This window comes from Bradyrhizobium lablabi, from assembly GCF_900141755.1.
GTDB lineage: Bacteria > Pseudomonadota > Alphaproteobacteria > Rhizobiales > Xanthobacteraceae > Bradyrhizobium > Bradyrhizobium lablabi_A.
Map to the genome: position 1 here is coordinate 5578217 of NZ_LT670844.1, position 112428 is coordinate 5690644.

Consider the following 112428-nt stretch of genomic DNA (forward strand, 5'->3'; position numbering starts at 1 on the left):
CAGGACCACACGATTTTGCCGTCCGCGAAAGCGCCGTTCGTCTGCGCACCCTCTGATCGCTCACAGGCCTCATCGGCCCGCCCTGAAATCAAACCATGCGCGGGCACTGCCGCGTCCACCGCATCCCATCCCAACGTTCGTGACGATGGCCAACGCCCCTCCTCGGGACGGGATAGCGAATCATATAGCTTGGTTTTCATTTCGGAAAAACAGAAATATTTTTGCAAAAGGGACTGGACAGCCGATTACCAGACAGCGGCACTGATTTGCCCGTCGGGCAATCAGCGTGCGATCCCGGGTAGGAATACCGGCGATCGCTCACCCGTCCGCGCTGAGGAATTCCAGCGCCTTCTCTCGCGATGGGAAGCGCCCAAGCTCGCGATAGTCCGGATCATGCTCAGCCGTCTCCGGCGACCAGAAGACGATGAACTCCTTACCTTCCTCTTCGATTTATCGTTGTCAGTTCTTCACTCTGGTAGGGCGTCATATCCCGCGCCCCACAATGCGGGCATTCGTCGTCGCACATGCAGGACCATTCGTCGGTCCATCGGCGCCGGCAGCGGGCGCATTTGTAGAAATTAAGAAACCAGGCCATGCGGGTCTCCTCAAGATCGCAAGCGATAACTACCACGAGACACGAAATCGATAAATCCGCGGTCACGCAAATATTGCAGCTGCTGACGAATCTTGGGTTTGACGTTCTGGTTGCCCGGGTAGAGATCGCCGAGATGCCGTTCGAAGGCGTAGACCTCGTCGAGGGTGAAGTCGCGCTTGCCGAGTGACTCCACACACTTCATGACGTCGAGCAGCCAGCCGCGCGTCTCCGGCGATTCGCTCCTGAGGAAAAGCGTCTTCTGCCAATCCGCGAGGACCAGTTCTTTCGCGCGAATGACGCCGCCTTGAACGATGTGAATTTTGCCCGACTCGGGAACGCGGTCGAGCAGGATTTTCGAGCCGGTCCATCCGGCGCGGCGTGCGGTTGCCGACAGTGGCTTGCGCGCCTCGATGATCTCGCGGACGAAAAAATGCTTTGGAACGATGAAGAGATTCACGACCGCGCGTGAGCCGAGATCGTAGTTCATGAGCATAAGGTTCGGATTGTTGCTAGCGGCCAGGCGCTCGCATTTGGTGTTGAACTCTCCGTCCAGAACCTTTGCGCCGAATTTGCCCCTCTGGCTCTTCAGCTCGAACTCCTCGCTGCACGACGGACAAAAGAAATCCGCAAGCGGACTGTTGTTGGGGAAGGAAGAAATCTTGGCGCTGCCGCAGTGCGGGCAATAGGCCCACGCGCTGACCCACGCTTCCGTCCACGTGCGGGCTTTTTGCGAGCCGCTGGAGTAGGACGACTGGGGTTCTTCGAAGCCGAGTTTCATCGAGTAAAAATCTGCGTTATATAGAGATACTTACGTCGTCCTGTCCTGCTGTTGTTGCGAAACGCTTCAAAAGTAATCTCGCCGTGCCCCTGCATGCGTGAATGCGCGTTTGCAGTTAGGCTTGCCGTGATTGCGGAAATGCCTTGAAACCCCCGAGCTGTATCAGCAAGTTCAAATGGAATAGGTCTGCCCTCCTGTTCACCCGAGATATCTGTCCTTGTTGTGCCATCGAAGTAGATCGACGTCGGGCCAATCTGCCTTCCTGTCGGGAAGCCGAAGGGTGCTGCCATGGAGGCGTAAATATTCCTCGCCGTTGTTAAAGACCTCTTTCACTTTCTTGCTTACGGCGAACTTGAAATCGTCCTTGATTGTCACGTACCCAGCATCGAAGACAGAATGAATATCCTTCCGTAACAAGATGCCATTTGATTTCAAATGAAGGCCGCCTTCGCCATAAGGCTTTATGTGGGCGGCGTCTAAGGCGGGAAGAACCTTGCCGTTTGTGATTGCACACTGCCTTCCGTAGGCTTCAGTTACCGCTATCCTAAAAGCTCCTTGTCCCAAGCGTGGTGTAATCAGAGTAGGGTTGCCGAAGCGAGCTTGCCCATGAGAAGTGAGTCCCGGGGCGTTCGTCGTGCCACATAGTCTTGCCGTCTCTAAGAGGTGCTCCCACAACTGAAGGCCTTCGGCATTGTCCGTTGAATATTGCTTTCCTCGTTGAATGCTGGGCGACCACGAATCCGGGAGGTCAAACCAAAGGTGCGAAGGGAAAAAGACCGGCTCTACGAGAACGGTTGAACCAATGTCTGTTGAAGGGAGGACCGCAACATTGGTCCGCAATTGCGCGATCGCGCTGCGGAGTCCTTCAAGAGATGAGACGCCGTTTCCTCGCCCAAACGTCTCCCAAGCCATCTGGATCGGGAGGCGGGCATGGTCACTAAAGATACCAAAGCCGCCAATCTTGTTTCGTGGACTCTTGAGTCGAAATGCCAGCATCTCGCCCGGCTGCAGGGCTCGAAAATTCGTTTCGCCGGGCCACCAGAAATTGACCTCGGTCAGGTTCTCCTCTGACGAAAGGAAGTCGAACCAGGCGTTGTCGGTGTTAGCGATGAATAAATTGATCATGAATCAGCCCCGGCGCTAAAGTAGTCACAAAGGACCATTTCTCGCCAGAGCGTTTAATATTGAAGGGTCAGCCCGAAGCTGGAGAGTGCAATGCAACCGAGGCCACCGTATATGGAAAATCCTGACAAGCTTGAGATCGCTACTGAGGTCCTCTCATCAGCGATAAGAGTCCTGAAATCCGCCGGATTCTACGAAAACGAGATAGCTCAGCTTTTTGAACAAGCTGCCAAGAAGCCCGTACGCCGTCCGCTTTGGCTACAGCCTATCGAAGGCTCGTAGTCAGCCGTTACCTCTTCTTCCACCCACCCCGATGCCCCGGCGCGCCGCCTGAGGAGCGGGGGGCGGGGCCGAATTCGGGGCCGGATTGGCGCGAGTCGGTGGGCTGGAAGATTTTGCTGCCGCTGCCCGCACCGATGTCGTCGGGTGAGGGTTTGCGCGCCGTCGCGCGGCCGGGGCGGTAGGGCAGGGATTCCGGGCCGTGCATTTCGTCGAGGTGGGGTTTGTGGACTTTTGAGGCGCCACGACTCGTGGAGGGATGCCCCTCACCCCGACCCTCTCCCCGTGAAGAACGGGGCGAGGGGGAAGAGGCACCGCCGCTTGCCATGCTGCCGCTGCGCATCGGGCTGCCGCCGCGCTTCTTCAGCGCGGTCGCGGGCAGGTTCGCGGCGTCGCCGTATTTCTTCATGCCGGCGTAGGCGCCGGCTTTGCCTTGCACGGTGCGCTGTTTTGCGGTGGGATCGTCGACGACGGCGAGCTCTGTCGCGCGCAGGCGTTTTACTTCGTCGCGCAGGCGCGCGGCTTCCTCGAAATTCAGGTCGGCGGCGGCTTCGCGCATGCGCGTTTCGAGGTCGTTCAGGACCGCCTCGAAATTGTGGCCGATCGAGATGACGTCGTCCGCCATGCCGCCGTCGCCGATTTCCACCAGCACATGGTCGCGCTCGTAGACGCTGTTCATGATGTCGCCGATCGACTTCTTGATGCTCTCCGGCGTGATGTTGTTGGCGGTGTTGTATTCGACCTGCTTTTCGCGGCGGCGGTCGGTCTCGGCGATGGCGCGCTGCATCGAACCCGTCATCTGGTCGGCATAGAGGATCACCTTGCCGTCGACATTGCGCGCGGCGCGGCCGATGGTCTGGATCAGCGAGGTCTCGCTGCGCAAAAAGCCTTCCTTGTCGGCGTCCAAAATCGCGACCAGCGCGCATTCGGGAATGTCGAGGCCCTCGCGCAACAAATTGATGCCGACCAGCGCGTCGAACGCGCCGAGCCGCAAATCGCGGATGATCTCGATGCGCTCGATGGTGTCGATATCGCTGTGCATGTAGCGCACGCGAATGCCCTGCTCGTGCAGATATTCGGTGAGGTCCTCCGCCATCCGCTTGGTCAGCACGGTAACCAGCGAGCGATAGCCGGCTTGCGCGGTCGCGCGGACTTCGCCGACGAGATCGTCGACCTGGGTGCGCGCCGGGCGAATGTTTACGGGCGGGTCAATCAATCCGGTCGGCCGGATCACCTGCTCGACGAATACGCCGCCGCTTTCGTTCAATTCCCACCCGCTCGGCGTCGCCGACACCGCGACCGATTGCGGGCGCATCATGTCCCATTCCTCGAACCGCAGCGGACGGTTGTCCATGCAGGAGGGCAATCTAAATCCGTATTCGGCAAGCGTCGCCTTGCGCCTGAAATCGCCGCGGAACATGCCACCGATCTGCGGCACGGTGACGTGGCTTTCGTCAGCGAATACCAGCGCATTGTCGGGCACATATTCGAACAGCGTCGGCGGTGGCTCGCCGGGGCGGCGCCCGGTCAGATAGCGCGAATAGTTTTCGATGCCGGCGCAGCTACCCGTGGCTTCCATCATTTCGAGGTCGAACGTTGTGCGCTGCTCCAGCCGCTGCGCTTCCAACAGGCGGCCCTGATTGTTGAGCTGATCCAGCCGCATCTTCAACTCGGATTTGATCGACTTGATCGCCTGCACCAGCGTCGGCCGCGGCGTCACATAGTGCGAGTTGGCGTAGATCTTGATGAATTCGAGATCGTCCTGCTTGTGGCCGGTGAGCGGATCGAACTCCTCGATGTTTTCCACGGTGTCGCCGAACAGATTCACGCGCCAGGCGCGGTCTTCATAGTGCGCCGGGAAAATGTCGATGACGTCTCCGCGGACTCTAAAGGTGCCGCGGGTAAAATCGGCTTGCGTCCGCTTGTATTGCAGCGCGACGAGATCGGCGATCAATTGCCGCTGGTCGATGCGCTCGCCCTTCTTCAGCGCGAAGGTCATCGCGGTATAGGTCTCGACCGAGCCGATACCGTAGATGCACGACACCGAGGCGACGATGATGACATCATCGCGCTCGAGCAGCGCCCGCGTCGCCGAGTGGCGCATGCGGTCGATCTGCTCGTTGATGGACGAGTCCTTCTCGATATAGGTGTCGGTCCGCGGCACATAGGCCTCGGGCTGGTAGTAGTCGTAGTACGAGACAAAATACTCCACCGCGTTGTCGGGGAAGAAACTCTTGAACTCGCCATAGAGCTGCGCGGCCAGCGTCTTGTTCGGCGCGAGAATAATGGCGGGGCGCTGCGTCGCCTCGATCACCTTCGCCATGGTGTAGGTCTTGCCGCTTCCGGTGACGCCGAGCAGCACCTGGGTGCGGTCGTTGCGCGCGATGCCGTCGACCAGTTCGGCGATCGCGGTCGGCTGGTCGCCCTTCGGCTCGTAGTCGGATTTGATCACGAACCGCTGGCCGCCTTCGGATTTTTCCGGGCGCGGCGGCCGATGCGGCGTCCAGATTTTGGTCTGGCCGTCTTCGCCCTTGAATTCGGGGCGGCCGTCGCGGATCAGGGCATCCAGCGCATCCGCTGTCGCGGCGACGCCGAGCGCCTCCATCTTGTTGCGCGGGGGCCGCGCAATTGCGGCGGCGTCTTCCTCCTCGGTGGTGAAGCCGAGTTGTTTTGCGAGTTCCGGATCGAGCGTGGGGATGGTGGCGGAGGTGCCGTAATTGGCTTGCGGGGCCTCGTCGAGGCCGGGACGCGCTTCGTTGAGGGCATGACTCGCGGAGACACCCCCACCCTGACCCTCCCCCGCAAGCGGGAGAGGGGACGCAGGTTGCACGTCCGCCGCGTCATTACTTTCCTCGGCGCCCGGCGCCAGCCGTCTGGAGCCCTCTCCCGCTTGCGGGGGAGGGTTGGGTGGGGGCGACGCACGGGAGGTGTCTGTGAGAGCCGCGTCCCGCTTCGCTACTTGCTCGCTCGTTCCGCGCGTCGAGGCCCGCGCGCGGTGCGCGGCGGCCTCGCCGCCGGCGCGGCGATCCCAGGAATTATCCGGCGGCGGCTGCAATCCGGTGCCCGAGCCGAGGCCGGCATCGCCACGGTTGATCGCGGGATTGAGCAGTTCCGCCAGCGCCGGCCCAATCGGTTGCACGTCGGGACGGTGTGCTTTCGATTTCGGGGTTTTGACTGGTTTTTTCGGATGGTCTGGTTTCTTCGCCATCCAGCGAATATGGGATGAGTCCGGCTGATAGAAAAGGGCAAAGGCCGGAGTGTGACGGCTCGGAAATCTCCCGCCACGTCCCGCCAGTTCCGATCGGGCTAGGTGGCGAGCTGCGGTCCCGTTGCCTGCCCGGCGCCGGCGTATTGCTGGAGCCGGAGGTGGTCGATCTGGGTTTTCGCATCCTCGATGGCGGCGTCGGGGTCGGACCACGCGAAGCCGACTTCGAGCGCGGAAAACACGACGCCGTCGATGACGACCGGCATCAGGTCCGCGCGCCTGATCCTGGCGTGCCACAGGCCTCTGCCAGCTTCGAACGATTCGATGTTAAAGCCGTCATAATCGCAGTTCATGTGTGTCCCCGGGTCATTGTCGGACGTCGAGGGAAACATGCGCCGGCAAAAACCAATGTGAACTCGTTCACATTTGTCAGTCGATTAGCCCGCGATTTTTCACCGCTGGGAAACCGCCGGGAGTAAGTAATCCTGACAGCGAAAGTCCGTCAGGCTACAGAGGACGCACTCTCCCTCGCCCCGCCCTTGCGGGGAGAGGGCGTAGGCGGCCTGCTGCCGCCGTTCTTGATAAAAGAACGCCGATGCGAAGCATCGGCTAGGGTGAGGGGCTGCATCCGCAAATTCGGAAGATGAAGAGTGCGCGGATAGTCCCCCTCACCCGGACTGCTTCGCAGTCCGACCTCTCCCCGCAAGCGGGGAGAGGTACGAGAAATTCGCGCGGGCCGATTCGACTCAAAATCTTCATTCTCTAGTATTCCGCCATCAGTTGATTCGCTTGCGACCAGGGGGCACATTGGGAACGGCATCGATCAAGGCGCCGCCCAGAGGGCAATCGATGAGGTTGTCTACTCGATTGACTGTTGCGATGGTTGCCTTGGTGCTGCTGGCGACGAGTGCGGTCGGGGTGCTGACCTATCGCAACATCGCCACGTTTGTCTTGCCCAGGGCATTGGATCGCATCAGTACCCACGCGCAACTGCTCGCCACCGAGCTCGCCGCCTCCGTGCGCGGCGCGCGCGCCGATGTGATCGGCTTCCGCTCCGACAACGCCGTCATCGACATCATGACGGCGCGGCTGCGCCGCGGCACCGACCCTGCGGCGGAAACCACCGAGATGGAGTGGCGAAGGCGGCTCGGGCAGCGCTTCGCGGCCGAACTCGCCTCCAAGCCGAATTATCACGAATTCCGCTATATCGGCGTCGACGACGGCGGGCGCGAATTGGTGCGGGTCGACCGCTCCGATCCCGGCGGTCCGCCGCGCATCGTTCCCGAGAGCGATTTGCAGCGCAAGGACGATCGCGCCGCGTTCAGCGAAACCATCCGCCTGGCGGATGGCGAGGTCTATGTCTCGCCGGTCGACTTCAACCAGGACCATGGCGTGTTCGAAACGCCGCATGTTCCAGTGTTGCGGGTTGCAACGCCGGTGCACACGCCGGACGGGCGGCCGTTCGGCATCGTGATCATCAATGTCGACATGCGGCCGGCCTTTGCCCGGATCCGCGCGGGCGCGGTCGCTCGCGGCCACAGCTATGTCGTCAACGATCAGGGCGACTATCTCGTGCATCCCGACCCTGCCCGCGAATTCGGCTTCGAATTCGGCAAGCCGGAGCATATCCAGGAGGAGATTCCGGATTTCACTCAAATACTGAAAGCGGGCGACAGCACCGCGCGGGTGTTTCAGGACGGGTCCGGCCGGCGCTTCGGGATGGGCGTGGAGATGGTGCGGCTCGCGGAAGGCCCACTGGTCGCGGTGATCCAGGCGGTGCCGTATTCGGTGCTCACGCTGGCTGTGGCGGCGATCCGCGATTCCACCCTGATGGCCGGATTCCTGGCGGCGTTCTGCGCCTTCGTGCTGGCCGTCATCGTCGCCCGCTCGCTGACGCGGCCGCTGGTTCAGATGACCAAAGTGGTGCAGGGCTTTTCGCGCGACCAGAACCTGCCGCTGCCGAGCGGCGGCGGCCACGAGATCGGCGAATTGGCGCGCGCGTTTGCGGACATGGCGGCGGATTCGCGGGCCAAGACCAAGGCGCTCAACCAGGAGGTCGAAGAGCGGCGCCGCGCCTTCGAGCACGAGCAGCTGTTCATCGCGGCGGTGGAATCCTCCAACGACGCGATCATCACCCAGACGCTCGATGGCGTCATCACCGGCTGGAATCCGGGCGCGGAACGGCTGTTTGGATTTACCGCGCAGGAAGCGATCGGAAACAGCATCGACATCATCGTGCCGGACCCGCTGCGCGGCGAGGCCGGGAGCATCCGCGACCGGATCCGCGCCGGCGAACGCATCGACTACCACGAAACCGTTCGCGTCGATAAGAACAGCCGGTGGATCGACGTGTCGCTCGGCATCTCCCCGATCCGCTCGCAATCCGGCGCGATCATCGGCGCCGCCAAGGTGGCCCGCGATATCACCGCGCAGAAGATGGCGCAGGAGGCGCTGCTCGAAAGCGAGCAGATGGCGCGCGACGTCGTCGACAATGCGCTCGAGGCGTTCATCCAGACCGACGAGGACGGCCATATCCTGGAATGGAATCCGCAGGCCGAGGCGATCTTCGGATGGTCGCGGCAGGAGGCGGTCGGCAGGCACCTGGTCGGCTTGCTGTTGCCGGAAAATATGCGGCCGTATTACGAGAGCATGAAACGGCGGATGATGCGCATGGAGGAGAGCGCGGGCGTCGGCCAGCGTTTTGAAACCGAGGCGATGCGCAAGGACGGCTTCACGGTCAAGGTCGAAGTGTCGCTGAAGGCGCTGCGCCGCCGCTCTGGCTATGTCTTCAACGCCTTCGTGCGCGACCTGACCCAGGAGATCGCTGCCGAGGAGCAATTGCGGCAGGCCCAGAAGATGGACGCGCTCGGCCAGCTCACCGGCGGCATCGCGCATGATTTCAACAATGTGCTCACCGTGATCACCGGGACCATCGAGATTCTGGCCGACGAAGTATCGGGCAAGCCGAACATGGCGGCGATCGCAACCCTGATCAGCGAAGCGGCCGACCGCGGCGCCGAACTCACCGGGCGGCTGTTGGCCTTCGCCCGCAAGCAGCCGTTGCAGCCGCTCGAAACCGACATCAACCGCCTGATCGTCGAATCGGCCAAGCTGATGCGCCCGGCGCTCGGCGAGCACATCGAAGTCGAGGCGATGCTGGCGGATGGATTGTGGACGGCGCTGGTCGACCCGGGCCAGCTCTCGTCCGCGCTGCTCAATCTTTCGATCAATGCCCGCGACGCCATGCCGGGCGGCGGCAAGCTGACATTGGAAACCAACAATGTGAGTTTTGACGAAGACTATGCCGCGGCCAACGGCGATGCCCAGGTCGGCGACTACATCATGATCGCGGTCGCCGACACCGGCACCGGAATTCCGGAGGCGATCCGCGACCGGGTGTTCGATCCGTTCTTTTCGACCAAGGGCGTGGGCAAGGGAACCGGGCTCGGCCTGAGCATGGTGTACGGCTTCGTCAAGCAATCCGGCGGCCACATCAAGCTCTACAGCGAAGAGGGGTTCGGCACGACCTTCAAGCTCTATCTGCCGAAGGCGGACGCCGCACCGGAAGCGATCGCCGAACAGCCGTTACCAGCGGAGATGGAAGGCGGCAGCGAGACCATCCTGGTCGTGGAGGACGATCCGCTGGTGCGCGCCTATGTCAACACCCAGCTGCAAAGCCTCGGCTACAAGACACTCTCCGCCGCCAACGGCACCGATGCGCTGGCGATCGCCGACAGCGGCGCCGCCTTCGACCTGTTGTTCACCGACGTCATCATGCCCGGAGGGATGAACGGCCGGCAGCTCGCGGTGGAGATGGCGAAACGGCGCGCGCGGCTCCGTGTATTGTTCACGTCGGGCTATACCGAAAATGCCATCGTCCATCACGGCCGGCTCGATTCCGGCGTGCTGCTGCTCGCAAAACCCTACCGCAAGCTCGATCTTGCCCGCATGCTGCGCATCGCCATGACCGCCGCCGGCATTTTTGAGGATGGCAAGAGGCGGGAATCCTAAGGGCTGAGCCTCATCGTTCACACGGTACGTGCTAACCGCTCCCTCGCCCCGCCCTTCGCGGGGAGAGGGTTGGGGTGAGGGGCTCTTCTCTCCGCGGGCACTGAATTCGCAACAGCCGCCGCGCCATGCCCCTCACCCGAAATTCGCTAACGCGAATTTCGACCTCTCCCCGCAAAAGGGCGGGGAGAGGTCAAGAAAGGCCCGCAAGCGCTGACTTGTCCGCACCTGCAAAACCTATCTACAATGCCCGCTGTGGAACCAACGAGGAAACCCAGTGGCCGCTGAGATCAATCCGCTTGCCGGAAAACCCGCCGAGCCGTCGACGCTCGCCAACATCCCGCGGCTGGTGACGGCGTATTTTGCCGAACAGCCCGATCCGCAAGTTCCGGCGCAGCGGGTGGCGTTCGGCACGTCGGGGCATCGCGGCTCGGCCTTCAACCTTGCGTTCAACGAGGCGCACATCCTCGCCATCAGCCAGGCGATCTGCGATCACAGGCGGAGCGTCAGCATCACCGGTCCGCTGTTCGTCGGCATCGACACCCACGCACTCGCCGAGCCGGCGCTGGCGAGCGCGCTGGAAGTGTTCGCGGCGAACGGCGTCGAGGTGATGATCGATGCCGAGGGCGGCTACACGCCGACGCCGGTGATCTCGCACGCGATCCTCACCACCAACAAGGGGCGCACAAACGGCTTTGCCGACGGCGTCGTGATCACGCCGTCGCATAACCCGCCGGAGGATGGCGGCTTCAAATATAATCCGCCCAATGGCGGCCCGGCCGATACCGACATCACGGCCGGGATCGAACGCGCCGCCAACGGCTTTCTCGCGGACGGCTTGAAAGGCATAAAGCGCATCCCGTATGACCGCGCGCGCAAAGCGGCCAACGTGCATCGCTACGATTTTATCACGCCCTTTGTCGCCGACCTCACTGACGTCGTCGACATGGAGGCGATCCGCGCCTCGGGCGTCAAGATCGGCATCGATCCGCTCGGCGGCGCGGCGGTGCGCTACTGGCAGCCGATCATCGAGCGCTACAAGATTGCCGCGACCATCGTCAGCGACGCCGTCGATCCGACGTTCCGCTTCATGACGGTGGATTGGGACGGCAAGATCCGGATGGACTGCTCGTCGCCTTACGCGATGGCGCGGCTGATCGGCCTGCGCGACAAATTCGACGTCGCCTTCGCCAACGACACCGACGCCGACCGCCACGGCATCGTCACCCGCTCGAACGGCCTGATGAACCCGAACCATTATTTGGCCGCGGCGATTGCCTATCTGTTCGCGCATCGTCCGCAATGGGGCAGGGATGCCGCGGTCGGCAAGACCATCGTCTCGAGCGCGATCATCGACCGCGTCGCCAAGAAGCTCGGCCGTGGCCTGGTCGAGACTCCCGTCGGCTTCAAATGGTTCGTCGATGGGCTCAGCTCCGGCTCGTTCGGTTTCGCCGGTGAGGAAAGCGCCGGCGCCTCGTTCCTCCGAAAGGACGGGTCGGTGTGGACCACCGACAAGGACGGCGTCATCCTGGGCCTGTTGGCCGCCGAGATCACCGCGCGGACCCAACGCGACCCCAGCCAGTTGTTCGATCAATTGACCAGCGAACTCGGCGTGCCCTTCTACGAGCGGATCGACGCGCCCGCGACGCCGGCCCAGAAGAATCTATTGAAGGCGCTTTCGCCGGAAAAGCTCGCCATCAAGGAACTCGCCGGCGAGCCGGTGCGGGCGACGCTCACCGCCGCGCCCGGCAACGGTCAACCGTTTGGCGGCATCAAGGTCACGTCGGACAGCGGATGGTTTGCGGCGCGGCCGTCGGGCACCGAAGACGTCTACAAGATCTATGCCGAGAGCTTTCGCAGCGAAACTCACCTGCGGCAGATCCAGCAGGAAGCACAGTCGGCGATCGCGCAAGCCTTCAAGGCTTGAACAAGCGGATCGGTGCTAGGCGGTTTGCGGCGATGGCGCGGCCTCGATGATATCCAGATGGATGCCGCCGCACCGCGTGCACCTCATCGTCCAATATTCGCACCCCGCCCGTCCCGGGATGACGCGCAGCACCGCGAGGTGCGCCTCGCATTGCGGGCAGCTCGACAGCACCGCGCCCGAATGCGACTTGGCCTGTTCGGTTTCAAACAGCGACATGGATGCGCTCCCTTGCGACCGGCGGCCCGAGGTGCGGCGTGCCGCGTTGGCCCGGCGCTTGCTTAACCGCTGCCTGAAACGATCGATCGGAAGCTTGGCATCGGGGCTACGAAGTAAATGTGAACCCGTTCACATTCCCGCATTATTTTTTAACCGGTTCTTTCGACCGGCATGGCGGTGAATCTTGCCGGGCTTGCCGCGCGCGGCCGGCTCGGCCGCGGCGCGGATGATCCAGCGCCGGAACGCGGCGAAATCGCGTTGCTCGGTGCGGAAGCTGCGATAGACCAGATACCAGCGCATGCCCTTGGGCACCGAAAGCGCAAACGGCGCGACCAGCCGTCCGGCGGCGAGATCGTCGTCGATATAAGGCCGGATCCCCATCGCGATGCCAAGCCCATCGACCGCGGCCTGCAGCGCGTGGCCGTAATATTGAAATTCCGTCCCGCGCGCGCTCACCCGTGCGACGCCGGCGGCTTTCAGCCACAGCGGCCAGTCCTCGGCGGCATGCGCCACTCGCAAGAGGCTCGGCCCCCTGAGATCGCCGGGGCGTTTGAGTTGCGCCGCCAACCGCGGCGCGCAGACCGGCAGAAGGTCCGCGGCGAAGAGTGGTTCGGCGACCAGGCCCGGCCAGTCGCCGTCGCCGAGCTTGATGCCGCAGCTCCAGTCATCGCCGAACGGCGCCGCCGCGCCTCCCGTGGTGATGCGCACGTCGATGTCGGGCTCGTGTTGCCGAAAATCCGCAAGCCGCGGGATCATCCATCGCATGGCAAAGGTGGGTCCGACGCCGATGGTCAGCACCCGGACGCTTGCGGGCGCTGTCACCTGCGCGGTCAGGCTCGCCAAGGCATCGAAGATCGGCGTCAGCCCGCTCTGGTAGGCGCGCCCCGCCGCCGTCATCACCAGCCGGTTCGCCTTGCGCTCGAACAGCGCAACGCCGAGCCGTTGCTCCAAGAGATGCACCATCCGGCTGACGGCGGCCGCCGACACGTTGAGCTCGCTGCCGGCGCCGGCAAAGCTGCCGCTTCGCGCCGCCGCCTCGAACGCCTTGATGCCGTTGAGAAACAGAAGCCGCCGCATTCGACCCTCAGGAAAACTGATGCCAGGACAAGATAACTCAGTTTGCGCTGATGGTACAAGCAAGGCAGGAATATCGGCGGAGGATGCAATGACCCCGCTCATGATGGCAGCGCTCGGCCTCTTGATGGTCGCGACCGCCTTTCTGTCCGGCCTGTTCGGGATGGCCGGCGGGCTGATCCTGATCGGCGTACTGCTCGCCTTGATGCCGCTGCCGACGGCGATGGTGCTGCACGCGATCACGCAGATGGCGTCGAACGGCTGGCGCGCGTTTCTGTGGCGGCGCCATATCCGGTGGCGGCCGGTCTTCGTCTATCTGATCGGCTGCGCGTTGGCGCTGGCGGTCTGGTCGATCACCCGTTACGTGCCGGACAAGCCCGTGGCGCTGCTGTTGCTGGGGGTGACGCCTTTCATGGCGCGGCTGATGCCGTCCGACCTAAAACCCAACCCGGACAGCATCTGGCAGGGCACGCTGTATGGCTCGATCTGCATGGGGCTGATGCTGATGACGGGCGTGTCCGGGCCCCTGCTGGACACCTTCTTTCTCGGCGGAAAATTCGATCGCCGTGCGATCGTCGCGACCAAGGCCACCTGTCAGGTGGCGAGCCATTTTACCAAGCTGATCTATTTCGGCGGCATCATCGATCAGGCCGCGACGCTTGATCCGATGCTGGCGGCGGTTGCGATCGCGGCTTCGATGACCGGCACGTCGCTGGCGCGGCGGATCCTGGAGGCGATGACGGATTTGCAATTCCGCACCTGGGCGTCGCGGCTGATCACCACCGTCGCCGGCTACTACATCCTTTACGGCAGCTGGCTGCTGCTCGCGCGCAGCAATGCGTTTGCTTTTTGAGCGAGGAGAAATCCGATGGCCGATACCGCGGATCCTTTGGTGCTTGATTTCGTCGAATGGATCGCCCGCGAGCCGCGGCTTTATTCCGAGGTGATCGCGACTTGGCGCACCTCCTGCCCGCGACTGACGATCTGGGAAGACGCGGTCGATCGCGGTTTTGTCGAGCGCGAAACCATTGCCGGTTTTGGGATGATCGTGACGGTCACGGAAGACGGCGCAAAACTCCTGCGCGCGCATGACCGAGCTTAGCTGATCCGCGAATTTAGCAAGCCAAATAACTATTCCTTTTTTCTTTCAGCCTTGGTCCGCGGTGAGAGTATGGGGCGGACGCTTGCCTCGGTAGTCAGCCCGAAGTGCCCTTAAGTGCCTTTAACGCGAAAGCAATCACGACGACCAGGCCCAGAGCCACGATCATTGCTAGTAGCAACACATTCCGCTCGTGTTGGGTAAGGAGAAACTGCATGAGGAGGAAAACGAATGTCCCGAGGCCTGTGCCTGCGCGGCCAAAACGCCGTGCTTGATTTTGATTCGACGCTGTTGGCTGCATTGGCGTCTCGCGTTGCAGATCGGCTCTCGCATGATAATCTTGGTGGACATTCGCTGTGGCGAAGGCCCCTCGATCGGCGCGTAGGTGCCAAATGTAGGCGCCGAGCATTGCTGGAATTGGAACGCCGTAAGTCGTCAAAGCATCAAGCCAGTGCGGCATATGAGCGGTGCTGTCTCCGCCGCCGCTGCCCCAAATCGTGTCGCAGACGCAAAATACAAACCATGCCGAGATTGATAAGGCGCCATTTAGGAGTTTCTCGTGTGGCGCGATCTTCGCGGCGATATAGCCCGCCGGAATCGGCGCTAGGAAGAAGATCAATGTCGTCGTGGCAAGGAACCCATCCGACGATTTCATCTGGTCGAATACCGTCGCCAAGCTTGCGGTCCCGTCCGACGAAATAGTTTCCCCAGCACAATAAAAAAGCATTGCGAGGACCCAGCCGGTCACAAAGAATATCCAATGCGCGATGTTGGAAACGACAAACGCCTTTAGAGATATCATCCGGAGCATCAGTGCCTCCACCGAAACGAAGGGGCTGTGCTGAATAGAACCATAAATCAATAAACGAACTTAAAGCGCAATTAGCCAAAAGCGCTCGCATAGGTTGTCGAGTTTTTAATCATTTCGCTCGATGATGGCGACGGAGCCTTATGATCAGGCATGGCAGGCTCCCGTAAGCTTCGGCATGAGGACACATGCATCGGCTCGGAATTCTGTTTTGCGCGATAGTTCCTTCGCTCGTGCTGTTGCAGTATGGCATCGCCAAAGCGCGGGCCAGGTGGGACGATCGGGTGATCTGGGAGGCATTCTTCAGTGGCGGCATGGCGACCATCTTCGTGTTTCTTCCTGAGATGCTGTTGAAGAAGGCGTTTCCAGTCGATGCCATGTCGCCGGTTCATGGCGCTGTGACGCAAGCATTCGTGATCGCGGCGATTCCGGAGGAAATCGCGAAGTTTGCTGCGATCTTTTACGCCATCAAGCGATATGGCGCTGGCGACGATCGGCATGACGTGATCACAACGTCGTTCGCAGTCGCGCTCGGCTTCGCTGCCATTGAAAATCTCGGCTACCTTCTCGCTCCCGGAGAGTGGCCGCTGTTGGCGGCAAGCCGGGCGGTGCTGGCCGTGCCGATGCATGGCCTCGATGGCCTTGCCATGGGTTCATTTTTGACCGTGGCGCAGTTTGATCCTCGTCACCGGCGGATCTGGTTGACGGCCGCCCTCGCCGTGCCGATGCTTCTGCATGCTGGCTACGACTTTCCGTTGATGCTGATCACCAGGAATCAGGCTTTCTTCGGCGTCCTTCCTGCCTGGTTCCTGATGGTGGTCCTATCGACCGTCTGCGTTCTGTGCCTGTGCAATAAGGTGAGAGCATTGGCAGAGCGAGCCTATGTCCCGCTCGATGGGGCCTCCAGCCCTCGACTTTCCGGCGCAGTGTTGCTGCTGCTTGTGCCAATCCTGGCGGGCATCACGCTCGTCAGCGCTGGTAATTTTGGAATCGTGGGCGCCGCCGCATTCAGCATATTGCCAGCGATCTTGGGCATAGATCTGCTGTGTACGAGTTCGAAGGTTTCTCGTGCGGCGACGGCAAAGCGATAATCTTCCTCCCTGCCAACCCGCTGTTGGCACTTTGCGGACCTCACGTGATGTCCGACTTGAGTCCGGAGTGCGCACCAAAGCGGACGTCGGCCGACCACTCTGAATTTATGGGTTCACGTCCTAGCTCGAGTGATTCTCATTCCCCGAGGCCGGCGAGCGTGGTCCACAGGGGGCGGTTCGGCATCTGAATTCGAACCCAGCGATAAGGCGCACGCGCCCATGGCTTGATCTGCGGCGTCAGGTTGTCGAGAACCAGATCGCCGCTTCGGGTACGCACGACGAGAACAAGGTGATGCTTTCCCCAATTCGTCACGACCTCGCTCAGCAGCAGCGCGCCTGAGGGCCAGCCGCGATTGAGCAGCTCGTGGCGCTTGGTCACTGCGTAATCGCTGCAATAGCCACGATGCGGATTGATCAACCAGGTCTCGTCGGCCAGGCTCAGTTCTTTGCTCTCCGGAATGATGCTGCGGTTAACGGTCTGATTAACCTGCTTGAGATTGGCCCAGCGTTCCTCAGTCAGACGAACCGGACCCCCGCGAAACAGCGGCTTTGTGCGACATTCGTCCTTATAGCGCAGGCAAAACATCGTGTAGGCCATCGGCGGCAGCGTCGGCGTCTCGAACTCGATGTGCTGGATCGCCGACTGCGGTCCCATCGGCATGTCCAACGGCCCCGCATTGACGGGCTCAAACCCGACGATCATCCCCGCAACCGCCAGCGCAGCTTTGGCTGAAAAGGGCGCATATTATGACTCCCCAAATGTCTGTTGGGGGAGACGCTAGGCGCAAAGGTTGGAGTACTCGTGTCGCCGACCTTTCACTCCAGCCTGTTCCCGTTGCGCTGGCTCCCACTGCAGCATTGTAGGTTGTGCGCCTAACACTTCTGACGGGAAATGGTTCCTGGGAAAGGCTCGGCGGCTTCTGGTAAAGCGGACTTGCGCAGTGGCATCGTGTGTTGGTGGGGTGCGCCGCCGCATCAATGCGTTACCACGATGAAATCCGTGTCTTTTCCCGTCTCATGGCTAAATCCGTTGTCGGAAATAATCAATGAAGAGGCCGGCGTCAGTAGTTCAGAGATCCTCTCAACCGTATCCTGGGGTATTTCGATGCGGTCGAGGGCAGCGTTGGCTTTATCGGGCGACGGTACCGATAGGGCGGTATGCTTCGCGAGCGCTTCGCGCTCCTTCGTGGCATCCTCGGACATGCGAGGAAACTCCTCCGGAATCGACACGACGGTCCAGCGAATAGCCGCTCCCTCGTTCTGGAATTCCATTGCGGTAAACACGTGCGTTCCCAGCGGCTCCTCCGGATTTTCGATCTTGACCGGGACATCAAACAACGGCGAGAAGCCCTGACGCACGAAGAGCTTGCTCAACTTACGACTCACGAAGACGGAGAGCGGGACGATCTTTTTAGGTGCGCCTCCAGCGGCGGCCGAGCCTGGAACCTGGAGACTAGTGGCTTCTGGAGTCTCGGCATTGGACACTAGTGATCCATGCGTTGCCGCGGCTGTACCAATGCTCTTACCCGCGACTGTGGCAGTCTGAAATTCCGGCGAACCGGACACGGCTTTCGGCTTAAAAAGGTGCGGATTGGTTATCTCGACCGGCTGGACATCGTCGTGTGCAATGATCACGCGCGTGCCGCGCTTCGTGAGATGCCAGAGTCGAATGGCAAACTCATTTTTCAAACGGATGCAGCCGTGTGACGCCGGATGCCCAGGCACGACACCGGCATGCAACGCTATCCCTGACCAGGTGATGCGCTGCATGTAGGGCATGGGGGCAGCGCTATAAATATTTGAACGGTGCCATCGTTGTTTGCTGATCACGCTGAACACGCCGAGGGGCGTAGGATGCCCCTGAGTTCCCGTGGACACCGAAGAGCGTGCGATCAGGGCCCCGTTGTCAAAAAGCGAGACCCGTTGGTCTGCTATCGAGATGATGATCTGGAGCGGGCCCTTCGGAGCGTCCTCGGGCCGAGCGTTCTTCGCCGATTCAGAGTTTGTCTGCCGGTGGTGGTGCTTGTGTTTGAACGGAGCGTAATGGCCTGGCCAGAACGTGTACTGGGGCCAAAACAGAAACTGAGCGTGTGCGATCCCTGCAGAGAGCATGAAAATGGCGAATACTGCCATTGTTATCGCGCGGATGGATCCGATGTTGATGCGTCCGGAGCGAGATGCAGACATGGTGCGCTCACGGCTCTGTTTAGGCGTTTCCGCGCGCCGCACTGCTGGTAATTCCTGTGCGGACATCGCCCTGTTCCATAGGCGCAATTCCGTCGTTTCGAGACGATGCCGACGCCTAATACGTCATTCCGATGGCACGCCACCGCGTTTCGAAAGTATCCGATTGATTCGGTGCCCACGCTTGTGAATCTAATGGATTGCCGGGCTTCTCTGGCAGAACGCTTGTAAGGTCTCCATCGGAATTTGGTTGTGCTGAAGCCTGCGCAGGCCACTCCAACAATGATTTCGAAAGCTTGGGCTTGCCTTCGTACCAGCATTTTCTTCCGTCAATCAGACGCCAGGACCAATACCCGTCCGGATTTGATGGTATCGCGGCACTGCATTTTTGCTTCGCCTGCGCAGTTGGTATCCCGATTGATGAGAGCGTAGCAATGCAAGCGGCGAAAACGATTAATGGAGTCTGCTTCCTCATTCAGTACCTCATGCAGTGAAGTTGCATGCGAGGTCCAACCAAAAACGCAGCGTTACCGACCGTAGCCTCTCCTTCAAATCTGGTCGAAGTGGGTCGAAAATTGGACCGTATTCACAATTGCGAGGCCAATTTCCTGGAAGAAGTCAATCAGGTAATAGCCGTCGCGCGGATCGGCGGGAGCGATCAATGTGCGGTGTGAGTTGCCGTTGCGACGGGCGTTTTGATCTGGGGCAATGGGTTCGGTTCGCTCAGAAGATGCTATAAATCGCCAACGACAGACCGCTCAAGGGGCCGGCATCCGGCCACTCAAGCGCGTCTGTTGGTCCGATCGCCCCGAACCGGCCGCATGCGTCGCATGGGTCCGAAACTCCCCCTACACGCTTACGTCGGAGAATGCACAACAATTGCCTGCCGGCGGTGCGTTGCATACAGGCAACACTCTTTGGAAAAATTGATGACCTGCAGTTTGCGCCATTGCGCGGTCATATCTTGATCCGAAAAATCAGCCCGTCGCGTGCTTGGCTGTGCAGCATGGCTCAAGTGGAGCCTTTGGAGGCGACGGGATCATGAACCCGCGGCGATTTGCGACAGTGGCGCCAGCGTTGTGCGGGACGGTCGTTCTCGCGGGGTGGATCGTCGCCTGGCTTGCTGGCTTCGGTTCGGCCGGCATCAAGAACATCGGCGCAGTGCCAATCGAGGACCGCGCAGCATCTCTCACCGCCAACGCCGAACTCGCGGATCCACCGCAGGCAACCGCAATGGGCAACGCCGCTATTGCCAACGCGGATGTGGCGACGGCCGCCGAATCGGTGACGGGGATGGCTACCGGCAAGATGGCGGCCTCCGATGAGCCGGAATCGATGGTCGAGGCCGCGTTGCCCGATCCGTCGCAGATGCTGCCGCCCGAATCACCGCCCGTGCAAGTGGCGACAGCGAGCCAGTCCGATCCGGTATCAAACGAGGTCAAGGATGCTGTGAGCTCCATCGAAATTCTCGACGAATGCCTGGTAGCGGAGATCTGCATCGACCGATATCTGTGGGCGATCTACCAACGGACGCCCAAGGAGGACACCATCAAGGTGCATGAGCGGAGGAAAGTGACGGTCAAGAAGAGGGGCAAAACGGTGACTGTCACCAAAAGCTTTACCAAGCTCGTCGATGAGGACTTCACGTGGAAGGATCCGAAGGCGGCGGAAAAAGCCGGCATGCCGATGATGGACTACGTGATCGGAGGCATGGATCGGAGCTTCAAGCTGAAGCTCTTTTATACGCTTCACGCGGCGGAGCAGGCGGGGCTGTCGCCTGGCATAACCAGCGCGTTCCGCGATGACTACCGTCAATCGATCGCAAGCGGCCTGAAGGCGGCGACTGACAGGTCATACCACGGCGGGAGCTTCCGCGGCGGTTATGGCCACGGGCTCGCGGCCGATGTCGTGAGCGTCAAAGGCGCGACAGAGGCGCAGCGATGGATTTCCACTGAAAGCTTATGGAAATGGATCGATGCACACGGGAAGGAGTTTGGAATCGGGCGACCGTATCTCGACAAAGATCCGGCGCATCTGGCACCGATCGACGGCAAAGAGTATGCCGCTCACCACAGCGGGACAAAAGCTCAGCACGCGGAGTCGAATATGAAGAAGCGCAACCGGCTAGCGGTGCGGGACGATTACAGCGTGGCAAAACGCACAAGAAACGCAAGATCGTCGAAGATGAGAACGATCTAAGCCGGTTCAAGCACGCATTCCAGCACGACGCGGGCAAGGCTACAAAGTTGAAATGGCTACCGATCTCACAAACCACTGCTCCTGGTCGTGCCGGGAGCGCTGCCCGCTATACAAATCAAGGAGCGATTTCTGACCGCCCGACTATGGCTGCGCTCAAACGGAGTCAGATCGAGTCCAAACAACTGGCAGGATCTCTGTTCCCAGCACCTTTGGGACATACCAACGGGCTCTTAGAAGGTCTGTTTATCGGGTTAACACCGGAAGTGATTGGTGCGCGGCCAAAAGGCTTGCAGCCGCGCGTGTCGCAGGTCGTTCGCGCTAGCATGTAGGCCGCTCTCAAGTTATTTCCGTAAGTAGAATGCGCATCAATCCCATCATCGTGCAGAAATACGGCGGCGCCTGTCTTGAAACACCGGCAAAAATCCGCGCGGTCGCGAGCAGTCTAGCGGATTTGCATAGCCGTGGTCATCGCGTCGTGGCGATAGTTTCAGCGATGGGTAAGACCACCGACGAACTTGTTAAGATAGCCTATCAAGTGAGCCCGCATCCCAATCGTCGTGAACTCGATATGTTGTTAACCACCGGTGAGCGCATCAGCATGTCCTTAATGAGCATGGCGTTGTCTGATCTCGGCGTGCCGGCGATTAGTTTTACCGGCAGTCAAGCCGGAGTGATGACCGACGACTCCCATTCCTCCGCGCGCATTTTAGATGTGCGGCCCATTCGCGTACGTGAAGAACTCGATCGCGGACGCATTGTGGTTCTAGCTGGCTTTCAGGGCGTCAATCCGGTGACCAAAGAAATCACCACGCTGGGCCGGGGCGGCAGCGACACCACTGCGGTCGCCATGGCCGCGGTGCTAAAAGCCGAGTGCTGTGAAATTATCAAAGAGGTCGACGGAGTTTGTTCGGCGGATCCGCGCATCGTGGCGAATTCAAAACCCTTGCGTCAGCTGGATTTTGTATCGCTATCCGAAATGTGTTTTTGGGGCGCCAAGGTCTTGCATTATCGCAGCGTGGAGCTGGCACAAAGCCAAAATGTGCCTTTGGTCATAAAAAAATGGGGCAGCGCTGAACACAGCACGCAAGTGATGAAGGAGGTTGTGGGAATGGAAAGCGGAAGAGTTTTGGCCGTCAACTCGATGGCTCGCATTGAGCATGTGGAGATCGATTCGGCGGATCTCAATCAAGGTTTTGAGAAATTCGCGCAGCATCTCAAACAAAATGGCTTATCTTGGCCGCAACTCCTCGCCTCGGCTTTCACCGCCGGAAAAACGCGCATTATGATGACTTGCGATTCGGAATCGCTCGACACTTTGCTGCGCACGCTGGAAAGCAGCAAAGACTTGCGCAAACAGCGTGAGACTTTAAGTTCGGTGAGCCTCACTTGCTTCGGCGGCGTTTCTTCAGACTTGCCATTTAAGGCGATTCAGATTCTGCAACGTCACGGGATTATCGCCGACAAATATGTTTTGTCCCCGCATTCGGTAAATTTATTTGTTCCTGTCGACAGCCGCGAGGCCGCGGTCAAGGCTTTGCATTCGCTGATCTAGCGGCGTCATCGTGGCCGACCACTTTTCCGACCTTGCGCGATGTCCGACTTGAGTCCGGAGTGCGCTCCAAAACAGACGTTCGCCAACACCTCTGAATTTGTGGGTTCACGCCCTAGCTGGCGTCGTCCCCCAAACCCGACATGCGGCGGATATGATATGATCTTCCGAGTCCGAGATACGGATCGGACGCAATTCGGTATGGCGGCCGATTGGATCAGACGCAGCAAAACGTACCCAGGCATCCATCATGCCGCGGCGTCGGCCCCGATTTCCGCAGCCGGAAATGATTGTTGCGAAACGCCCAAACAAATGTTGGAGTGCCGGTCGAGGTCGACCGAGGACCTCGCCGGAATGCCGAAGGGCGCAGGAAGGGGCTGATCGGGCGAGTGCTCGACGTTTCGTCGAATGGGCGATACGGAGGCGCCAAAATGGACTATCTGGGCGCGCTGCGTATGTTCGTGCGAGCGGTAGAGGCCGGCAGCTTTTCGAAAGCCGCAATTGCCACGAATACCAAGACATCGACCGTGTCGCGCGCGATCGCCAGCCTTGAAGAGGATCTTGGTGTCAGCCTGTTTCATCGCACCACGCGCCGCGCGCATCTCACCGAGCCGGGCGCGACATTCTACGAGCACGCACGCGACGTTCTGCGGGGCCTGGAAGAAGCGCGGGATGCGGCCTCGGCAATGGAGGGGCGGCCACAAGGATTGATCCGCCTGCATGTCCCGAGCGCCTTCGCCCGCCTGCACATCATGCCGTTCGTGCCGGACTTCCTGGCCGCCTATCCCGATATTCGTCTCGATGTCTCATTGACCGATGTGCGAGTTGATCTCTTGTCCGTCGGCGCCGACCTGGCGATCCGTATCGGTCCGCTCATCGATTCCAGCTTGCTCGCCCGCAAGCTGGCGCCGCACCGGCGCATTGCCTGCGCGAGCCCAGCCTATCTGGACCGAACCTCGCCAATCTCCGAGCCGATCGACCTGCTGCAGCACAATTGTCTGGTCTATACGCTGCAGCCGACCGATCGTTGGTTCTTTCGTCACCAGGCCAAGGCAGGGGATGCTTTCGAGGAAGTACCCGTCACCGGCACGTTGCGCGCCGACGACTCCGAGCCGCTGCGCGATGCGGCGGTTGCCGGTGTGGGGGTCGCGCTCCTGCCGACATGGCTGGTCGGCGAGGATATCAAGGCGGGTCGCCTGCGGTACCTGCTTCCCGAGTGGTCCTCTATGATCGCCACGAAGCCGGGTGGCATCTTCGGGGTTTTTCCTCCGCATCGCATGGTGCCACCAAAGGTGCGGGCCTTTCTGGATTTTGCCCAGAAACGGTTTGGCAAGCCGCCCTACTGGGATCCTGATTGGACAGAGGACCGGCATAAGACCTCGCACGACGTCACCGAACAAGACGGCTCAGAGAGCGTCTGACGATCGCGGCGCGTTGCGCGCCCCGCAACAATCTCTCCCAGCATGGGGCATAGAGCGCGGCCGATTGCTAACCTACATCAGCCTTACGCCTGACGGCGATGTATCTGCTTTAGGTCTTATGGAGAAACGAAATGTCGAAACTTGGTATTGTAGGGGCGACGGCCCTGTCACTGGCGTTAGCAGTTGCAACCCCGGCCTTCGCCCTGGGGGTCCGCGGTGGCGGTGCGATGCACGTCGGCAGCGGCGGGTTCCGCGGTGCTCAAGCAACCGTCGGCTCCGTGGTATCGAGCGACGCTGATGCTTCCTATTGCGCCCACCGTTGGATGTACCACGACGCGGCGTCCGGGACGTATATGGGCGACGACGGTGAGTGGCGTCCTTGCCCATAAAAGCAAAAAAGAGCGGCTCAAGCCGCTCTTTTTTATGTTCGACACTTTCCATGCTCGACAATCGGCCGGACTAGATTGAGAGCTACAAGATTCACATCCTTCGGGCGGCTTTTCTTTTGGCTGCCGTAAACGCTGGGCCGGGAACTGATCGACGGGTGGAATGAACCGAACGACATTGTTATGGTGCGACCGATCGAGCCGCCAAACTTCTGTCCACATCGATCGTCGCGAGTAGACCGTGGAGACGATTGCTGTTGCCTTGTTTCTCCTGCTGGCCGTCGTGGTCAGCGGCGCGCTCGCGCGCATGTCTCCGGTGGCTTTGCCGCTGCCGCTCGTTCAGATAGCGCTCGGCGCATGCATTGCTTCGGTCGCCAATCTCGGCGTCGAACTGAAGCCGGATATTTTCTTCCTTCTGTTCCTACCGCCGTTGCTCTTCCTGGATGGCTGGCGCATTCCGAAGGAGGGGTTGTTCCGCGACAAAGGGACAATCCTGGAGCTGGCGCTCGGCCTCGTCGTGTTCACGGTCGTTGGCGTCGGGTATTTCATCAACTGGATGATCCCGGCGATGCCGCTGGCCGTCGCCTTCGCGCTTGCCGCGATCGTCTCGCCCACCGATCCTACCGCAGTCTCCGCGATCGCTACCCGTGTGCCGATCCCCAGGCGATTGATGCACGTTCTTGAGGGCGAGTCGCTGCTCAATGATGCCTCGGGCCTCGTGTGCATGCGCTTCGCCGTTGCTGCAGCCCTAACGGGGACGTTCTCGCTGCTCGACGCCGTCGGAACTTTCCTCTGGCTTGCGATCGGCGGCATCGCCATTGGTGTAGGCGTCACCTGGATTGCGTCCGTCGCGAAGAACTGGGTATCGCAGCATTTCGGCGAGGAGACCGGCTCGCAGATCCTGATCAGCCTGCTGATCCCGTTCGGTGCCTACCTTTTGGCCGAACATCTGCGTTGCTCCGGCATTCTCGCCGCCGTCGCGGCTGGCATCACCATGAGCTACGTCGAACAGAGCGGCCAGGCGCTTCCCGTGACCCGGGTTCGGCGCAGCGCGGTTTGGGACCTTGTTCAGTTCACCGCCAGCGGCATCATCTTCGTATTGCTTGGAGAACAGCTTCCGCAGCTCGTCACCGGTGCAGCGCGGGTGGTGGGTGAGGCCGGACACCACGATCCGATCTGGCTCGTTGTGTATGTGGTTGCCATCAATCTCGCCCTTGCGGTGTTGAGATTCATATGGGTCTGGACGTCATTGCGCTTCACGTTGTTTCGGGCTGCGCGGAAGGGTCAAAACCCATATGTACCAAGTTGGAGTCTCATCGCGGCGGCATCGCTCGCCGGCGTTCGAGGGACCATTACGCTCGCCGGCGTGCTGACGCTGCCCCTGACCATGAACGATGGGTCCGCGTTTCCGGCGCGCGACCTTGCGATCTTTCTCGCTGCTGGCGTGATCATTGTGTCGCTGGTCGCGGCAAGTTTCAGCCTGCCGTTTCTCCTCAAGGGGCTCGAATTGCCACCCGAGCCGTCGCAACAGGAAGAGGAGGACCGGGCACGCATCGCCGCGGCGGAAGCGGCGATTCAGGCGATCGGGCAGGCGCAGCATCACATGGGGGAAGGCCGCAGCGACGCCGATCTTTATACCGATGCCGGGGTACGTATCATGGAGCTCTATCGCCAGCGGATCGATGGTCGCTCTACGACCGGCAAAGAGGCGTCACTGGCGCGCAAGATCGATGAGATCGAGCGGAGGCTGCGTGTGACCGGGCTTCGGGCCGAACGGACCGAAATCTACCGTATCGCCCGCGCCCGCCGGCTCTCCGACGAGACCGCCCGCAAGTTGGTCAGAGAGCTTGATCTGCTGGAGTCGCGGTTTGCAACGCGGTGACGCGCGCAATTTGTAGGTTCACGTCCTGGTCTCAGCACAGTTCCTAAGCACAGGGCACGGGAACGCAGGTCAATTCGCCGGGATACGAAACGCCCGCCATTGACTTCACCCGCCCAATGCGGTGAACTTCATGCAATCGCATCCAATTTGCGCATCCAATTTGGATGGCAGGTCAAGTACCCAAAAATCTCTACTACCCAAAAAGAGACAGGAACGCCGCCATGATCGACCTTTACTACTGGACCACGCCGAACGGCCACAAGATCACGATGTTTCTCGAAGAGGCCGGGCTCAAATACAAGATTTTCCCGATCAACATCGGCAAGGGCGATCAGTTCAAGCCGGAGTTCTTGGCGATCGCGCCCAACAATCGGATCCCCGCGATGGTCGACCACGAGCCGAAGGGCGGTGCTAAGCCCATCTCGATCTTCGAATCCGGCGCGATGCTTTTGTACCTTGCAGAAAAGACCGGAAAATTCCTGCCCGCCGACCTCTATGGCCGCTACGACGCCATTCAATGGACGTTCTGGCAGATGGGCGGGCTCGGGCCGATGGCCGGGCAAAATCATCACTTCCGCAATTATGCGGTCGAAAAGCTGCCCTACGCCATCGACCGCTATGTGAACGAGACCAACCGGCTCTATGGCGTGCTCAACAAGCGGCTCTCCGATCGCGAATTCGTCGCCGGCGACTATTCGATCGCGGATATGGCCGCCTATCCCTGGGTCGTGCCCTACAAGAACCAGGGCCAGGACATCGACCAATTCCCGCACGTCAAGCGCTGGCTCGAGACCATCGGCGCGAGACCTGCCACGATGCGCGCCTACGCCAAGGCCAAGGAGGTCAATCCGAATTTCGGCCAGCCCGCGATCCGCACCGAGGAAGAGCGCAAGCTGCTGTTCGGGCAGACGGCGGCAGTGGTGAAGTGAGCTAAAGAAACCATTCTTCGTCATGGCCGGGCTTGTCCCGGCCATCCACGCCTGATGTCGCGGTTGCCAAAGAAAGACGTGGATGCCCGGGACAAGCCCGGGCATGACGGCGAAATCCGGGACACGCTCCCTCCCCGTCATTGCGAGCGAAGCGAAGCAATCCACCGGGCCGCAAGGAAGAATGGATTGCTTCGCTTCGCTCGCAATGACGGCTGAATAGAGGGGTTCCACAATGACACTCAAACTGTTCGAACTGGTCGGCACCGACGAGCAGCGTCCGTTCAGCCCGTTTTGCTGGCGGACGCGGATGGCGCTGGCGCATAAGGGTCTGTCGGCGCAATCGATCCCCTGGTGCTTTACGGAAAAGCAGGCGATCGCGCCGCATCAATCCGAAAAGGTGCCGGTGCTGCTCGACGGTGAAACCTCGGTCGCCGATTCCTGGGCGATCGCGAACTATCTCGAGGACACCTATCCGGACCGGCCGTCGCTGTTCGGCGGCGAGGGCGGCCGCGCCATCTGCCGAATGATGAATTGGTGGGGCGATATCGCCGTGGTCGGCGGCATGTTCCCGCTGATCGTCGCCGATATCCCCTCGCATCTGAAGCCGGTGGATGCGGCCTATTTCCGCAAGACCCGCGAAGCGCGCTTGGGCAAGCCGCTGGAACAAGCCGCGGCCGAACGCGATAAATCGGTCGAAAGTTTTCGCAAAGGCCTCGAGCCGATGCGGCTGACGCTGAAAACCCAAGACTATCTCGGCGGTGATGCGCCGAACTACGCCGACTACATCGTGTTCGGCGGTTTTCAGTGGGCGCGCGTGGTCAGCCCGTTCAAATTGCTGGCTGAAGCCGATCCGGTCTATGCGTGGCGCGAGCGGTTGCTCGACACCTTCGACGGCATGGCGCGCAAATCGCCGGGTTTTCCGGTGTAGCGCCGGCTCGGCTCAAAAAGATAAATAAAAAATATACTCGCGCGTGCGAGCGCTGCCGGAATTTTGCGGAGCTTCTCCAAGCACCGTATAACCTTCAACGGATGGAGGAGTGTGTCGGATTGTTTCAGCCCATGCCTCCGTGATTGCCGGCGTTGCTGGCCGCAGAGACAGGAGAAGGTTTTGTTGCAGGGAAGATTGATTTGCCGAATCGGCATCACGGTGGGGCTGTTGTTGACGGGCGCCTCTTTCGCGCTGGCCCAGTCCACGCCCCAGCCGGCACAGGACGCCATGCTCGCCAATGGCCCGCCGAGCTGGGACGCCAATCACGATGGCGTCTACACCTGCGACGAATGGAAGAAGTTCATGGACCGGTTATTCACGTCGGCGGATCGCAACCATGACGGAAGCCTCAGCCCGTCCGAATTCGCAACGGTGCAGAAATCCGACCCGACACTGGCCGAGGCGGACTTCGGCTATTTCGACGAAAACCAGGATGGCAAGATCACGCGCAAGGAGTTTGTCGACAAGCCGAGCGCGTTCATCCTCCGCTTCGACAGGAACGGCGACTGCCGCGTCACCGGGGATGAGATCAGGGCCGGCACCACCAAGAAGCAGGAAGGCCCGGTCGAGCGGCCGCGGGACAGGTTTCATTGAAGTCGCCGGTGCGCTCTGCGATGGCAGCCTAAGCTGTTCGCGGGACCGGTGGAGTAGCGTAAAAAACCTCCACGTCATTGCGAGGCGCAACGCGACGAAGCAATCCATGGAGCCGCAAAGCAAGCGTGGATTGCTTCGTCGCGGAGCCTGTCATCGGGCGCGCGTTCGCGCGACCCGTTGGCTGCTCGCAATGACGAAAGGTGTTAGCGTACAGGTTCGCCTGAGGCGGCCGCCGCCAGCTTCCGCAGGCAATCCCGGCACAGGCAATCGCCGCCATCCACCAGCATCGGCAATCGTGCGGTTTCCTCCGCGCACCAGCATGGTCCCGCCAGACTGCAGGTGAATTCCGCGCCGCATCCGGAACACGCAAGCCGCCGCGAGGCCGGTATTTCTAACCGATTTGTCATGTTCTTAACCGACTCGGGCGCGCGGTTTTAATGTGGGGTTCATCACTGACGGCGGTATATTGCGCGACGCAAATATACGCCCCTGACAATCCAGGGAAAGTACAAAGGGACATCCGATGGCCCGCGATTCGCAAGCCGCTGTGGTCGCGCTCAATCGCTTCGGATTTGGCGGGCGCGGCGGCGCCTCGGGCGATCTCGTCAATGCGGCGTCCGATCCGCGCGGTTTTGTCAAAGCCGAATTGAACCGCCCCAACGGCGCGCTATTGGAAGTGCGCGGCTTGCAATCGACCCCGGCATTGGCCGACGCGGTGTTCGCTTATCAGTTGGAGGTGCAACAGGCGCGCGCAGCGGCAGCGCAATCCGGCGCGCCGGCATCGGAGGCCACGCCGGCCCAAGGCGCAGCGCAAGCCAAGCCGCAGACGCGCAATCTTTCGCTCAACGCCATCGCGATGGACATTGCCGGAAAAGACGCCGCGACGAAGGCGCCGGAAAACGCCAACGCGGCGATGCAATCCAACGACGCGATGCAGCCGGGCGCCATGCAGCCCAACGCGGTGCAGCCCAACGCTGCAAAGCCGCCGCCGCAGCCGCCGCTCAACATCATCCAGAAAACCTATCGCGCCGAGGCCCTGGCGCGGCTGCAGCGCGCGGTGCTCGCCGATTGCGGCTTCCTCGAGCGATTGGTGGCGTTCTGGTCCAACCATTTTTGCATCTCGGCCAACAAGGGCGAATTGGCGCGGATGTGGGCCGGCTCGTTCGAGCGCGAGGCGATCCGCCCCTTTGTGCTAGGACGCTTCGCAGACATGCTCAAGGCGGTCGAGCAGCATCCAGCGATGCTGTTCTTTCTCGACAATCAGCAATCGCTCGGCCCTGACTCCCGCGCCGGGCAAAACCGCAAGCGCGGCCTGAACGAAAACCTCGCGCGCGAAATCATGGAGCTGCATACGCTCGGCGTCGGCGGCGGCTACAGCCAGGAAGACGTGACCTCGCTGGCGCGCATCATCACGGGGTGGACCTTTGCCGGACGGCAGGGTCAGCTCGGGACGCCCGGCACTTTCGTGTTCAACGCCAACGCGCACGAGCCGGGCCCGCAGCGTCTGCTCGGCAAGGTCTATGAGGCCAACGGCGTCGCGCAGGGCGAAGCGGCATTGGCGGACATTGCCCGTCATCCTTCCGCCGCGAAATTCATCGCCACCAAATTCGCGCGGCACTTTGTGGCCGACGATCCGCCGCCCGCTCTGGTGGCGCGGCTGCAGGATGTGTTCCAGAAATCCGACGGCGACCTCAAGGCGCTGACCATGACGCTGGTGGATTCCAACGAGGCCTGGCAGGCGCCGCTGACAAAACTGCGCAGCCCCTACGAATTCCTGGTGGCGAGCGGCCGGCTCTTGGCGCGCGTTCCCGAAGACCCCGGCCCCTATCTCGGCAGCCTCAATCTGTTGGGGCAGCCGCTGTGGTCGCCGGCCGGACCGAACGGCTTTCCCGACACCAACGCCGCCTGGGCCGCGCCCGAGGGCATGAAGCTGCGGCTCGATATCTCGGCACAGATCGCCGCGCGCGTCGCGGCCAATATCGATCCCCGCGATCTCCTGGAATTCGCCGCCGCCGATGCCGCGTCGGCGGAAACAAGGCGCACCATCGAACGCGCCGAATCGCGGCAGCAGGCGCTGGCGCTGTTGTTGATGTCGCCGGAATTCCAGAGGAGATGACGATGGATTGCTGCGAAGGATTGAGATATCCGGCAACATCGCGGCGCGCGCTGTTGCTCGGCGGCGCCTCGTTCGCCGCCTGGGCTTACTTGCCGAAATTCGCGCGCGCTGCCGACGGCCGCGATCCCAGGCTGATCGTCGTGATCCTGCGCGGCGCGCTCGATGGGCTTGCGACCGTGGCGCCGATCGGCGACCCCGATTATGCCGCACTCCACGGTTCGATCGCGCTGATGTCGGACGGTCCGCATGCGGCCGTGATGCTGGATTCCTTCTTCGCGCTGCATCCGGCGATGCCGGAATTTTCGCGGATGTATAAAGAGAAGCATGCGGCCGTGATTCATGCGGTGTCGACGCCCTATCGCGACCGCTCGCATTTCGACGGACAGGACGTGCTGGAAAGCGGTTTTGCCGGTCCCGGCCGGGTGCAATCCGGCTGGCTCAACCGCGCGCTGGAAGCGATGCCTAGGGGCGAGCGGGTGATGAGCGGGCTTGCCGTCGGCCCGACCACGCCGCTGGTGCTGCGCGGGGCGGCGCCGACCGTCGGCTGGGCGCCGGTCGCCTTGCCGCAGGCTGACGACGACACCGCGATGCGCCTGGTCGAACTCTATCAGCATCGCGATCCCGCGCTGGCGTCTGCCTTGTCGCAAGGCCTGCAACTGGAAAAGGCCGCGCTCGGCGATGACATGAAGCCGAAGCCGGGCGCCAATCCCGGGGTCCAGATGCGGCTGGTGGCGCGTGGCGCCGCCAAATTGATGGCGGCCGACGACGGTCCGCGGATCGCCGCGCTCGCCTTCGACGGCTGGGATACCCATGCCAATGAAGGCGGCCCGGTGGGAAGGCTGGCGCAATTGCTGTCGGGCCTCGACGGCGCGCTCGCCGAATTCGAAAACGGACTGGGCCCGCGCTGGCGCGACACCGTCGTCGTGGTCGCGACCGAGTTCGGACGTACCGCGCGCATCAACGGCACCGAGGGCACCGATCACGGCACCGGCACCATCGCGCTGCTCGCCGGCGGCGCGGTGCAGGGCGGCCGGGTGATCACCGACTGGCCTGGGCTAAAACCCGCCAATCTCTACGAGGCCCGCGATCTCGCGCCGACCACCGATCTCCGCGCCGTCATCAAAGGCGTGCTGCGCGACCATCTCGGCCTTGGCGAGAGCGTGCTGGCACAGAGCGTGTTCCCGGACAGCGCGGCGGTGAGGGGGATGAAGGGGCTGGTGGGGTGAGTGTTTTAAACCTCTCCCCGCTCTTTGCGGGGAGAGGTCGGATTGCGAAGCAATCCGGGTGAGGGGCAAGGCAGTGCGTGGGCCAGATCGGAAGACCATTCGAATCGCGAGAAAGTTGCGCGTCAATCAGACGGACGCGGAAACAGTTTCTTTGGAATCGTATTCGTAACCGCCAGATCAGTGAGAGTAAGTTTGTCCGGCAACAGCCGATCGGCGGTTACATCTGTGATTTCGTCTGCCGCGAGAGGCTTCTCATCATCGAGGTTGACGGCGGACAGCACAGCGACTCCGCTGCCGATGTAATTCGCGATCGCCGCCTGGCTGAGGACGGCTACAGAGTGCTTCGATTCTGGAACAACGATGTTCTTGGTAATCTCGAAGGCGTTCTTGCCACAATCCAAAACGAACTCCTGGGATAGAGCCCCTCACCCCAACCCTCTCCCCGCGAAGAGCGGGGCGAGGGAGCAGTCGGCATGGCGAACTCTCTCTTAACCTCTCCCCGCTCTTTTGCGGGGAGAGGTCGAAATTCGCGCGCAGCGGGAATTTCGGGTGAGGGGCATGGCGCGGTGCCTTCGCGAATCCAGCGTTCGCGGATGGAAGCCCCTCACCCCAACCCTCTCCCCGCGAAGAGCGGGGCGAGGGAGCAGTCGGCATGGCGAACTCTCTCTTAACCTCGCCCCGCTCTTTTGCGGGGAGAGGTCGAAATTCGCGCGCAGCGGGAATTTCGGGTGAGGGGCATGGCGCGGTGCCTTCGCGAATCCAGCGTTCGCGGATGGAAGCCCCTCACCCCAACCCTCTCCCCGCGAAGAGCGGGGCGAGGGAGCAGTCGGCATGGCGAACTCTCTCTTAACCTCGCCCCGCTCTTTTGCGGGGAGAGGTCGAAATTCGCGCGCAGCGGGAATTTCGGGTGAGGGGCATGGCGCGGTGCCTTCGCGAATTCAGTATTCGCGGATGGAAGCCCCTCACCCCAACCCTCTCCCCGCGAAGAGCGGGGAGAGGGAGCAGTCGGCGTGGCGAACTCTCTCTCTTAACCTCGCCCCGCTCTTTTGCGGGGAGAGGTCGAAATTCGCGCGCAGCGGGAATTTCGGGTGAGGGGCATGGCGCGGTGCCTTCGCGAATTCAGTATTCGCGGATGGAAGCCCCTCACCCCAACCCTCTCCCCGCGAAGAGCGGGGAGAGGGAGCAGTCGGCGTGGCGAACTCTCTCTTAACCTCGCCCCGCTCTTTTGCGGGGAGAGGTCGAAATTCGCGCGCAGCGGGAATTTCGGGTGAGGGGCATGGCGCGGTGCCTTCGCGAATTCAGTATTCGCGGATGGAAGTCCCTCACCCCAACCCTCTCCCCGCGAAGAGCGGGGAGAGGGAGCAGTCGGCGTGGCGAACTCTCTCTTAACCTCGCCCCGCTCTTTTGCGGGGAGAGTGATCTTCCCCCGAAAAAATGGACAGGGTTAAGCTGCTTTTAGCTCCATCTCGATCGGGCTGATGTAGCCGATGGCCGAGTGACGCCGAGTTCGATTGTAGAAGCCTTCAATGTAGGCAAAGATATCGCGTTTGGCTTCTGCTCGTGTTGCATATTGCCGGTGATGAACGAGCTCGGTTTTGAGCGTGTGGAAGAAGCTCTCCATCGGGGCATTGTCGTAGCAGTCGCCCTTGCGGCTCATCGAGGCCCGGAAGCCGGCGGACTGCATCACCTTGCGGTAGTCCGCCGAGGCATATTGAACGCCCCGATCGGAATGGTGGATCAGGCCGGCGCCAGGCCGCTGCGCCGAGATGGCCATCTTCAATGCTACCAACGGCAGGTCGGCGCGCAAATGATTCTCCATCGCCCAGCCCACGATCCTGCGGCTGTAGAGGTCCAAGATGGTGGCCAGATAGAGCCAGCCCTGATCGGTCTCGACATAGGTGATGTCGGCGAGCCAGATCCGGTTCGGCGCGGCGGCGGTGAAGTTGCGGTCGAGCAGGTTCGGGGCGATCGGGAGGTCGTGGCGGCTGTCGGTGGTCCGCACCCGGCTTCGCCGCGCCATGATGGCCCTGATACCGTGATGGCGCATCAATCGCTCAATGCGACCGCGGCTCGCCCCGCGGCCCTGCGCCTTCAGCTCGACATGGATGCGCGGGCTGCCATAGCGTCCGCAGGTATCGCGATGGACCCGCCTGATGTCGTCAATGAGGTGACGATTGGCGGCGGATCGCCGGCTCTCCGGGCGGGAGCGCCAGGCATAATAGCCGGCCGGCGAGACCCCGAGCACGTCGCACAGGATCGTCACCGGGTAATCGGCGCGGCGATCTTCGATGAAGCGGAATCTCATGTCCGCGTTCCAGCAAAGATCGCGATCGACTTTTTTAAAATGTCGCGCTCCATGCGCAGCCGCTCGTTCTCTCGCTGCAAACGAGCGATCTCTGCCGCGTGGTCCGCCGACGGCAGCGTCGCCTGCGTTGTGGGGCGCCGCGCCGCCGCCGTCGGCTCCCGCCCAGCCCCACGTAGTTCCACCCAGCGCCGCAGCACCGAATCGCGCAGCCCAAGTTCCCTGGCCACCGATCCGATCGATCGGCCGCTCGAAGCCACCAGATCGACCGCTTGCCGCTTGTAGTCGTCCGTAAACGACCGACGTTGACGTCCTTCCATCCGACACCTCCTGGCTCCTTGAGCCTACTACAGGTGTCCATCAATTCGGAGGAGGTTCAGAGGTCGAAATTCGCGCGCAGCGGGAATTTCGGGTGAGGGGCATGGCGCGGTGCCTTCGCGAATTCAGTATTCGCGGATGGAAGCCCCTCACCCCAACCCTCTCCCCGCGAAGAGCGGGGCGAGGGAGAAGATCACCCCTTCGTGATCTTGTCGATCTCCGCGAGTTCCTCCGTGGTAAGCTTCCAGTCGATCGCTTTCACATTCTGCTCGACCTGCTCCACCCGCGTCGCGCCGGCGATCACGCTTGAGACTTGCGGGCGCGAGGCGAGCCACGAGAAGGCCAGCTCCAGCATGCTGTGGCCGCGGGCTTGGGCGAACGCCTGCAGCTTCTCGACGATCTCTTCGTTGCGCGGTGTGACATAGCGTTCGCGCAGCGCAGGGGCCTTGGCGAAGCGGGTGTCCTCCGGCGCCGCGGCGCCGCGCTTGTATTTGCCGGTCAGAAGACCACTGGCGAGCGGGAAGAACGGCAAAAGTCCAAGCCTGTATTCCTGCGCCGCGGGCAGCAGATCCTTTTCGATGTCGCGCACCACCAGGCTATATTCGTCCTGGCACGAGACAAAACGATTGACGTTCAACTGGCGCGCGGTGAGCTCGGCCTCGGCGATGCGCCAGGCCGGAAAATTCGAATTGCCGATATAGCGCACCTTGCCCTGCCGGACGAGATCGTCCAGCGCGCGCAACGTTTCCTCAATCGGCGTCAAGGGATCGCAATCGTGCTGCTGGTAGAGATCGATATAATCGGTCTTCAGCCGCCGCAGGCTCGCTTCGATCGCGGACATGATATAGCGGCGCGAGGCACCCTGCTTGGTGCCGTCGGTCGCCATCGGCTTGGAGTATTTTGTCGCCAGCACGATGTCCTTGCGGCGGTCGCCGAGCACCTCGCCCAGCACCGTCTCGGAGCCGCCCATGCCTGCATAGATGTCGGCGGTATCGAACAGCGTGATGCCGAGATCGATTGCGCGGTGAATCACCTTGCGCGAGGTTTCGAGATCGGTGCGCTGGCCGAAATTGTTGCAGCCGAGGCCGACGGCGGAAACGCGCAGGCCGGAGCCGCCGAGATTGCGAATTTGCATGAATTGATCCTGTGGGTGAAACGCGGGACGAGGTCGCATTGTGACGCGCGGATAACGAAGCCGCAAGGCGCCATCGACCCGCATGCATCAACACGGCTTGAGGCCGAAAGCTTTTGAAACTCATTTAAGCCGCGGGGAACGGCCGCTTGACCCTCGGATCGACCGGCACCCGCAGGCCAACCGCTACATACGCATTGGTCCGGTAATGCCCGGCCAACAGCAGCAACTGGAGGATGGCTTCTTCGGAAAAAGCCTCTCGTACCTCCGGCCACAGCGCGTCGCTGATCGATGCGGTGTCATGAAGTTCGTCCGCGAGATGAATCAGCACGCGGTCCCCGGCTTCCCAACAGATGTCATCGGCGTTGCCGTGGACGGAGGCGCGCATTTGCGCTTCGGTGATGCCGGCGTCATCGGCGAAGTAGTGCGCGCGCAGGCACCATTCGAACGCGTTGCGGCAACGCCCGGTCACGCGCAACAGGAAGACTTCGCGCTGACGGATGGTGAGGTGAGTGGGCTCCAGATAGGCGACAGAACCGAGCCGGTAGGCGCGAAGCAACCGCGGGTCGCGTGCAAGCACTTTGAAATGCTCGAACGGCGGCTGCCACGAGGCCGGCAATTGATCGAACTGCGCCTGCACGTCGGCGGAATACGGCGGCGCGATGGGAGCAATTCGCATGGCGATTTCCTTAGAGCATGATCCGGAAAAGTGGGTACCGGTTTTCCGAAAAGATCATGCTCAAACAAAAAGATAGAGCGGGATGACGATTCGAAGAAAAGTCATCACGCTCTAGGTCACAGGAAACGCTAATGCCGCCCGAAGAATTACTCCAGTGCATGCGCTGGATAGATTATATTCACCCCGTCGATGCCGAATGCGTCGGCGCTGACGCGTCGCGCAGCGGTTATCTGCAACGCGCAGCTATCTTCAGCCCGATGCGCCCAGCACAAAAAAATGCGGCCCCGGTCAGACGCGGCGACTGACGGGGACCGCTTGGGCGCGTGATCTGTGACGGGGGGCCTGATCAGACGCGAGCAAAACCTAGCCGGGCTTTGTTACGTGCCAATGACAGGTGGACTTATCCACAGGCTGCGCCGCGCGGTGGAAACCGGTATTCGCGGCAGGCAAAGGCACCCGTCACAACTGCTTGCGATAGATGATAAATCCGGAGTGCTCCGCTACCGCATCGTAAAGCCGCCTCGCGGTTTGGTTTGTCTGGTGCGTTTGCCAGTATACCCGCGACGCGCCCGCAAGCTTTGCCTTTTCATACACCGCGGTGATCAGGGCTCGGCCGACGCCTTGGCCGCGCGCGGCCTCGCTGGTGAACAAATCCTGCAAATAACAGACCGGCTCGATCGCCGTGGTGCTGCGGTGGAAAAGATAGTGCGTCAGGCCCAGCAATTGTCCATCGCAATCAGCGACAAGACCATGGACCGGTTCATAGGCATCGAAGAAGCGCGCCCAGGTCATGCCTGTGATTTCCGGCGCCAGCGCGGTCGCACCCGACCGCCCGTAAAACGCATTGTAGCCGTCCCACAGCGGAAGCCATTGCTCGTAATCCTGCCGCGTCAACGGGCGGACGGTGAGCTCGCCGGACACTTTCGATTCCGTACTCATGAAGGAAGCACCCATGGGCGGCTCGGTCAGTGCCGCCGCCGTGCTGTCATTAAACAAAGCGAAGGCAGGGATCAATCGCGTTTGCGGATTTGCGGCGATGCCGCATCTCACTCCGCGGCGCGCAAGTGCCGGGAAAGATCGCGATCGCCGCCGCCGCGCAGCGCGCGGTAGAACTCGGCGCTGGCGGGGTCGTCGCTGTGGCGGACCAGATCGGTGACCGGGATGTAGCTCAGCATCCGGCCGCCGTCGGGCAACGCGGTGCAACTGAAGCGCAGCACCTGTCCGTCCCGCAGATTGATGTTGATCGGCGTCTGGTCGCCTTCCCGCATCATCTGCGTGCGCCGCGCGATGAAGGAGTTCAATTCCTCCTCCGGCAGTTCATAGGCGCCGGTATCGCGGCTGTGATACATCAGCGCGATGAAGGGCGGCTTGCTGTCGGCCTTCTCGTCCGGCAGCGCGAAGTAGTCGCGAAAGGCGCGGTTGATGAATTCGGCGCGGGTGTCGGAATCGAGCAGCACGATGCCGATGTCGACCCGGTCGAGCGCCGCCGACAGCCGCATCGCGGTGGCGTGGTGCCGGCGCTCCCAGGCGAACGCATCCACCCATCTTTGCCGCAACAGCCCGGTGATGACGGCAGTGCCGGCCGCGGTCATCGCCAGCATCGACAGCCGCACCAGATCCGCGGTGTTGAAACCAGGCACAGCGCGGTGGTCGAAAAAGAACACCGCGGAGGAGCCGACCGCAATCGCGGCGCTGATCATGCCCGAGGTGAGCCCCGAGAGCGCGGCCGCGAAAGCGACGATGCAAATGAACAGCGGCGCCGGATTGGGAACGAAAATAAAATGACGGTCGACCAGGATGGCGATCAGCGCCGTCGCTGCCGTCAGGGCCGGACCTGAGATTGCGCGCCAGTCGAGCTGCATGCCGGTTCTCGTTTTCTCCCCCGGAACTTGTTCTGGTTTGCCGCGAGCATAATCCCGCCAGCATGACGGTTGGTTGTGCGCGCAGCAGGCATTCTGGTTTCAACCTTAAAAAGCGGTTTAGTGAAGCCGCGCGGCTTTCCGAATTGTTATATCAAACGATATCGAAGGTGGATGGACCCGGGTTCCACGCTTGAGTGTTAGCGCTGAGATTTTTGAAAGGAAATAAATGCCGACCATATCGCCGTCGCTGTTGCCGGTCCTGATGCTGTTTGCCTCCAACGTCTTCATGACATTCGCCTGGTACGGCCATCTCAAGTTCAAGGAGGTCTCGCTGCCGCTCGTCATCATGGTGAGCTGGGGCATCGCGTTGTTCGAATATTGGCTGGCAGTCCCGGCCAATCGGTGGGGCAGCGCGGTGTATTCAGCGGCGCAGCTCAAGACCATGCAGGAAGTGATCACGCTGATCGTGTTCGCCGGCTTTTCGGTTTTGTATCTGAAGGAGCCGCTGGGGTGGAATCACGCGCTGGGGTTTGGACTGATCGCGCTCGGCGCGTTTTTCATTTTCCACAAATGGGTATAGGTGTGCCGCGCACCTGGTCGTCATACCCGCGAAGGCGGGTATCCAGTACGCCGCGGCTTCGCGGTTCTAAAACCTGCGCCCTGGAATACTGGATCACCCGCCTTCGCGGGTGATGACGTTATTGCGGGTTGCGAGAAATCCTTGCGCTCACTTCGCCGCCGGCGACGTAAATGGCGTGGTGTCCGCCGGCGCGCCGGCGAGCGGGGCGAACTCGTCCTGGCCGCGCGTTCCGGTGGCGATCAGGAGCGATGCCGCCAGCAGGATCGCGACGGTCAGCCCGACAGTGACAAGTGCGACAGGTGACTTCATCGCTACCCGATCGCGATGCCAAGCATCGCGTGTTGTCCCGCGAAAAACGCGAATGGCCGGGAAAAAAGCTCCGCTTAAAAAGCCGGCATTGCCACGGAGACCTTGATCGAAAGCACCGTCAGGGCAACGATCAGGCACAGCGACAGCGAGCCGATCGCCAGCGATGCGGCGACGGCGTCGATCAGTCGGGACGAGGCGACAGGCGCGTGGCGGTTAACAAAGCCGGTGGCGCCGGGCGACCGTTTCATGGCCTAAATCCTTCTAGGCGCGGGCGAATCACCTCTCGCACACCACCAGATGTCGCAGCGATCGCCGGCAATATTGCGGCGGTGCGCCGCCCCGAACATGGCAAAATGTCGGCAACGGCGCGGGTTATGCCCGCTATTTGAGCAATTATGCCCGCTATTCCCGTTATTCAGGCCCGGTCGGTTCTGATTCAGATCAGAACCGACCGGGCCTAACTCTTTTGTTTTGACGCGTTTCTCTACCGCGAACCGGTATCCACTTCGCTGGAAAACGCTCTAGGCCTCGGCGGCGACGCCCGCCGGGTTGTGGGCAGCCGCACCGGGCTGCCAATCCATCGAGACAAAACCGGGGGTCTGCTCGACCCGCCGCAGCCAGGCGCGGATCGCGGGGAAGGTCGCGAGGTCGTAGTCGCAGCGGTCGGCGACATGGGTGTAGCCGTAGAGCGCAATGTCGGCGACCGTGAGCTGGCCGGTTGCAAAATATGGGTGGATCTTGAGGTGATCTTCCATCACCTGCAACGCGGCATAGCCGCGCTCCATCCAGTCTTCCAGCGCGTGCGTCTGCAGGTCGCGGCCGCCCTTGACCAGCGACAGCCAGAAATAGGCGGCGCCGATATTCGGCTCCAGCGCGTGCTGTTCGAAGAACATCCACTGCAGCGCTTCGCAGCGCTCGATCCGGCTGTCCGGCGCCAGCGGCGTGCCGCCCGCAACGTACCAGAGGATGGCGTTGGACTCGGCGAGGTAGCGTCCTTCCTCGACTTCCAACAGCGGCACCTGGCCGCTCGGATTCTTCGCCAGGAAATCCGGCGTGCGGCTCTCGCCGCGCAGAATGTCGATCTCAATCGCGCGATAGGGTGCGTTCAGCAGCGCCAGCGCAAGGCGGACCTTGTAGCTGTTGCCGGAGCGCTGCATCGAATAGAGCTTGTACATTCGGTTGGGTTCGATCGGTGACAATTGGGCCCCGCGCGGTTGGCGAACGAGATCGTGTTCGCTCCGCAACGCGGCTAAACAATGATGCTGATACCGTTGCGTCGCAAGACCCCGAACGTGGAAAAGGTCGAAATCCTCTGCCGCACTGCAACCGCAGAAGATCGTGCCAACACGCCGCAACAAATCAGATCACGCTTGCGCGATGCGCGACAGCGCCGCCGGCGCAATCAACCGCCGCGCGGCGTGCGCGGCGGCCGCCTGTCGCCGGATCGCGGCCTTGCCGGATATGAGTTATTTCGCCACGGAATTTTAGGAATGTTGCGCAAATCCGCTGCCGCCCCGTTGGCGTTTGCGAAAGTTTGCATGCTCGGAGCGAAGCTTCTTGCGATGCAGCGTGGCGCGCTTTAGGGTGGTTTGATCCCATTAAATAGAGTCGTGGATTGAGCCGAGCCACGACGCCTGCAAGGAGATGATGATGCCGTTCCTGTCCGCCGCGCTTGACCGTGTGAAGCCGTCCGCGACGATTGCGGTCACGGACAAAGCACGCGAGCTCAAAGCGGCCGGCCGCAACGTCATCGGCCTCGGCGCCGGCGAGCCCGATTTCGATACCCCCGCCAACATCAAGCTGGCGGCGATCAAGGCCATCGAAGCCGGCAAGACGAAGTACACCGCGGTCGACGGCATTCCCGAGCTGAAGCAGGCGATCATCGCCAAGTTTGCGCGCGAGAACGGTCTGACCTACAAGCCGAACCAGGTCATCGTCGGCACCGGCGGCAAGCAGGTGCTCTACAACGCGCTGATGGCCACCATCAATCCCGGCGACGAGGTCATCATTCCCGCGCCCTATTGGGTGAGCTACCCGGAAATGGTGGCGCTCGCCGGCGGCGAGCCGGTGCCGGTGGTGTGCACGGCGCAGCACGGTTTCAAGCTTCAGCCGGAGGAGCTCGAGAAGGCGATCACGCCGAAGACAAAATGGATCATCCTGTGCTCGCCGTCGAACCCGACCGGTGCGGCCTATACGCGCGCCGAGTTGAAGGCGATCACCGACGTGCTGGTCAAGCATCCCAATGTCTGGGTGATGACCGACGACATGTACGAGCATCTCGTCTATGACGATTTCGTCTTCAGCACGCCCGCGCAGGTCGAGCCGAAGCTGTACGACCGCACGCTGACGGTGAACGGCGTCTCGAAGGCCTATTGCATGACCGGTTGGCGCATCGGTTATGCCGGCGGTCCGGCCGAGCTGATCAAGGCGATGGCGACGATCCAGTCGCAGTCGACCTCGAACCCCTCGTCGATCTCGCAATGGGCTTCCGTCGAGGCGCTCAACGGTCCGCAGGATTTCATCCCGGTGAACAACAAGATGTTCAAGGAGCGCCGCGATCTCGTGGTGTCGATGCTCAACCAGGCCAAGGGCATCGATTGTCCGCGTCCGCAGGGCGCGTTCTATGTCTATCCGTCCTGCGCCGGCACCATCGGCAAGACATCGCCGTCGGGCAAGGTGATCTCAAACGACGAGGATTTTGTCACCGAGCTGTTGGAGAACGAAGGCGTCGCAGTGGTGCAGGGTTCGGCGTTCGGGCTTGGTCCGGCGTTCCGGATTTCCTACGCGGCGAAAACCTCCGATCTCGAGGACGCCTGCAAGCGCATCCAGCGCTTTTGTGGCAATTTGAGATAGTCAAATCACTTCTCAAATCACCTTCTCGCCGACTTTGATGTTTTGACGGCGACTTCTTGCAAAGCGCCTTGTTTTAGACACGGCGCTTCCTTTCTGTCCGCCCCGCCAATCCAGTCCGGCAATTCCAATTCCTCAGTGGGGTATACAAACTATGCGTCTCTCGACACTCAGTATCGCCATCGCTTCGCTTGTTGCGTCCGTCGCAAGCGCCAACGCGCTGCCGCCGCCGCAATATCGCGCAGGCATCCTGCAATGCGAGGGCGGCCAGAATGTCGGCTTTGTGGTCGGCTCGGTGACCAGCCTGGAATGCATGTTCCAGAGCGAAGGCCGCCGTCCCGAACCCTACGTCGCAACCGTCCGCCGGTTCGGCGTCGACCTCGGCTTCACCGATCAGACCAAATTTTCCTGGGCGGTTAATGCGCCGACCAACAGGGTCGGACGCGGCGATCTCGCCGGCAATTATGGCGGCGTCGGCGCCAACGCCTCGGTCGGCGTCGGTGGCGGCGGCAATTTCCTGGTCGGCGGTCCGCAGAATTCCTACGCGCTGCAGCCGATCAGCGTGCAGGGCCAGACCGGATTGAATGTCGCCGCAGGCGTCGCCGACATCGAATTGCAGCCGGTCCGGTTCGGCCGCGGCGGTCTGCACCGCCATTCTCGCCATCACCATCATGGTTGAGAAATTACGATTTTAAAAGGAAGAGGCCCGCGGAAGCGGGCCTCTTGTTATTTGCGGGTTTTATTGTGGGGTTTGGCAAAATCTTCCCCGGCCGCCGATGTTGTGTCATAGACAAGCGGACGCCTTGGGCATGGCGCTCCCGCGATTCCCTGCTCGTACTACATCCTTTTCATCCGGAGATTTCTTCATGCGCCGTTCAATCATCCGTTCCGGTTTCGCCGTCACCATGCTGGTTGCGTCTCTCGCCGGCGCCCACGCGCAGCAGCCGATGGGGCGCGTGCAGGTCGGCGTTCTCGAATGCCGCGGCGGCACCAGCATCGGCTTCATCGTCGGCTCGGTGACCAATCTCGGTTGCGTGCTGCGCGTCGACGGCATGCCGGAGGACCGTTACGTCGCGACCATCCGCAAGGTCGGCGTCGATCTCGGCATCACCGCGGAGACCGCGCTCGCCTGGGGCGTGTATGCGCCGGTGGCGCGGCTCGGGCCGGGCGATCTGTCGGGCAATTACGCCGGCGCGCAGGGCAGCGCATCGGTCGGCGTCGGGGTCGGCGGCAACGCGCTGGTCGGCGGTTCGGACAATTCGATCGCATTGCAGCCGCTCAGCGTGCAGGGCCAGGTCGGCCTCAATGTCGCGGCCGGCCTGGAAAGCCTGGAACTCCGGCCTGGCCGGTAAGGTTGCGTTCCCCGGATGCTGCGCAGCGATCCCGGGTCGCCAATCGAGCTGCGCCGCGCCCGGAACAAGCATTAACTTTCGACGACGTTTTTCTGTCTTGCCAAATCGCCGACGGAGAGGGAGCATCTGACCCGCCGACCCAATCAAGGGCCGAGCTCCAACTGAGGAGGCGGCAATGGGACAGGACGTCAGAAGTCCCCGCGGTCCACGGTGCATCGCACTGGTGGGCCCTTTCCAAAGCGGTAAAACCACACTTCTTGAAGCAATATTGGCGCGCACGGGCGCCATCCGGAACGCCGGCAGCGTCGATGCGGGAACTTCCGTCGGCGACGCCAGCCCTGAGGCCCGCCAGCACAAGATGGGCGTCGGCCTTACCGCCGCCACCACGAGTTTCATGGGCGACAGTTATACCTTTATCGATTGCCCCGGTTCGGTCGAATTCGCGCACGACATGCGCGCCGCGATCCCGGCGGTCGATGCGGCGGTCGTGGTCTGCGAGGCCGACGAGCGCAAACTGCCGCAGCTTCAGATCATCCTGCGCGAGTTAGAGGATCTCGGCATCCCGCGCTTTTTGTTCCTCAACAAGATCGACCGCGCCAACAAGCGCATCCGCGAGACGCTTTCGACCTTGCAGCCGGCATCGCGGGTTCCGCTGGTGCTGCGGCAGATTCCGATCTGGAACGGCGATCTGATCGAAGGCTTTGTCGATCTGGCGCTGGAACGCGCCTTTGTCTATCGCGAGCACAAGGCTTCCGAAGTCGTGGCCCTTGAAGGCGGCGACCTCGATCGCGAGAAGGAAGCCCGCTTCTCGATGCTGGAAAAGCTCGCCGATCACGACGACGCGCTGATGGAGCAATTGCTCGAGGACATTCCGCCGCCGCGCGATGCCGTGTTCGACGATCTCGCCCGCGAATTGCGCGAGGGGCTGATCTGTCCGGTGCTGCTCGGTTCCGCGACACGCGAAAACGGCGTGCTGCGCCTGATGAAGGCGCTGCGCCATGAGGCGCCCGGCGTGAGCGAGACCGCCAAACGTCTCGGCGCGTCTTCCTCCAAGGATGCGCTGGCCTATGTGTTCAAGACCGTGCATTTGCAGCACGGCGGCAAGCTGTCGCTGACGCGCGTGCTTGCCGGCCATCTCGACGACGGCGCGACATTGCAGTCGTCCTCGGGCGAGGCCGGCCGGGTATCCGGCATATCGGCGGTGAGTTGCGCCCACGACACCAAGCGCGCCTCGGCTGAAGCCGGCGACACCATCGCGCTCGGCAAGCTCGATACCGTCAAGACCGGCGACACGCTGTCGGCCGGCAAGACCGCGCCAGCGGCGCTGGTGAAAGTCGAGCCGGCGCCGCCGGTATTGGCGATGGCGATCGCCGCGACCGATCGCAAGGACGACGTCAAGCTCGGCCAGGCCTTGCTGCGGCTGAACGAGGAAGACCCGTCGCTGACCATGATCCAGAACCAGCGAACCCACGACATCGTGCTGTGGGGGCAGGGCGAGATGCATTTGCGGGTCGCCCTGGAGCGGCTGCGCGACCGTTTCGGCGTCAATGTCAAATCGCATCCGCCGGCCATCGGCTATCAGGAGACCATCCGCAAAACGATCACCCAGCGCGGCCGGCACAAGAAGCAATCCGGCGGGCACGGCCAGTTCGGCGACGTGGTGCTGGAAATAAAACCGCTGCCGCGGGGTAGCGGCTTCGAGTTCTCTGAACGGGTCGTCGGCGGCGCGGTGCCGCGAAATTATATCGGCGCGGTCGAAGAGGGCGTGGTCGATGGCTTACTGCGCGGGCCGCTCGGTTTTCCCGTGATCGACGTGCAGGTGACGCTGACGGATGGTTCCTATCACAGCGTGGATTCTTCCGATCTCGCGTTCCGGACCGCGGCGCGGATCGGCGTCAGCGAGGGATTGCCGCAATGCCAGCCGGTGCTGCTCGAGCCCATCCATATCGTCGAGATCGTCTGTCCGACCGACGCCACCGCGAAGATCAACGCCATCCTGTCGGGAAGGCGCGGCCAGATTCTCGGTTTTGACACCCGCGAGGGCTGGCCGGGATGGGACCGCGTCCGCGCCATGATGCCGGAAGCCGAGATCGGCGAATTGATCGTGGAGCTGCGGTCGGCGACCGCCGGCGCCGGCAGTTTCACCCGGCAGTTCGACCGCATGGCCGAGGTCACCGGCCGCGCCGCCGATCAGATCATCGCCGCCCATCGCGTCGCGGCGTGACGTTGGGCGCCGTCATTCCGGGTCGCGCCAAGCTGCCGTGATCGGCGGCTTCATCGTTTCGCTGCTCGGCGGCAGCCGGTTTCAGATCGGCGGACCCGCCGGCGCGTTCATCGTGCTGGTTTCGCTGACCGCCGAACGCCACGGTGTCGACGGCGTGATCCTCGCCACCTCATGGCCGGCGTGTTTCTGATTGCCGCGGGTCTGCTTCGCCTCGGCACCTGCATCAAATTTATTCCCTATCCGGTGCGGGTCCCGTCGCACGAACATTCGACGATTCGATCTCGCCGCTTCTATCTTGATAACACCGCCCCAACAGCCGCACGGCCGCCAACCACGATTGCTGACCGGCCTATGGTCCTTGGGTGGCATCGAAGCAGATGAGGGCTTCGTCGTAACGATTTGAGCCGCAGCGGCCACGACGCCGTATTTGATATATCATGCCTGTAAATTGATGCTTGAAGCTGGTATTCATATGGTGTAGCACTATTTTGCAAGATTGAGAGAAACGACGTCCATGATTACCGCCAATCAACTCAGGGCTGCTCGCGCTCTCCTGAATATCGATCAGCGGCAGACTGCCGATCTGGCCGACCTTTCGGTTCCGACCATTCAGCGCATGGAAGCCAGCGACGGCGTCATCCGAGCCAACGTCGATTCTCTCATGAAACTGGTTTCCGCTCTTGAGAACGCAGGGATCGAACTGATCAATCCGGGGGTTCCGAGTCCGTCCGGGGGCCGGGGCGTCCGACTCCGGGAGCATGTCGCAAAGCCAAAGATGAAGACTATCCGGCAACCAAAGCTGTCTTCCTCGCGAGCCCCGGAGCGGCCTCGATGAAATCTCTTCAAGGCGTAACGGCGGCTGTGTCCGCCCGTTCGAGCAACGCAAGAAGACCTTTCAGCATCGCCGTTGGAGTAGGGGGACAGCCGGGGATGTGGAGGTCGACAGGGACGACTTCCGAGACACCTCCAACGACCGCGTAGCTGCCAGCAAAACAGCCGCCATCCCGCGCGCAATCTCCGATCGCGACCACCCATTTGGGATTGGGGGTCGCATGATAGGTGCGCTCCAGCGCGTCGCGCATGTTTTTGGTCACGGGACCGGTCACCATCAACACATCGGCGTGACGCGGCGAGGCGACGAAGCGAAGCCCAAAACGCTCGACGTCGTAATAGGCATTGTTGAGCGCGTGGATTTCGAGTTCGCATCCATTGCAGGATCCTGCATCGACCTCGCGGATCGACAAACTGCGACCGAGCCGCCGCCGCGCCGCGTGGCCGACGGCTATTGCGAGCTCGCTCACCGCGGCATCGTCCGGCGCCGGCGTCGGCTCGGTGAACGGCCGGCGGAACAGGCTTTGAAAAAGCAGCTTGCGCATGTACTGTCCTTAGAGATCGTGGCCCGAATAGGAACAGTTGAACGACTTGTTGCAGAGCGGAAAATCCGCAACGATATTGTCCTCAATGACAGCCTCAAGCAGCGGCCATTGAAACCAGGAGGGGTCGCGCAGGTGGCAACGTTCGATTTGGCCGTCCCGCAGGCGGAGCCAGACCAGAACGTCGCCGCGAAATCCCTCGACGATCGCCATGCCTTCCCGCGGCTCTGGCCTCTGCCCCGCTTGTGTTCTCGACAGGCCTTCGGGCAGCCGCTCCAAAATCTGGTCGATCAGCGAAAGCGACTGCTCGACCTCGCGCACGCGGATCCAGACGCGTGCGTTGACATCGCAATCATTCAGGACCGGAACCTCGAAGCGCAGGTTGTCATAAGGCGGATAGGCAAAAGCCCGGCGCGCGTCGAAGCCGCGGCCGGACGCGCGGCCGACGTAGCCACCCGCGGCATATTGTCTGGCTAATGCGGGTTTGAGCACGCCGGTATCGACGGTGCGATCCTGCAGCGATGCCGTGTTGTCGTAGAGTTCGATCAGAGCAGGAAAGCGCAGGCGGATGTTATCCACCGCCGCCTGGATGATTTCTTGCCCTTCATCGTCAAGGTCGCGGGTCATGCCACCGGGCACGATGATATCTCGCATCAATCGATGTCCGAATGCGCGATCGGCCGCCCGCAGCACGCTCTCGCGCAGCACGCTGCAATGCGCGTGCATTAGCGTGAAAGACGCGTCGTTGCAGATGGCGCCGATGTCGCCGAGATGGTTGGCGAGCCGCTCGAGTTCGGCCAGCAGCGCTCGCAGGAAAACCGCGCGATCCGGCACGACAAGTTCCAGGGCCGCCTCAGCCGCGCGCGAAAACGCATAGGCATAGGCGACGGTGCTGTCGCCTGACACCCGTCCGGCGAGCTGGACAGCCCGCTCAAGATTGGCGCCTAGCATGAGCCCCTCGATGCCCTTGTGGGTATATCCGAGCCGCTGTTCCAGCCGGACCACGGTCTCGCCGCTTGCGGTAAACCGGAAATGTCCGGGCTCAATGATGCCGGCGTGCACGGGACCGACCGCAATCTGATGCAGGCCGTCGCCTTCCACCGGCAGGAAGCGATAGGGCGCTGCCTTCGGCAACGCGTCGATGCGATTTCCCAAGGGGAAGCGCGCTCCCCAACAATTGTGATCGAGCCAGGGGCGGGTATCGGGCGCGCCCTCCGCAACCAGGCCGAACAGGTCATGGGCGGCGCGCTCCAATCGAAGTGCCGGCGGATGGCGCAAGCCGACCGAAGGATAAATGCGATCGGCGCAATCCAGGCTGACGGTTGCGACTTCTGCCGTAGCTTCATCGATGATCGCCATGTGCACCGTTGAGGGTTCGCCCCAAAGGCCGAGCAAGCTCAAACGTCCCTGTGCCAGCTCGTTTACTACAAATTTCCAAAGATGAGCACTGACCACGGCGCGCGGCCATGGCCGGCGTTGCCGGATCTCGCGGCCCTCCAGTATGCGATCGATCAGCGATGGCATATCTTGTTGATCTCCACACTATCCAAGAAGCTGAGCCACGTGCTGGAACCAGACGACAAACGGCGCGGGAAGATAGATGCCCGCGATCAGAACCAGTGAGAGATGCGCGAACATCGGCACATAGGAAGCTTCAGTGGGCGCCGCGCTGCCGCGCGGCCCGCCGAAAGCGACGCTGGTCAGGCGCAATGTCAATGCGCCAAAGGCCAGCAGGAGCCCGAACACCAGCACGATCGCGAGCAACGGCTGGCGCGCGAAGGTCGAACTCACGACCAGAAATTCGCTCATGAAGATGCCAAGCGGCGGCAGTCCGGCGATCGCGACAACACCGGTCACCAGACCCCACCCGAGCGCCGGATGCGTCACCGTCAAACCCCGGATCCTGGAAATCCGCTGCGTGCCCTTGACCTGCGAAATATGGCCCACCGCGTAGAAGATCGCCGACTTGGTCAGGCTGTGCATCACCATGTGCAGAAGTCCGGCGAAATTGGCGAGCGGGCCACCCATTCCGAACGCAAAAACGATGATGCCCATGTGCTCGATCGAGGAATAGGCGAACAGGCGTTTGATGTCGCGCCGGCGGTAGAGCATGAACGCTGCGAACACCACCGAGATCAGGCCGATAGTCACCATCAGCGGGCCGGGAGCGAGCGCCCCCGGATTGGCGGCAAGCAGTATCTTGAAGCGCAACAACGCATAGAGCGCGACATTGAGTAGTAGGCCCGACAAGACAGCCGATATCGGCGTCGGGCCCTCGGCGTGCGCGTCGGGCAGCCAGGCATGCAGCGGCGCGAGGCCGACCTTGGTCCCGTAGCCAAGAAACAGGAATATGAAAGCGACGTTGAGAAGCGCGGGATCGAAATTCGCGGCATGTTGGATCAGAACCGTCCAGACCATGCCGTCCTGGCCTTCGCCCACCACCGGACGCGCCGCCATGTAGACCAGGATGGTGCCGAACAGCGCGAACGCTATTCCGACGCTGCCGAGAATAAAATATTTCCACGCCGCTTCCAGCGCGGCATGGGTGCGGTAGAGGCCGACCATCAGCACCGTGGTCAGCGTCGCGATTTCCACCGCGACCCACATCAAGCCGATATTGTTCGACACGAAAGCGAGGTTCATGCCGAACATCATGGTCTGGTACATGGCGTGGTAGAAACGCACGTAGATCGGCGTCAAACGGCCGGTTTCGAGTTCATGCGCGATGTAGCTTGCGCTGAAGATGCTGGTCGTGAAACCAACAAAGGTGTTGAGGACGATGAAGACGATGTTGAGATCGTCGACCAGCACATACGGCCCGGGCGGCGGACGTTCGATCACGAACAAGGAGAGCGCTGCGAGAAATGTCGCCAGGCTCGCCACGACATTCAGCCGCGCCGTCAGTCGGTAGCCGGGCAGTGCGGCCAGCAACGCCGCCGAGCCGATCGGAATCAGCAGGACGGCCGCGACAGCGTCGAAGGAAGCAACGTTCATCGCCGCTCTCCACTGAAATCGTCGAGCGCGGATACGTCGACGGAATCGAAGCGTTCGCGGATCCGGAACAGGAAGATGCCGATGACGATGAAGGCGATCAGGATCGAGAAGGCTACGCTGATCTCGACGACGAGCGGCATGCCTTTGGCGCCGGTCGCCGCCAACACCAACCCGTTCTCGAGCGACATGAATCCCACCACCTGACTGACGGCGTTGCGGCGGGTCACCATGACCAGAAGTCCGAGCAACACGACCGACAAGGCGAAGGCGAGATCCTCACGCGCCAGAGGGTCGGCCTCGGCGGTCACCCGCAACATCAGGACCAGAGAGAGGGCGACCAGCCCCATCCCGGCCAGCATGGTCGGGCCGATACCCACGACCGACTCAATGTCACGATGAATCCCAAGCTGCTTGACGATGCGGTGAAGCGCGACGGGAATGACGATTGCCTTGAAGACAAGGGCAATCGCCGCGGTCACGTAGAGATGCGGGGCGTCCTGGATGAAGGCTTGCCAGGCGACCGAGAGGGCGAGCACCAGCGCGTGAAGCGCAAAGACGTTGAGCAGCGAATAAAGCCGGTCCTGGTACAGCATCATGAAGCTGATCAGGACAAGCCCTCCGGCGAGCGTATGCGAGACGTCGAAGGAGAGGCTGTGCATCTGCATCAGAAACTCCTCGACACGAACAGCAACAGCGTGCCGAGCAGGCCCAGCATCAGCGCAGCACCGAGAAATTGCGGAATCCGGAAGACGCGCATTTTCGCCGTAGCGGTCTCGAACAACGCGAGGAAGAAGCCGGCGACCGCCAGTTTTATGACATAGGCGGCGGCGCCGATGGCATAGGCCAACGGGCCGGTTCCGAACACGGCGATCTTCCAGGGCAGGAACACGCAGGCGATCAGCGAGATATAAAGCAACAGTTTTAGGAACGCACCGAATTCGATCATCGCGAGATGACGGCCCGAATATTCCAGTACCATCGCTTCATGCACCATGGTGAGTTCCAGATGCGTGGCGGGATTGTCGACCGGAATCCGCGCGTTCTCGGCGAGCGCCACCATGATCAGCGCGATCACAGCCATTCCCAGCGAGACCCGCAATCCGACATAGGACGAGGCCATGTGATTGGCGACGGTCGAAAGCTGGGTCGAGCCGGCAACCAGTGCCATGCAAAACACAATTAGCAGCATTGCCGGCTCCGCAAGCGCTGCGATCATGACTTCGCGGCTGGAGCCGATGCCCCCAAAGCTAGTGCCGACGTCCATCCCGGCGAGCGCGAGAAAAAAGCGTGCACTTCCGAGCAGGGCCACGATGGCAATCAGATCCGCCGTCCAATTGAACTGGAGGCCGGTGGCGAATGTCGGCACCAGCGCAGCGGCAACCCAAATCGCGGCAAAGGTCACATAGGGCGTTACGCGGAACAGCCATGAGGCGTTGTCGGCCAGCACGACCTCCTTGCGGAGCAGCCGCAACAGATCGCGATAGGGTTGAAAAACCGAAGCGCCCCTGCGACGCACCAGCCGGGCCTTGATCTTGCGCACGAAGCCGGTCAGCAGCGGGGCGAGCAGGAGCACCAGTAACATCTGCACGCCCTGCACCAGAATGTCCGAGATCACGACCATATCGCGAGCACCAGCAGCAGCGTAACGAGGGTGGCAAAAACCAGGCTGAGATAACGGCGGATGGTCAGGAACTGCAGGCGGTTGAGCCGATCGGAAGAGACGCTGACCGCATTTGCGATCGGCGCGTACATTCCCTCCCAGATCAGGTCATGCAATTCGATCCTAAGCCGCGCCGGCCTGATATCTCCGGGGGGCGGCATCTCGACATGATCGCGCGCACCGAACGCCAGCGTGCCGAAAACGCGACGAATGGGTTGAGCGAAGCTCCCGCCTGAATACTGAGCCGCCGGCGTCGGATCAGAAAAGCCGCAGCCCCAGGCCGGTCCGCGCCGCAAGGCACGGGAGGCGAAGCGATGAATGACGGAAACCGCCAGCGCCGCGGAAAACGTGATGAACAACATCACCAGCAATCCGTTGTATGAACTGCGGCTCTCCGCGATCGGCACGATCGAAAGCCAGGGCTCATTGGCCTGGATCGGCATCCGGCCGCCGAGGATCTGAAGCGTGATCGGCGAAAGCGCGTCGATCACCGGTCCCGGCAGGATTCCGACCAGCAAGCAAAGTGCGGCAAGGATGAACATGGCGGAAAGCGAGTAGCGGTCGATTTCACGCGCGGCCTCCGCTGCTGGGCTGCGCGGGCGCCCGAGAAACGTGATGCCGTAGGCCTTGACGAAACACGCGGCCGCGAGCGCCGCAGCCAGAGCCAGCATGGCGCCCACCGCAGGCACCATGATCTTCAACGCCCATTGCGGTAATTCCGGGCTCTGCAGCACCGCCTGGAAGATCAGCCATTCCGAGACGAAGCCGTTGAATGGCGGAAGCGCCGAAATTGCGACGCAGCCGACGAGGACGGCGAAGCTGGTAAGCGGCATGCGGTGAATGAGGCCGCCCAATTTGTCCATATCCCGCTCTCCCGTCGACATGAGGACGGCGCCGGCGCCAAAGAACAACAAACTCTTGAAGAACGAGTGGTTGAGCACATGAAACAGCGCCGCCGTAAAGGCGAGCGCTGCCAGTAGCTTCAGGCCGTTGGCCTGAAACGCCAGGGCAAGACCAAGGCTGACGAAGATGATGCCGACGTTTTCGATCGTACTATAGGCCAACAGGCGCTTGAGGTCCTTTTCCATCATGGCATACAGGATCCCCATCACCGCGGTGATGCCGCCGAAGAAAAGGATCACCGCACTTGCCGGCCAGTCCGGCGGTCCCAGCAGATCGAATATCACGCGAATGAAGCCGTAGATCGCGACCTTCGTCATGACGCCGCTCATCAACGCCGAAACGTGGCTGGGAGCCGCGGGATGAGCGAGCGGCAGCCAGACATGCAACGGCACAAGGCCAGCCTTTGAACCGGCTCCGAGCAACATCAGGATCAACACCAAGGTAGCGGCATACGGCGTATGTTGCGCCGCGCGAATGGCGGCAAATCCGTAATCTCCAGCCGGTCCCGCCAACAGACCGAAGGCCAGCAGCAACGCCAGCGTCCCAAAACTCGCCATCACGAGATAGACGTAACCAGCCTTGGCGTTGTCGGCTTCACGGTGGTGCGCCATCACCAGCGCCCAGGAGGCGAGCGACATGAATTCCCAGCAAAGCAGATAGGAAAACGCGTCATCCGCCAGCACCACGAGATTCATCCCGGCCAGGAAGGCGGGGAAAAACGGCAGCACGCGCTGCGGCGCCTGCTCGTGATGGCCGTAGCCGAGACCATAAAGGCTTGCCAATGTCCCTCCCAGATTGACGATGATGAGGAAAAACGAAGCCAGCGCGTCGAGGCGGAAATGGGCGCCAAGCCACGGTAATCCAATCGGCAAGGTCAGGCCGGAGGCACCTTGCGTACCATCGAGCAGCCAGCGAATGGAGCCGAGCAATCCAGCCACGCAAATCGCCAGTGTGGCGCTGTAGATCACCGCCGTGGAACTCTTCGAGCGGCTCAGGGTGATCGCGAGAACGGCGATACCCAACAATCCTGCGACGCACGACATTTGCCAGACGACCGCAGAGATAACGACCGCAGAATTCATGCGCGGGCCCTGGTTCCGCTCGATGCTTTGTTTTCCGATCGAGCGCCCGGGAGCGTCTTAGCCGAAGCTTGTTCGATTTTCAGCCGTACCCCGCGCCCCCGCGAATTGCTGACGGCTCCTTCGTCGATCATCTCGATCCCGGCCGCGTCGAACGCGGCGATCAACTTGACCAGCGAATCGACATTTCCCCGGACCATCGTTTCGCTCGCCTCCATGCGCTGAATGGTCGGCACGGAAAGCCCCGACAGTTCCGCCAGCCGGCGCTGATCGATGCCGAGAAGCACCCTGGCAGCCCGCAATTGAGCTGCCGTGATCATTGACCTGCCTCGCTGTCGGGACTCCAGCCGATTTCAGAGATCATCTTTGCATGATAATTAATGATGTTAAAGTGTCAATAAATGATATTTCAGATATCTAATCTAAGGGGTGCTTCCTGACCCTAACCTGCGGGGTTTGAGGGATCGCGCATGTCAATTGCATCGAGGCCGAAGCGCCCCTGGTGACCGGCGACAGGGCCGACGACGGCAATGGTGATCGCGTGCCCTACGATTCCCGCATTGCCGCCGACCCGGACGTGTTGGTGTACCGCATCTCCGGCGCGTTCTTCTTTGGCGCGGCGTCGGCGGTGGGGACGGTGCTCGACAGCACCGCCGACACCCGCAAGGCATTCGTGATCGATTTCACCGCGGTGCCGTTTCTCGATTCCACAGCGGCTAATGCGATCGGCCGGGTTGCGACCAAGGCGAAACGCCAGGGCATCCGCCTTTACATCACCGGCGCGTCGCCGACGGTGCGCCGCGCACTGCTGACCCACGGGGTCAGACCCCCGCGCGCCAGATATCGCGAAACCATCGCGCGGGCGATCGCGGATATCAAGGGCCATCGCGATGAGCTTTCCGCCGCAGGGAACGATCTGGCTGCGGGATAGCTGGCGTGCGATCACGTTTTTTTAGAGCGGTCAAGCTTTTCAATTCGACCGCTTTCGTGAACACTGCGGCTGCGGCGCAGGCTGGCGCCGGCGGAACTGTGCGGCATCGCGGGCAGGGAGCGGAATGGATACGATCAGTCTGTCGTTGAAATTAAGGCGGCTTGCCGCCTGGCTGGATGGCAGATGCCAGCCGGATAGCCTTGTTCGGAAGCAATTCCATGGCTCGCCGTTCGGCGGTTGTTACGTCACCATCGATCCCGACCGCCAGGGCCCCTTTGCATCCGCCAATCTCAACCGTGTCTATTTGTGTGGCGCCGAAGCTGGAATGGACTTCGACAGCGTCGGGCGTTTGATCGACCTGTTCAAGTCCGAAGGCGTCAAGCGGTTCTTCGTCTGGCTCAGCCCCGGTCCCAACATGGATGTCGTGCGCCGCTGGATCGAGGGAAGCGGGCTTAGCCGCATTCGGCGCACCGGCTATCCGACGCTGTGTCGCAGCCAGCCTTCGCCGCTTCAATTCAACACCGATCTCGAAATACGCGAGGTCAGCGTCGATGAAATCGACGCAGCCCGCGATCGACTGGGCGATACGCTGTGGCCGGAATATGCGAGGTCGGCGGGCAGCGACGGCTTCTTCCACTATATGGCGTTCGACGGCGGCCAACCGGTCGCGATCGCCGCGCTCTGCATCTTCGAAGACCTCGGATATCTGATGGCGGCGGCGACCGCCGAAAGTCATCGCAAGCGCGGCGCCCAACAGGCCCTGATCGCGAAGCGGGTCGAGCGGGCCGAACAGCTCGGCTGTTCGATCATGGTGTCCGAGACGCTCTATATGCTCGAGCATTCCTATCGCAACCTGCAGCGGGCCGGCTTTGCGGAGGCGTACGAAAAAGAAGTCTACGAATGGAACGCCTGAACGGTCCGCGTCGCTTCGGCCGGTCGGCATCGCGACCGCCTTTATGTCGGAGGCCGGCTAGGTGCGATGCTTGATTCACGCCGCAACATTGCCCTCGCTTGCGCACTGAGCGCACTTGCCGGGTATGTCGATGGCATCGGCTTCATTCACCTCGGCGGCCTGTTCGTCTCGTTCATGAGCGGCAACTCGACGCGGATGGGCGTCAGTCTTGCCGACGGTCATTGGCGGAGCGCGGCGGAGGCGTTCGGCCTGATCGTGCTGTTCGTGATCGGCGCCGCCGCCGGCAGCCTGATCGTGCTTGGCCGCCACGTCCACCGTCAGTCCTTGGTGCTGCTGGCGGAGGCGCTGCTGCTTGCCGCCGCAGCGCTTTGCTACGCCCTCGGTTTCTCCAATGCCGCGGTCGCCGCCATCGTCATGGCGATGGGGATGGAGAACGTGGTGTTCCAGATTGAAGGCGGCGCCGGTCTCGGCCTGACTTACGTCACCGGGGCGCTGGTCAAGGTCGGCCAATTCGCCGCCGTGGCGCTCAGCGGCGGCCCGCGCTGGGGCTGGACGTCGAATGCGCTGTTATGGGTGGCGCTGGTGGTGGGTTCGGTGTGCGGTGCGCTGGCCTATCACTGGATCAACCTCGCCGCGATCTGGTTCGCCGCCGCCGCCGCGCTGGCGCTGAGCGCCATGGTTGCCGCGACGAGGCAACTTGACAGCCTTAATCGGAAGATAAATTGATCGTCATGGCCGGGCATGACGAAGGAGACAGTTGAGTCGTGACAAAACCCCGTGCGGCATGCCTGATCGGATGGCCGGCGGCGCATTCGCGCTCGCCGCTGATCCATCACTACTGGCTGCGCACGCTCGGCATCGAGGGCGGCTACAACATCGAGGCGGTGCCCCCCGAGGGCTTTGCCGAGTTCGTGCTGCATCTTTCGGCCCACGGCTTTGTCGGCGCCAACGTCACCATCCCACACAAGGAACGCGCGCTGGCGCTGACGATGCCGGACGCCCGTGCGCGGGCGGTCGGCGCGGCCAACACGCTGTGGTACGAGGGCGGCGAACTGCGATCGACCAACACCGACATCGAAGGTTTTGTCGATAATCTCGACGCCTGCGCGCCCGGGTGGGAGGCGGCGAGCGATGCGCTGGTGCTCGGCGCCGGCGGCTCGTCGCGCGCGGTGGTGTTCGGCCTGATCGAGCGCGGCATCAAGCATGTGCATCTGGCAAACCGGACCGTCGAACGGGCCCGCGCGCTCGCGGATCAATTCGGCGCCAGCGTTCATCCCGTCGCATGGGATGCGATCAGCGATCTCCTGCCTCGTGCGCAATTGTTGGTGAACACGACGTCGCTCGGCATGCATGGCCAGGGCGCGCTCGAACTCGATGCGGGCCTGTTGCCGTCGCATGCCGTCGTCGCCGATCTCGTCTATGTGCCGCTCTCGACGCCGCTATTGGCGGCGGCGCGGGCGCGCGGACTTAAGACCGCCGACGGGCTCGGCATGTTGTTGTACCAGGCGGTGCGCGGATTTGAATTGTGGTTCGGACAGCGCCCTCAAGTCACGCCGGAACTTCGCGCCCTGGTCGAGGCCGATCTCACCAAGGGTTGAGCGGGAATAGGGTGGCCGTATCGGGGTCCATTGCTAAGTAATATGTGCCGGAGACCAGTTGATGCCCGTTCATCGTTCGACGCTCATTCGTCCGCTTGTCATAATTGCGGTGGTTGCGGCTTCGTCGCTCTCAGCGATCGCTCAGCAGCCGCCGACGCCGTCCCGGGTCCGCGGCAGCATCGAGGCCGTTGACGGCGATATGCTCGCGGTCAAGTCGCGCAGCGGCGAGGATTACAAGTTGCGTGTGAGCGGCGACACCAAGGTGGTCGGAATCACAAAAATCTCGCTGGCCGACATCAAGGTCGGTTCCTTCATCGGCACCACCACGGTGCCCGGGCCGGATGGCGGCGCGAATGCGATCGAAGTGCACGTGTTTCCCGAAGACATGCGCGGTACCGGGGAGGGGTCGCGGCCGTTCGATCTGCGCCCCAACTCGACCATGACCAACGCCACGGTGGCCGAGAGCGTCGTGGGCAATGACGGTCACACCCTGCTGGTCAAGTACAAGGACGGCGAGAAGAAGGTCGTGGTTTCGCCGGATACGCCGGTTGTGACCTATGTTCCTGCCGACAAATCCGAATTGAAAGCCGGCGCCAAGATCATCGCCTTTTTCAAGAAGCTGCCCGATGGCTCGTTCGAAGCCAACCGGATCAGCGTCGGCCTCAACGGGCTGACGCCGCCGATGTGACGGCGGGCGTAAGGGAAGCGCGGAATAGCGGTTGCGCTGCGGTGTTTTCTTCCTGGACGGGAACTGTTTTGGGAGAACGGCCATGCCGAAACTTGCTTCTTTGATGCCGCGCCTGCTGGCAGCGGCGCTGACGCTGATATCTGTGCTGGGATCGTGGGCGTGGGCCCAACAGCCGCCGACGGTCCGGATCCGCGGCACCATCGAAGCCGTCGATGGACCGCTGCTCATGGTGAAATCACGCGAGGGCACCGACATGAAGGTGCGCGTGACCGACAATGTGGCGGTGTTCGGCGTCGCCAAGACCGCGATGTCGGAAATCAAGCCGGGTTCCTACATCGGCGTCTCCGCGATGCCGGAACCCGACGGCACCCAGAAGGCGGTCGCGGTTCATATTTTCCCGGAAAACCAGCGCGGCGTCGCCGAAGGCTTTAGGCCATGGGATCTGCGCCCAGGCTCGACCATGACCAACGCTACCGTCGCGGAAAGGGTGGCGGGAACTGACGGCGAGAAAATCCGGGTCAAGTACAAGGACGGCGAGAAGAACGTCGTGGTGCCGCCGGATACCCCGATCGTGACCTTCCTCGTCGGCGACAAATCTGAGTTGAAGCCGGGCGCCAAGATCATCATTTTCGGTGCGGTCCAGAAAGAGGACGGCACGCTGGAAGCCAACCGCGTCAATGTCGGCCGCGACGGCATCATGCCGCCGATGTGAGGGGCGAGCGCAAGCCTCTCAACGAGTCGTCCCCGCGAAAAGCGGGGACCCATAACCACAGGCCTTCGTTATATCGGCTGTCGCTGCAGCGATGCCTAATCGATCCGCCGGTGGTTATGGGTCCCTGCTTTCCGCAGGGACGACGGAGGAATCAAACCGCCAGCACGTGGTCGTCGATTTCGGCGATGGTGTTGACGCCGCACAGGCCCATGGTGGTTGAGAGTTCGGCCCGGATCAAATCGATCGCTTTCGTAACGCCGGGGCCGCCGAACGCGCCGAGGCCGTGAATATAGGCGCGGCCGATCATGGCCGATTTGGCGCCGAGCGCGAGCGCGCGCATCAGGTCCTGGCCGGAGCGGATGCCGCCATCGAACATGACCTCCATCTGCGAGCCGACGGCGTCGGCAATTTCCGGCAACACCTCGATCGACGACGGCGCGCCGTCAAGCTGGCGGCCGCCATGGTTGGACACCACCAGCGCCTGCGCGCCGGTCTTCACCGCTTCCTCGGCGTCCTCGACGTCCAGGATGCCTTTCAGGATCAATTTCCCCGGCCAGATGCTGCGGATCCACTCGACGTCCTTCCAGCTCAGCGTGGTATCGAATTGCGTCCCGATCCACGTCCCCAGCGCGGTGATGTCGTCGGTGCCCTTCAGATGCCCGACCAGATTGCCGAAGGTGCGCCGCTTGCCGCGCAGCACGCCCGCGACCCAGGCCGGCTTGGTGGCAAAATCGAGAAATTTCGACAGCGTCCATTCCGGCGGCACCGTCATGCCGTTCTTGATGTCGGCGTGGCGCTGCCCGATCACCTGCAGATCGACGGTCAAGACCAGCGCGCTGCATTTGGCCGCGATCGCGCGCTCGATCAGAGCCTTGATGAAGCCGCGGTCCTTCATGACATAAAGCTGAAACCAGAACGGTTTTGTCACATTGGCCGCGACGTCTTCGATGGAGCAGATCGACATCGTGCTCAAGGTGTAGGGAATTCCCGCTTCCTGCGCCGCGCGGCAGGCGTGAATCTCGCCGTCACCGAATTGCATGCCGGTCAGCCCGACCGGGGCCAGGATCAGCGGCAGCGCGGCAGGCTCGCCGAGAATCCTGGTCGAGAGATCGCGCTTCGACACATCGACCAGCACGCGCTGGCGAAATTTTATGGCCTGCAAATCGTCGCGATTGGCGCGCAGCGTTGCCTCGGTATAGGAGCCGCGATCGGCGTAATCGAAAAATGCCTTCGGCACCTTTCGCATGTGAACCTGACGCAGATCTTCGATGCAGGTGATGTGCTTCATGGACGTTCCAAACCTTCTTGTATCAAGCCTTCTTGTCGTTTGCCTTCTTGTATTTTTCGCGTTCGCAGTCATCTAGCATGGTTGGGCCGTCCGCCAAATCGCTCCGCGGCAACGGGCGTCACGCAGGAATGCATCCATGACCGGACCACGCTCCGACCCCAAAGCGGCAAAAGACCCCAAACACCTCAAAGACAGTGAAAAGCGCCAGCTCGATCAGGCGCTGGAGGAGGGGTTGGAGGAGACGTTTCCGGGCTCGGACCCGGTCAATGTCATCCAGCCGCCGCCCTCAAAAGGCGACCATCACGTCAAGCGCAAGGACTGACCGGCAGCGGCCTGGTCTCGCGGACGGAACAATATATAAGCATTTACAATATGTTACGCGGCATGCGCGGGGCCGGGCGCTCGTAATGATTCATCATATTTTTTGAAGCCATTTTAGCGCCGAAGGCACTATAACCCCCTGCACACGCTATAATGGGTAGGCGTACGAAGGTTCGCGCCGGGTGGTCTTGAGAGGCCCCGGCGGTCTTGGGGGGTCAGATGAGCCGCAAATATTTCGGGACCGATGGGATTCGGGGCCGCGCCAACGGACTGATCACGCCGGAGCTGGCGCTCAAGGTGGGGCAGGCGGCCGGTCTCGTGTTTCAGCGCGGCGAGCATCGTCATCGCGTCGTCATCGGCAAGGACACGCGGCTGTCCGGCTACATGATCGAATACGCGATGGTGGCCGGCTTCACCTCGGTCGGCATGGACGTGCTGCTGCTCGGCCCGATGCCGACGCCGGCGGTGGCGATGTTGACCAAGTCGATGCGCGCCGATCTCGGCGTGATGATTTCAGCGTCCCATAATCTGTTCGAGGACAACGGCATCAAACTGTTCGGCCCGCAGGGTTTCAAGCTCTCCGACGACGTCGAGAAGCAGATCGAGCAGTTGCTCGATGAATCACTCGACAAGCGGCTGGCGCAGAGCGCGAGCCTCGGTCGCGCCCGCCGCATCGACGGCGTTCACGACCGCTACATCGAGTTCGCCAAGCGCACGCTGCCGCGCGATCTCAGCCTCGACGGGCTTCGCGTGGTGGTCGATTGCGCCAACGGCGCCGCCTACAAGGTGGTGCCGGAAGCGCTGTGGGAACTCGGCGCCGACGTCATCTCGATCGGCGTCGAGCCCGATGGTTTCAACATCAACAAGGAATGCGGTTCGACCTCGCCGGAAGCGCTCGCCCGCAAGGTGCGCGAAATGCGCGCCGACATCGGCATCGCGCTCGATGGCGACGCCGACCGGGTGATCCTGGTCGACGAGCGCGGCCATCTGGTCGATGGCGACCAGCTGCTCGCGGTGATCGCGCAAAGCTGGAAGGAAGACGGCCGGCTCGCCAAGCCGGGCATCGTCGCGACCGTGATGTCGAACCTCGGACTGGAACGCTTTCTCGACGGCATCGGGCTCGAACTCATCCGCACGCCGGTCGGCGATCGCTACGTGCTCGAGCAGATGTTGAGCGGCGGCTACAATCTCGGCGGCGAGCCGTCCGGCCACATCATCCTGTCGGACTATGCCACCACCGGCGACGGCTTTGTCGCGGCGCTGCAGGTGCTCGCGGTGGTGCAAAAACTTCGCCGCCCGGTGTCGGAAGTCTGCCGCCGCTTCGATCCGCTGCCGCAGATCCTCAAGAACGTACGCTACCGCAGCGGCAAGCCGCTCGACGACGCCGAGGTCAAATCGGCGATCGATGCCGGCGAAAAACGCCTCAACGGCCACGGTCGGCTCCTGGTCCGTTCCTCCGGCACCGAGCCCGTGATCCGCGTGATGGGCGAGGGCGACGATCGCATCCTGGTCGAGGAAGTGGTCGATCACATCGTCACCGCGCTCGGCCAGGCGGCGGCGTAATCGCAAAGCAGCCATAATCTATTGGAGGTGGTCGGCGTGGCGCGGCCATCGTAGGAAATGCCTCGTGTCGTCGCTGGTCCCTCCTGGAATCCTCCCCTGAACAAGTCCGTCGTCGTTTCCGAACAAGCGCTGGTCGCGCCGGTGACCGTGCCGGAGCTGACATCGCCTTCGCCTGCGAAGGCGGCGGGGCCGGCCTATGTCGTGCTCGCCGGCATCAGCCTGTCGCATTTCCTCAACGACACCATGCAGTCGCTGATTGCGTCGGTCTACCCGATCCTGAAGGACAATTACGCGCTCGACTTCGCCCAGATCGGATTGATCACGCTGGCGTTCCAGTTCACCGCCTCGCTGTTGCAGCCGGTGGTCGGGCATTTCACCGACAAGAGGGCGCAGCCGTTCTCGCTCGCGGTCGGCATGGGATTTACCTTCTTCGGTCTGCTGCTGCTCAGCGTCGCGCAGCAATACCTCGTCATCCTCGTCGCCGCCGCATTGGTAGGGCTTGGCTCGGCCGTGTTTCATCCGGAATCGGCGCGGATCGCGCGGCTGGCCTCGGGCGGACGCTATGGTTTTGCGCAATCGGTGTTTCAGCTTGGCGGCAGTTTTGGGACGTCGATGGGCCCGCTGCTCGCCGCCTTGATCGTGGTGCCGTTCGGCCAACCCAGCATCGCCTGGTTTTCCTCGATCGCGTTTCTGGCGATCGTCATCCTGTGGCGGATCGGACTTTGGTACAGGCCGCAGATCGCGGCCAAGAAGTTCGCAGCCCTCGAACAGCATCCGGACGCGCCGAGCTCGCGCCGGGTCAAGATCGCGCTCATCGTGCTGGTCGCGTTGTTGTTCTCCAAGCAGCTCTATGTGTCGAGCCTGTCGAGCTATTACATCTTCTATCTGATCGACAAGTTCGGCGTCTCGACGCAAGCCGCCCAGCTCTATCTGTTCGTCTTCCTCGCCGCCAACGCGGTCGGGGCGTTCCTCGGCGGCCCACTGGGCGACCGCTTCGGCCGAAAGATCGTGATCTGGTTCTCGATTTTGGGCGCGCTGCCGTTCACGCTGGCGCTGCCCTATGCCGGCCTCTACGCGAGTGCCGTGCTGACGGTGTTCATCGGTCTGATCATCTCTTCGACGACATCCTCGATTATCGTGTTCGCGCAGGAACTGGTGCCGCACCGCTTCGGGATGATTTCCGGCGTCTTCTTCGGTGTCGCGTTCGGCATCGGCGGGCTCGGCGCGGCCGTGCTCGGCAAGCTCGCCGATCACACCAGCATCGCCTTCGTCTATCAGGTCTGCGCGTTCCTCCCCGCAATCGGGCTGCTCGCGGTGTTCCTGCCGAAGCTGCCGAAAACGGCGCGCTAGGAGAGGCCACGGGCCGCATGGTTCGAGACGCGCGGCGTTGCCGCGCTCCTCACCATGAGGGTCTATGACCCCATCCTGAGGAGCTTGCCAACGGGTCGCGCGAACGCGCGCCCGATGACAGCCTCCGCAAGCGTCTCGAAGGATGAAGCCGCCGGACTGCAATGCCCATCAACACATTGTTAGTGATTGTGCGATCCCGCCGCCTTTGCAACCCCGGGTTTCGTCGAGGCAAGAATTCTTCGGAGATTATCAACCTTAAAAATTAGGGTTAAGTGGCGCTTAAGCATTTGATGCGATCGTCCGACCGTGAGTTTCTCGATGTGAGGCCTCCGTTGTCTGCCTCACCGGACAAAAGGACGAAGCCAAATGCGTAGCGTTAAGTTCCTCGTCGCCGCCGGAGCGGCATCCCTGTTGTCGTCGATGGCGTTCGCCGCGGACTTGGCCATCGCGCCGCCGCCGATGTACTCGCCGCCCCCGCCGGCCGATTTCGGCGGCTGGTATCTGCGTGGCGATATCGGAATGACCAACCAGAAAATGAAATCGCTCAACAACCCGGACCCCAACGCCGTGCTGTTCACCCCGGTTGGGATGGGCTTCGACAGTTCGACGCTGTTCGATCTCGGCGTCGGTTATCAGTTCAACAACTGGTTCCGGGCGGACGTGATCGGTCAATGGCGCGGCCGCGCCAACTTCCATGGCTCGCAGTTCTCGGATGCCTTTGTCGGCACGGCGCTGGTCGACAATTACTCCGGCTCCAAGTCGGAGGCGGTCGTCATGGCTAACGCCTATGTCGACCTCGGCACCTGGTGGTGCCTGACGCCGTACATCGGCGCCGGTATCGGCGGCTCCTACAACCGGATTTCCAGCTTCCGCGACGACGGTTTCGGCGACAGCTTCGGCGTCGCGCGGCCCTCGAGCTTCGTTTACGCGACAGACAACGGCAAATGGAATTTCGCCTGGGCGCTGCACGCCGGTCTCGGCTACAAGGTCACGCCGAACGTGACGCTCGAACTCGGCTACAGCTACATGAACCTCGGCGATGCCACCACCGGCGTCAATTCGAACTTCGCCGGCACCGCCACGCCGCAGTTCCCGTGGACCATGAAAGACATCACCTCGCACGACCTGAAGCTCGGCGTGCGCTGGAATCTCGAGAGCCCGGCGGTCTACGCGCCGCCGCTGGTGCGCAAGGGCTGATCACGCCTCTCCTCTCGTTAATCTTTGCTAACGGCGCGGGATGTTCCCGCGCCGTTTTGTTTTGCGCGGGGCATGATCCCGAAAAGTGGACTTCCGGTTTTCGGAACCAGATCATGCCAATCAAGTCCCGCGACAACGATTGGTTAAGGTTAACAGGCGATGATCGGCGCCAAGTCAGGTGTTCGATGGAGCGTTTGCGATGCGTAGACTTCTGCTGGCGGCGGTGATGTTCGGAGCAGTGTCCGGTGCGCAAGCAGCCGACATGCCCGACCTTCCGATCCTGCGCGGCGCGTACACCGACGGGTTGTCCAGCCCGCGTGTCAGCTGGCAGGGTTTTTACGCCGGCGTACAAGGTGGCTTCGGCACCTCCGACATGAATTTTACCGGCGCAACCTCAAGCGTGGCATCGCACCTGTTGGCCAACACAGCCATTGAGGCCTCGGGCGGCGTTTCACAGTGGCCGGTAGGGGGTAAGGTTTCGGTTCATGGCAACGGCTTCGGCGGCTTCGCCGGCTACAACAGCCTATGGGACGAGATCGTCCTTGGCGTTGAGTTCAGCTACCTGCATGGCAAGTTCGGCGGTACCCAGACCGACAGCATGGGCCGCATCTTCAAGGACGCCAACGGCACCACCGACAGCGTGACCTATGAAAGCATTGCGGCGATGCGGATTTCCGACATGGCAACGCTTCGCGGCCGCGCCGGCTATGCGGTCGGCTCGTTCCTGCCCTATGCCTTCGGCGGCGTCGCGCTCGGACAGGCCGACATTATCCGGACCGCCCATATTTTCGGGACCCAGTTCAATGCCAATAATCCGATTGGCTTCCAGAACATCCCGTTCGACCTGATCGCGACGGACTCGAAAAACAGCCACTTCATTTATGGCTATACCGCCGGGCTCGGCGTCGACGTGCAGCTGATATCCTGCCTGTTCCTGCGCGCGGAGTGGGAATACGTCCGCTTCACCTCCTCGATCGACACCAACGTCAACACGGTCCGGGTGGGTCTCGGCTATAAATTCTGATCGAAGGCGGCTTCGCGAAACCTCGTGCGCCCCCGATCCTGTTGACAGAATTCCGTTCCGCTGCTGCTCTGTCCTCCTCGTGTGAGGGCCGACCATGAAAATCTACGGCGACAGCAATTCGGGCAATTGCCTGAAGGTGAAATGGGTCTGCGATCACCTCGCGTTGCCCTACACCTGGATCGAGCTCGATACGCTCAAGGGCGAGACCCGCACGCCTGAGTTTCTCAGATTGAACGGAGCTGGCCAGGTGCCGACCGTCGTGCTCGATGATGGCCGCACGCTGGCGCAGTCCAATAGCATCATTCGATACCTAGCCCGCGGCAGTGACCTCATCCCCGCTGATGCTTACGACGTAGCCAAGATGGACGAATGGCTGTTCTGGGAGCAGAACAGCCACGAGCCGTTCGTGGCCGGGTGCCGCTTCCAGATGGTCTATCTCGGCAAGCCGGTGTCCGATCTCGATCCGGACAAGATCAAGCGTGGCTATTCCGCGCTGGCGCGGATGGAGCATCATTTGGCAACCGCACGGTTCTTCGTTGGCGACCGTCTTTCCCTCGCCGACGTCGCGCTCTTGGCCTACACGCGGCTGGCGCATGAGGGCGGCTTTCACATCGACGGCTACGCGGCGGTGCGGCGCTGGATCGGCGAGGCCGAACACTCGCTTGGCCTGCCGCCGGCGCGCTAGGGACTATTGGAATCATCCATGACCGCGATTTCCCCTGTCACCATCCGGCGCGCCCGCCGCGGCGATGTCGGTATCATCGTCGGGATGCTGGCGGACGATCCGCTCGGCAGCGCCCGCGAGCGGCTCGAGGATCCGCTGCCGCCGTCTTATTTCGCCGCCTTCGACGCGCTCGAAAGCGATCCGAACATCAACCTCGTGGTCGCGGAGGATGCTGACGGTACCGTGGTGGGCTGCCTGCAGCTCTGTATCCTGCCGGGACTGAGCTCGCAGGGCGCCTCGCGCGGCTTGATCGAGGACGTCCGCGTCGCCGCGCATTGCCGCAGCCGCGGCATCGGCGAGCAATTAGTGCGATGGGCCGTCGCGCAAGCCCGCGCCAAAGGCTGCAAATTGGTCGAGCTGCTTACGCATCACAGCCGCGTCGATGCGCAGCGTTTCTACGAGGGGCTGGGATTTCAGCCGAGCCATGTCGGGATGACACTGCGGTTTTGACCGATCGCAAAGTGCGACAAAGAAGGTTTGGAAATATCTCATTCGGAGATTGATTTTTATATCTCTATATGAGATAAATTGGCGATGAAATCGGTTCTGTACACACGAACCGCGGCGACGGCCCTGCGCAAGCACGCCAACCGGGCGAAGTTGATTCGGAGCAAAATCAGGCAATATGCCGGGCGATGCATCATCGCAGGCCAACAATGTGAAACCGTTGGTCGGGGTCGATGCGAAGCGCTTACGGGTTGGCGACTTCCGCGTGATCTTCACCGAAACGGCCGACACCATTACCGTCCTCGATATTGGCCCGCGCGGCGGGATCTACGAATAGGAGCAGCCCATGCCCGTGATGACCAAGAGCCCGAAGGGCGATGATATCGTGATCCTCTCCCGCAAAGAGTACGATCGGCTACTCGTCGCCGCCAATGAAGATGTTACTGACGCAGCAGTTGCCAAAAAGGCGATAGCACGCAACGAGGAAACACTAAGCGAAGCCGAGGTGGATGAACTGCTTGCCGCCAGGACGCCGCTCGCGTTCTGGCGCAAGAAGCGCGGCTTGACGCAGGCGGATTTGGCGAAGGCTGCCGAGATCGCTCAGGGTTTTCTCTCTGAAATCGAAAACGGCCTCAAGACAGGAGATGTCGCGGTACTTCAGCGGATTGCGATCGCTCTTGAAATTTCGCTTCTCGAACTGGTGTCGGACCTTCCTCGCGGCAAGCGCAAACCGGGTATCAAGCTCAAAATCGACAAGCGCCGGAAATGAAACTACGCATCTGGCTGGGATTTCAGCCGAGCCACGTCGGGATGACGTTACGATTTTGAAACAGGTCCGTTCATCCGGCTTGTCCGGTGCGCCTTGCGCCGATTGCGAAACGCGTTTTGCCATTCATTCCGGTTAACGCGCGATAAACTAACGAGCCATCCGTAATTTTTTGTGCGGAACTATCCGTGAGAGAATGACGTATCCCGTCGGGCTCGGGTGGCTTCGGGGATTTCCAGATGAAAAATTATACGATCGTCAGGATCGGCAACGAGTACGTCGTGCAGGCGAACGAAAAGAGCGTCCTGAAGATCGCAAGCAGGCGCCGGGCCGCAAGGCTCGTCACCGATGCGGCGGAGCTTCTGGATTCGCAATTGGCCCCGCCGACCGCGCCCGAGGCGGAGGTCGAACCATCAATCGCGCGTGATCCTTCCGAAGTTCCTTGACGATTCCGGCCGATTCCCTTAATGACCGCGGCGGGACACCTCCCCCCAACGGGAGGCTTACTATCTGGAAGGATAGATCATGAGTGCTGCGAAGCCCGCATTGCGGCCGAGTGTGCCGCATTTTTCATCCGGCCCCTGTGCCAAGCGCCCCGGCTGGAACGCCCAAAATCTCAAAGACGCTGCGCTAGGCCGTTCGCATCGCGCGAAAGTCGGCAAGGCCAAGCTCAAGCTCGCGATCGAACTGACGCGCGAAGTGCTTGAAGTCCCTGCGGGTTACCGGATCGGCATTGTGCCGGCCTCCGATACCGGCGCGGTCGAAATGGCGCTGTGGTCGCTGCTCGGCGCGCGCCCCGTCACCACCATCGCCTGGGAATCCTTCGGCGAAGGCTGGGTCAGCGATATCGTCAAGGAATTGAAGCTCAAGGACGTCACCAAGCTGCACGCGCCCTATGGTGAAATCCCCGATCTCTCCAAGGCCGATCCCGCCTCCGACATCGTCTTCACCTGGAACGGCACCACCTCCGGCGTCCGCGTCCCCAATGCCGACTGGATCAGCGCTGATCGCGAGGGCCTCACCATCTGCGACGCGACCTCGGCGGCGTTCGCGCAACCGCTCGATTGGCAAAAACTCGATGTGGTGACCTTCTCCTGGCAGAAGGCGCTGGGCGGCGAGGCCGCGCACGGCATGCTGGTGCTCTCGCCACGCGCGGTGGAGCGGCTGGAAACCTACAAGCCGGCCTGGCCACTGCCAAAGATCTTCCGCATGACCAAGGGCGGCAAGCTCAACGAGGGCATTTTCGAGGGCGAAACCATCAACACGCCGTCGATGCTGTGCGTCGAGGATTATCTCGACGCGCTGAACTGGGGCAAATCGGTCGGCGGCCTTAGAGCGCTGATTGCGCGCGCCGACGCCAACACCAAGGTGCTCGCCGACTGGAAGGCGAAGACGCCATGGATCGATTTCCTGGCGAAGGATCCGGCGATCCGTTCCAATACCTCGGTGTGCATGAAAGTGGTCGATCCCGCCATCACCTCGCTGACGCCGGACGCGCAGGCCGATTTTTCCAAGAAGCTGGTGGCCTTGGTCGAGAAGGAAGGCGCCGGCTACGATTTCGCCCATTACCGCGATGCGCCGGCGGGTCTTCGCATCTGGTGCGGCGCCACGGTGGAAGCCAGGGACGTTGCGCTTTTGACGCAATGGATCGACTGGGCGTTTGCCGAGACAAAAGCCGCGCTTCCGAAGGCCGCGTGAGTTTTCTTATCTAACCTCTCCCCGTCCTTCACGGGGAGAGGGCCTGCCCTCGGGCTTGACCCGAGGGTCGGCGCACCCGGATCGGCGCTTTGCGCCGTCCGAGCACAAGCTCCGCGCCGGGGTGAGGGGCTCTTGGGCTCCGCACCCTGCTGATAGATGCCCCTCACCCCGACCCTCTCCCCGTAAGAACGGGGAGAGGGAGAAGAGATTGCTCCCGAGGCTTTTGTTGCACCCAGGGCTCACAGGCCATCCATGTTCGAACCCGAGAACGATATTGAGCGCATGCTGATGCTTGCATCGGCGGAGCCGGCCGAGCGGCCCGGCTTTGCGCGCGCGCTGATGGATGCGGAAGTTTTCCTGGTGCTGGTTCCCAAAGGGGGGCCGATCGTTCCCGGGCCCGATGGCAATGTCACGATTCCCGAGGGGACAAAACTGACGCTCCCGAGTGCTGTACGCGGCGAAGAAAAGCTGATCCCTTTTTTCACTGCACCGTCGCGGGCGCGCGCATGGTTCAGGGGCGATCACATCGTGGCGCCGGACCGGACGCGCGATCTGTTCGGCCGCTATCCGGACGCGCCCTTCGTGCTCAACCCGGACTCCGACTACGGCAAGCATTTTACGCCGCAAGAGGTGAAGTTCATGCTGGCCGGTCATTTCGAGGACGGCCCGCAGACCATCACGACGAAAGCACCGGAGCAGGTGCTGCTCGGCCATCCCAAGGAAATTCCCGATGCCTTGATCGCAGCACTCGGCCGCGAACTCGACGCGGTCAGCTCCGTGCGCGGCGCGTGGCTGATGCTTGCGTCGCGCGCCGGCGAGAGCGAACAGAGCTGGATGCTCGGCGTCGACCATGACGGCGCATGGGAGGACGTCCGCGCCGCAATCGGCCGCGCCCTTGTTGGCGATGTGCTGAAGGGGCGAATGCTCGATGCTATGCCGCTCGACAGCAGTTCGCTGTCGTCCACCTTGCGTACAGGAATTCCCATCACCGCCTCGGAACGAGGCTTCCTCAAAAAGCTCTTCAGGTAGACCACCAAATGACAAAACCCAAAGTCCTCATTTCCGACGCCCTGTCGCCCGCCGCCGTGCAGATCTTCAAAGATCGCGGCATCGACGTCGATTTCCAGCCCAATCTCGGCAAGGACAAGGAAAAACTCGCCGAGATCATCGGCAATTACGATGGCCTCGCCATCCGCTCCGCCACCAAGGCGACCGCGAAGATCATTGAGAAGGCAAGCAAGCTGAAAGTGATCGGCCGCGCCGGCATCGGTGTCGACAATGTGGAAATCCCTGCCGCTACCGCGAAGGGCATCATCGTGATGAACACGCCGTTCGGCAATTCGATCACGACCGCCGAACATGCCATCACGTTGATGTTGGCGTTGGCGCGCGAAATTCCGCAGGCCGATGCCTCCACCCAAGCCGGCAAATGGGAAAAGAATCGCTTCATGGGAGTGGAGATCACCGCCAAGACATTGGGCATCATCGGCTGCGGCAACATCGGTTCGATCGTTGCCGACCGCGCGCTCGGATTGCGCATGAAGGTGATCGCCTTCGATCCGTTCCTGTCGCCGGAACGCGCCAAGGACATCGGCGTCGAGAAGGTCGATCTCGACGATCTCTTCAAGCGCGCCGATTTTATCACGCTGCATACGCCGCTGACCGAGAAAACCAAGAACATCATCGACGCCGCGGCGCTGGCGAAAATGAAGAAGGGCGTCCGCATCATCAATTGCGCGCGCGGCGGTCTGGTCGACGAGCAGGCGCTGGTCGATGCGCTCAATTCCAAGCATGTCGCGGGCGCCGCCTTCGACGTGTTCATCGAAGAGCCGGCGACGTCGAACGTCTTGTTCGGCCATCCCAATGTAATCTGCACGCCGCATCTCGGTGCCGCCACCACGGAAGCCCAGGAGAATGTCGCGCTGCAGGTGGCCGAGCAGATGTCCGACTATCTCTTGAGCGGCGCGATCTCGAATGCGGTCAACTTCCCCTCGATCACGGCGGAAGAGGCGCCGAAGCTAAGACCGTTCATTGCGCTCGCCGAGAAGCTCGGCTCGTTCGCAGGCCAGCTAACCGAAACCGGCATCCTGAAGGTGCAGATCACCTATGAGGGGCATGTCGCGGAAATGAAGATCAAGGCGCTGACCTCGGCGGTGCTGTCGGGCCTGCTGCGTCCGATGCTCGGCGACGTCAACGTCGTCTCGGCGCCGGTTGTGGCCAAGGAGCGTGGCATGGTGGTCGATGAGGTGACGCGCGCGGCGCAGAGCGACTACGAAAGCCTGATCACCGTGGCGGTGACAACGGAGCGGCAGGAGCGCTCGGTCTCCGGCACCGTCTATCACGACGGCAAGCCACGGCTCGTCGACATCAAGGGCATCCGGGTCGATGCCGAGTTCGGCAAATCGATGATCTACGTCACCAACGAGGACAAGCCGGGATTCATCGGCCACTTCGCTAGCCTCCTCGGCGACGCCAGGATCAACATCGCCACCTTCCATCTCGGCCGCAACAAGCCGGGCGGCGACGCCATCGCGCTAGTCGAGATCGATGGCGCGGTGCCAGCGGACGTGCTCGCCAAGGTGCAGGCCCTGCCGCAGGTCAAGCAGGCCAAGGCTTTAACGTTTTAAAAGGCTTTAACGTTTTAAGCCGCTGGTGTTTTGGGGCGCCGGCGCAGCGGTGGCCTTCATCCTTCGAGACGCGGCCAAGGGGCCGCTCCTCAGGATGAGGTGATAGACCCTCATGGTGAGGAGCGCGGCAACGCCGCGCGTCTCGAACCACGAGGCCGTGGACGCCCGTCCCCCACCGTCATGCTCGGCGTGACGTGCCTCACATAGCGGATTGCGCCTTTGCGCTAGTTTCCCGGCATCAAACGCCGGAGACAAACATGCGCAAATTCATCCTGATATCCGTTCTGGTTCTGGCATCGGCAACGGCTCAGGCCGGTCAGTCGAGGAGCCTGATCGTCGCTGCCAACGATACGCCGAACTCCGGCGAGCGAATTGAATCGGCCCAGCCCGAACCGGCAAAGGCCGACGTCGCGCCCGACGCTTCCAAGCCGGTCACGGACGCCGCCAAGCCGGTCACCGAGGTTTCCAAGCCTGCAACAGAGGTTGCGAAACCCTTGAAGGCGGCTGCTTCCAAGCCCACGCACAAATCCTACGATCGGAATTACGCGAGTGAGGAAGCCCGGGCGCGCAGCATTGCCGCGCGATACGGCGTCTCCTGGTAATCCCTGACATTTTCCCGAAGCCGGGCCGGCCGCGGCCGGGCCTCGGCGACGCCTTACGGAAACCTCAATCGAACCGGTTCCTTGGTCACAACGTCTCACACACGGGGGCGTTACGCTTTCGTGCGTCTCGACGAGACGTGGGATGCTTGCCGGAGGAAATCATGCGCAGTGCCAGGAATTGCCTTGTAACGACGAGCCTTGCCGTTCTTATCGCGCTTGCCGCGATGCCGGCCAAGGCGGTCAATATCGAGGCGACATTGGCCGTCGATGCCGTCACCGTCTATCCGGACGGCGCCAGCGTCACCCGCGTCATCAATGTCGAAATTCCCTCCGGTGACAATAGCGTGGTGCTGAAGGATTTCCCGCTGACGCTCGAGCCTTCTTCGCTGCGGGTGGAGGGCGAGGCCTCCGAAAAGCTTACCATCGGTACGGTCGATACGCGGCCGCCGCGCGCCGCGCCGCCCGTCAATCTGCCTGAACTCGATAAGCGCATCGAGGCGCTGAAGGACGAGCGCGCCAACCTGGAGGGCGCGATTGCCGCCGCCACCGCGCGGCGCAAATTCGCCGAGCGTTTTGCCGAAACCTCGCCTGTGGGAATTGGCGAGAAGGGCGAGGCGCGGCCCGTCGCCGAATGGCGTGCCGCCTTTGCTGCGGTGGCGGAGGAGGTTGCGACGGCGGACGCAGCCATTCGCGACGCCGAGCGCAAGCAACGCGATATCGACCGGGAAATTTCAAGGCTGGAATCGGATCGCGCGATCAAGCCGCCCAGCCGGCTGGAGGTCAGGATCGATCTCGCGGCGGCGGCTGCGACCAAGGCGACGCTGCGGGTAAGCTATGCCGTGCGTGCCGCGCGCTGGACGCCGCTCTATGACCTTCGTCTCGACACTGGTGCCAAGGATCGCAAGCCCGCGCTCGAACTGGTGCGACGGGCCGAAATCACCCAGACCACGGGAGAGGACTGGTCGGACGTCGGCTTAAGCGTTTCCACCGTGCGCAGCGCGCGCGGCGGCAGCGCGCCCGACCTGAATTCGCTGATCGTGCAATATCCGCAAGCCCCGCGCCCGCCGGCTTCGGCTGCGGGTGCCGTCTCGGAAATGACGAAGTCCCGCTCGATGGAGGCGGCGGCCCCGCCTGAGCCGCCGGCAAAGCGCGCCGAGGAGCAGCAGGCCACCGCTGAAGTCAGCGGCTTCCAGGTGGTGTTCAAGATTCCCGGCCGCGTCAGCGTCGGCGCCAGCGAGGGCGCCAAGAGCCTGCGCATCGCGACCGCGACCATCGCGCCCGATCTCACCGTGCGCTCGGTGCCGGTGATCGACCCGACCGCGTTCCTCGAAGCAAGTTTTAAGCAAGCCGAGGACGCGCCGTTGTTGCCGGGCCGGACCGCGATCTATCGTGACGGCGTTTTTGTCGGCCGCGGCCAAATGGCGGCCACCAGCAAGGACGAAACGGTACGGCTCGGTTTCGGTGGCGATGACAAGGTCAAGGTCGAGCGCTCCGTCGTCAAGCGCAACGAGGGATCGGCGGGCCTGATCGTGACGACGTCGAAGACCGACGAGCGCGCGTTCAAGACCGTCATTCGCAATGGCCATGATTTCCCGATCAAGATCGCGATCCAGGATCAATTGCCGGTCAGCGAGAATGAAGACATCCAGGTCGAAATGCTGCCGTCGACGACGCCGCCGACCGCGACCAATCTGCGCGACAGACGCGGCGTGCTGGAATGGGCATTCGAGGCCAAGCCGGGTGAGACCAAGGATATTTCGTTCGCATGGCGGGTGCGCTGGCCCAAGGACAAGGGCATCATCATGACGCCGGCCGGATGACGGATGCGCGCTGACTGAACGATGACTTCCTCTCCGATCTCAGGCATTAAAGGCCGAGGGCCGCTTTAACAGGCCAGAGATCGGGAGGAAGCAAGCAATGTCTTATCAGCATATTCTCGTCGACGATCCACGGCCGCGCGTGCGGCAGATCACGCTCAACCGTCCCGAAAAACGCAATGCGCTGAACAACCGGCTGCGGGCCGAAATTTTTGAGGCGCTGGAAGCGGCCGACCGCGACGGCGATGTCTCGATCACGATCCTGCGCGGCGCCGGCCCGTGCTTTTCCGCCGGCTATGATCTGTCATCGGACAATTCGGTCGATCAGCCCTATCACTCGGCGGCCGGGCCGGGCCAATGGTCGCGCCATGTCGTCGAGGGCTGGTTCGCGATCTGGGATCTGGCAAAGCCCGTGATCGCGCAGGTGCACGGTTATTGCCTGGCCGGCGGCACCGAGCTCGCAACCGCCTGCGATATAGTCTACGTCGCCGACGACGCCCAGATTGGTTATCCGCCGGTGCGGCTGATGAGCCCGCCGGACATGCAGTATCATCCCTGGCTTGTCGGCATGCGCCGCGCCATGGAGCTGATGCTGACCGGTGACGCCATGTCCGGGCGTGAGGCCGCCGAATGGGGCTTTGCGACGCGCTCGTTTCCGCTTGACGAGCTCGAGCAGCGCACGCTCGATTTCGCCGAACGCGCGGCAAAAGTGCCGGTCGAGTTGCAGCAGCTCAACAAGCGTTCGGTGCATCGCGCGATGGAGATCATGGGCGCCCGCGCCGCGATGCGCGCCGGCACCGAAATCCAGGCGCTGGCGTTCACCACGGAAGCAAGCCGCGCCTACATGTCGACGTTCCGGCGCGACGGCGGCAGCGTCAAGGCGCAGCTCGACCAGCGCGACCAAACATTCGGGGATTATCGGACGAAGAAGCCGTGAAGCTCTTCCAGCCGCGATCAGACGCCTTCGTAAACCAGCCTGGTGAAGAAGCCGGGATCGATGACGAACTGGCCCCATTTCGCATCGAAAGCCGCGGTCGGCTTGGCCGCGACGGTCTCGTCGCGCGACTTTCCCTGCTTTTTTAGCGCTGCGACGTTGTCGCGGATGGCGACAAGCATGTCGCGGAACTCCTTGAGTTCGGCCTTGTTGCTGACCGGCTTGCCGTGTCCGGGAATGATGATGCTGTCGTTGTTCGTTGCAGCCAGATTGGCGTCGGAGGCCGCGATCATGCCGTCGATGCTGCCGCCGGTCGAATAGTCGATGAACGGATAGATGCCGTTCCAGAAGGTGTCGCCGACATGGATGATGTTGGCTTCCGCAAAGGTGACGGAGATGTCGCTATCGGTATGCGCAGGGCCGTAATATTTCAACGCGATCGACGCGCCGTTGAGTTTTAGGTTGTGCTCGGTTGCGAAAACGTCGCTCGGAATTCCGCCAGCCGATAGCGGAAGGAAATTGTAATCCCAGTCTTCGACACGCTGAACATCGGAGAGATGCTTGCGTGTATTCTGTTGAGCGATGATCTTGGCGCCGACCGAGTGCAGCCATTCGTTGCCATCGGCATGGTCGAAGTGCCAGTGGGTGTTGACGAGATGGGTGACGGGATCGGGGCCGAGATCGGCGAGGGCTTTAGTGATTTGAGGGCGCGACACCGCGATGCCGGCGTCGATCAGCACCTTGCCGTCGGGTCCCGTGAGGACAGCCACGTTGCCGCCGGAGCCCTCGAGGACGCTGATATTGTTGCGCAGCTTGTAGGTGACGATCGGCGATACCGCGGCACTGTCCTTGATCAGGCTGACGAGGCCGCGCGCCTCGGCGAACGCCTCGGGCGGCGTAAGCCAGCCCCCGGTGGCGGCGAAAGCCGCGCCACCCAGGCAGCACAGGCAAAAATGTCGCCGCGACAGCGGATTTTGCTTTGAAGAATCCACGACGTCCTTCCTTTCCAAGGCAGCGAGGGACTGTCTAAGCGGATGGAAGCCCCCTTCCTAGGCGGTTTAGCAGTTTTGGATGAGCGGCAGTCCGTCGTTTCAAGTCGCCGTCACAAAGGACGCCCCCTCAGCTGTTCGGGCCGCGCTCCATGCTGACAGGTTGCCAGCGCCGCAGCGCGGTAGATTGCAGCACCGACGGGTTGACGCAGCTCACCGGCCAGAGGCCGGACAGCACGAGCGACAATTCGTAGCCGACGCGACGTTTGCGCGCCTCGTCGAAGCGGGCCGACGCTGAGGCGACATGGGCCGTCAGCGTGACATTCTCCATGCCCAGCATCGGGTTGTTGTGGGAGGGCGGCTCCTTCTCCAGGACGTCGAGGGCGGCGTGCGCGATCCAGCCTTCCTGTAAGGCCTTGATCAGCGCCTCTTCGTTCACGGTCGCGCCGCGCCCGGTATTGATGAAGATCGCGCTCGGCTTCATCTGCCTGAAATGGGTTTCGCCGAGCATGTGATGCACTTCGGGGCGCGCCGGCGCGTGCATCGAGACGAAATCGGATTGCGAGAGCACCTCCGACAGCGTGGCCGGCAGCACGCCATGGTCGGAAATCAGCGTCTCGGCGATGAAGGGATCGTAGGCCATCATCCGCAAGCCGAACGGCGCCGCGCGTTTTGCCACCGCGCGCGCCACGCGTCCGAACGAGATGAAGCCGAGCGTCTGCCCCATCAATCTCGGAATCTTCAGCAGCGCCGGGCGGCCTTCGGCCCAGCGGCCTTGCCGGACCATCTTGTCCTGCTCGACCAGGCGGCGAAATCCCGAAAGCAGCAGCATCATGGCGTGGTCGGCGACTTCCTCGATAAAAGTGTCGGGGATGTTGGTGACGGGAATGCCGCGCGCGGTGGCGGCCTTGACGTCGACGCTGTCGACGCCGACGCTGCCAAGCGTGATGACCTTGCAGTTTTCCAGCGCATCGATGATGGTTTTCGAAATCGGCATGCCCTTGGCGTAGATCGCGTCCGCTGTCCTGGCGGCGGCGATGAATTCCGCCTCATTGGCGGGCGCCTCGATGATCTCGGCGCCGATCGGATCGAGCGCCTCTTTTTCATAGCCATACCCGCTGCCGGCGACCGTGAAACTCGCGCCTTTCGGCGTCACCACCCTGAACTTCGACATTTACTGCTCCCGAGTTGAAATTTCGGTGTTGTGCAACTGCGACGACCGCCGCGCTCTCCCCATTCAGCGTCCTGATCAGCTCTCGGCAGAATCCCGGGCCACCCTAAAACGGCTGCTTCAGGTACTTCTACGGAGCGGCCCGGAACTTCGTAACCAAACCCTAAGGGGTTAACTATACCGTGTCGCCAATCATTCCGCCAATCGCGCTCGCGCTTAGACCCCCGGAGATGACACCGTGAAGCTGAACAATCTGACGATTGCTCCAAAACTCGGCATATTGGTCGGGGTAACGCTGATCGGCCTCTGCATTGCCGGCGTTCTCGCGGGCTATCTGATGCAGCAGGAAATGCTGAACGCCCGCATCGACCAGGTTCACTCTATCGTTGATATGGCGCGCAACATGGCCGCAGGGTTGCAGAAAGAGGTCGAGGCCGGAAAGCTCACCAAGGAAGCCGCGATGGCCGAATTCGGCCGCCGGGCCAACGCCATGACCTACGACAACGGCAGTGGCTATCTGTTCGGTACCAACTATGACGGCATCACGGTGATGTCGCCCGATCCGAAACAGATCGGCACCAACCGCATGGACGTGGTAACCAATGGCCGGATGCTGTCCCGCGAATTGATGGAAGGCGTCAAGTCCAAGGGCGAGATACTGCTGTTCTACGAATATGTGAAACCCGGCGAGGTAAAGCCGATCCGCAAGGTCGGCTACGCCGTCGCCGTCCCCGGCTTTAACATGTATCTCGGGACCGGCGCCTATCTCGACGATATCGACACCAAGCTGAAGCCGATCATTTGGACGCTCGGGATTGCGATCCTCATCATCGGCGTGATCTCGAGCGGCATCGCCTGGCTGATCGGGAGCAGCATCAGCCGTCCGCTCGGCCAACTCGGCAACCGGATGCGGGCGCTCGCCGATGGCCAGCTCGAGGGCGACATTCCAGGCGTCGGGCGTGGCGATGAGGTCGGCGCGATGGCCTCGACCGTCCAGATCTTCAAGGACAATGCCGTGCGCATCAAGGGACTGGAAAAGGCCGAGGCCGAGACGCAAGGGCGTGCCGCGGCCGAGCGCCGCGCGGCGATGGAAAGCCTCGCCAATGATTTCGAACGCAGCGTCAACGGCATCGTCCGTTCGGTGTCGACGGCAGCCGCCGGCATGCAGACCACGGCGCAATCCATGACCGCGACCGCGAGCGATGCCAGTGCGCGCGCCGCGACCGTCGGCGCCGCCTCCCAGAGCGCGTCGAACAATGTCGGAACGGTTGCCGCAGCGGCCGAAGAACTGTCAAGCTCGGTTGCCGAGATTTCCCGTCAGGTGACGCGGTCGAGCGAGATCGCGAGCAAGGCGGTCGGCGATGCCGAGCGCACCAACGCCACCGTCCAGGTGTTGTCCACGGGCGCCGAGAAGATCGGCGAGGTGGTAAAATTGATCCACTCGATCGCAGCCCAGACCAATCTGCTGGCGCTGAACGCGACCATCGAAGCGGCGCGTGCCGGTGAGTCCGGCCGCGGCTTTGCCGTGGTCGCCTCTGAGGTGAAGGCGCTGGCCAACCAGACCGCCAAGGCGACCGAGGAAATCTCCGCCCAGGTGGCGGCGATGCAGACCTCCACCAGCGACGCGGTGCAGGCCATCAGCGGCATCACCGAAACCATCGCGCAGATGAGCGAGATCACGGTCAGCATTTCGACCGCGATCGAGCAGCAGGGCGATGCGACCCGCGAGATCGCGCGCAACATCCAGCAGGTGGCGGCGGGGTCGAGCGAGATCAGCGCTCACATCGGCGGCGTCACCCAGGCTGCTTCGGCGACCGGCACGGCGGCGACCGACGTGCTCACCAACGCCCGCGAGCTCGACAACCAGTCCGGCATGCTGCGCAGCGCGGTCGACGGATTTTTGGCCAAAGTCCGCGCCGCGTAATTCCGTATCCCGCAACGGCGCCGGCGCTGCGCAGCGCCGGTTAGCATCCCCTCATGCGCCCGGCAGTTTCCGGCGCGGCGGCGCACCATAGTAACCAAGCGCTAAATGGTATCGGTGTAGCGTGTCGTCATTGACGAATCGCCCGCACAACGCCCCGGAGACATCCCGTGAAGCTGACCAATCTGACGATCACCCCCAAGCTCGGCATTTTGGTGGGAGCAACCCTGATCGGCCTCTGCATCGCCGGTGTCCTCGCGGGCTATCTGATGCAGCAGGAAATGCTCAACGCCCGCATCGACCAGGTTCATGCCATCGTCGACATGGCGCGCAACATGGCCGCAGGGTTGCAGAAGGAGGTCGAGGCCGGCAAGCTCACCAAGGAAGCCGCGATTGCCGAATTCGGCCGCCGCGCCAATGCCATGACCTACGATCATGGCGAAGGCTATTTGTTCGGTACGACCTACGACGGCATCACGATCCTGTCGCCCGATCCCAAGCAGATCGGCCAGAATCGCGGTGACGTGCTGGTCAATGGCAAGGCGGTCGCCCGCGAATGGCGCGAGAACGTCATGGCCAAGGGCGAGCACACCATGTTCTATGATTATGTGAAGCCTGGAACTGAGCATCCGCTCCGAAAGGTCGGTTATTCGGTCGCGATCCCCGGCTGGAACATGTATATCGGCAACGGGGCCTATATCGACGATATCGACGCCAAGATGAAACCGATCATCTGGACGCTCGGGATTGCGATCCTCATCATTGGCGTGATCTCGAGCGGCATCGCCTGGCTGATCGGGCGCAGCATCAGCGGTCCGCTCGGTCAGCTCGGCAACCGGATGCGGGGACTGGCCGATGGCGAACTGGCAGGCGACATTCCAGGCGTCGGGCGTGGCGACGAGGTCGGAGCGATGGCTGCCACCGTCCAGATCTTCAAGGACAATGCGGTGCGCATCAAGGGGCTGGAAAAGGCCGAGGCCGAGACCCAGGGGCGCGCCGCGGCGGAACGCCGCGCGGCGATGGAAAGCCTTGCCAATGATTTCGAGCGCAGCGTCAACGGCATCGTCCGTTCGGTGTCGACGGCGGCGGCTGGCATGCAGACCACGGCGCAATCCATGACCGCGACCGCGGGCGATGCCAGTGCGCGCGCCGCGACCGTCGGCGCCGCCTCCCAGAGCGCGTCGGACAATGTCGGAACGGTTGCCGCGGCTGCAGAAGAACTGTCGAGCTCGGTGGTCGAGATTTCCCGCCAGGTGACGCGCTCCAGCGAAATCGCGAGCAAGGCGGTGAGCGATGCCGAGCGCACCAACGCCACCGTGCAAATCCTGTCGACCGGCGCCGAGAAGATCGGCGAAGTGGTAAAACTGATCCACTCGATCGCGGCCCAAACCAATCTGCTGGCGCTGAACGCGACCATCGAAGCGGCGCGTGCCGGTGAATCCGGCCGCGGCTTTGCCGTGGTCGCTTCTGAGGTGAAGGCGCTTGCCAACCAGACCGCCAAGGCGACCGAGGAAATCTCCGCCCAGGTGGCGGCGATGCAGACTTCCACCAGCGACGCGGTGAAGGCCATCAGCGGCATCACCGAAACCATCGCGCAGATGAGCGAGATCACGGTCAGCATTTCGACCGCGATCGAGCAGCAGGGCGATGCGACCCGCGAGATCGCGCGCAACATCCAGCAGGTGGCGGCGGGGTCGAGCGAGATCAGCGCTCACATCGGCGGCGTCACCCAGGCTGCTTCGGCGACCGGCACGGCGGCGACCGACGTGCTCACCAACGCCCGCGAACTCGACAACCAGTCCGGCATGCTGCGCAGCGCGGTCGACGGATTTTTGGCCAAGGTCCGCGCCGCGTAGGGCATCAGGGCGCGGCCGACGCCTGCCGCGAGGCGATCACCACGCCGGCGAGCACCAGCACATAGCCGACCAGGTGAAACAACCGCGGCTGTTCGCCGAGCAGCAGGATCGCCATCGCCGAGCCGAACACCGGCACCAAATGAAAGAACGGCGCGGCGCGGTTCGGCCCGATCAGCGCGATGCCGCGGTTGAAGAACAGATAGGCCAGCGTCGAGGGAAAGATCACGACATAGATCAGCGTCGCGATCGTCAACGCATCGAACTTCAGCGTTAAACCGGTCGCGTATTCCCAGACCGAGAACGGCAACAGCAGCAGCGCGCCGCAGCCGGTGGTAAACGAAATCAGGGATAATTGATGTGTCTTCGGCCGCCGCGTCATCAGCGCCGCATAGAGGCCGAACGCTACGAGCGCGCCTCCGAACATCACGTCGCCCTTGTTGAACTCGATGCTGGCAAGGGCTCCGAGATCGCCGCGCAGGATGATGGTGAGCACGCCGATCAGCGAAATCGCGATGCCGGCGAGTTGCGCCCAGGTCAGGCGCATGCCGAACAGCGCCAGCGACCATAACGCCACGAACAGCGGGCCGGCCGACTGGATCAACAACGCGTTCAGCGCCTGGGTATATTGCAGCGCCCAGTAGGACAGCGCGTTGTTGATGGCAAAGCCGGTCGCCGACAGCGTCACCATCAGTGGAAGATGGGCGCGCAACGCCGGCCAGTCGCGCTTGAGGTGCGGCCAGGCGAACGGCAGCAGCATGAAGAACGCCCCGATCCAGCGCACGCAGGACAGCGTCATCGGCGGCACATGGCCCGCGACATAGCGCGCCAGCACGATATTGCCGGCCCAGAACAGCGAGGTCAGGCTCAGGAGCAGATAGGGCTGGTTGTCGAGCCAGTGAAGCGGAGAATGGTGCGGGGTCTTGTAAAGCAATGCGCTACAATCGGGTCGTTGGAGGCTGCCGCACGTTGTGCCTGAATTATCCGTCGCGACAAGGCATCCCAAAAGATTGGTGCCATGCGGCGGCGCTTGCGCGGCGTTCGCGCGCTATTTCTGCGGTCCCGACAGCGAGATATCGCGCTCGGCGCGGAAAACATTGCTGTAGAGATTGGCGATCCACTGCCGCCCGCTCGAGGTGACATTGAGATAGCGGATCGCGGTCTGCACATGCGGCGCCACGCTGTTCCAGTAGAATTGCGGGTAGAGATTGACAAGGTCGGCGGGCGATGAATAGCCGAGCTGCCGGTTCAGCCCGGCCTCCTCGAATTCGTAATAAAGCGCATTGGCCTTGCGAATATAATGCGGGTCGCCGAGCTGGCCGATCAGGTCGGCCGCCCGCAACAACGCCGCCTCCTCGTCGCATTCCTCGCCTTCGCTGGGAAAGCTCGATGGGAATCGCGTCCCCTCGACGGCGCGCGCGATCCGCTGCTTGTCCAACAGCGCCACGCCCTCGAGGCGCTCCATGACGAACATCTTGGAACGGTCGACATGGTAGGGCAACAGTGCCGCGTCCGACGAGCCGCGCGGCAGGGTGATCTTGCGGCCATCGGCGTCGACCAGATAGCCGTCCTTGTCGTCATCCCGGAACACGCCGCGGACATAGCCGATGTCGTGGGTCAGGCAGGCGATGATCACATGGGCATAGTCTTCGGCCGGCATGTGGGTGTGCAGCGCGCGTCCGCGCAGGATGTCGTGCCCCGCCAGCGTCACCAGCATGGTATGTTCGACATTGTGATAGAGCGCGTCGCTGTTTCCGATGCATTCGATCGCGATCCGCGCGATCGAAGGCACCATTTCGACCAGAGGCGCCTGCGACGACCCGAACCGGCGGCGCATGTAACTGGCGAGGAATTCACCCAGCGCGTCGGCTGCAAGCTCCGGAACGGTAATCATTGCCGCTGCCCCCGAACGTTGCGCGCGCACCCGCAAGCCGGCCGGGCCGCACAGCTTTTCAGGATAGCGCTGACGTGTGACACCATCGTTGCGGCCATCATGCGCAAAGGGGTACCCTCAGTACCCAACAAGGAGCGGCCATGGGCGTGGATTTATTGAATATCGAAGGGCTGAAGGCGCTGGAGCACCAGGGGCCGGTCGTGATGGTGAACCTGATGCGGTTTCGCGACCGCTCGCTCGACGGCGACGGCAGCGGCTGGGACGCCTATTTGCGCTACAGCGCCCTGACCGTGCCGATGATCAAGGCGCGCGGCGGCACGCTGTTGTGGACCGGCGACGCCAAGACGGTCGCGCTCGGGGCACAGGACGGCCAGCAATGGGATTATCTGGCGCTGGTGTATTATCCCTCGGTCGCAGCCTTCATCGACATGATGACATCGGCCGACTACGAAAATCTCAGCGATCCGCACCGCCGCAATGGATGCGCCGAGCATGTGATCATTGCGACTGCTGAGGCCTACAGCAAGTTCAAGATCGGGTAGGACCTCATCCTGAGGAGCTTGCGAAGCAAGCGTCTCGAAGGATGGACGCAGCGCATGGACTCGCGGCCATCCTTCGAGACGCGGCCGACGGGCCGCTCCTCAGGATGAGGGTTAGTATTTGCGGCTCGACAAATGCTCGAGCTAGCTCAATTCCTTCCGCACCATCGCCGCAGCATCGCACATCGCCTTGAGCTTTCCGAAGGCGATGTGGCGCGGCATGTATTTCATGCCGCAATCGGGGGCGGGAATGAGCCGGTCGGCTGCGACATATTTCAGGCCGTGCCGGATACGGTCGGCGATAATGTCGGCTGTTTCGATCTCGGGGTTGCCGAGATCGAGCACCCCTAACATGATCGTCTTCGACGACAATTCCTTCAACACGCCGAGATCGAGTTTTGGTTGCGCCGCCTCGATCGAAATCTGTTCGGCGCGCGTGTCGGCAAGTTCGGCGAGAAACGAATAGCCGGAAGGTTTGGTCGAGCCCGGCACCACGGCGGCATAGCCAAAACACAAATGCACCACGGTCGGCACCGTGATGCCGTCGAGCGCGCGGTTGATCGCCTTTACCGCATAGCGTTTTGCCAGCTCGGGATTGTTGCGCACCCAGGGCTCGTCGAGCTGGATGACGTCGGCGCCGGCCTTTTGCAGGTCGAGCGCTTCCGCGTTGACGGCTTCGGCAAACGCCATCGCCAGCTCCTCGTCGTCCTTGTAAAACTCGTTCTTGGCCTGCTGGCTCATGGTGAACGGGCCGGGCAGGGTGATTTTCGCCGCGCGGTCGGTATTGCGGCGAAGGAACTCCATGTCGCGCAACTCGACGGGGTGTGTGCGGCGTATTTTTCCAACCACGCGCGGCACCGGAGTCTTGTGTCCCGACTGCGACGTGATAACAGCGGGATTGTCGATATCGATGCCTTCGAGCGCAGTGGCAAAACGGTTCGAATAGCTTTCCCGGCGAATCTCGCCGTCGGTCACGATATCGATGCCGGCGCGCTCCATGTCACGGATGGCGACGATGGTCGCATCGTCCTGGGCTTCCTCGAGATGTTTCGGCGGAAGCCGCCACATCTCGTGCATGCGGGTACGCGGGACCGATTTCGAGAGCATGGCGCGATCGACCAGCCATTCCGGCTGCGGATAGCTTCCGACAACCGTCGTCGGCAACAGATGCTTTGGCATATTCACGATGCTCTCCTTGTTCGCGTGCCTGACAATAGCGGATCAAGTGCGCTGCGGCAGGCGAATTTTACGAGTTCGCACACCCCATCGAGCGAGCGATCCTGGCTCAGCATGGCGAACGTCGCGAAGCTCGTGAGGGCGAAGATCATGTCGACGGCGTCCTGCCGCGCGCGAGGCGATGCCGACTTCGCGGCGATCCGCTTGACCAGGACGTCGAATGCCTTGCGGCGGCGCTCGTTGCGCTCGAGCAAGGCTTGCGCGAATTCGGGGTCGGTCGCCATCGCTTCATGCAGCCGGCCCATCGCGGGATCCCGGTTCCAAAAGGCGCAAAAAATCTCGACCAGTCGGTCGAGCGCGGCGCGCGGATCCGGCATCGCCATCGCGTCGGCGATCTCGGTGAGGCCGCCCTGTCGCGCGATGTCATCGAACACGGCTTCGAGCAATCCTTGCCGCGAGCCGAACTGATGATAGACGGTCAGCCGCGTTACGCCTGCCGCTTTCGCCACCGCGTCCAGCGAGAAGCTGGCGATGCTTGCATTCCCGCGCAGCAACCCCGCCGCGGCTTCGATCACGCGATCCCGCTTGGCTGCCGCTGCAGCCGTCCGCACGGGACTCAAATAGGGGCGGGTCGACATGCCGGCCTCTCGCCATGGTTTTGACGAATTAGATATACATATTGTATAATCAATTACACCCCGTCCTGGAGCGATGCCATGCAGATCGCACTCATCATAGCCTTGTCACTTCATATCCTCTCCGCCGTATTCTGGGCGGGGACGAGTTTTACACTGGCCCGAACCGGCGGCGCCGGCGGTGAGCAGCTTTTCCGCCCACAGATGGGCGCGGCTATGATCGCGGTTCTGACCGGCCTCTATCTGGCGCATCTGGTCCATGGCGGCGCATTCGGCCCGACCGAACAGGTGCTGGCGGTGGGCGCGCTCGCCGCGCTGATCGCGGCAGGGGTTCAGGGCGCGATCGGCGGCCGCGCAATCAGAAGCTTGCGCAATGGAAAAGCCGACGAGACATATGTGCGCTCGCGCATCGCGACGGCCCAGCGTGTGGCAGCCGCGCTGCTCGCGGTGACAGCCGTGTGCATGGGAGCGGCGCGCTATGTGTGAGGTGTTTCCGGCTAAAACCGGCGAACCAGGTCGGATGAAATTTCGCCGATGCTTCGGATGCCGAGCAGCGCCATGTCGCGATCGATCTCGTCCTTGAGCAGCGTCAGCGCGCGCCGCACCCCGGCTTCGCCGCCGGCGACAGCCGCGAACAGGAACGGACGGCCGACGAAGACGAACTGGGCGCCCAGCGAGAGCGCCTTGAGCACGTCGGTGCCGCGCCGGATGCCGCCGTCGAGCATCACAGTCATGCCGTTCGCTTGCGCCGCAATCTCGGGCAGCGTGCGCAGCGCCGACATGGTGTAGTCGAGCTGGCGGCCGCCATGATTGGAGACGATCACGCCATCAACGCCGGACTCGCGCGCGATCCGTGCATCCGCCGGCGCGATCAGGCCCTTGACCACGAGCTTGCCGTTCCAGCGGCGGCGGATCAGTTCGACATGCTTCCAGGCAAGCTGGTCGCGCTTGCCGATATTGCGCATCAGGTTTTGCGACAGCACCGGCGGCCCGCGACTGGCGTCCATGTTCTCGAAATGCGGCATGCCATGGTTGGTCACGGTGCGCATCCAGGTTCTGAACAGCCAATGCGGATGGGTCATGACAGCAAAGGCGACGCGCGGGGTGATGGCCAGCGGCACCCGAAACCCATTGCGGATGTTGTTCTCGCGGTTGGGCGGCACCGGGACGTCGGCGGTGACGACAAAGGTGTCGTAGCCGGCGGCGGCGACGCGGTCGACCAGCGGCTCGATGCGGGAAGGGTCGCCCGCGAGATAGGCCTGGTACCAGGCCGCGGGATTCTCGCGCCGGACCTCTTCCAGCGTGATCAGCGATGACGCGCTCAGGATCATCGGCAGGTTCATCGCGGCCGCCGCGCGTGTCAACACCACATCGCCCCGGTAGGCGCAGAGCGCCGCCGACCCCATCGGCGGAATGCCGAACGGCGCTGCATAGGTCTTGCCGAACAATGTTGTGGTCTGCTCGCGGCCCGAGACATCGTTCAAGACCCGCGGGACAAATCCGTATTCGTCGAACGCCCGCCGGTTGTCGCGAACCGATGCATCGGTCTCGGCGCCGCCGGCGATATAGCCGTATAGAAATTTCGGCAGCAGGCGGCGGGCGGTTGCTTCGAAATCGTCCAGCGAAAGGTAGCGCCGCAGCGTGCGCGGAACAGCGCTCGCGGCGCGTTCCACCACCGTCGGCGGGGAGGTCATGGTTGACGTCTTGTCATGCATGTCGGAGGGCGATCCGTCTCATTGCTTTCGCGACGCGATGAAAACCCCGGTCAGCACCAGCGCAAAGCCGATAACATGAAACAGCTGGAGCCGCTCGCCGAGAAAGAAGATCGCCATCACCGATCCGAATACCGGCACCACATGAAAAAACGGCGCGGCGCGGTTGGCGCCGATCAGCTGCACGCCGCGATTGAAGCACAGATAGGCGAGCGTGGAGGGAAATACCGCGACATAAAACAGGCTCAGCAGATTCGCCGTATCCAGTTGCATCACCGGACGCGTGAATAGTTCCCAGATCCAGAGCGGTATGAGGCACGCCGAGCCGCAGCCGAAGGTGAAGGCGACGAACGACAGACCACTGATCTTCGGACGCTTCAGCGTCAGCACCGAATAGAACCCGAAGATCGCGAGCGCTATCGTGAAGATGATGTCGCCTTTGTTGAACCGGATGCTGGTGAGCGCGGAGGGATCGCCGTGCAGCAGGATCACCAATACGCCGGCCAGCGACAATGCGATCCCGCAGGCCTGCGCCAGCGTCAGGCGGACGCCGAGCAGGATCAGCGACCATACCGCGACGAACAGTGGCCCCGCCGACTGCAGCAACAGCGTGTTCAGCGCCTGGGTATGTTCGAGCGCCCAGTATTGCAGGGTGTTGAAGGCGCCGATGCCGGTGACCGAAAGCACGATCATGGTGACAAGGTGGCCGCGGATCGCGGCCCAGTCGCGCTGGAGATGTTTCCAGGCGAACGGGAGGATGATGAAAAACGCGATCGCCCAGCGCAGGAATGACAGCGTCACCGGGGGAATATGCCCGGCGGCGAGGCGGCCGACGATGGCATTGCCGGCCCAGAACAGCGCGGTGAAGGAGAGCAGCAGATAAGGCTGGTTGGCGATCCAGCTGCCGGGGGAGGCGGCGCCGGAGGTTTGCTCGGATGCGGACATAAGGCGGTCGTTTCGGCCCGGGTTCATAGCGCCGCGGCCCCGCCCGGCGTGATGCCCCGGGCCGGAATCTGTTCGCCCGGCCCGCCTCACAGACACGGATTTTCGCGGCACTTCAACGGCGCAGGATGCATCGCCACCATGCGCCGGGGCCAATCGCTTTGTCGTTGCGGCGCAGCGAAACGGAACAGGGCGGCGGCCGTCCAGGACTATGGCGATCGAACGCGACGCTCTAGCGGTCACCGGTTGTGGGTGGCGCGCGGGCGGAATGGCGGATGTGTGCGGGAATCACAAACTCATCGGCCGCCGTGCGCGCGGCGTAGCCTGGATTTCGCTGCGCTCCATCCGGGCTACGCCGCTCTTTCCCCCGTCATTGCGAGGAGCGCAAGCGACGAAGCAATCCAGCTTTCGTACCGTGGATGAAAAGCTGGATTGCTTCGCGGAGCCTGTCATCGGGCGACGCTTCGCGCCGACCCGGTGGCTCGCAATGACGGTGGGTGTTGGCGCCCGCCGCTACCCGGCGTCGCCGCGGTTGGCCTGGCGCTTGACGATCTGTTCGGCGAGATGAACCAGCAGGCGTTTTGTGTGCTGGTCCCTCAATTCGTGAAACGACCGCAGCAGGCGCAATTCGAGCAGCGAGTGCAGCGAGCCGAGCGGCTCAGTGCAGGCCGGATCCTGTTCGTACTTGGCTGCTCTCGCCTCCTCGCCGCGAAAGAGATCGAGCGGCAGGTCGAGCGCTTCGGCGACCTGCATCAGGCGGCTGGTGTCGGCGCCGTTCGATCCATTGCCGTCTTTGCAGGTGAACGCAGCCTCGAGCACTTCGGCAAGGTCGCTTTGCGAAAGCCCGATCGCCAGCCATCGCGCCTTCACCAGCCGATCGATATGCCCGTCCGTTGCGTTGCCCATTGCCTCGCTTACCTGTCAATCCGAAAGGAATTCAGCCGACTTTCGTCCGTGATTCTTTCATGAATCCGGCGAATAGATTTACCAGCGGCTCACCCTTGTATGATTTTTGCAAATCGTCGGGATGAACGAACTCGTCCCGAAACCAGGGATATTTGCGGCCGTCGAACGATTGGATAGTCCACTCGATCAGCTGCCTGACACGCGGAATCTTCTTCGCGTCCGGGTGATAGGCGAGCCAGATATCGAGCTCGAACTTGGCGCCGAGATCGAGTGGTATCAAAGGATCGCCAAGCGCCGGCACATAGGTCGGCAGCCAGCCCACGCCGGCGCCCTTGGAGGTCGCCCAGACATGCGCGCTGCTCACGTTGTTGCGCATCGCCACGAAGCCGAGCTGCTCGCGGCGACCAAATTTGGCGTACATTTCGCTGCCTTTGGTCTGCTCCGCATTCTGAATGACCACTCGATGATTCTTACGGAGATCATCCATGTCTTTCGGCATGCCGTAGATTTCGACGTAGGACGGACTCACGAAGGGCACGACATGGAGCCGCCCGATCTTGATTCTTTTCAGATCGGGATTTTCCGGCTCCTCAAGCTGGACGGCGACGTCAGCCTCGAGACGAAGCACGTCGGCGGAGCGCATCTCGCATTTCAAATCCACCAGCAAGCCGGGATAGGCGCGCTGGAATTCGACCAGCCTGGGCGCCAGCCAAAATGTGCCCAGCCCCTCGGTAACCGCGATCCGAACCTCGCCGCTCAGCGCAGGTGTTGTTTGGCCGAGCGCGCGCTCCAGACCAAACGACGCCTCTTCCATCCGCTTCGCAGCTTCGAGAACCAGCGTACCTTCCGGCGTCAATCTGATCCCGTCGACATGGCGGGTTATCAATGTCGTTCGGTAAGCGCTCTCCAACGCCGAAATTCGCTTGCTGAGAAAGTTTGCGGACATATTAAGATGCGCCGCCGCGGCTCGGAAGCTGCCTATGCGTGCGACCTCCAGAAAGATCCGGACCAAGTCCCAGTTTGCCATCCGTCCCGGGGTGTGCGCGCCGATATGCGCACCCCTGCGCTCAGGTGAGTGCATACAAATGAACCCCATGAAACCATTCTATTAATGGCAGAACTCGCATGTTTGTACAATCAAGAGACGTCAAAATGAACGCGCTCGACATCGATTTGCTTCGCAAATCGGCAAGGGGAAAAGCTCCAAGGGACCGCTCGACGGCGCATTCGCTTGACCGGATGACGAATTTGCAGGTGGCCAGGCGCATCGTCATTTTCACGGTCGATGCTGCGGGCATCGCCTCGCTGGTCGACGCGGCGCGAGCGGACATTCCAGGTTTGACCTGCAATCGAACCATTCAAACGGTGGCAAACCACAACCCGGACACCTTCTGGGCGATCGCGAGGAAGGATCATTTCGACATCTCTTCTCCCAAGGGCGAAGGGTTTTTCGCGGTATTGCCGTTGACCCACGAAGGCTTGCGCGGGCTTCTCGATGGCAGCCTCGATACCCGCAACCCCGATATTTCTTGCATCACCCGGCAATCGGAGCGGCCCGCCGGTATCTATATCTGGTGCATCCATGCCAAGGGTACTCTCGCCGCAGCCATACCGCTCGTCCTGGAAAAAATCTCGACGCCGCTTTATCGAGGGGTCAACCTCTATTCCCGGCCGGTAACCAAGGAGGGGCTGCGCGTGCTGGAGCCCCTCGGCTTCACGCCGGGAGCGCGCTATGACGGATTGTTCGCGCCCAATCTGCAGATGTGTGATCGCTCGAAGGATGTCGCGGCGGCAAAATTCCGTCGCGAGCCTTCGGTATCGGTCCGCGTTGTTCAATCGATGGATGAAATGGCGCGCGTGATCGCCATCCGCGGCGCGGTCTATATGGGTGAGCAACAATGTCCGTTCGAAGAGGAATTCGACGGCAACGATTTCTCCGCGACCCACCTGATCTGCCACAAGGACCAGGAGCCGGTCGGTTGCATGCGCATTCGATATTTTGCAGATTTTGCCAAGCTCGAACGGCTGGCTGTGCGCCATGAAAGCCGCAACGAGGGCTTGGCGAGCCAGATTGTCTCGACCGCCATCGAGCTCTGCCGGAAGAAGGGTTATCGCGTCCTGTATGCGCATTCCCAGAAGCGATTTCTGGAATTCTGGGAGCAGCAAGGTTTCACCCGCATGACCAGTGCGCGCGACTTCACGTTTTCCGACTTCGACTATACCGAGGTCAAGCTTGAGACCGAAAGGCACCCGCAAAGCATCAGCCTTGCCGCAGATCCCTATGTCATCATTCGCCCCGAGGGCCGTTGGGACGCGCCGGGCATACTTGAAATGTCGGCGAACAGAGGCGTTTCTCTATTGGCAAGTGCCCGGTGATTGCGATGAGCTCCGTCATCGATCTCAGGACCTATGTCGCCGCTTCCAACAGCCGCCTGCTGGTCATGGTCGACCTGCAGGAAAAAAACTATGACGAACTGGCAAAGGACCGCGCGTCCGACCTCGCCCGTTCGATCGAGAACTGCACGCTGGCGATCCAGCACGCGCGCAATCTCGGCCTGCCGATCGCCTTCACCCGGCCGTCCGGCAATCCCGGGATGATCGAGCGCGCCGCGCAATCGGCATGGATCTCGGGCTTTGAGCCGAAGCGATCCGACATGGTGTTCGAACGGCCGCAGCCATCCTGCTACACCAATCAGCTGTTCGAGGACGTGGTGTCGCGGATCGGAAATTTCGCCATCGCCGGTCTCGTCGCCGAGGAGACGTGCCTTGCGACCGCGATCGATGCCGCGCATCGTGGCCACAACATTACCTTCCTGAGCGACGCCTCGGTGAGCCGCGGCCGGCACAACACCGATTCCCAGGCCGTCCACACCCTGACGACGAAAGCCATCGAATTATTTGCCGAGACCGTCACGACGCGCCATTGGCTGGTTGCGACCGCGCCGCGAAGCCCCAAAGGGCATCGATATGGATGAATTCAGTACCCATCGTTTGCGTAACGTCATTCCTGTGCTGACGGAACAACGCAACATCGTCGTCTCCAGGGGCGCTTCCTTCGCCGGCCACCTGATCGATCTGGCGATCATGCAGCTTCGCCTGACGCTGAATGAGATCTCCGAGGAAGAGCTGTCCGAATTCTCCAATGTGCTGAGCGTCGGCTTGGTCAGTAGCGAGCACTCGGATTGATCGGGAGGCGTCAGGGATGACGGGCCGAAGGTGGATCATCCTCGCGGTCTTGTTCGCGGCGCGCGCGGCGACCGGGTTTCAGTTTCAATCGGTCGGCTCGGCCGCCGACCTCTTGATGCGGGATTTGGGTCTCGACTATTCCGAGATCGGCATGCTGCTCGGCGTCTATCTGTTGCCCGGCGTCATCGTCTCGTTTCCGGCAGGACTGCTCGGCCAGCGATTTGACGAAAAGAAGCTCGGGCTTGCCGGCCTGGCGCTGATGGTGATCTCGAACGTCGCGTTGAGTTTCTGCAATGGCTTGGCGATGGCGCTGGCCGCGCGCACCCTGGGCGGCGTCGGCGCGACCATTGTCATTGTGGTCGCCACCAAGATGACGACCGACTGGTTCGCGGGCCGCGAAATCGTGCTGGCGATGTCGATCCTGCAGATGAGCTGGCCGTTCGGGGCGATGCTGGCGCTGCCGGTCCAGGCCTTTATCGCGCAATCGCTGGGCTGGCCCGCGGTGATGGGCTCGGCCGCGTTTTTTTCGGCGCTGGCGCTGTTGGCGTTCCTGACTGTCTCGGCGCCGGAGCAGGAGAAGCCGGCGCAGCTTGCGGCGGCCGGCGGCGCGAGGCTGCCTGCCGCCGTTTTGCTTCCCGTCACCATCGCCGGCGTGATCTGGGGCGCGATGAACTTGGCCTGCATCCTGTTTTTCACCTACGCGCCGTTATCGTTGGTGGCGCAGGGATTGTCGCCGACCGCAGCCGCATCGCTGACCAGCCTCGCGATCTGGTTCACGATTCTCGCCATTCCATCCGGCGGCTATCTCGTTGATCGTCTGGGTGCGCCGATCGCGGCGATCGTGGTCTGCGCGCTGGTCGCCTCAGCGGCGCTTGCGCTGTCGGTCGCCGGCATGCATCCGGCGATGTCCTGCCTGGTCTTCGGGGTCGCGGTCGGCCCGATGTCCGGCGCGATCCTGTCGTTGCCCTCGAAGGTGCTCGCCTCGCAGCAGCGCGCCGTCGGATTTGGCGTGTTCTACACCTGCTTCTATATCCTGATGGCGGCCGGGCCTTTGGCCGCGGGCCGCTTGCAGGATGTCTGGGGAACGCCGTCGGCAGCGCTGATCGCGGGCGCCGCCTTGCTGGCCGCGATGGTGCCGTTGTTGCTTGTCTTCGTGGCGTTGACCAACCCGCGACGTCTCGCCGAGATCCACCGTGACGCGGAACTGCGCGCGGTCTCCTGACGCGGAAAGCGGCTCGTGGCCGTATTCGACGCAAGTAGCACGGGACCGCCATCGGACGGACACAAATTTTCAGGGGATATCAATGGGTTGAACCCGGCTTCGACCCCGGCTAAACAGCCCTTCTTGCTTGCGTCGATAGCCCGCATCCTTTATCCGATTGTGTGCCTCGCATGCGAGCGGCTGCGGCCGTGATTTAGGCTGGGCACATGATCAAGAAGATTGGGAACCTTTTTTCCGACGAGATCATGCTCGTACTGAAATAAATGCAGAGGGATTATTTGCGAAATGGCTAATGTCGTCGTCGTCGGCGCCCAATGGGGCGACGAAGGGAAGGGCAAGATCGTCGACTGGTTGTCGGAGCAGGCCGACATCGTCGTGCGCTTCCAGGGCGGCCACAATGCCGGCCACACCCTCGTCATCAACGGCGAAACCTACAAGCTCGCGCTGTTGCCCTCCGGCGTGCTGCGGCCCTCGAAGCTCGCCGTGATCGGCAACGGCGTGGTGGTCGATCCGCAGGCCTTCCTCGACGAGGTGGCAAAACTGAAAGCCCAGGGCGTCGCCGTCAGCCCGGACAATCTGCGGGTCGCCGAAAACGTCACCCTGATCCTGCCGCTGCATCGCGAACTAGATGCCTTGCGGGAATCCTCGAATGCCATCACCGCGATCGGCACCACGCGCCGCGGCATCGGCCCGGCTTACGAGGACAAGGTCGGCCGCCGCGCCATCCGGCTGATGGATCTTGCCGATCTCGACACGCTGCCGCACAAGATCGACCGCCTGTTGGCGCATCACAACGCGCTGCGGCGCGGGCTTAATCTCGCGGAAATCGACGGCAAGGGCATTTTGCAGGAGTTGACGGCGCTGGCGCCGAAGATTCTGCCTTACGCCGAGACGGTGTGGCGATTGCTCGACTTAAAACGCCGCGAGGGCAAGCGCATCCTGTTCGAGGGCGCGCAGGGCGCGCTGCTCGACGTCGACCACGGCACCTACCCCTACGTCACCTCGTCCAACACGGTGGCGGCGCAGGCCGCGACCGGGACCGGCATGGGGCCAAGCGCCGTCGGCTATGTGCTCGGCATTTGCAAGGCCTATACGACCCGGGTCGGCCAGGGGCCGTTTCCGACCGAACAGGACAACGAGATCGGCCGCAAGATCGGCGAGCGCGGCCGCGAATTCGGAACGAATACCGGCCGCCCGCGGCGCTGCGGCTGGTTCGACGCCGTGCTGGTGCGCCAGACCGTGCGGACCTGCGGCATCAACGGCCTGGCGCTGACAAAACTCGATATTCTCGACGGTTTCGACAGGATCGAGGTCTGCGTCGGTTACCGGCTGGACGGCAAGGATATCGATCACCTGCCGGCCGGTGAGGGCGCGCAGGCCCGGGTGGTGCCGGTCTACGAGACCATCGAGGGCTGGAAGGAGCCGACCGCCAACGCCCGCTCCTGGGCGGATTTGCCGGCGCAGGCCATCAAATATGTCCGCCGGGTCGAGGAACTGGTGGGCTGCCCAATCGCATTGCTTTCCACCAGCCCGGAACGCGAGGATACTATTCTGGTACAGAACCCGTTTGAGGCTTAACGAGATGTTACTGGAAAGTACGCATTGTTGAGTAGAAATGGCTGATTACTACCCGCTGATCGCCCGCGCCATTGCCGGACTGGACCCCAGTGCCCCCGGCGAGAGCCGCCGCGCGCTCTACGAGCGGGCGCGCGCGGCGCTGATCGCGCAATTGCGCAGCGTGCAGCCGCCGTTGAGCGAATCCGAAATTACCCGCGAGCGGTTGTCGCTGGAAGAGGCCGTTCGCAAGGTCGAATCCGAAGCGGCCCAGCGCGCGCGCGATGCGTCGCGCTCCGCCGACGCGTCGCGCGCCGGTGACGCCTCCCGCTCGGCGGACCCCGCGCGCGGCGAGCGTGCCCGCGCCGGCGACGCGTTCCGCGCCAACACGCGGCCCCAGGCGCGGCCGGGCGAGCCGGCGCCACCACCCTCGTCTTCGCAGGCGCCGCCGCCGCCCTCGCGGCCGCGTCCGCCGGCGCCGCCGCCCTCGCGCAACGAGCGTCCGCCGCTCGGGCAGGACGACAGGCAAGACCCGCGCGCCCAGCGCCGTGCCGAGCCGCCGATACCGCCGCGGCCGCAAGCGCCGCAGCCGCCGCAATTCCCGATGCAGGACCCGCCGCTGCCGCCGACCCGGGAACGGTCAGGCGCGCCGCGCCGCGGTCCCGACAACGCCGCGCCGCAGGCGCCTGGCATGCGCGGTTTTCGCGATATCGCAGCCGACGCCGACGATCTCGGCCGTGCCGCCGCCCAGGCCAACCGCGCCGCGCGAAAGACCTATGCCAACGTGCCGTCGCCCTCGCCGGAGTTCGACCGGCTCGAGCCGAGCCTGGAGAACCGCGGCGCCGATCCCGACGCGCCCTATTCCTATGACGAGTCGGTCGAGGAGGCCGAGCGCTATGCGCCTCCGCCCGGGCCGCGGCCGCGGCTTGCGGCCGATCGCGAGCCGAAGAAACCGGCGCGGCGTGGCACGGTGTTCCCGTTCAAGAGCGCGATCGCGATCGGCATCGTGCTGATCCTGGTCGGCGCCGGGATCCTGTGGGGCAAGTCGGTGGTGACGACCGTAAGCTCGCTGTTCAAGCCGGCCCCGGTGGTGGAAGCGCCCAAGGACAATTCGCCGCTCGCAAAACCGAAGATCCCCGACCGGGTCGGCCAGCCGTCGTCGAGCGAGCAGGTCGCGCCGGTGGCGCAGCGCGTGGTGCTCTATGACGAGGATCCCGCCGATCCCAAGGGCAAGCAATATGTCGGCTCGGTGATCTGGCGCACCGAACCGGTCAAGGCGACAGCCGGCCAACAGCCGGATATTGCGGTGCGCGCCGACATCGAGATCCCCGACCGCAAGTTCAAGATGACGATGTCGTTCCGCCGCAACACCGACACCTCGCTGCCCGCCAGCCATACCGCGGAACTGACCTTCATCCTGCCGCCGGATTTCGTCGGCGGCGGCGTCAGCAACGTACCGGGCATCCTGATGAAGTCCAACGAGCAGGCGCGCGGCACGCCGCTCGCCGGCCTCGCGGTCAAGGTCACCGATGGCTTCTTCCTGGTCGGGCTGTCCAATGTCGATGCTGACCGCGCGCGCAATCTGCAGCTCCTCAAGGAGCGTTCGTGGTTCGACGTGCCGCTAGTCTATGTCAACCAGCGCCGCGCCATCATCGCGATCGAAAAGGGCGCCCCCGGCGAGCGCGCGTTTAATGACGCGTTCGCGGCGTGGGGGGAATAGCGGCGGGCTGTTTCCCAAAAGCGTCTTTGTGCGCTGCGGCTATCATCTCCGCGTCATGCCCGGGCGTATAGTGGCGACAGGTGGCATTGGCCCATCGGAGGCTTGGCCTGTCGAATTTGCCGGAAAACAATCGTAAGACAGGCCGATCGGATTGGCTCTGGATTAGGGTGAGGGCGGCATGAAACGGTATCTGATATTCGCAGCGCTTGGCCCGCTGCTTGGCGGGTTTTGGCTGTTGCTGACGACCACCGTGATGTCCGGATATTGGAGCCATCCGCCCAGCGCTACGGAAGTCGAAAAGGTGGTCGCGGTGTTCTTCAAGACGCTGCAATACAGCTATCTGTTCGGCATATTGCCGGCGCTGATGATGGCGGCGGTGGATGACATCCTGGCCCACGTCAAGCGAGTGGTCCCCCTTGTGCGGATGCTGATTGTCGGCGTGCTCGCCTTCATCGCCGCGGAATTTCTCTACGGTTCGCGCGGGTCCGACAGCGGCGCGCTGCAGTTCGTCCTCTACGGCCTGGTCGGCTTCATTCCCGCGACGGTCTCCTCGTGGCTTGCGCATGAGGCGATGGATTTCCCCGTGACGGCGCCCGGCGAGCCCGCGGTGGGGAGCAAGTAGGCGAGCGGTCGTTTCCGACATCGTCCGAGTTCAGTGTGATCTTGTAACAGTAGAATAATATCGCTCAGCGAATAAGTCCGAGAACGACCGTAGCCAATTCAGATTCGTCACCGTCGAAGCTGGCGATCATGGCGTTCGGGATCAAGTCTTTCAAGGTCAAGTGGCTGCCCGGCGCGATCTGCCAACAAGGCGAAGAAAGTCAATTGAGTGCGACCGTTGCCTTCGCGAAAGGCATGGATCGCATTTAACTCGGCAAGAAAATGCGCCGCCTTCTCGGCAAATTTATTCGCGGGCAAATTTTCAAAATTATTCTCGGCCTTCAGATCAGAGAACAGCTTGGCCGATTGAACCTCAATGTGCTCAGGAAAACAGAATGCGCTGCCTTGCTTGGAAATTCTCACTGTCCGCGGGGTGCCCGCCCAGTCGAATACATCCTGGAACAAGTGATGATGGATCGTGCAAAAATGCGCGAAATCGAGGTTGCCTTCGGGGAGAGGTTCGCTGGCACGCGCGCTGGTAATCTCGGCCTCAAAGTCGTCGAGTTCGCGCTGGTCGCGTAGATCAAGCTTGTTAACGAGGACTGTAGAATTTTCGTAAGTATAGGGATCGTCGATCGCATCATACATGCGACGGCAACTCAGGCCTTGCGATAGGTGCGAATTATCACTTTGCGATATTCTTCAGGGGATAAACCTTTTTTTCCGGCCTCATCGGCTCGTTTTTCCATCGCCGGTTTGAGGCGTATGCCTTCAACCGAGCTGATCTTAGCGAAACCAGCGCGCCCGATCACGAAGCCGGCTTTTCCGCTTTTTCCCGTCGAACGTTTCTGCTTTGGCATACACAGGATCTATCACATTTCCTGCGATTTTGCCATGTCACGGGAGCTTAGTGAAAGGCAATTGCCGCTATCTCAGGCCGCCGGCACGGCCTAAAGGGGCCTCGCGAACGCGACGACGACGGACGGTGGTTCCCACAAAAAAACGGCTGACCTTTCGGCCCGCCGCCGTGATGCAGTAGCGTGACGTGATAAAAGCTATTAGCGGCCGTTGCCGCCGCCGCCGCCGATAGCCGCGCGGCTGCGATCAGCTTTTTCATGGAAATCTCCTCTCACGTCGGTTGGGATGAATGGTGCGATCGCATCAGCCGCCGGCGAACGCGATGCCGGCGCGGACTTCGGCGATCGCCTGATCAATCAGCGCCAAAGCGCGTTCGCGGTGACCGCCCTTGTTCGGCGTCGCTGCGGCGAGTTCGCCGCGCGCCGATTGCAGAAACCCGAGGGTCTCGCCCATATGCGGCTGCGCGCCGATGGCGTAGCCGATGCCCATGCTTCCGGCGATGGCGGCGCCCAACAAAATGGTGCGGGCGTAGGATGTCGTCATGTCGTCGTCTCCTCTGATGGCCTTTGCTCGAAATCGCGAGGCGGCGCCGGACCCTGACGCGACGCCCCGGCGGCCGCTCCCGCCGCATCGGTAGCTTTACGAATTTCCGCCGTCTTGGACTAGAGCATGATGATTTTGAGTTGAATCGTCGCCTGCGCAAGTTCGATCACCTCGCCCCGCTTGCGGGGAGAGGCATAGGCCGCCTTCGGCGGCCGTCCATAGATAAGAAGAACGCCGAAGCGAGGCTTCGGCTATGTCGCGCAGCGATCCGGGTGAGGGGGATTCTCCGCATAATTTGTGCTTCAGCATTCGCGGAAACAGCCCCTCACCCCAACCCTCTCCCCGCAAGAGCGGGGCGAGGGAGAGGTCACCGCTGTGCCTCAACCTAAAGTCATCACGCTCTAGTGGGCGCCGGGGCTTAAGGATTTGGAGGCGACGCTGAAGGCCATGGTGGCCGGATCAGCGACATCGCCTTCGATTGCGGCTTTAACGATCTGTCCTATTTCAACCGCTGCTTTCGCCGCCGCTTTGGCTTGACGCCGTCGGCGGCGCGGGGGCGGTAAGCAGCGTGCCGCAACTTGCGCTGGCCCAGCGCGTTACCCATCTGATGGTGATGTCGAACGCAGAGATTCTTGTCCCAAGCGCCGCAGGCTCCCGGAGCTGGAAGTCTGGCAAAACCTCCCGCGCCAATTTTCGCGGCGCGGAGGCGCGCGGGCCGATCATCGATCAGGACGGCCGTGAAATCCCGCAGGAATCGCTCGGGTCGCGGTTTGGCGGCTTCGATTTCGCGCATTCCGCCGCCAATCCGTTCGGCGATCTCACCCGCGAGCAGCGGCTGGCGCGGCTCGATGCGATCGCAAAACTTCTCGATATCGCCTTCATCCTGCCGGGCACCAAGATCCGCTATGGCGTCGACGGCATCGTCGGATTGATCCCGGTGGTCGGCGGCATCATCGCGACCGCGCTCTCGCTGTGGCTGGTGCGCGAGGCGCGCGCGCTCGGCGCGCCCTGGCATATTACGGCGCGGATGCTCGGCAATGTCGCGATCCAGGGAGTGGTCGGAACGGTGCCGGTCGCGGGCGATGCCTTCGACGTACTGTTCCGCGCCAACATGCGCAATGTGCAGCTGTTGCGGCGCTGGATGGACAGGCAGCCGCGTTAACAAGCCGGTAAGAGTTACGCGGCCTCGTTGTCGGCCTTGTCGCTGGCGGGCTCGGGCTCCGGCTTGCGCGGGCGGCGCGGCAGCGGAAAATCCTGGCTCTCATAGAGGGTACGGATGCCGCTCTGATCGAAGCGGGCTTCGTCGACCTGCAGATAGGCGCCGTTCAGCGAATCCGCCGGCAATTCCTCGATCGCGAAGCGAACCGCTTCGGCCGCGGTGCCAAATCGCCGATACGCAAAACCCGCCCGCTTTTTCTTGCGGATCGCGGCGGGAAACAGTTCGGCAGCAGTATTGAAGCTGAAGGAAGCCATGGTCAGGGACCTCTGATCTTTTTAGTGAGAACGCGATCTCGTTATCGCGAACGGATCGTACGGGGACCCGCCGAAAGCGGCGGCGCGCCGGTACACGTCATTTCAGGACAGGCTTTAATATAAGCTCGTTTGACAGAAATGCGACTCCTGCCGGGCCCGATGATGAATCCGGGCACCCGGATACCGTTAATCGAAATAACTCTTTTTATTTCAATGACTTGTTATGATCAAATCTTGCCGAGCAGGACCAGCACTAGCAATACGACCAGGACGACGCCCAACAGGCCCATTCCTGAATGGCCCATGCCATAGCCGTAACCGCCGACCCGGCCACTGAAGCCGCCCAGCAGCGCAATGATCAGAATGATGATGAGGATCGTTCCTAGCGACATGGCGCACTCCCTTGGCGGTGCGAAAATCGTCCGCTCCGCGGCAGAAGAAAAGCATATCGCGGCTGTTGGTTCCAGCGAGGGAACCTGAAACTACTCCTCTGTCATTCCGGGGCGATGCGAAAGCATCGAACCCGGAATGACGAGACTCCGGGTTCGTCGCTGACGCGACGCCCCGGAATGACGGTTTGCGTAACGGATCGTTCTATTTCGGCTGCAGTTTCAGCGCGGCCGAGTTGATGCAGTAGCGCAAGCCGGTCGGGCCGGGGCCGTCGTCGAAGACATGGCCGAGATGGCCATTGCACTTCGAGCACAAGACTTCGGTCCGGATCATGCCATGGGTCACATCGCGCTCTTCATCGACATGGCTCTCCACCGCGGGCGCGGTGAAGCTCGGCCAGCCGCAACCGGAATCGAACTTGGCGTCGGATTCGAACAGCGTCTGCCCGCAGCCGGCGCAGATATAGGTGCCCGGCCGATGCTCATGCTCGTATTCGCCCGAGAACGGCCGTTCGGTCGCCTTCTCGCGCAATACCGCATACTGCATCGGCGTCAATTCCTTGCGCCAGTCGGCGTCGCTCTTCTGCACTTTGCCGGTCATCGTCTTGGCGTCGGACATGGAAACTCCTTCTTGGAGCAACCGCTTAGTTGGTGACCTTGGCTTCGCTCACCAGCGTCGGCTTCTCGATGTACTTGTCTGCAAAGATCTTCTTCAGGTTCTCGACCTTCGGAATGTCGTTATAGGCAATATAGGGCTGGGTCGGGTGCAGCGTCAGGTAGTCCTGATGGTAAGCCTCGGCCGGAAAAAATCCCTCGAGCGGCCCGACCTTGGTCACGATCGGCTTCTGGTAGACTTTTGCGGCGTTGAGCTGGGCGATGTAGGCGTCCGCCACCTTCGTCTGCTCGTCGGAGGTGGTGAAGATCGCCGAGCGATATTGCGTGCCGCTGTCCGGTCCCTGCCGGTTCAGCTGGGTCGGATCGTGCGCGACCGAGAAGAAGATCTGCAGGATCTTGCCGTAGCTGATCTTCTTCGGGTCGAACTTGATCTCGACCGACTCGGCATGGCCGGTCGTACCGGTTGAGACCATGTGGTAGTCGGCCGTCATCTTGCTGCCGCCGGAATAACCGGAGACGGCGTTGACGACACCGGCGGTGTGCTGGAACACGCCCTGCACGCCCCAGAAGCAGCCGCCCGCGATGACGGCGGTCTGAAGGCCATCCGTGGCCTTGACGTCCTGGGTGGGAGCGGGGATGACCACGGCGTCTTCCGCCGCGCGCAGCGGCGCCACGGCGAAGGCGGTGATCGCCAGCGCGCCAATGGCGGCGGCGCAAAGCGAAAGGCGGCTGAATTGGCTGCGAGACATGGCGGGTTCCTCTTGGGGTGAAGCGGATTTGACAGCAGTTTAGAGCGGGGGCGGCGGTTCGCAATCACCGTGGCTCGGCCCGATGTGCCAAGATACGCGGCGGGGCGGACATTGTTACCTCCGGATGCACACGAGTTCGTGAATAATATCGCCGCCGAGGCTTGGATGAACCGCGGCTTCGATCGGCCGACAAAGCCTTCATCAGCCGGAGTGTTCTGCAGATGTTGCGCGCCTTGTCCCTTTCGGCCGTCCTGCTGGTCATCGCGGGCCCTGCGCTCGCCGATGACATGGACCTCTGCCGCGACCGCCAAACCGAGGCCAAGGCGCGCGTCGATGCCTGCGAAAAGGTGGTCGCGGCCGGTCAGGTGACGGGCAAGGACCTCGCCATCGCCAATGGCGTCAGGGGGCAGGCGTTTCTGTTCGCCGCGGACAAGGACGCCGAGACCGAGGCGGTGGCGCTGGAGCAGGTGATCGCCGCGGTCGGCGCCGCGCGCAAGCTCCACCTCGTGATGCTCGATGCCTGCCGCGACAACCCGTTCGCGCCCGCCATGCAGCGGACTATCGCCTTACGACTCGTCGACAAGGGCCTGTCGGATATCGAACCCAGCGCCGGTTTTATGGTGGTGTACGCCGCCAAGCACGGCGAGACCGCGCAGGACGGCGAGGGCGTCGACTCACCGTTCGCGATCGCGGTGGCGCGCGACGTCAGGGAGCCGCATGTCGAGGTGCGAAAACTGTTCGATATCGTCCGCGACGACGTCTGGAATTCGACCAAGCACGAGCAGCAGCCGTTCATCTACGGCTCGCCGCCGGGGCGGGAGGATTTTTATTTCGTGGCGGCGAAATAGGCCTCACCGTCGTCATTGCGAGGAGCGCAAGCGACGAAGCAATCCACACTTGCTTTGCCGGGCGATGGATTGCTTCGCGGAGCCTGTCATCGGGCGCGCGTTCGCGCGACCCGTTGGCTCGCAATGACGGGGAGGGTTCGTCGCCCTGGATGACTCACACCACCACGCTCAGCCGTTTCGCGGCGCGCGTGATCCCCGTGTAGAGCCATCGCGCGCGGCTGTCCTGGAACGCAAAACTCTCGTCGAACAACACCACGTCGTCCCATTGCGAGCCCTGCGATTTGTGCACGGTCAGCACATAGCCGTAATCGAACTCGTCATAGGGCTTGCGCTGCTCCCACGGTATGGTCTCGATGGCGCCGCCAAAGCAGTCGCCGCGGACCGAGACTTTTGTCACCTTCGATCCAAAATCCTCATCGGGCGACAATCGCATGGTGATGATCTTCGATTTCGACTGCGCGCGCGACTTCACTCGCCACAGCCCGCCGTTGAACAGGCCTTTTTTGCGGTTGTTGCGCAGGCAAACCAGCTTGTCGCCGGCGACCGGCAAGGGGTCTTCGATGTGCTGCTTTTGCCGCACCCGCATGTTGTAGGCGCGCCGTGTGTTGTTGCGCCCGACCAAAACCTGGTCGGCGCCCATCACGCGGTCGGGATCGAGTTCGCCGCGCGACACCACCTCGCTTTCGCCGTAGCGGCCGATGTCGAGCTCGCGGCCCTCGCGCACGTCCATCGACATCCGCACGATCGGATCGTTCTGTGCCTGGCGGTGGACCTCGGTCAACATCGCGTCGGGCTCGCAGTCGGTGAAGAAGCCGCCGCCCTGGATCGGCGGCAATTGCGCGGGATCGCCGAGCACCAGCAGCGGACATTCGAACGACATCAGGTCGCGGCCGAGTTCGGCATCCACCATCGAGCATTCGTCGATCACGATCAGTTTTGCTTTCGACGCCGGCGCGTCGTCCCAGAGCTCAAAACTTGGTTGCTCCACGCCGGATTCCCGCGCGCGATAAATCAGCGAGTGGATCGTGGAAGCGTTGTCGCAGCCCTTGTTGCGCATCACCAAGGCCGCTTTGCCGGTAAACGCCGCAAACTTCACCTCGCCATCGACGCCGTCGGCGATGTGGCGGGCGAGTGTGGTCTTGCCGGTTCCGGCATAGCCGAACAGGCGAAATATCGGCGGCGTGCCGTTCTTGCCGGGCTTTGCCTTCAGCCAGTCGGCAACGGCCTTCAGCGCGGAATCCTGGTGCGGCGTAAAGGTTGGCATGAGGTCTCGGTGGCGGGGTCGCGCAACTGAGCTAGCGACTCATAGCCCGCAAAACTAACCATTCGTGCGTCCAGCGCAAGCCAGCCTTCCGTCGCGCGGAATTGCTCGAGGCTGGACTTGCCCCCTCAGCGGACTACACTTGCGGGAAATAATAAAATGTCGCGGGGAGAAACGTCATGAAATTCGGCATCTTCTATGAGCTGCAATTGCCACGCCCGTGGCAATCAGGCGATGAGCTCAGGCTCTATCAGGACGCGCTGACGCAGCTCGAGACCGCCGACCGGCTGGGCTACGATTATGCCTGGGTGGTGGAACATCATTTCCTCGAGGAATATTCGCATTCGCCCTCGCCGGAATCCTTTCTTGCCGCCGCGAGCCAGCGCACCAAGAATATCCGGCTTGGTCATGGCATTTTCCAGCTCACCACCAATCACCCCGCCCGCGTCGCCGAGCGGGTGGCAGTGCTTGATCTCTTGAGCCGTGGCCGCGTCGAGTTCGGCATGGGCGAGAGCGCTTCCATCACCGAACTGACGCCGTTCGGCCGCGACATGGAAACCAAGAAGGAAGTGTTCGAGGAAGCCGTGCGCGCCATCTTTCCGATGTTCAAGGACGGCGGCAGCGAACACCATGGCAAATATTTTGATATTCCGCTCCGTAACGTCGTGCCCAAGCCCGTCCAAAAACCGCATCCGCCCTTGTGGATGGCGTGCTCGCAGTTGCCGACCATCGAGCGCGCCGGCCAGAACGGCTTTGGGGCGCTCGGCTTCCAATTCGTCAGCGCGGATGCCGCGCATGCCTGGGTGCACGCCTATTACAATGCGATCACAAAGCGGCTGAAGAAACTCGCCGACTACGAGATCAATCCGAACATGGCGCTGGTGTCGTTCTTCATGTGCGCGAAGACCGACGAGGAGGCCCGCGCGCGCGCCGACGGTGCGACCTTCTTCCAGTTCGCGCTGCGCTTCTACGGCGCCTCGCAAAACCGTCAGCGGCCCGCGCCGGGCACCGTCAACATGTGGGACGAATACAACAAGTGGAAACGGGAAAATCCGGAAGCGCAGGAGGCGGCGCTGCGCGGCGGCCTGATCGGGTCGCCTGAAACCATCGCTAAAAAACTGCGGCGGTTTCGCACGTCCCATATCGACCAGGTGATCCTGCTCAACCAGGCCGGCAAGAACAGCCACGAGCACATCTGCGAGTCCTTGGAACTGTTCGCCAAGGAAGTGCTGCCGGAATTCCGTGAAGATCCCGAGCACGAGGCCTGGAAGGCCGGCGTGATGAGCGGGGCGATCCAGCTCGAGGAGATCGACACGCAGGCCTTTACGGATCGTTATGGCAAACTCGCAATCAACGTCGCGCCGCCGAAACCCGTCGCGGCGACCGGCTGACCTTTTACGCACACGACAACCAAGCCCCCGTCATGCCCGGCCATAGCAGTCTGCCTTGCGCAGACTGCGTAAACTTGTCTGCGATGCCGGGCATCCACGTCTTTGGTTCACTGAGCAAGAAAGACGTGGATGGCCGGGCATAGGCGAGCGGAAGCGACGCCGTCCTTCGGACGGCTATGCCCGGCCATGACGAGAAAGCGAGTCACGTTGGCAGGAGATTGAAAATGCCGGGTGCATTTTCAATCAGGTTCTTGGAAGATTCTTTCACAACGCAGGCGGATTGCGCCACAGCAATCTTATTTTCCTTAGGGCCATTGGCGAAGACGGCTGATCGATCCAGATGGAGCTTTGCGCTTCGTCCTGGATCGAGGATGCCTGCATGGCCACGCTTGAACGCACAGCGATCGTTGTGGGAGTTGGTTCCGAACAGGGACTAGGTGCCGCGCTCGCCCGGCGTTTTGCCAGCGAAGGTCATCGCGTGATCGTTTCCGGACGTACCGAAGCGAAGATCGCTCAGGTCGTTCGCGCCATCGGTGAGGAGGGCGGCAAAGCCGAGGCCTTTACGGCCGACGCCACGCTCGAGTCCGATGTCGTGGCGTTGTTTGATTTCGCGCAGGCCTCCGGTAACGCCGTCGACCTCGTGGTGTTCAACGCCGGCAACAACGTTCGCCATGATTTTCGTACCATGCCGGCCGAGCTGTTCGAGCAGACCTGGCGTGTCGCAACCTTCGGCGGGTTTCTGGTCGGACGCGAAGCAGCGCGGCGGCTGGCGCCGTCAGGCCAAGGCAGCATCATCTTCACGGGCGCTACCGCGAGCCTGCGCGGCAAGCCGCCGTTCACGGCGTTTGCTTCCGCCAAGGCTGCGCTTCGCTCATTGGCGCAATCGATGGCGCGCGAGTTCGGACCGCTGGGCATTCATGTCGCCCATGTCGTCATTGACGGCGGCATCGACGGAGAAAAGCTCAACTCAGCCGTGCCGCAGTTCAAGGAAATGCGCGGCGCCGATGGGCTGTTGAATATCGACGCCATTGCCGACGCCTATTGGCATCTGCATACGCAGCATCCCTCGGCCTGGACCCACGAACTGGATCTGCGGCCGTTCAAGGAAGCGTTTTAGATCCCGACAATAGTCAACAACAAGGAGAACAACATGGGACTGCAAAACGAGAAGATCGCGGCGTTATCGTCCGTCACCGCCGACCTCAATTATCTGACGCCATCTCGGGACCGGCCGCGAACGTTTACCTTTGAGCCGCCGTCCGGTGAGCCCAGGTCGAACATCGTGCCGGAACCACATCGCGTGCCGATTCATGACGTCAGGCCGATCAGCGAAACCGTTTCGCTCGATCGAGAGGGATTTGCCCTTGTTCGCCAGAAGAGCGCGGTGAAGGACTTTTACGACCAAGACCAAGTCAAGAACGTCTACTACCCGGAAGCCGAGCGGCTGATAAAGGCCGCGACCGGCGCGGACCGGGTGTTCGTGTTCGACCACACCGTACGCAAGCGCGTTGAAGGCGCGGCCGATCGCGGCGGCGGCCCGCGCCAGCCTGTCGCGCGCGTGCACGTCGATCACACCGAGAAATCAGGCCCGCAGCGCGTCCGCGATCTTCTCCCTGATGAGGCGGAGGAGCTCTTGAAGGGCAGGCTGCAGATCATCAACCTCTGGCGACCCATTCGAGGACCGCTGCTCGATTCGCCCTTGGCGGTATGCGATGCCCGCACGGTAAAATCTGGCGAACTGGTCGCCTCTGATCTGGTCTATCCCGATCGCGTCGGCGAGACCTATTCCGTAAAATTCAATCCCGATCATCAATGGTTTTATGTGCCGCGGATGACGGCCGACGAAATCCTGCTGCTGAAATGTTTTGACTCCAAAACCGACGGGCGGGCCCGCTTCGCGCCGCACACTGCCTTCGCCGATCCGACCACGCCCGCGGATGCTCTGCCGCGCGAGAGCATCGAGCTGCGCACGCTGGTGTTTCACAAGGAGTAGCGCGTGGCGAGCTTGTGCTGACGCGCAGCGGCGATCCCACTTCTCCCTCTCCCCGCTCTTCGCGGGGAGAGGGTTGGGGTGAGGGGCTGTCGCCGCGAATGCTGAAGCGTAACGTTTGCGGAGACTGCCCCTCACCCGGATCGCAAGAGCGACATAGCCGAAGCATCGCTTCGGCGTTCTTCTTCTAAGGACGGCCGCCGGAGGCGGCCTATACCTCTCCCCGCAGGCGGGGCGAGGTGACCTGCGCACTGGGCGCACTCAGCCCTGCAGCGCCGCCAGCAATTCGTCGGGCCGTTCGACCATCATCATGTGGCCGGCTCCCGGCAGCACGACGGTGCGTGAGTTCGGCAGCGCGGCGGCGAGCGTCTTGCCGGCCTTGGCCGGTGTCATCATGTCGCGCTCGCCCAGAATCAAAGTGACGGGAACGCTGATTTGCGCGGCGGCGGCAAGCGCGCCCTGATAGGCGTTGCAGGCGGAGAGATCGTTGAAGAGAACGCCGGGGCGGCATTTTTCCAGCACGCGCTGGGCGCCGGCGTGCATCCACAAACCGGGCGCGAGGCTGCCGCCGAGCTCGGCCTGAAAGCCGAGGCCCCAGATCGAGACCATGTCGATCGCCGTTTGATCGTTGGCCTCCGCGGCCTTGAGCAGATCGGGTCCGACCGTCATGGTGGCGGCCGTGCCGATGAGGCTGAGCGCCGAGACTTTTGCCGGATGCCGCGCCGCGGTTTCCAGCGCGATCAGGGATCCCATGGAATGGCCGACCAGTTTTGCCTTTCCCGCGCCGGCCGTATCGAGCAGCGCGGCGGTCCAGTCGGCCATGTCGGCAATCGTTGGGAGCGGTGCGCCGGATGAGCGGCCATGTCCGGGCAAATCCGGCGCCAGCACGTTAAAACCGTGATGGGCGAACCAACGGCTGTGCAGCGCCCAGGTGGTGTGATCAAAACCGGCGCCGTGCAGCAGCACGACGGAGGGCTGCGATCTGTCGAACTCGCGGCCGCCGGTGGCGACGAAGGTATCGATGCCTCTTACCTTAAGCTGCATGGCTCAAACCTTCTGCGAAAACCGTAGCGCCTGGCCGAGGTCGTCGATGATGTCGGCGGCGGCCTCGATGCCGATCGACAACCGCACCAGCTCCTCGCCGATCTCCGCGGCCTTGAGCTGGGCGGCATCCATCTGCTGATGGGTGGTGCTGGCGGGATGAATAACGAGTGTCTTGGCGTCCCCGACATTGGCGAGATGGCTGATCATCCGCAACGCCTCGATGAATTTCTTGCCCGCCGGCCGGCCGCCCTTGATGCCGAAACTGATGATCGAGCCCGCGCCGCGCGGCAGCAATCTTTTTGCGAGTTGGTAATCTGTATGACTCTCGAGTGAGGGATGCAGCACCCAATCCACTGCCTTGCTCGAGCTGAGAAACTCGAGCACCGCATGGGTATTCGCCATATGGCGATCCATGCGAACGCCGAGCGTCTCGACCCCCTGCAGCAGTTGGAAGGCATTGGTCGGCGACAGGCAGGCGCCAAAATCGCGCAAACCTTCGGTGCGTGCCCGCATGATGAAGGCGGCCTGGCCGAATTGTTCGTCGAAGACAATGCCGTGGTAGCCGGCATAGGGTTCAGTCAGCGCCGGAAATTTTTCTGAAGCCCGCCAGTCGAAGCGGCCGCCGTCGACGATCACTCCGCCGATGGCGATGCCGTGGCCGCCGATCCATTTGGTCGCGGAATTCATCACGATGTCGGCGCCAAGCTCGATCGGCCGGCTGAGATAGGGCGTCGCAAAGGTGTTGTCGATCAGAAGCGGGATCTTCGCGTCATGCGCGATCTGCGAGACTTCAGGGATATCCAGCACCTCGAGGCCGGGATTGCCGATGGTCTCGCCGATGACGAGGCGCGTGTTCGGCTTTATCGCCGCGCGAAACGCGTCCAGCGCGCGCGGTTTTACAAACGTCGTCGTGATGCCGAAACGCGGCAGCGTGTGTGTCAGCAGATTGATCGAGCCGCCATAGAGCGAGGAGGAGGCGACGATGTGGTCGCCGGCATTGAGCAAGGTTGCGATTGCCAGATGCATTGCGGCCATGCCGCTTGCGGTGCAGATCGCGCCGACGCCGCCTTCCAGCGCCGCAAGCCGCTCTTCCAGCACCGCCGTGGTCGGGTTCGAAATCCGGGTATAGATGTGGCCGGCGCGTTCGAGATTGAACAGCGCAGCCGCGTGCTCGGAATCCTGAAAGACGTAGGACGTCGTCTGATAGATCGGAACCGCACGCGCGCCGGTTAAGGGATCCGGGTGCTGGCCGGCGTGCAGACTGAGGGTTTCGAAAGCAGGCGGTTTTGGTGCGGGCATGTTGGGCTCCGGTCAGACCATTATGCAGATCGGGTCTCTCTGCACAATTTAAGATTAACAAGTTTGCCCGATCCGAGCGTCAAGAAAAAAGCACCGCGGGCGATCATGATTTGGCAATAAACCCATTGTCGTCGCCGGGCTCCGCAGTGTCGTCATTGCTATTTTTGCAGAGCACTCGACAGTGCTTTGGCGCCGCACCAACATCCTGACATCGAATGATCGCGCGTGAACTGCGAGCATTCTCGTTCAGGAGAAACGTGATGAAGCGTCGGGAATTCCTAAACTTCTCTCTTGGAGCCACGGCCGCCGCGGCGTTGTCGTCCCGCGCCATGGGCGAAACAGGGTTGAAGGAAATCCGCATCGGCACCCAAAAAGGCGGTTTCTTTCCGGCAGTGCGGCAGCGTCATACATTGGAGGACGCCTTCAAGCCGCTCGGCATCGACATCAAATGGATCGATTTCCAGTTCGGTCCGCCGCTGTTGGAAGCGATCAACGTCGGTAGCGTCGACTTCGGGTATGTCGGCGATTCCCCGCCGATCTTCGCGCAGGCGGCAGGCGCCAGGATTCGCTATGTCGCAGCCGTCAAGCAGGAGGGGAATACGCAAGCGATCGTCGTCCCGAAGGATTCGCCGATCAAGACGCTCGCCGATTTGAAGGGAAAACGTATCGCGTTCGGCAAGGGTTCGAGCGCGCATAATCTGCTGGTCGCAGCACTCGAGAAGGCCGGACTAGCCTGGAGCGACATCACGCCGGCTCCGCTCGCGCCGGCCGATGCGACGGCGGCGTTCGTTAAAGGCTCCGTCGATGCCTGGTCGATTTGGGATCCTTATCTGGCATTAGCCGAGCTCAAGGAGAATGCCCGCGTCATCGCCTTTGACAAGGACATCCACAAGCCCAACGCCTTCTATATCGCGAGTTCGGACTTCGTTGCGAAATACCCCGACCTGGTAGCCCGGCTCAACCAGGTTTTCGCGTCGGAAGGGATGTGGGCCGACCAGCATCACGAGGAAGTCGCGAGAGCGCAAGCCGAGGCGACGGGCGTCGACATCGAAGCCATCAGGCGTTTTGTCGATCGCTCGAACTACCGCGTCGTTCCCATCGACGACGACGTCATCAAGAGCCAGCAGGCGGTCGCTGACCGTTTTGCGCGCCTTGGCCTCATTCCCAAGCCGGTGAAGGTTTCGGAAATCGTCTGGAAATGGACGCCGGGTTCCTGAGCGCATCCGAACACGAGCACGACAAGGAAAACCGGCGCATGAGCAATCACGCATCTTCCAAAGCCAACATCCTCTGGTTCCTGCCGACCCACGGCGACGGCCGCTATCTCGGCACCACGACGGGCGGGCGTGAGGTCAACTTCAACTATCTGCGCCAGATCGCCCAGGCCGCCGATCAGCTCGGCTATTTCGGCGTGCTGCTGCCGACCGGGCGCAGCTGCGAGGATTCCTGGGTGGTCGCTTCAGCGGTAGCGCCCTTCACCGAGCGGCTGCGGTATCTCGTCGCTGTGCGCCCCGGCCTGCAATCGCCAAGCGTCGCCGCCCGCATGACCGCAACGCTCGACCGGGTGTCGAACGGACGGCTGTTGATCAACGTCGTCACCGGCGGCGATCCCGTCGAGAACAAGGGCGACGGCATCTTTCTCGATCATGACGAGCGCTATGCGGTGACCCGCGAGTTCCTCAATGTCTATAGCGTTCTGCTGGCGGGCAAAACGGTGAACGTGGAAGGCAAGCACATCCGCATCGAAGACGGACGCCTGCTGTTTCCGCCGGTGCAGTCGCCGCGGCCGCCGCTCTATTTCGGCGGATCGTCGGACGCCGGCATCGATGTCGCCGTCGATACCGTCGACAAATATCTGACATGGGGCGAGCCGCCGGCGCAGGTCGCCGAAAAAATCGAGCGCGTCAAGGCGGTTGCCGCGAAACGCGGGCGGAAACTCTCGTTCGGCATTCGCCTGCATGTGATCGTGCGCGAAACCAACACGGAAGCCTGGAAGGCCGCGGACGAATTGATCCAATATGTCACGGACGAAACCGTGGCCTCGGCGCAAAAGATCTTCTCGCGGATGGACTCGATCGGCCAGCAGCGCATGGCGCAACTGCATGGCGGACGCCGCGACAAGCTCGAGATCAGCCCGAACCTCTGGGCCGGCGTCGGCCTGGTGCGCGGCGGTGCTGGAACCGCCCTGGTCGGCGATCCCGCAACCGTCGCCGCGCGGATCAGGGAATACCAGGACGTCGGCATCGACACGTTTATTATGTCGGGCTATCCGCATCTCGAAGAGGCCTATCGTTTTGCGGAACTGGTATTTCCGCTGTTGTCGCTCGAGCTGCCCAGCAACGTGACGCCGCTTCGCGTCAATACCGGGCCGTTCGGCGAAACCATCGCCAACGAGCATCGGCCGCTCGTGAAGGCATCGCAGTCATGAGTGTTGTTGAAATTCTGCCGCGCGTCCGCAGGCTCCGGCTGCCGCGTGCCGACGGCCTGATCCCCTGGATCGTGCCGCTGGCCATTGTCCTCATCTGGCAGATCGCCTGCGAGGCCGGACTGGTATCGGCGCGGGTGCTGCCGGCGCCGAGCGACGTCGCATTGGCTGCCTGGAAGCTATCGCTGTCAGGCGAACTGGCGCGCAACATCTGGGTCAGTTTTTGGCGCGCCGCCGCAGGCCTTGTGATCGGCGGCGGCATCGGCTTTGCCTTTGGGCTCGCCAATGGCCTGTCGCAGCTCAGCAATAGATTGACCGATACCACGCTGCAGATGGTGCGCAACATTCCGCATCTGGCGCTGATCCCGCTGGTGATCCTGTGGTTCGGCATCGATGAGACCGCAAAACTGTTTCTGGTATCGCTCGGGGTGTTCTTTCCGATCTATCTCAACACCCTGCACGGCATCCGCAACGTCGATCCGCAGCTGATCGAGATGGGACGGATCTACGGCATGACCGATAGCGAGTTGTTCCGGCGGGTAATCTTTCCGGGCGCGCTGCCGTCGATCTTCGTCGGCCTGCGCTTTGCGCTCGGCATCATGTGGCTGACGCTGATCGTTGCGGAAACCATCGCCGCCTCGTCGGGGCTCGGCTACATGGCGATGCAGGCGCGCGAGTTCATGCAGATCGATGTCGTGGTGCTCAGCATCCTGATCTATGCCTTGCTCGGAAAGCTCGCCGACAGCGCCTCGCGCGTGCTCGAACGGCTGTCGCTGGCCTGGCATCCGGCGTTCCAGAAACTCTAGGAATAAACATGCAAGAAGCCATTCGTTTTCGTTTGCCCGATGCCGAGCCCGTGGAGCCCGCAGATTTCATCGAACAGGCGCGACGTTTGCGGCGCAGCTCCGAAGTTTTGTCGCGTGGGCTCGCGCTCACCATTCGCGGCCTGCACAAATCCTTCGGCGACCACCAAGTGCTGCGCGGCATCGATCTGCATATTCCCGCGGGCCAGTTCGTCGCGATCGTCGGC

General features: G+C 62.2%; 108 protein-coding genes and 4 pseudogenes (1 of these 112 running past the window's edge). 66 read left to right on the forward strand and 46 right to left on the reverse strand.

Features of this window, described 5'->3' with window-relative positions; genetic code table 11:
- Positions 1-605: 605 nt before the first annotated feature.
- From B5526_RS26105 to B5526_RS26120, 4 genes are all read right to left on the reverse strand, one after another.
- Complete coding sequence (locus B5526_RS26105) at positions 606-1373, reverse strand: DpnI domain-containing protein (RefSeq protein WP_079542706.1); 768 nt, start codon at positions 1371-1373, stop codon at positions 606-608.
- Between the two features lie 198 nt (positions 1374-1571).
- Entirely contained in the window at positions 1572-2498 is a 927-nt protein-coding gene (locus B5526_RS26110) for an HNH endonuclease (protein ID WP_079542707.1), read from the reverse strand.
- A gap of 286 nt (positions 2499-2784) precedes the next feature.
- Positions 2785-5982, reverse strand: a complete 3198-nt coding sequence (gene uvrB / locus B5526_RS26115) for an excinuclease ABC subunit UvrB (RefSeq protein ID WP_079542708.1) — start codon at positions 5980-5982, stop codon at positions 2785-2787.
- Between the two features lie 98 nt (positions 5983-6080).
- Complete coding sequence (locus B5526_RS26120) at positions 6081-6332, reverse strand: hypothetical protein (RefSeq protein ID WP_079542709.1); 252 nt, start codon at positions 6330-6332, stop codon at positions 6081-6083.
- A 496-nt stretch (positions 6333-6828) separates the two neighbouring features.
- Here B5526_RS26120 and B5526_RS26125 point away from each other — a divergent pair, with 496 nt between their 5' ends.
- Both B5526_RS26125 and pgm read left to right on the forward strand, forming a co-directional pair.
- Complete coding sequence (locus B5526_RS26125) at positions 6829-9990, forward strand: PAS domain S-box protein (protein ID WP_079542710.1); 3162 nt, start codon at positions 6829-6831, stop codon at positions 9988-9990.
- A gap of 274 nt (positions 9991-10264) precedes the next feature.
- Positions 10265-11914: a phosphoglucomutase (alpha-D-glucose-1,6-bisphosphate-dependent) gene (gene pgm / locus B5526_RS26130; RefSeq protein ID WP_079542711.1), complete on the forward strand. Its 1650-nt coding sequence runs from the start codon at positions 10265-10267 to the stop codon at positions 11912-11914.
- A 15-nt stretch (positions 11915-11929) separates the two neighbouring features.
- On the opposite strand, the gene B5526_RS26135 is transcribed toward pgm, so the two are convergent.
- Both B5526_RS26135 and B5526_RS26140 read right to left on the reverse strand, forming a co-directional pair.
- Positions 11930-12130: a hypothetical protein gene (locus tag B5526_RS26135; RefSeq protein WP_079542712.1), complete on the reverse strand. Its 201-nt coding sequence runs from the start codon at positions 12128-12130 to the stop codon at positions 11930-11932.
- 129 nt (positions 12131-12259) lie between these two features.
- Positions 12260-13207 (reverse strand): LysR substrate-binding domain-containing protein, encoded by a 948-nt coding sequence (locus tag B5526_RS26140; RefSeq protein WP_079542713.1) that lies wholly within the window; start codon positions 13205-13207, stop codon positions 12260-12262.
- Positions 13208-13295: 88 nt separating this feature from the next.
- Here B5526_RS26140 and B5526_RS26145 point away from each other — a divergent pair, with 88 nt between their 5' ends.
- Both B5526_RS26145 and B5526_RS26150 read left to right on the forward strand, forming a co-directional pair.
- A complete protein-coding gene (locus tag B5526_RS26145; protein ID WP_079542714.1) occupies positions 13296-14057 on the forward strand; it encodes a sulfite exporter TauE/SafE family protein in 762 nt (253 codons plus the stop codon).
- 15 nt (positions 14058-14072) lie between these two features.
- Positions 14073-14306 (forward strand): hypothetical protein, encoded by a 234-nt coding sequence (locus tag B5526_RS26150; protein WP_079542715.1) that lies wholly within the window; start codon positions 14073-14075, stop codon positions 14304-14306.
- Positions 14307-14400: 94 nt separating this feature from the next.
- On the opposite strand, the gene B5526_RS26155 is transcribed toward B5526_RS26150, so the two are convergent.
- Positions 14401-15114 (reverse strand): hypothetical protein, encoded by a 714-nt coding sequence (locus B5526_RS26155; protein ID WP_154071466.1) that lies wholly within the window; start codon positions 15112-15114, stop codon positions 14401-14403.
- A gap of 185 nt (positions 15115-15299) precedes the next feature.
- Between B5526_RS26155 and B5526_RS26160 the strand changes: the two genes are divergently transcribed.
- Positions 15300-16202 carry a PrsW family glutamic-type intramembrane protease gene (locus B5526_RS26160; protein WP_079542717.1) on the forward strand — a complete coding sequence of 301 codons (903 nt, stop codon included), beginning with the start codon at positions 15300-15302 and terminating at the stop codon, positions 16200-16202.
- Positions 16203-16338: 136 nt separating this feature from the next.
- Here B5526_RS26160 and B5526_RS26165 read toward each other — a convergent pair whose 3' ends face one another.
- Entirely contained in the window at positions 16339-16905 is a 567-nt protein-coding gene (locus B5526_RS26165; protein ID WP_079542718.1) for a transglutaminase-like cysteine peptidase, read from the reverse strand.
- A 272-nt stretch (positions 16906-17177) separates the two neighbouring features.
- A complete protein-coding gene (locus B5526_RS26170) occupies positions 17178-18455 on the reverse strand; it encodes a L,D-transpeptidase (protein ID WP_244562062.1) in 1278 nt (425 codons plus the stop codon).
- 972 nt (positions 18456-19427) lie between these two features.
- On the opposite strand from B5526_RS26170, the gene B5526_RS26180 reads away from it, so the two are divergent.
- The 7 genes from B5526_RS26180 to B5526_RS26215 all read left to right on the forward strand — a co-directional run bounded on the left by B5526_RS26180 (position 19428) and on the right by B5526_RS26215 (position 28334).
- On the forward strand, positions 19428-20585 hold the full coding sequence (locus B5526_RS26180; protein ID WP_154071467.1) for a peptidase M15: 1158 nt from the start codon (positions 19428-19430) through the stop codon (positions 20583-20585).
- Between the two features lie 358 nt (positions 20586-20943).
- A complete protein-coding gene (locus B5526_RS26185) occupies positions 20944-22137 on the forward strand; it encodes an aspartate kinase (RefSeq protein WP_079542720.1) in 1194 nt (397 codons plus the stop codon).
- 428 nt (positions 22138-22565) lie between these two features.
- Complete coding sequence (locus B5526_RS26190; protein WP_079542721.1) at positions 22566-23555, forward strand: LysR family transcriptional regulator; 990 nt, start codon at positions 22566-22568, stop codon at positions 23553-23555.
- A 627-nt stretch (positions 23556-24182) separates the two neighbouring features.
- Positions 24183-25823 (forward strand): Na+/H+ antiporter, encoded by a 1641-nt coding sequence (locus B5526_RS26200; protein ID WP_079542723.1) that lies wholly within the window; start codon positions 24183-24185, stop codon positions 25821-25823.
- A 221-nt stretch (positions 25824-26044) separates the two neighbouring features.
- Positions 26045-26752, forward strand: coding sequence for a glutathione binding-like protein (locus B5526_RS26205; protein ID WP_079542724.1), 708 nt, complete (start codon positions 26045-26047; stop codon positions 26750-26752).
- 232 nt (positions 26753-26984) lie between these two features.
- A complete protein-coding gene (locus B5526_RS26210; RefSeq protein ID WP_079542725.1) occupies positions 26985-27680 on the forward strand; it encodes a glutathione S-transferase family protein in 696 nt (231 codons plus the stop codon).
- Positions 27681-27863: 183 nt separating this feature from the next.
- On the forward strand, positions 27864-28334 hold the full coding sequence (locus B5526_RS26215; protein ID WP_154071468.1) for an EF-hand domain-containing protein: 471 nt from the start codon (positions 27864-27866) through the stop codon (positions 28332-28334).
- A 203-nt stretch (positions 28335-28537) separates the two neighbouring features.
- Here B5526_RS26215 and B5526_RS39135 read toward each other — a convergent pair whose 3' ends face one another.
- A complete protein-coding gene (locus tag B5526_RS39135; protein ID WP_079542727.1) occupies positions 28538-28741 on the reverse strand; it encodes a hypothetical protein in 204 nt (67 codons plus the stop codon).
- Between the two features lie 116 nt (positions 28742-28857).
- Between B5526_RS39135 and B5526_RS26225 the strand changes: the two genes are divergently transcribed.
- The 3 genes from B5526_RS26225 to B5526_RS26235 all read left to right on the forward strand — a co-directional run bounded on the left by B5526_RS26225 (position 28858) and on the right by B5526_RS26235 (position 32095).
- Positions 28858-30450, forward strand: coding sequence for a DUF1800 domain-containing protein (locus B5526_RS26225; RefSeq protein ID WP_079542728.1), 1593 nt, complete (start codon positions 28858-28860; stop codon positions 30448-30450).
- Positions 30447-31676 (forward strand): DUF1501 domain-containing protein, encoded by a 1230-nt coding sequence (locus tag B5526_RS26230; RefSeq protein WP_079542729.1) that lies wholly within the window; start codon positions 30447-30449, stop codon positions 31674-31676. Before B5526_RS26225 ends, B5526_RS26230 begins: the two co-directional genes overlap by 4 nt.
- Positions 31677-31753: 77 nt before the next feature.
- Positions 31754-32095, forward strand: coding sequence for an endonuclease domain-containing protein (locus B5526_RS26235; protein ID WP_433994598.1), 342 nt, complete (start codon positions 31754-31756; stop codon positions 32093-32095).
- A 1025-nt stretch (positions 32096-33120) separates the two neighbouring features.
- On the opposite strand, the gene B5526_RS26240 is transcribed toward B5526_RS26235, so the two are convergent.
- From B5526_RS26240 to B5526_RS26250, 3 genes are all read right to left on the reverse strand, one after another.
- Positions 33121-34298 (reverse strand): IS3 family transposase gene (locus tag B5526_RS26240; protein WP_244562063.1). Its coding sequence is split into 2 segments (ribosomal slippage): positions 33121-34001 and positions 34001-34298, totalling 1179 coding nucleotides; the frame shifts between segments, so codons are not numbered across the junction.
- A gap of 191 nt (positions 34299-34489) precedes the next feature.
- Complete coding sequence (locus B5526_RS26245) at positions 34490-35431, reverse strand: aldo/keto reductase (protein ID WP_079545386.1); 942 nt, start codon at positions 35429-35431, stop codon at positions 34490-34492.
- A gap of 124 nt (positions 35432-35555) precedes the next feature.
- Positions 35556-36107 carry a carboxymuconolactone decarboxylase family protein gene (locus tag B5526_RS26250; RefSeq protein WP_079542730.1) on the reverse strand — a complete coding sequence of 184 codons (552 nt, stop codon included), beginning with the start codon at positions 36105-36107 and terminating at the stop codon, positions 35556-35558.
- Between the two features lie 131 nt (positions 36108-36238).
- Here B5526_RS26250 and B5526_RS37960 point away from each other — a divergent pair, with 131 nt between their 5' ends.
- Complete coding sequence (locus tag B5526_RS37960; protein ID WP_154071470.1) at positions 36239-36412, forward strand: hypothetical protein; 174 nt, start codon at positions 36239-36241, stop codon at positions 36410-36412.
- A gap of 154 nt (positions 36413-36566) precedes the next feature.
- Here B5526_RS37960 and B5526_RS26255 read toward each other — a convergent pair whose 3' ends face one another.
- Positions 36567-37046 (reverse strand): GNAT family N-acetyltransferase, encoded by a 480-nt coding sequence (locus tag B5526_RS26255; RefSeq protein WP_079545389.1) that lies wholly within the window; start codon positions 37044-37046, stop codon positions 36567-36569.
- 107 nt (positions 37047-37153) lie between these two features.
- On the reverse strand, positions 37154-37969 hold the full coding sequence (locus B5526_RS26260; protein ID WP_079542731.1) for a PAS-domain containing protein: 816 nt from the start codon (positions 37967-37969) through the stop codon (positions 37154-37156).
- 226 nt (positions 37970-38195) lie between these two features.
- Here B5526_RS26260 and B5526_RS26265 point away from each other — a divergent pair, with 226 nt between their 5' ends.
- On the forward strand, positions 38196-38549 hold the full coding sequence (locus B5526_RS26265; RefSeq protein WP_079542732.1) for a DMT family protein: 354 nt from the start codon (positions 38196-38198) through the stop codon (positions 38547-38549).
- A 147-nt stretch (positions 38550-38696) separates the two neighbouring features.
- Here the strand turns inward: B5526_RS26265 and B5526_RS37965 are convergent, their stop codons facing one another.
- The 3 genes from B5526_RS37965 to B5526_RS26270 all read right to left on the reverse strand — a co-directional run bounded on the left by B5526_RS37965 (position 38697) and on the right by B5526_RS26270 (position 40033).
- Positions 38697-38858 (reverse strand): hypothetical protein, encoded by a 162-nt coding sequence (locus tag B5526_RS37965; protein ID WP_154071471.1) that lies wholly within the window; start codon positions 38856-38858, stop codon positions 38697-38699.
- Between the two features lie 74 nt (positions 38859-38932).
- The gene (locus B5526_RS38510) at positions 38933-39106 is read right to left on the reverse strand and encodes a hypothetical protein (protein WP_172842111.1); all 174 of its coding nucleotides are present in this window, start codon (positions 39104-39106) and stop codon (positions 38933-38935) included.
- A gap of 273 nt (positions 39107-39379) precedes the next feature.
- A complete protein-coding gene (locus B5526_RS26270; protein ID WP_079542733.1) occupies positions 39380-40033 on the reverse strand; it encodes a glutathione S-transferase family protein in 654 nt (217 codons plus the stop codon).
- Positions 40034-40508: 475 nt separating this feature from the next.
- On the opposite strand from B5526_RS26270, the gene B5526_RS26280 reads away from it, so the two are divergent.
- From B5526_RS26280 to B5526_RS26305, 6 genes and pseudogenes are all read left to right on the forward strand, one after another.
- On the forward strand, positions 40509-41711 hold the full coding sequence (locus tag B5526_RS26280) for a pyridoxal phosphate-dependent aminotransferase (RefSeq protein ID WP_079545392.1): 1203 nt from the start codon (positions 40509-40511) through the stop codon (positions 41709-41711).
- A 151-nt stretch (positions 41712-41862) separates the two neighbouring features.
- Entirely contained in the window at positions 41863-42387 is a 525-nt protein-coding gene (locus B5526_RS26285; RefSeq protein ID WP_079542735.1) for a DUF992 domain-containing protein, read from the forward strand.
- Between the two features lie 187 nt (positions 42388-42574).
- Complete coding sequence (locus B5526_RS26290; protein ID WP_079542736.1) at positions 42575-43060, forward strand: DUF992 domain-containing protein; 486 nt, start codon at positions 42575-42577, stop codon at positions 43058-43060.
- 175 nt (positions 43061-43235) lie between these two features.
- Positions 43236-45284, forward strand: coding sequence for an elongation factor G (locus B5526_RS26295; RefSeq protein WP_079542737.1), 2049 nt, complete (start codon positions 43236-43238; stop codon positions 45282-45284).
- 34 nt (positions 45285-45318) lie between these two features.
- A pseudogene (locus B5526_RS26300) lies at positions 45319-45536 on the forward strand (SulP family inorganic anion transporter); the annotation flags it as partial.
- A gap of 262 nt (positions 45537-45798) precedes the next feature.
- Complete coding sequence (locus B5526_RS26305; protein WP_079542738.1) at positions 45799-46119, forward strand: helix-turn-helix domain-containing protein; 321 nt, start codon at positions 45799-45801, stop codon at positions 46117-46119.
- 7 nt (positions 46120-46126) lie between these two features.
- Here B5526_RS26305 and B5526_RS26310 read toward each other — a convergent pair whose 3' ends face one another.
- From B5526_RS26310 to B5526_RS26340, 7 genes are read right to left on the reverse strand one after another with little or no spacing between them, the layout of a single operon-like run.
- The gene (locus B5526_RS26310) at positions 46127-46660 is read right to left on the reverse strand and encodes an NADH-quinone oxidoreductase subunit B family protein (protein WP_079542739.1); all 534 of its coding nucleotides are present in this window, start codon (positions 46658-46660) and stop codon (positions 46127-46129) included.
- 9 nt (positions 46661-46669) lie between these two features.
- Positions 46670-48181, reverse strand: coding sequence for an NADH-quinone oxidoreductase subunit C (locus tag B5526_RS26315; protein ID WP_079542740.1), 1512 nt, complete (start codon positions 48179-48181; stop codon positions 46670-46672).
- An 18-nt stretch (positions 48182-48199) separates the two neighbouring features.
- Positions 48200-49651: a hydrogenase 4 subunit F gene (locus tag B5526_RS26320; protein WP_079542741.1), complete on the reverse strand. Its 1452-nt coding sequence runs from the start codon at positions 49649-49651 to the stop codon at positions 48200-48202.
- On the reverse strand, positions 49648-50310 hold the full coding sequence (locus B5526_RS26325) for a hydrogenase-4 component E (RefSeq protein ID WP_079545394.1): 663 nt from the start codon (positions 50308-50310) through the stop codon (positions 49648-49650). Before B5526_RS26325 ends, B5526_RS26320 begins: the two co-directional genes overlap by 4 nt.
- Positions 50311-50315: 5 nt before the next feature.
- Positions 50316-51272, reverse strand: coding sequence for a respiratory chain complex I subunit 1 family protein (locus B5526_RS26330; RefSeq protein ID WP_079542742.1), 957 nt, complete (start codon positions 51270-51272; stop codon positions 50316-50318).
- Positions 51263-53296: a hydrogenase 4 subunit B gene (gene hyfB / locus B5526_RS26335; RefSeq protein WP_244562064.1), complete on the reverse strand. Its 2034-nt coding sequence runs from the start codon at positions 53294-53296 to the stop codon at positions 51263-51265. Before hyfB ends, B5526_RS26330 begins: the two co-directional genes overlap by 10 nt.
- Positions 53293-53613 carry a helix-turn-helix domain-containing protein gene (locus tag B5526_RS26340; RefSeq protein ID WP_079542743.1) on the reverse strand — a complete coding sequence of 107 codons (321 nt, stop codon included), beginning with the start codon at positions 53611-53613 and terminating at the stop codon, positions 53293-53295. The genes hyfB and B5526_RS26340 overlap by 4 nt, the downstream gene beginning before the upstream one ends.
- A gap of 161 nt (positions 53614-53774) precedes the next feature.
- Between B5526_RS26340 and B5526_RS26345 the strand changes: the two are divergent.
- The 6 genes and pseudogenes from B5526_RS26345 to B5526_RS26370 all read left to right on the forward strand — a co-directional run.
- Positions 53775-54224 (forward strand): annotated as a pseudogene (locus B5526_RS26345) (STAS domain-containing protein); the annotation flags it as partial.
- 124 nt (positions 54225-54348) lie between these two features.
- Complete coding sequence (locus B5526_RS26350; RefSeq protein WP_079542745.1) at positions 54349-55137, forward strand: GNAT family N-acetyltransferase; 789 nt, start codon at positions 54349-54351, stop codon at positions 55135-55137.
- Between the two features lie 66 nt (positions 55138-55203).
- Positions 55204-55863 (forward strand): YoaK family protein, encoded by a 660-nt coding sequence (locus tag B5526_RS26355; RefSeq protein WP_079542746.1) that lies wholly within the window; start codon positions 55204-55206, stop codon positions 55861-55863.
- A 38-nt stretch (positions 55864-55901) separates the two neighbouring features.
- Positions 55902-56735: a shikimate dehydrogenase gene (locus B5526_RS26360; RefSeq protein WP_079542747.1), complete on the forward strand. Its 834-nt coding sequence runs from the start codon at positions 55902-55904 to the stop codon at positions 56733-56735.
- Positions 56736-56796: 61 nt separating this feature from the next.
- Positions 56797-57423, forward strand: a complete 627-nt coding sequence (locus B5526_RS26365; RefSeq protein WP_079542748.1) for a hypothetical protein — start codon at positions 56797-56799, stop codon at positions 57421-57423.
- Positions 57424-57526: 103 nt separating this feature from the next.
- A complete protein-coding gene (locus tag B5526_RS26370; protein WP_154071758.1) occupies positions 57527-58135 on the forward strand; it encodes a hypothetical protein in 609 nt (202 codons plus the stop codon).
- A gap of 151 nt (positions 58136-58286) precedes the next feature.
- Here B5526_RS26370 and B5526_RS26375 read toward each other — a convergent pair whose 3' ends face one another.
- Positions 58287-59423, reverse strand: coding sequence for an alpha-hydroxy acid oxidase (locus B5526_RS26375; protein WP_079542750.1), 1137 nt, complete (start codon positions 59421-59423; stop codon positions 58287-58289).
- Positions 59424-59559: 136 nt separating this feature from the next.
- Here B5526_RS26375 and B5526_RS26380 point away from each other — a divergent pair, with 136 nt between their 5' ends.
- The 16 genes from B5526_RS26380 (at position 59560) to B5526_RS26460 (ending at position 74496) form a co-directional block, all read left to right on the forward strand.
- Entirely contained in the window at positions 59560-59745 is a 186-nt protein-coding gene (locus tag B5526_RS26380; protein ID WP_079542751.1) for a hypothetical protein, read from the forward strand.
- A gap of 218 nt (positions 59746-59963) precedes the next feature.
- Positions 59964-61307 (forward strand): phosphoglucosamine mutase, encoded by a 1344-nt coding sequence (gene glmM, locus B5526_RS26385; protein ID WP_079542752.1) that lies wholly within the window; start codon positions 59964-59966, stop codon positions 61305-61307.
- Between the two features lie 96 nt (positions 61308-61403).
- Positions 61404-62657 (forward strand): MFS transporter, encoded by a 1254-nt coding sequence (locus B5526_RS26390; RefSeq protein WP_079545400.1) that lies wholly within the window; start codon positions 61404-61406, stop codon positions 62655-62657.
- Between the two features lie 366 nt (positions 62658-63023).
- Positions 63024-63854, forward strand: coding sequence for an outer membrane protein (locus tag B5526_RS26395; RefSeq protein WP_079542753.1), 831 nt, complete (start codon positions 63024-63026; stop codon positions 63852-63854).
- 199 nt (positions 63855-64053) lie between these two features.
- Complete coding sequence (locus B5526_RS26400; protein WP_079545402.1) at positions 64054-64878, forward strand: outer membrane protein; 825 nt, start codon at positions 64054-64056, stop codon at positions 64876-64878.
- Positions 64879-64972: 94 nt separating this feature from the next.
- Positions 64973-65563, forward strand: a complete 591-nt coding sequence (locus B5526_RS26405; RefSeq protein ID WP_079542754.1) for a glutathione S-transferase family protein — start codon at positions 64973-64975, stop codon at positions 65561-65563.
- A gap of 18 nt (positions 65564-65581) precedes the next feature.
- Complete coding sequence (locus B5526_RS26410) at positions 65582-66052, forward strand: GNAT family N-acetyltransferase (RefSeq protein ID WP_079542755.1); 471 nt, start codon at positions 65582-65584, stop codon at positions 66050-66052.
- 175 nt (positions 66053-66227) lie between these two features.
- A complete protein-coding gene (locus B5526_RS39140) occupies positions 66228-66386 on the forward strand; it encodes a type II toxin-antitoxin system RelE family toxin (protein WP_244562065.1) in 159 nt (52 codons plus the stop codon).
- A gap of 9 nt (positions 66387-66395) precedes the next feature.
- Complete coding sequence (locus B5526_RS26420; protein ID WP_079542756.1) at positions 66396-66818, forward strand: helix-turn-helix domain-containing protein; 423 nt, start codon at positions 66396-66398, stop codon at positions 66816-66818.
- Positions 66819-67054: 236 nt separating this feature from the next.
- Positions 67055-67261, forward strand: coding sequence for a hypothetical protein (locus tag B5526_RS26425; protein WP_079542757.1), 207 nt, complete (start codon positions 67055-67057; stop codon positions 67259-67261).
- A gap of 79 nt (positions 67262-67340) precedes the next feature.
- Positions 67341-68513: a phosphoserine transaminase gene (locus B5526_RS26430; RefSeq protein WP_079542758.1), complete on the forward strand. Its 1173-nt coding sequence runs from the start codon at positions 67341-67343 to the stop codon at positions 68511-68513.
- A 252-nt stretch (positions 68514-68765) separates the two neighbouring features.
- Positions 68766-69542 carry an enhanced serine sensitivity protein SseB C-terminal domain-containing protein gene (locus B5526_RS26435; protein WP_079542759.1) on the forward strand — a complete coding sequence of 259 codons (777 nt, stop codon included), beginning with the start codon at positions 68766-68768 and terminating at the stop codon, positions 69540-69542.
- 8 nt (positions 69543-69550) lie between these two features.
- Positions 69551-71140 (forward strand): phosphoglycerate dehydrogenase, encoded by a 1590-nt coding sequence (gene serA, locus B5526_RS26440; RefSeq protein ID WP_079542760.1) that lies wholly within the window; start codon positions 69551-69553, stop codon positions 71138-71140.
- 257 nt (positions 71141-71397) lie between these two features.
- The gene (locus B5526_RS26450; RefSeq protein ID WP_079542762.1) at positions 71398-71742 is read left to right on the forward strand and encodes a hypothetical protein; all 345 of its coding nucleotides are present in this window, start codon (positions 71398-71400) and stop codon (positions 71740-71742) included.
- Between the two features lie 161 nt (positions 71743-71903).
- A complete protein-coding gene (locus tag B5526_RS26455) occupies positions 71904-73562 on the forward strand; it encodes a mucoidy inhibitor MuiA family protein (protein ID WP_079545404.1) in 1659 nt (552 codons plus the stop codon).
- Positions 73563-73659: 97 nt separating this feature from the next.
- The gene (locus B5526_RS26460; RefSeq protein WP_079542763.1) at positions 73660-74496 is read left to right on the forward strand and encodes an enoyl-CoA hydratase-related protein; all 837 of its coding nucleotides are present in this window, start codon (positions 73660-73662) and stop codon (positions 74494-74496) included.
- A 17-nt stretch (positions 74497-74513) separates the two neighbouring features.
- Here B5526_RS26460 and B5526_RS26465 read toward each other — a convergent pair whose 3' ends face one another.
- Together B5526_RS26465 and B5526_RS26470 are read right to left on the reverse strand one after the other, a co-directional pair.
- Entirely contained in the window at positions 74514-75485 is a 972-nt protein-coding gene (locus B5526_RS26465; protein WP_079545407.1) for an MBL fold metallo-hydrolase, read from the reverse strand.
- A gap of 127 nt (positions 75486-75612) precedes the next feature.
- Positions 75613-76656: a C-terminal binding protein gene (locus tag B5526_RS26470; RefSeq protein ID WP_079542764.1), complete on the reverse strand. Its 1044-nt coding sequence runs from the start codon at positions 76654-76656 to the stop codon at positions 75613-75615.
- A gap of 235 nt (positions 76657-76891) precedes the next feature.
- Between B5526_RS26470 and B5526_RS26475 the strand changes: the two genes are divergently transcribed.
- Together B5526_RS26475 and B5526_RS26480 are read left to right on the forward strand one after the other, a co-directional pair.
- Complete coding sequence (locus tag B5526_RS26475) at positions 76892-78577, forward strand: methyl-accepting chemotaxis protein (RefSeq protein WP_079542765.1); 1686 nt, start codon at positions 76892-76894, stop codon at positions 78575-78577.
- A gap of 167 nt (positions 78578-78744) precedes the next feature.
- Positions 78745-80430: a methyl-accepting chemotaxis protein gene (locus B5526_RS26480; protein WP_079542766.1), complete on the forward strand. Its 1686-nt coding sequence runs from the start codon at positions 78745-78747 to the stop codon at positions 80428-80430.
- Between the two features lie 4 nt (positions 80431-80434).
- Here the strand turns inward: B5526_RS26480 and B5526_RS26485 are convergent, their stop codons facing one another.
- Positions 80435-81361 (reverse strand): DMT family transporter, encoded by a 927-nt coding sequence (locus tag B5526_RS26485; protein ID WP_079542767.1) that lies wholly within the window; start codon positions 81359-81361, stop codon positions 80435-80437.
- 114 nt (positions 81362-81475) lie between these two features.
- Entirely contained in the window at positions 81476-82321 is an 846-nt protein-coding gene (locus B5526_RS26490; protein ID WP_079542768.1) for a metal-dependent phosphohydrolase, read from the reverse strand.
- Between the two features lie 140 nt (positions 82322-82461).
- Here B5526_RS26490 and B5526_RS26495 point away from each other — a divergent pair, with 140 nt between their 5' ends.
- A complete protein-coding gene (locus B5526_RS26495) occupies positions 82462-82863 on the forward strand; it encodes a DUF1330 domain-containing protein (RefSeq protein ID WP_079542769.1) in 402 nt (133 codons plus the stop codon).
- A gap of 141 nt (positions 82864-83004) precedes the next feature.
- On the opposite strand, the gene B5526_RS26500 is transcribed toward B5526_RS26495, so the two are convergent.
- Together B5526_RS26500 and B5526_RS26505 are read right to left on the reverse strand one after the other, a co-directional pair.
- Positions 83005-84039, reverse strand: coding sequence for a cobalamin-independent methionine synthase II family protein (locus B5526_RS26500; RefSeq protein ID WP_079542770.1), 1035 nt, complete (start codon positions 84037-84039; stop codon positions 83005-83007).
- 2 nt (positions 84040-84041) lie between these two features.
- The gene (locus tag B5526_RS26505; RefSeq protein WP_079542771.1) at positions 84042-84674 is read right to left on the reverse strand and encodes a TetR/AcrR family transcriptional regulator; all 633 of its coding nucleotides are present in this window, start codon (positions 84672-84674) and stop codon (positions 84042-84044) included.
- A 78-nt stretch (positions 84675-84752) separates the two neighbouring features.
- Here B5526_RS26505 and B5526_RS26510 point away from each other — a divergent pair, with 78 nt between their 5' ends.
- Positions 84753-85157, forward strand: coding sequence for a hypothetical protein (locus tag B5526_RS26510; RefSeq protein WP_079542772.1), 405 nt, complete (start codon positions 84753-84755; stop codon positions 85155-85157).
- An 11-nt stretch (positions 85158-85168) separates the two neighbouring features.
- Here B5526_RS26510 and B5526_RS26515 read toward each other — a convergent pair whose 3' ends face one another.
- From B5526_RS26515 to B5526_RS26530, 4 genes are all read right to left on the reverse strand, one after another.
- Positions 85169-86365 (reverse strand): alpha-hydroxy acid oxidase, encoded by a 1197-nt coding sequence (locus tag B5526_RS26515; protein WP_079545409.1) that lies wholly within the window; start codon positions 86363-86365, stop codon positions 85169-85171.
- 39 nt (positions 86366-86404) lie between these two features.
- Positions 86405-87328, reverse strand: a complete 924-nt coding sequence (locus B5526_RS26520) for a DMT family transporter (RefSeq protein WP_079542773.1) — start codon at positions 87326-87328, stop codon at positions 86405-86407.
- Between the two features lie 510 nt (positions 87329-87838).
- Entirely contained in the window at positions 87839-88231 is a 393-nt protein-coding gene (locus tag B5526_RS26525) for a hypothetical protein (protein ID WP_079542774.1), read from the reverse strand.
- Between the two features lie 31 nt (positions 88232-88262).
- Positions 88263-89327, reverse strand: coding sequence for a LysR family transcriptional regulator (locus B5526_RS26530; protein WP_349642744.1), 1065 nt, complete (start codon positions 89325-89327; stop codon positions 88263-88265).
- Between the two features lie 56 nt (positions 89328-89383).
- On the opposite strand from B5526_RS26530, the gene B5526_RS26535 reads away from it, so the two are divergent.
- The 7 genes from B5526_RS26535 (at position 89384) to B5526_RS26565 (ending at position 96535) form a co-directional block, all read left to right on the forward strand.
- Positions 89384-90607 (forward strand): GNAT family N-acetyltransferase, encoded by a 1224-nt coding sequence (locus B5526_RS26535; RefSeq protein WP_172842112.1) that lies wholly within the window; start codon positions 89384-89386, stop codon positions 90605-90607.
- A gap of 5 nt (positions 90608-90612) precedes the next feature.
- Entirely contained in the window at positions 90613-91206 is a 594-nt protein-coding gene (locus B5526_RS26540; protein ID WP_079542777.1) for an isochorismatase family protein, read from the forward strand.
- A complete protein-coding gene (locus B5526_RS26545) occupies positions 91199-91417 on the forward strand; it encodes a hypothetical protein (protein ID WP_079542778.1) in 219 nt (72 codons plus the stop codon). Before B5526_RS26540 ends, B5526_RS26545 begins: the two co-directional genes overlap by 8 nt.
- Positions 91418-91433: 16 nt before the next feature.
- Positions 91434-92639 (forward strand): MFS transporter, encoded by a 1206-nt coding sequence (locus tag B5526_RS26550; RefSeq protein ID WP_079542779.1) that lies wholly within the window; start codon positions 91434-91436, stop codon positions 92637-92639.
- Positions 92640-92924: 285 nt separating this feature from the next.
- A complete protein-coding gene (locus B5526_RS26555; RefSeq protein ID WP_079542780.1) occupies positions 92925-94217 on the forward strand; it encodes an adenylosuccinate synthase in 1293 nt (430 codons plus the stop codon).
- Between the two features lie 37 nt (positions 94218-94254).
- Complete coding sequence (locus tag B5526_RS26560; protein WP_079542781.1) at positions 94255-95913, forward strand: hypothetical protein; 1659 nt, start codon at positions 94255-94257, stop codon at positions 95911-95913.
- A gap of 178 nt (positions 95914-96091) precedes the next feature.
- A complete protein-coding gene (locus B5526_RS26565) occupies positions 96092-96535 on the forward strand; it encodes a DUF5413 family protein (protein ID WP_079542782.1) in 444 nt (147 codons plus the stop codon).
- A 107-nt stretch (positions 96536-96642) separates the two neighbouring features.
- On the opposite strand, the gene B5526_RS26570 is transcribed toward B5526_RS26565, so the two are convergent.
- The 3 genes from B5526_RS26570 to B5526_RS26580 form a co-directional block, all read right to left on the reverse strand.
- Complete coding sequence (locus B5526_RS26570; protein ID WP_349642745.1) at positions 96643-97161, reverse strand: Fic/DOC family protein; 519 nt, start codon at positions 97159-97161, stop codon at positions 96643-96645.
- Between the two features lie 11 nt (positions 97162-97172).
- Entirely contained in the window at positions 97173-97373 is a 201-nt protein-coding gene (locus B5526_RS26575; protein WP_079542783.1) for a hypothetical protein, read from the reverse strand.
- Between the two features lie 301 nt (positions 97374-97674).
- Positions 97675-97914 (reverse strand): hypothetical protein, encoded by a 240-nt coding sequence (locus B5526_RS26580; protein WP_079542784.1) that lies wholly within the window; start codon positions 97912-97914, stop codon positions 97675-97677.
- A 455-nt stretch (positions 97915-98369) separates the two neighbouring features.
- Here B5526_RS26580 and B5526_RS26585 point away from each other — a divergent pair.
- Positions 98370-98477 (forward strand): annotated as a pseudogene (locus B5526_RS26585) (AraC family transcriptional regulator); the annotation flags it as partial.
- 44 nt (positions 98478-98521) lie between these two features.
- Positions 98522-99076, forward strand: a complete 555-nt coding sequence (locus B5526_RS26590; protein WP_079542785.1) for a DUF4112 domain-containing protein — start codon at positions 98522-98524, stop codon at positions 99074-99076.
- 14 nt (positions 99077-99090) lie between these two features.
- Here B5526_RS26590 and B5526_RS26595 read toward each other — a convergent pair whose 3' ends face one another.
- The 4 genes from B5526_RS26595 to msrA all read right to left on the reverse strand — a co-directional run bounded on the left by B5526_RS26595 (position 99091) and on the right by msrA (position 101140).
- On the reverse strand, positions 99091-99387 hold the full coding sequence (locus B5526_RS26595; protein ID WP_079542786.1) for a hypothetical protein: 297 nt from the start codon (positions 99385-99387) through the stop codon (positions 99091-99093).
- A 227-nt stretch (positions 99388-99614) separates the two neighbouring features.
- The gene (locus B5526_RS26600; RefSeq protein ID WP_079542787.1) at positions 99615-99779 is read right to left on the reverse strand and encodes a DUF3309 family protein; all 165 of its coding nucleotides are present in this window, start codon (positions 99777-99779) and stop codon (positions 99615-99617) included.
- Positions 99780-99981: 202 nt separating this feature from the next.
- On the reverse strand, positions 99982-100395 hold the full coding sequence (gene msrB, locus B5526_RS26605) for a peptide-methionine (R)-S-oxide reductase MsrB (RefSeq protein WP_079542788.1): 414 nt from the start codon (positions 100393-100395) through the stop codon (positions 99982-99984).
- A 25-nt stretch (positions 100396-100420) separates the two neighbouring features.
- On the reverse strand, positions 100421-101140 hold the full coding sequence (gene msrA / locus B5526_RS26610) for a peptide-methionine (S)-S-oxide reductase MsrA (protein WP_079542789.1): 720 nt from the start codon (positions 101138-101140) through the stop codon (positions 100421-100423).
- Positions 101141-101559: 419 nt separating this feature from the next.
- On the opposite strand from msrA, the pseudogene B5526_RS26615 reads away from it, so the two are divergent.
- Positions 101560-101988, forward strand: a pseudogene (locus B5526_RS26615) (caspase family protein); the annotation flags it as partial.
- A 154-nt stretch (positions 101989-102142) separates the two neighbouring features.
- Here the strand turns inward: B5526_RS26615 and B5526_RS26620 are convergent.
- Entirely contained in the window at positions 102143-103252 is a 1110-nt protein-coding gene (locus B5526_RS26620) for an ATP-dependent DNA helicase (protein ID WP_079542790.1), read from the reverse strand.
- A gap of 176 nt (positions 103253-103428) precedes the next feature.
- Here B5526_RS26620 and B5526_RS26625 point away from each other — a divergent pair, with 176 nt between their 5' ends.
- The 3 genes from B5526_RS26625 to B5526_RS26635 all read left to right on the forward strand — a co-directional run bounded on the left by B5526_RS26625 (position 103429) and on the right by B5526_RS26635 (position 106633).
- The gene (locus tag B5526_RS26625; protein ID WP_079542791.1) at positions 103429-104640 is read left to right on the forward strand and encodes an LLM class flavin-dependent oxidoreductase; all 1212 of its coding nucleotides are present in this window, start codon (positions 103429-103431) and stop codon (positions 104638-104640) included.
- A 379-nt stretch (positions 104641-105019) separates the two neighbouring features.
- On the forward strand, positions 105020-105757 hold the full coding sequence (locus tag B5526_RS26630; protein WP_079545414.1) for an SDR family NAD(P)-dependent oxidoreductase: 738 nt from the start codon (positions 105020-105022) through the stop codon (positions 105755-105757).
- Between the two features lie 33 nt (positions 105758-105790).
- Positions 105791-106633 carry a CmcJ/NvfI family oxidoreductase gene (locus tag B5526_RS26635; RefSeq protein ID WP_079542792.1) on the forward strand — a complete coding sequence of 281 codons (843 nt, stop codon included), beginning with the start codon at positions 105791-105793 and terminating at the stop codon, positions 106631-106633.
- A gap of 258 nt (positions 106634-106891) precedes the next feature.
- Here B5526_RS26635 and B5526_RS26640 read toward each other — a convergent pair whose 3' ends face one another.
- Together B5526_RS26640 and B5526_RS26645 are read right to left on the reverse strand one after the other, a co-directional pair.
- Positions 106892-107674: an alpha/beta fold hydrolase gene (locus B5526_RS26640; RefSeq protein ID WP_079542793.1), complete on the reverse strand. Its 783-nt coding sequence runs from the start codon at positions 107672-107674 to the stop codon at positions 106892-106894.
- A 3-nt stretch (positions 107675-107677) separates the two neighbouring features.
- On the reverse strand, positions 107678-108973 hold the full coding sequence (locus tag B5526_RS26645; protein ID WP_079542794.1) for an O-acetylhomoserine aminocarboxypropyltransferase: 1296 nt from the start codon (positions 108971-108973) through the stop codon (positions 107678-107680).
- Between the two features lie 260 nt (positions 108974-109233).
- Here B5526_RS26645 and B5526_RS26650 point away from each other — a divergent pair, with 260 nt between their 5' ends.
- The 4 genes in view from B5526_RS26650 to B5526_RS26665 are tightly spaced (at most 38 nt apart) and all read left to right on the forward strand, a layout consistent with a single transcriptional unit that may run on beyond the window.
- Entirely contained in the window at positions 109234-110190 is a 957-nt protein-coding gene (locus B5526_RS26650) for an aliphatic sulfonate ABC transporter substrate-binding protein (RefSeq protein WP_079545417.1), read from the forward strand.
- 38 nt (positions 110191-110228) lie between these two features.
- Positions 110229-111401, forward strand: coding sequence for an FMNH2-dependent alkanesulfonate monooxygenase (ssuD, locus tag B5526_RS26655; protein WP_079545419.1), 1173 nt, complete (start codon positions 110229-110231; stop codon positions 111399-111401).
- Positions 111398-112204, forward strand: a complete 807-nt coding sequence (ssuC, locus tag B5526_RS26660; protein ID WP_079542795.1) for an aliphatic sulfonate ABC transporter permease SsuC — start codon at positions 111398-111400, stop codon at positions 112202-112204. The genes ssuD and ssuC overlap by 4 nt, the downstream gene beginning before the upstream one ends.
- Before the next feature lie 8 nt (positions 112205-112212).
- Positions 112213-112428: the start of an ATP-binding cassette domain-containing protein gene (locus B5526_RS26665; protein ID WP_079542796.1), read on the forward strand. The gene runs 630 nt beyond the window's last position; the window shows 216 of its 846 coding nt (coding positions 1-216); the start codon lies at positions 112213-112215; its stop codon lies beyond the right edge, outside the window.

Excerpts from the sequence above, each read along its gene's own strand:
- B5526_RS26225 (WP_079542728.1), top strand. The coding sequence starts at position 28,858 with ATGGCCCGCGATTCGCAAGCCGCTGTGGTCGCGCTCAATCGCTTCGGA.
- B5526_RS26455 (WP_079545404.1), top strand. The coding sequence starts at position 71,904 with ATGCGCAGTGCCAGGAATTGCCTTGTAACGACGAGCCTTGCCGTTCTT.
- B5526_RS26190 (WP_079542721.1), top strand. The coding sequence starts at position 22,566 with ATGGACTATCTGGGCGCGCTGCGTATGTTCGTGCGAGCGGTAGAGGCC.
- B5526_RS37965 (WP_154071471.1), bottom strand. The coding sequence starts at position 38,858 with ATGAAGTCACCTGTCGCACTTGTCACTGTCGGGCTGACCGTCGCGATC.
- B5526_RS26165 (WP_079542718.1), bottom strand. The coding sequence starts at position 16,905 with ATGATCGTCGGGTTTGAGCCCGTCAATGCGGGGCCGTTGGACATGCCG.
- ssuD (WP_079545419.1), top strand. The coding sequence starts at position 110,229 with ATGAGCAATCACGCATCTTCCAAAGCCAACATCCTCTGGTTCCTGCCG.
- B5526_RS39140 (WP_244562065.1), top strand. The coding sequence starts at position 66,228 with ATGCCGGGCGATGCATCATCGCAGGCCAACAATGTGAAACCGTTGGTC.
- B5526_RS26560 (WP_079542781.1), top strand. The coding sequence starts at position 94,255 with ATGGCTGATTACTACCCGCTGATCGCCCGCGCCATTGCCGGACTGGAC.
- B5526_RS26535 (WP_172842112.1), top strand. The coding sequence starts at position 89,384 with ATGAACGCGCTCGACATCGATTTGCTTCGCAAATCGGCAAGGGGAAAA.
- B5526_RS26545 (WP_079542778.1), top strand. The coding sequence starts at position 91,199 with ATGGATGAATTCAGTACCCATCGTTTGCGTAACGTCATTCCTGTGCTG.
- ssuC (WP_079542795.1), top strand. The coding sequence starts at position 111,398 with ATGAGTGTTGTTGAAATTCTGCCGCGCGTCCGCAGGCTCCGGCTGCCG.
- B5526_RS26325 (WP_079545394.1), bottom strand. The coding sequence starts at position 50,310 with ATGCACAGCCTCTCCTTCGACGTCTCGCATACGCTCGCCGGAGGGCTT.
- msrA (WP_079542789.1), bottom strand. The coding sequence starts at position 101,140 with ATGTCTCGCAGCCAATTCAGCCGCCTTTCGCTTTGCGCCGCCGCCATT.
- B5526_RS26140 (WP_079542713.1), bottom strand. The coding sequence starts at position 13,207 with ATGCGGCGGCTTCTGTTTCTCAACGGCATCAAGGCGTTCGAGGCGGCG.
- B5526_RS26470 (WP_079542764.1), bottom strand. The coding sequence starts at position 76,656 with ATGTCGAAGTTCAGGGTGGTGACGCCGAAAGGCGCGAGTTTCACGGTC.
- B5526_RS26150 (WP_079542715.1), top strand. The coding sequence starts at position 14,073 with ATGGCCGATACCGCGGATCCTTTGGTGCTTGATTTCGTCGAATGGATC.
- serA (WP_079542760.1), top strand. The coding sequence starts at position 69,551 with ATGACAAAACCCAAAGTCCTCATTTCCGACGCCCTGTCGCCCGCCGCC.
- B5526_RS26170 (WP_244562062.1), bottom strand. The coding sequence starts at position 18,455 with ATGTCCGCACAGGAATTACCAGCAGTGCGGCGCGCGGAAACGCCTAAA.
- B5526_RS26290 (WP_079542736.1), top strand. The coding sequence starts at position 42,575 with ATGCGCCGTTCAATCATCCGTTCCGGTTTCGCCGTCACCATGCTGGTT.
- B5526_RS26305 (WP_079542738.1), top strand. The coding sequence starts at position 45,799 with ATGATTACCGCCAATCAACTCAGGGCTGCTCGCGCTCTCCTGAATATC.
- B5526_RS26315 (WP_079542740.1), bottom strand. The coding sequence starts at position 48,181 with ATGCCATCGCTGATCGATCGCATACTGGAGGGCCGCGAGATCCGGCAA.
- B5526_RS26630 (WP_079545414.1), top strand. The coding sequence starts at position 105,020 with ATGGCCACGCTTGAACGCACAGCGATCGTTGTGGGAGTTGGTTCCGAA.
- B5526_RS26245 (WP_079545386.1), bottom strand. The coding sequence starts at position 35,431 with ATGCAAATTCGCAATCTCGGCGGCTCCGGCCTGCGCGTTTCCGCCGTC.
- B5526_RS26490 (WP_079542768.1), bottom strand. The coding sequence starts at position 82,321 with ATGATTACCGTTCCGGAGCTTGCAGCCGACGCGCTGGGTGAATTCCTC.
- B5526_RS26125 (WP_079542710.1), top strand. The coding sequence starts at position 6,829 with ATGAGGTTGTCTACTCGATTGACTGTTGCGATGGTTGCCTTGGTGCTG.
- B5526_RS26575 (WP_079542783.1), bottom strand. The coding sequence starts at position 97,373 with ATGCCAAAGCAGAAACGTTCGACGGGAAAAAGCGGAAAAGCCGGCTTC.
- B5526_RS26645 (WP_079542794.1), bottom strand. The coding sequence starts at position 108,973 with ATGCCCGCACCAAAACCGCCTGCTTTCGAAACCCTCAGTCTGCACGCC.
- B5526_RS26340 (WP_079542743.1), bottom strand. The coding sequence starts at position 53,613 with ATGATCACGGCAGCTCAATTGCGGGCTGCCAGGGTGCTTCTCGGCATC.
- B5526_RS26650 (WP_079545417.1), top strand. The coding sequence starts at position 109,234 with ATGAAGCGTCGGGAATTCCTAAACTTCTCTCTTGGAGCCACGGCCGCC.
- B5526_RS38510 (WP_172842111.1), bottom strand. The coding sequence starts at position 39,106 with ATGAAACGGTCGCCCGGCGCCACCGGCTTTGTTAACCGCCACGCGCCT.
- B5526_RS26160 (WP_079542717.1), top strand. The coding sequence starts at position 15,300 with ATGCATCGGCTCGGAATTCTGTTTTGCGCGATAGTTCCTTCGCTCGTG.
- B5526_RS26520 (WP_079542773.1), bottom strand. The coding sequence starts at position 87,328 with ATGTCCGCATCCGAGCAAACCTCCGGCGCCGCCTCCCCCGGCAGCTGG.
- B5526_RS39135 (WP_079542727.1), bottom strand. The coding sequence starts at position 28,741 with ATGACAAATCGGTTAGAAATACCGGCCTCGCGGCGGCTTGCGTGTTCC.
- B5526_RS26280 (WP_079545392.1), top strand. The coding sequence starts at position 40,509 with ATGCCGTTCCTGTCCGCCGCGCTTGACCGTGTGAAGCCGTCCGCGACG.
- B5526_RS26320 (WP_079542741.1), bottom strand. The coding sequence starts at position 49,651 with ATGAACGTTGCTTCCTTCGACGCTGTCGCGGCCGTCCTGCTGATTCCG.
- B5526_RS26425 (WP_079542757.1), top strand. The coding sequence starts at position 67,055 with ATGAAAAATTATACGATCGTCAGGATCGGCAACGAGTACGTCGTGCAG.
- msrB (WP_079542788.1), bottom strand. The coding sequence starts at position 100,395 with ATGTCCGACGCCAAGACGATGACCGGCAAAGTGCAGAAGAGCGACGCC.
- B5526_RS26635 (WP_079542792.1), top strand. The coding sequence starts at position 105,791 with ATGGGACTGCAAAACGAGAAGATCGCGGCGTTATCGTCCGTCACCGCC.
- B5526_RS26285 (WP_079542735.1), top strand. The coding sequence starts at position 41,863 with ATGCGTCTCTCGACACTCAGTATCGCCATCGCTTCGCTTGTTGCGTCC.
- B5526_RS26210 (WP_079542725.1), top strand. The coding sequence starts at position 26,985 with ATGACACTCAAACTGTTCGAACTGGTCGGCACCGACGAGCAGCGTCCG.
- B5526_RS26330 (WP_079542742.1), bottom strand. The coding sequence starts at position 51,272 with ATGGTCGTGATCTCGGACATTCTGGTGCAGGGCGTGCAGATGTTACTG.
- B5526_RS26550 (WP_079542779.1), top strand. The coding sequence starts at position 91,434 with ATGACGGGCCGAAGGTGGATCATCCTCGCGGTCTTGTTCGCGGCGCGC.
- B5526_RS26145 (WP_079542714.1), top strand. The coding sequence starts at position 13,296 with ATGACCCCGCTCATGATGGCAGCGCTCGGCCTCTTGATGGTCGCGACC.
- B5526_RS26120 (WP_079542709.1), bottom strand. The coding sequence starts at position 6,332 with ATGAACTGCGATTATGACGGCTTTAACATCGAATCGTTCGAAGCTGGC.
- B5526_RS26255 (WP_079545389.1), bottom strand. The coding sequence starts at position 37,046 with ATGAGTACGGAATCGAAAGTGTCCGGCGAGCTCACCGTCCGCCCGTTG.
- B5526_RS26105 (WP_079542706.1), bottom strand. The coding sequence starts at position 1,373 with ATGAAACTCGGCTTCGAAGAACCCCAGTCGTCCTACTCCAGCGGCTCG.
- B5526_RS26450 (WP_079542762.1), top strand. The coding sequence starts at position 71,398 with ATGCGCAAATTCATCCTGATATCCGTTCTGGTTCTGGCATCGGCAACG.
- B5526_RS26110 (WP_079542707.1), bottom strand. The coding sequence starts at position 2,498 with ATGATCAATTTATTCATCGCTAACACCGACAACGCCTGGTTCGACTTC.
- uvrB (WP_079542708.1), bottom strand. The coding sequence starts at position 5,982 with ATGGCGAAGAAACCAGACCATCCGAAAAAACCAGTCAAAACCCCGAAA.
- B5526_RS26185 (WP_079542720.1), top strand. The coding sequence starts at position 20,944 with ATGCGCATCAATCCCATCATCGTGCAGAAATACGGCGGCGCCTGTCTT.
- B5526_RS26180 (WP_154071467.1), top strand. The coding sequence starts at position 19,428 with ATGAACCCGCGGCGATTTGCGACAGTGGCGCCAGCGTTGTGCGGGACG.
- B5526_RS26525 (WP_079542774.1), bottom strand. The coding sequence starts at position 88,231 with ATGGGCAACGCAACGGACGGGCATATCGATCGGCTGGTGAAGGCGCGA.
- B5526_RS26515 (WP_079545409.1), bottom strand. The coding sequence starts at position 86,365 with ATGACCTCCCCGCCGACGGTGGTGGAACGCGCCGCGAGCGCTGTTCCG.
- B5526_RS26400 (WP_079545402.1), top strand. The coding sequence starts at position 64,054 with ATGCGTAGACTTCTGCTGGCGGCGGTGATGTTCGGAGCAGTGTCCGGT.
- B5526_RS26435 (WP_079542759.1), top strand. The coding sequence starts at position 68,766 with ATGTTCGAACCCGAGAACGATATTGAGCGCATGCTGATGCTTGCATCG.
- B5526_RS26365 (WP_079542748.1), top strand. The coding sequence starts at position 56,797 with ATGCCCGTTCATCGTTCGACGCTCATTCGTCCGCTTGTCATAATTGCG.
- B5526_RS26355 (WP_079542746.1), top strand. The coding sequence starts at position 55,204 with ATGCTTGATTCACGCCGCAACATTGCCCTCGCTTGCGCACTGAGCGCA.
- B5526_RS26375 (WP_079542750.1), bottom strand. The coding sequence starts at position 59,423 with ATGAAGCACATCACCTGCATCGAAGATCTGCGTCAGGTTCACATGCGA.
- B5526_RS26460 (WP_079542763.1), top strand. The coding sequence starts at position 73,660 with ATGTCTTATCAGCATATTCTCGTCGACGATCCACGGCCGCGCGTGCGG.
- B5526_RS26505 (WP_079542771.1), bottom strand. The coding sequence starts at position 84,674 with ATGTCGACCCGCCCCTATTTGAGTCCCGTGCGGACGGCTGCAGCGGCA.
- B5526_RS26555 (WP_079542780.1), top strand. The coding sequence starts at position 92,925 with ATGGCTAATGTCGTCGTCGTCGGCGCCCAATGGGGCGACGAAGGGAAG.
- B5526_RS26310 (WP_079542739.1), bottom strand. The coding sequence starts at position 46,660 with ATGCGCAAGCTGCTTTTTCAAAGCCTGTTCCGCCGGCCGTTCACCGAG.
- B5526_RS26260 (WP_079542731.1), bottom strand. The coding sequence starts at position 37,969 with ATGCAGCTCGACTGGCGCGCAATCTCAGGTCCGGCCCTGACGGCAGCG.
- B5526_RS26430 (WP_079542758.1), top strand. The coding sequence starts at position 67,341 with ATGAGTGCTGCGAAGCCCGCATTGCGGCCGAGTGTGCCGCATTTTTCA.
- B5526_RS26205 (WP_079542724.1), top strand. The coding sequence starts at position 26,045 with ATGATCGACCTTTACTACTGGACCACGCCGAACGGCCACAAGATCACG.
- B5526_RS26625 (WP_079542791.1), top strand. The coding sequence starts at position 103,429 with ATGAAATTCGGCATCTTCTATGAGCTGCAATTGCCACGCCCGTGGCAA.
- B5526_RS26380 (WP_079542751.1), top strand. The coding sequence starts at position 59,560 with ATGACCGGACCACGCTCCGACCCCAAAGCGGCAAAAGACCCCAAACAC.
- B5526_RS26270 (WP_079542733.1), bottom strand. The coding sequence starts at position 40,033 with ATGTACAAGCTCTATTCGATGCAGCGCTCCGGCAACAGCTACAAGGTC.
- B5526_RS26565 (WP_079542782.1), top strand. The coding sequence starts at position 96,092 with ATGAAACGGTATCTGATATTCGCAGCGCTTGGCCCGCTGCTTGGCGGG.
- B5526_RS26420 (WP_079542756.1), top strand. The coding sequence starts at position 66,396 with ATGCCCGTGATGACCAAGAGCCCGAAGGGCGATGATATCGTGATCCTC.
- B5526_RS26265 (WP_079542732.1), top strand. The coding sequence starts at position 38,196 with ATGCCGACCATATCGCCGTCGCTGTTGCCGGTCCTGATGCTGTTTGCC.
- B5526_RS26570 (WP_349642745.1), bottom strand. The coding sequence starts at position 97,161 with ATGTATGATGCGATCGACGATCCCTATACTTACGAAAATTCTACAGTC.
- B5526_RS26590 (WP_079542785.1), top strand. The coding sequence starts at position 98,522 with ATGGTGATGTCGAACGCAGAGATTCTTGTCCCAAGCGCCGCAGGCTCC.
- B5526_RS26640 (WP_079542793.1), bottom strand. The coding sequence starts at position 107,674 with ATGCAGCTTAAGGTAAGAGGCATCGATACCTTCGTCGCCACCGGCGGC.
- B5526_RS26350 (WP_079542745.1), top strand. The coding sequence starts at position 54,349 with ATGGATACGATCAGTCTGTCGTTGAAATTAAGGCGGCTTGCCGCCTGG.
- B5526_RS26510 (WP_079542772.1), top strand. The coding sequence starts at position 84,753 with ATGCAGATCGCACTCATCATAGCCTTGTCACTTCATATCCTCTCCGCC.
- B5526_RS26410 (WP_079542755.1), top strand. The coding sequence starts at position 65,582 with ATGACCGCGATTTCCCCTGTCACCATCCGGCGCGCCCGCCGCGGCGAT.
- B5526_RS37960 (WP_154071470.1), top strand. The coding sequence starts at position 36,239 with ATGCCGCCCGAAGAATTACTCCAGTGCATGCGCTGGATAGATTATATT.
- B5526_RS26580 (WP_079542784.1), bottom strand. The coding sequence starts at position 97,914 with ATGACGACATCCTACGCCCGCACCATTTTGTTGGGCGCCGCCATCGCC.
- B5526_RS26155 (WP_154071466.1), bottom strand. The coding sequence starts at position 15,114 with ATGCTCCGGATGATATCTCTAAAGGCGTTTGTCGTTTCCAACATCGCG.
- B5526_RS26230 (WP_079542729.1), top strand. The coding sequence starts at position 30,447 with ATGACGATGGATTGCTGCGAAGGATTGAGATATCCGGCAACATCGCGG.
- B5526_RS26500 (WP_079542770.1), bottom strand. The coding sequence starts at position 84,039 with ATGCCAAAGCATCTGTTGCCGACGACGGTTGTCGGAAGCTATCCGCAG.
- B5526_RS26295 (WP_079542737.1), top strand. The coding sequence starts at position 43,236 with ATGGGACAGGACGTCAGAAGTCCCCGCGGTCCACGGTGCATCGCACTG.
- B5526_RS26370 (WP_154071758.1), top strand. The coding sequence starts at position 57,527 with ATGCCGCGCCTGCTGGCAGCGGCGCTGACGCTGATATCTGTGCTGGGA.
- B5526_RS26595 (WP_079542786.1), bottom strand. The coding sequence starts at position 99,387 with ATGGCTTCCTTCAGCTTCAATACTGCTGCCGAACTGTTTCCCGCCGCG.
- B5526_RS26395 (WP_079542753.1), top strand. The coding sequence starts at position 63,024 with ATGCGTAGCGTTAAGTTCCTCGTCGCCGCCGGAGCGGCATCCCTGTTG.
- glmM (WP_079542752.1), top strand. The coding sequence starts at position 59,964 with ATGAGCCGCAAATATTTCGGGACCGATGGGATTCGGGGCCGCGCCAAC.
- hyfB (WP_244562064.1), bottom strand. The coding sequence starts at position 53,296 with ATGAATTCTGCGGTCGTTATCTCTGCGGTCGTCTGGCAAATGTCGTGC.
- B5526_RS26620 (WP_079542790.1), bottom strand. The coding sequence starts at position 103,252 with ATGCCAACCTTTACGCCGCACCAGGATTCCGCGCTGAAGGCCGTTGCC.
- B5526_RS26135 (WP_079542712.1), bottom strand. The coding sequence starts at position 12,130 with ATGTCGCTGTTTGAAACCGAACAGGCCAAGTCGCATTCGGGCGCGGTG.
- B5526_RS26495 (WP_079542769.1), top strand. The coding sequence starts at position 82,462 with ATGGGCGTGGATTTATTGAATATCGAAGGGCTGAAGGCGCTGGAGCAC.
- B5526_RS26530 (WP_349642744.1), bottom strand. The coding sequence starts at position 89,327 with ATGGGGTTCATTTGTATGCACTCACCTGAGCGCAGGGGTGCGCATATC.
- B5526_RS26250 (WP_079542730.1), bottom strand. The coding sequence starts at position 36,107 with ATGCGAATTGCTCCCATCGCGCCGCCGTATTCCGCCGACGTGCAGGCG.
- B5526_RS26600 (WP_079542787.1), bottom strand. The coding sequence starts at position 99,779 with ATGTCGCTAGGAACGATCCTCATCATCATTCTGATCATTGCGCTGCTG.
- B5526_RS26540 (WP_079542777.1), top strand. The coding sequence starts at position 90,613 with ATGAGCTCCGTCATCGATCTCAGGACCTATGTCGCCGCTTCCAACAGC.
- B5526_RS26405 (WP_079542754.1), top strand. The coding sequence starts at position 64,973 with ATGAAAATCTACGGCGACAGCAATTCGGGCAATTGCCTGAAGGTGAAA.